This window comes from Camelimonas sp. FR25 (assembly GCF_059740505.1).
The window spans coordinates 1-109,060 of the sequence record NZ_JCAWFG010000118.1 but is presented as its reverse complement, the minus strand read 5'-3'; the positions used below and the strand labels follow the sequence as shown (position 1 = coordinate 109,060).

The following is a 109,060-nucleotide window of genomic DNA, read 5'->3' as shown; positions in this document are numbered from 1 at the left end:
AGACGCGCGGTGAGGCGCTGATCCCGGATGCGCTGTGCATTGCCTGCAAGGCGAATGACTGTCATGGCGCGCTGGCTTGCACGTAAAACAGGTTGCCTAACCGTGATTTTGCGCGTGAAAGCTGCACAGGCGGCGCTGTGTGGACTTGCAAGCAACAGGCGCCAATGGGATCGTGCGCTCACGCAGGACAGGCGCGCGGCGCCGCAAATTCTGCGTGGCGCGCCGCTGGTTGCATTGGGGCGGCGTGATCCGGAATGCGAGACCGTCAGCGGCGCAGGCGCGCTGGCAGGGCAGGGAGTGAGCGAGATGAGCGGCACGCCGTTGGATATTGACGCCCGTCGTGATGGCGTGACGCGGTTCTGGGCCGCCCAGGCGCCCTATATCGTCATGTTGCTGATGGTGTTCGCCGGCATGGTGCTGACCAGCCTGTCGCCATCCTGGTCGGCCATCTACTGGCAAATCACCGCTTTGGCCTTCGCCGGCATCTGCATCGTCAGCGAATGGGGCGCCCAGATCGACAAGGGCGGCAAATTCGGCATGGCGGCGCGTCAGGCCCTGCACTGGGTGGTGATCATCATCGCCATGCGCACGCTGTTCTACCATGACGTGGTCTCGGCCATGACGCCCATGGCGCTGGGCCTTGCGGTGCTGGGCCTGCTGGCCATCGGCACCTTGCTGGCGGGCATCCATCTGGTGTCCTGGCAGATCGGCCTCGTCGGCGTGCTGCTGGCGCTGTCGCTGCCTGGCGTGTTGTGGCTGGAGCGGATTTCCCTGCTGCTCACCGCCGGCGCCGTGACCATCGCCGCGCTCGCCGCTGTGTATTTCTGGCAGAAGAAGAAGCTCAGCCCGACCGGCGGCTTCTGAACCCGGACCAGAGCGGCGTCCGGCTGGAGCGTGGCTGCAGCAGCGGCGGACGATTGCGGCGAACCGGCCGTGTTTTGGTCCAATGTGTTGCGGGCAGGTCGCGCAACTACATGATTCTAATCAATTAAACTGCGGGCGTGGCAGGTGGTTTAACCGCGCCACACTGTGTTGATCTGCGCAAATCCGGCTTATTTTCGCCCTTTGCGGCGGCGTATGCTGTTCAACACAGCCAACGGGTTTACCTTTCGGGTGAACCTGTGCATGGACAACGGCGTCAGGCGGAATCAATCCTGTCTGACCCAGGGGGGGCGTCCGCAATGGCTGGCGCCAGAGGACGCAACTGGAGGTTTAATGATGACAGCACTCCGTACCTTGCTGTTTTCGGCATGTGCGTCGGTGACGCTGGCCGGCGCAGCCATGGCGATGCCGGCGGCTCCGGCGCCGCTCGATCGCGGCCTCGACAATGTCGAACAGGTCGCCCAGGGCTGCGGCCCGGGTTGGGCGCGCGATCGTTGGGGCAATTGCCGGCCGATGGGCTATCGCCCGCCGCCGCCGCCGCCGCCGCGTTATGGCTACCCGCCGCCGCCTCGCTACGGCTATCCGCCGCCGCCGCGCTATGGCTATCGCCCGCCGCCGCCGCGTTACGGCTACCCGCCGCCGCCGCCGCGTTACGGTTATCCGCCGCGCCCGCGGTATTGAGCCCGGCCTGCGCCGCTTTGTGTGGCGCGCTTGCTGGCGTCCTGTCGCCAGCCTGAGATGTGTGAGCGGCCGGTCCCTGGACCGGCCGTTTGCTTTTTGGACGCAGGTCTGCAGCATGGCGCCAGGGTTGGCCGCCCGAGGCGGCGGCGCTGGCGAGGGCCACAATCATGCCGACGTTCAATTTCCCGCTTTCTGAATTGCCGATCATTCAGGCCCCGATGGCGGGCGTCGCCACGCCGCAGCTGGCGGCGGCGGTGTGCAACGCCGGTGGGCTCGGCTCGCTCGGCGTCGGCGCCGCCAGCCTCGATGAGGCGGAGCGGATGATCGCCGCGACGGCGGCGCTGACCGCACGGCCATTCAATGTCAATCTGTTCTGCCATCGACCGGCCTCGCCAGATGCGCGGCGCGACGCCGCCTGGCTGGACTTTCTGGCGCCGCTATTTGCGCGCTTCGACACCGCGCCGCCGCAGCAGCTTGAGCCGATCTACCCGAGCTTCACCGGCAATGACGCGGCGACAGCCATGCTGCTGCGCCTCAAGCCGCGCGTGGTGAGCTTTCACTTCGGCCTGCCCGACGCCGCCCAGATCTCAGCGTTGAAGCAGGCGGGGGCCTGGCTGATCGCCTCGGCCACCAGTCGCGATGAGGCGCAGCAAGCGCTCAAGGCCGGGGTCGACGCCATCGTCGCCCAGGGCTATGAGGCCGGCGGACATCGCGGGGTGTTTGAGCCAGATGGGGCGGACGACAGGCTGCTGTTAGCTGACTTGCTGCAGACGCTGCGTGGCCAGGTTGACGCGCCCATCATCGCCGCCGGTGGGCTGATGAGCGGTCATGACATCCGCGCCGCCATGCAGATGGGCGCGGTGGCCGGGCAATTGGGCACGGCCTTCGTCGCCTGCCCGGAATCGGCGGCGGCCCCGGCCTATCGCGCGGCGCTGCAGCAATGCCCGCGCGACGGCACGGTGATGACCCGCGCCATATCTGGCCGCCCCGCCCGTGGCCTCGTCAATGCGCTGACCCGGCACGGCGCGGCGCCTGGCGCGCCGCCCGTCGCCGCTTACCCCAACGCCTATGACGCGGCCAAGCGGCTCAACGCCGCCGCGCTCGCGAACGGCGACGCCGACTATGGCGCGTGGTGGGCGGGCGAGAACGCTGGCCGCTGCCGCCCGATGCCCGCCGCCATGCTGACGCGGCTGCTGGCCGACGAACTGGCGGGCTGACGCCAGAACCCGATGAGCGTGACGCATCGGGTTCTGGCCAGGCCCGTGCGGCGCCTGAGCATGTCCGGATGCGGATGCGTCAGCATCGTCGCATCCTGGTATGACAGGCGCCGGCCCTGCGACGGATCGGGCGGCGCGCTCCGCTCAGCTGTCGTCGCGCGCGCCCTCGGCCAGCAGATCGAGCACGCCGCGCAAGGGGATGTGCAGATAGTCGAGCCGGCTTTCCAGCTCGTGATTGATCTCGAGCAGCGCCCGGTTGAGCATGAACAGCCGCAGCAGCCGCTGCTGCGCGGGACCTGCGGGCATGTGCACTGGCCCGCCCTGCACGGAGGCGTCGTAGCTGTCGCGGAAGGCGGCCATGGCCATGGCGCCCCAGCGCCGCGCCGCCGTGATCAGGTCGGCGTCGACATGGGCGATGCGCTGGCTGACGTGGTGAATCACCGTCTCCGTCACATAAGCCATTGAGCGCAGCACGTCCGAGACGTCGCGCAGCGGACTGGTCTTGCGCCGCCGCTCCGCCACCGGCTGGCCAGCGACGCCTTCGAAGTCGACGATGGTCACATCGCCATGGTTGATCAGCACGTTCTTCAGGTTGAGATCGCCATGGACGCGGATGGCGAGGCCAGTGGGCGGCGCCCCGGCCAGAGCGTCGATCAGCGCGCGGCAGTCGCCCTCCTGTTCCAGCACGGCGGTGGCGAGGCGCAGGGTGTCGGCAGGGAAGGCGCGGCGGCCTGGCGTCGCGGCGAGCAGGCTGCGCAGGCTGTCGAAGGCGCGTGAGGCCTCCGCATGGGCGGCGCGCGCCACCACATCGACGTCCTCCGCCCGCAGGGGGGCTGGCGCGAACGCCGGGTCGTCGGAGGGACGGGCGAGCGCCAGGTGCATTTCGCCGACGCGCTGGCCGATGATGCGGGCGTAATGACCGAAGGAGGCGAACACCTCCTCTGCGGACGGCCTGTCGGCTGGCGGCAGCAGGGCCATGTGCTCGATCTCGCGCAACATTACGTCGCTGGCCACCCGCCAGGCGTCGCCCTGATTGCGCACATATTCCTGCAGCAGCGCCAGCATGGTGCAGGCGCCGTCCGGCCCGACGCGGCGGGCGCTGCCCAGATAGCGCGGCGTGTGGGTGAAGCCGGCGACCTCGGTGAGGTAGCGGCACATCTCCTCTTCCGGATGCACGCCGGTCTGCAACCGCCGGTAAAGTTTCAGCACCATGCGACCGCCGAGCGCCAGCGAGGTGTTGCTCTGGTCGAGGCCCATGCGGCTCATCTCGTCGGGACCGACCGGGCGAACCTCGCCCAGACCCGCGCCGCCATGGAACTCGATGACGCCGCCGGCGCGGGTCGGGCTGCTGGCGCCGGCGCGCATCGCCTTGATCAGGCCAATGATGAAATCCGGCGAGGCTTCGGCGCCATGCAACAGGCCCATGCGAGCGCCGCGGCGCAGCCGGGCGAGGGCGTAGGGCAGCAGCGCCTCGTTCTCGCCGTCCTCATCGACCGCCAGCGGCACAAAATATTGTTGCATCGCCCCGTCGCGCAGTGTGACGTCGATAAGCGACAGCATGAAGCGGCCATCATCGCCAGCGCCAGGCAACAGCGCGGCGTCGGCGACGGCGGTGGCGGCGATGCGTCGCCGCCGGCCCGGGAACCAGCGCCGGGTGGCGAGATAGCGCGGCAGCGATTCCTGGGTAAGGGCGGCGCCCTCGCGGCCGTCGAGCAGGTCGCGTGGATGGCCGGTCAGCACCAGGGTGAACAGCTCCTGCACCGGGCGGGGGCCATAGCGGTCTTCCTCGACCGCCGCCTCCTCCATGCGGAACCAGTAAAAGCCGAAGGCCGGCAGGGTGATCTGGTAGGGCAGTTCGCCCACGGGCGGGAACACCGCGCCGCCTGTCATCTCCACCAGCCGCCAGCCGGCGAAGTCGGCCAGGTCGATCTCCGCCGCCTGGGGGGCGCGCGACAGATTGGCGATACACAAAATGGTTTCGCCCTCAAACAGCCGCAGATAAGCGAGGATGCGGCGGTTGTCGGGGTAAATGAAGCGCATGGCGCCCCGGCCAAAGGCGCGGGTGTTGCGGCGCACCGCCACCATGCGTTTGGTCCAGTTGAGCAGGCTGGCGGCGCTGCGGCGCTGGCTCTCGACGTTGACCGCCTCATAGCCATAGACCGGGTCCTGCACCGAGGGCAGCACCAGCCTCGCCGGGTCGGCGCGGCTGAAGCCGCCATTGCGATCCGGCGACCATTGCATTGGGGTGCGCACGCCGTCGCGGTCGCCGAGATAGATATTGTCGCCCATGCCGATCTCGTCGCCGTAATACATCACCGGCGTGCCGGGCATCGACAGCAGCAGCGAGGTCAACAGTTCGATCTTGCGCCGGTCATTCTCCAGCAAGGGCGCGAGGCGCCGGCGAATGCCGAGGTTGAGCCGGGCGCGGGCGTCGGCGGCATAAGTGTTCCAGAGGTAGTCGCGCTCCTTCTCGGTCACCATTTCCAGCGTCAGCTCGTCGTGGTTGCGCAGGAAGATCGCCCATTGGCAATCATCAGGCAGCTCTGGCGTCTGGCGCAGGATGTCGGTGATCGGATGGCGCTCTTCGCTGGCCACCGCCATATACATGCGCGGCATCAGCGGAAAGTGAAACGCCATCTGGCACTCATCGCCATTGCCAAAATAGCTGGCGATGCCCTCAGGCCACAGATTGGCCTCAGCCAGCAGCATGCGATCGGGGAATTTGCTGTCGATGAATGACCGGATCTGGCGGATCACCGCATGGGTGCCGGGCAGATTATCGCAGCTGGTGCCCTCGGCCTCGACCAGATAGGAAATGGCGTCGAGCCGCAGGCCGTCGACGCCCATCTCGAACCAGTATTCCATGATCGACAGCACCGCTTCGAGCACGGCGGGGTTTTCGAAATTGAGGTCGGGCTGGTGGGCGTAAAAACGGTGCCAGTAATAGGCCCCGGCGACGGAATCCCATGTCCAGTTGGATTTCTCGATGTCGCAGAAGATGATCCGCGCATCCTTGTAGCGGTCTTCCGTATCAGACCAGACGTAATAGTCGCGCTCGGGCGAGCCGGCGGGCGCGTTGCGGGCGCGCTGGAACCATGGGTGCTGGTCTGAGGTGTGGTTGATCACCAGCTCGGTGATCACCCGCAGGCCGCGCGCATGCGCCTCGGTGATGAAACGCCGGAAGTCGCGCATCTGGCCATAGGCTGGGTTGATGTTGTGATAGTCGGCGATGTCATAGCCGTCATCACGCAGCGGCGAGGGATAAAACGGCATGACCCAGATGGCGGTGACGCCGAGTTCGCGAATGTAATCCAGCTGCTCGGTCAGGCCGGCGAAATCGCCGACGCCGTCATTGTTGGAATCGAAGAAGGCTTTGACATGCACCTGGTAGATGATGGCGTCGCGGTACCAGTGGATGTCATTGCGATCGATCATGTCATCCTCTTCGTCAGACAAATGCTGCGCCCCGGCGCAGCGTCAGATGGACGCCCGCGCGTCAGATCACGCGGCGTCCTGGGGCGGGCTGCGCCGTCGGTGCGCCGACGGGCCATGTGCTGCGGCGATGCACGCCGGCGAAGACTTGCGCGCCCGGGTTACTTTGCGCGCCTGGGCTACTTTGCGCGCCCGGGTTACTTTAAGTCGCGCCAAAGCTGACCTGGGTTATTGGCGCGCATGCCCTTTGGCGTAACGCAGCGGATCGACGCGATGATCCGTCTGGCGTGGGGCTGGGAGACTGCCGCCAAAAGGGGGAGCCTTATGGCGGCGTCATCTGGCTGGCCATTGAAGCGCAATTCATGCGCCGCGTCTTCCGCAACGCCATCCGCTTGGGCCACAATTGCGCCAGTACTGTGATGCATAACGCGACGGACAGCGTGTCTGTGTCCGGTTTTATGGCGCCGGGTGGCGCGCTGCCTCGCAAAACGTCGCAGCTAACGTCGCGCGCCGCCGTGCATTCCGGAACAAATGCGCAGAGCCGCCGTTGGTGTTGCGTGAGGCTGTGACGCGGTCAGAGCACGGAGTTGCGCTCCGCCCGCCTCGCGGACGTCACGTCGGCGTCGCGGCGACGCGACAGCTGACAGCCGGGTGGTTTAAGCCGGGCGGTCTGACGAAAAGGGCGCCAGGACTTGAAAACCGTGTAACGTTTGGGCCACCGTTCCCGAACCTGAGGCGCCGCCCAGCCCCTTCTGCGGAGGGCTTTTCTCACGGCGGTAGTGCGGACATGCGAGGCCAGGGCCAGACGCCGCCCTGACCGTCGCCGATCTGGATGGGGCTGGCGGCTGCGCCGGGTTCGTCCAGCAAGACAGGAGGTGGGAGCCCACCCGCAGGCCGCCGGACGGCGCGGGCGTGCTCCGGACAGTTGCATGGAGTATTCCAGCCCTTTGACGCTCGACAGCCACCGCGACGCCCTGTTTCTGGATATCGACGGCACGCTGCTCGACATCGCCGCCCGCCCGGGCGACGTCAGTGTTCCCGCAAAACTCAAGAGCAATCTGCAGCAGCTGTCGGGCAGGCTTGGCGGCGCCCTGGCTTTGGTCAGCGGTCGCTCGGTACGCGACATCGACCGGCTGTTCGGCGATATGCGGCCCAGGGCCTCCGGTTGTCATGGCGGCGAGCTGCGCCTGCTGGCGGGCGGCGAGACCTTCATGGCCTCGGCGGGACGCCTGCCGCCGATCATCATGGAACAGCTCAAGCGCCTCGGCTCGGCCCACAAGGGGCTGTTGATCGAGGACAAGGGTTTGTGCGTCGCCGTGCATTATCGCGCCGCGCCGACCGTGGGCGCCGCGTTGCGCCATGAGTTGGATCGGATGATCGCCCGCAGCGGCGAACTGGACCTCACCATCCTGCCCGGCCGGCTGGTCTATGAGATCAAGCGCGCCCATGTCGACAAGGGCACGGCTGTCGAGGCCTTCATGCGCCAGAAGGCGTTCGCCGGGCGCAGGCCGCTGTTCATCGGCGATGACATCACCGACATCGCCGGCTTCCGGGCGGCGCTGAAGCTGGATGGCCAGGCTTGGTCAGTGGGGCGGCGGCTCGATCCGGCGCAACGCCGCTTCGCCGACGCGTCCGAGGTGCGCGACTGGCTGAACCGGCTGGCCGCCATGCATGGCGGCGCGCGACCCGCATCGCTTGCCTCTGGCGTCGCCAAGCCGATCACTCCGACAGATGACCATGGCGCCAGCCCTGCGGATTCCGCCACCAGCATGTTCACGGATCTGGAATTTGCCGAGGCGCCGACGGCCATGGCGCAGCACGGGTCACGAAAGCGCGCGTAATCAATGAGCGCTGGCAGTCGGCGCCCATGCTTGCCATCATGTCTGCTTCCGCCAGTGACGCGCCCTGTTGCAGCGCGCCTGCCATCACCCATGCGCCGGCGGCAGCGGCCGCCGGGCTTTATCACGCCACGTCGCGGTTTGCGGGCCATGTCGCGGCCAGCGCTGCATGCTGAGGCTGGAACCGCCAGGCTTGCGCCAACGTTGCCTCCTTGGTGGTCACCCCTTGGCCACCGCTGAAGCGGCCACCGGGCGCTGCGTGTGGCGACGGCGCCCTGAGGCCGCCGCCTGCCCGCCGGAACCTCCGGCGACGCCAGAAGCGCCTGCGCCGCTGGAAGCAGGGCCAAAGTGGAGGGACGTCCTTGTCACGCCTGATTGTCGTTTCAAACCGGGTGGCCGTGCCGACTGGCGGCAAGCCGCAGGCCGGAGGGCTTGCGGTGGCGGTTCATGCTGCGCTGAAAACCCGACCGGGCATCTGGTATGGCTGGAGCGGGCAGGTGAGCGACCAGCCCGATCCCCGACCGACGCGCATGCACCGCAAGGGCGTCGACTACGCGGTGACCGATCTGTCAGCGGCCGATTACCAGGAATATTACAGTGGCTTCGCCAATCGGGTGCTGTGGCCGATCCTGCATTATCGCGTCGATCTGGCTGAATTTTCGCGCCTCGACCTGTCCGGCTATATGCGGGTCAATGAATGGTTCGCCGCCCAGGTGTCTGACATGCTGGAGCCAGACGACATCGTCTGGGTGCATGATTACCACATGATGCCGCTGGCCCGGTTTTTACGCCAGCGCGGTCATCAAAACCGGATGGGGTTCTTTCTGCATATTCCGTTGCCGCCGCCCGAAATCCTCCATGCGCTGCCACATCACGCCGATGTGGTCGGCGCGCTGACCGATTTCGATCTGGTCGGCTTCCAGACCCCCAATGACCGGGACAATTTCGCCCGCTATCTGGTGGAGGCCGGGGCGGTCGGCCGCATGGGCAATTCGGTGTTCGACATCAACCGTCGGCGGGTGTCGCTGGGCGCCTTCCCGGTCGGCATCGACGCCCAGAACATGATCAAGGCGGCGCGGCGCTCCACCCGGTCGCGCTTCGCCAATGAGTTGAAGGGTAGCCTCGGCGACGCGGCGATGATCATCGGCGTCGACCGGCTGGATTACTCCAAGGGCATCGCCGGGCGGCTCGACGCCTATGAGCAGTTCCTCGCGGACAACGCCGACTGGCGCGGGCGGGTGAGCTATGTGCAGATCACGCCGAAGAGCCGTTCCGACATCCCCGAATATATGGATATGGACCGCCAGGTCAGCGAAAAGGTCGGCCACATCAACGGCGCCTGGGGCGACGTATCGTGGACGCCGATCCGCTACATCAACCAGAGCTATACCCGCACCGCGCTCGCCTCGATCTACCGCTGCGCCCGGGTTGGGCTGGTGACGCCGCTGCGCGACGGCATGAATCTGGTGGCCAAGGAATATGTCGCCGCCCAGGACCCGGAAGACCCCGGCGTATTGGTGCTGTCGCGCTTCGCCGGCGCCATGCGCGAGTTGCGCGAAGGGGCGATTGTCGTCAATCCGCACGAAACCGAAGGCGTGGCGGCGGCGTTGCGCCAGGCGCTCGAGATGCCGCTGGAGGAGCGCAAGGCGCGACACACGCGAATGATGCAGGTCATCACCAGCCAGGACATCGCTGGCTGGGCCAATGAATTCCTCGACACGCTGGAAATGAGCCCGGCCCGGCGCACCCTGGCGGCCAATATCCGGGCGATGTTTATGTGAGCAGGCGGCACGGCGGCTTTGGGCGCTGGGGGGGCGGGGGGCGAAGGCGGGGGGCGAATCCAGCGCAGCCCAACACCGCGCCCCGCCGCCGCTCAAGCGACGCCTCTACAGCCCCAACGCCGTCATCCCCGTGCTTGTCACGGGGATCCACGTCTTCCTTCGCCAGCCGGTTACCAGCGCAAGGCCGCTGACAGATTTGATCGCAGGGCCGTCGCCACGCCAAGCGCTCGTAAGACGTGGATGCCCGTGACGAGCACGGGCATGACGGCAGGTGGGTGGGCCGCCACGCCACGCCATGCCTCGCGGTTCCTGCCTATTCTCCGTCATCCCCGTGCTCGTCACGGGGATCCACGTCTTCATGGGCTAGCCGGTTACCAGCGCAAGGCCGCTGACAGATTTGATCGCAGGGCCGTCGCCACGCCAGGCGCTCGTAAGACGTGGATGCCCGTGACAGGCACGGGCATGACGGCAGGTGGGTGGGTCGCCACGCCACGCCGTGCCTCGCGGTTCCTGCCTATTCTCCGTCATCCCCGTGCTCGTCACGGGGATCCACGTCTTCATGGGCTAGCCGGTTACCAGCGCAAGGCCGCTGACAGAGTTGATCGCAGGGCCGTCGCCACGCCAGGCGCTCGTAAGACGTGGATGCCCGTGACAAGCACGGGCATGACGGCAGGCGGGTGGGCCGCCACGCCACGCCATGCCTCGCGGTTCCTGCCTAATCTCCGTCATCCCCGTGCTCGTCACGCGGATCCACGTCTTCATGGGCTAGCCGGTTACCAGCGCAAGGCCGCTGACAGAGTTGATCGCAGGGCCGTCGCCACGCCAGGCGCTCGTAGACGTGGATGCCCGTGACGAGCACGGGCATGACGGCAGGTGGGTGGGCCGCCACGCCACGCCATGCCTTGCGGTTCCTGCCTATTCCCCGTCATCCCCGTGCTCGTCACGGGGATCCACGTCTTCATCTGCTAGCCGGTTACCAGCGCAAGGCCGCTAACAGAGTTGATCGCAAGGCCGTGGCCAAGCCTGGCGCTCGTAAGACGTGGATGCCCGTGACAAGCACGGGCATGACGGCAGGTGGGTGGGTCGCTACGCCACGCCACACATTGGCTGGCCCTTCCAGGTCACGTCCTACGCGCCACGCCCAACGCCAACGCACCACGTCCAACGCGCCTTGCCCGACGCACCACGCAAAAACGCCATCCGTTCAGTCTGAACGGATGGCGTTTCATTACATTAGCTTGTCCGGCCTGCCCGGGTCAGCCCCAAAGGTCTGCCAGCAAGGGCGCGTGTCAGGCGTTGCGGCCGCCGCGGGGTTCGCGGCTAAGGAAGCCGACATTGGCCAGGCTGTCGCCACGACCGCCGTCCTGGCGCGGGTGGGCGCGGCCACCGTTGCCAGCGCCGCGCGGCGATTTGCCAGGGACATGTGACTTCCCAGCGGCGTGCGACTGGCCTGCGCCGTGCGGCTTGCGGGCTTCGCCCTGCGCCTGGCGCGGCGCCGAGGCGGCCTCGCCCTGGCGCTGGCCGCCGTTGCGACGTGGCGCGTTGCGGTTGTCGCCACGCTGCTCGGGGCGACCGCCGTCGCGGCCGCCGCCAGGGCGGCGCTGCTGCTGCTGCCGTGGCGGGCGCGGCGGCTCCGGCGCGATTTCCGCGTCAGCGGTGCCGCGCGGCTCCACCGGGATGGCCTGACGGGTCAGGCGCTCGATCTGCTTGAGCAGACCGCGCTCCTCGCGATCACAGAAGGCGATGGCCGAACCGCTGGCGCCGGCGCGGGCCGTGCGGCCAATGCGGTGCACATAGGTCTCCGGCACCTGCGGCAGGTCGAAATTGATCACATGGGTGACGCCGTCGACGTCGATGCCGCGCGCCGCGATATCGGTGGCCACCAGGATGCGGGTCGAGCCGTCCTTGAAGCCATCGAGGGCGCGCTGGCGCTGGCCCTGGCTCTTGTTGCCATGGATGGCGGCGGCGGAGATGCCGACGCTGTCGAGGTGCTTCACCACCCGGTCAGCGCCATGCTTGGTGCGGGTAAACACCAGCGTGCGGCCATCGCAGGTGTTGGACAGCACATGCGCCAGCTCGACGCGCTTCTGCGCCGTGTCGACGAAGATCACCTTCTGCGTCACGCGCTCGGCGGTTGAAGACACGGGCGCCACGGCGACGCGCTCGGGATTGTCGAGCATGTCGGCGGCCAGCGCCGCGATCTCCTTCGGCATGGTGGCCGAGAAGAACAGCGTCTGGCGCTGCTTCGGCAGGGCCTTCAGCAGCTTGCGGATCGAGTGGATGAAGCCCATGTCCAGCATCTGGTCGGCTTCGTCGAGCACGAACACCTTGACGCCGTCGAGGCGCAGCGAGCCAGTCGACATATGATCGAGCAGGCGGCCTGGGGTGGCCACCAGCACGTCGACGCCGCGCTGCAGCATCTGGGCCTGGGCCCCATGCGAGACGCCGCCGAACACCACGCCGACGCTGATGCGCATGTGGCGCGAATAGGCGCGGACGCTGTCAGCGATCTGGCTGGCCAGTTCGCGGGTCGGCGACAGGATCAGTACGCGGCAGTGACGCGGCGCGGTGCGGCCCTTGTCATTGGCGAGGCCGTGCAGGATCGGGAGCGTGAAGGCGGCGGTTTTGCCAGTGCCGGTCTGGGCGATGCCCATCAGGTCGCGGCCAGCCATCACATGGGGAATAGCCTGGGACTGGATCGGCGTGGGCGAGGCATAGCCTTCGTCAGACAGCGCCGAGAGAATCGGCGTTGCGAGGCCGAGTTCCTTGAAAGATGACAATGTAAGAACTTTCCGGGATCCGTGTCGGTAGCGACGGGAGCCGTTGCGGAGCGCCCTGCGTGTGGAGCGTCCAGGATCTTGGGCGTCGGCGGGGCGAAGAGATGCTTCGCGCACGCGGCACGCACGCCGCAGGCCGCAACAGGCGCGGCTACAGCGGCGCATGTGCGCTTTACCGGCCAAAATGTCAAGGATGACGCGACTATAGCCAGGCTGACGTCTCATCGCCCGGACCGCGCTGCAGAGGCCAGGCAAGGGCTTGAGCCTTTGGTCGGCAAGGATTCTGGCCTTGGCGACGCCGGGTGACCGGGGCGTTCGCCGAACTGCTCGCCGCCTGATCCAGGCAGGTCACACCCGGGCAGACATCGATGCATCACGCCGCTGCGGCCTATGCGACGGCGCGCTGGCTTACAGGCAGCGCACCGGGGCGAGGCGCGTTCGCCAATGCGCCACAGCCGCGCCAGTTGTCTGGACGTTGGCGGCGCGGGCTGAAGGGTCGGGAGCAGACGCTGGCGCCAGCGGGGCGCGGGCCTCCTGCAGCATGCGTGTCAAATCGGCCACGCTGGCGACAGGATGGCTGGCGGCGAGGCTGACGCCATTGATGGCCGCGGCTGGCGCCAGCGCCGAGGCGACGCCCGCAAGCGCGCCGGTAGCGTCGAGCACCAGTGCGCCAGCCCCGCCTGCGGGCAGCGCCGCCGTCACCGCCGCGCCTGAAGCGCCTGAAGCGCCAGCAGCGCCTGAAGCGTCACGTCCCCAGTCGCCGCCGAGCGCCGTGAGCGCGGGCACGCCATCGGGACCGATGACGAAAGTGGCGAGCGTCAACCGCATCTGTCCCGCCGCGCCGGCCTCGCCGCGGGTGGCGCTGGCCTCGCCGCGGGTGGCGCTGGCTGGTGTAAGGGCCGGGCTTGCAGCGGCGAGGGCGATGGGCGCGGCATCGGCGAGCGTCAGGCCGTCGACATTGAGCAGGCTGAGGCCGCTCTGGCGGTCGCTGGCGCTGACCGTCGCCCTGAAGGCGCCGACGCGGATGTCGCGGCAGCCGCGTACGGCGGCGGTGGCGGTGATCGCCCGGCCCGGCGCCGCCAGCAGCGCCACGCCAGCCAGCGTCGCGGGCGTCGCCGCAACCGGGCCACCCTGCGCGGTTGCGCCGAAGGCAGCTTGCGCCTGGCCCGCTGCGGCGGCGCCAGGCGTGGCCTGGGCCGTCGTCGTCGCCGCGCCAGGAGCGGCTGGCGACCCTGGGGTCATGGCGAAGGGCACGAAGCTGTTGGCGATGGCGATGGTGATGCGATCCATGCGCGCCGCGGCGCTGGCCGGATAGACGAAGGTGAAGCCGCGCAGGCCCTCGGGGCCAGCGGCGACGCGGCTGAAGAAGCGGCGCGGGCCTTCCTCGCCAGAGACCACGGCGAAGTCGGGCCGCAGCACCTTGTAGGTGATCTTGCGCCCAGGCTCGGCGGCGGTGGCGCGGGCGAACCAGGATGGCAGATCGCCATCCTCGGGGCCGCCAGAGAACAGCGTCAGCGCGCCAGGCCCGCGCGACGACGACAGGCGGGTGCGACCGGGGGCAGTCTCCTTGCGGTCGAATAATTTGCCGGGCGAGCCAATCCGCGTGCCCGTCGCCGGATCGTCGATCAGCACGAAGCCGACCTCCGCCTTCTGGCGGTTGGCCGCGGCGCGCAGCACGGCGAGGCCAGGCCCCGCGATCACCGCCCCCGGCTGCAACAGCTCGCGCTGTTCAAAGGCGGCGATGGCGTCGGCGGTGCGCTGGCCAAAAGTCCCGTCGACCACGCCATTATACAGGCCGAGCCAGACCAGCGAATCCTGGATGGCGCGGCGGTCGGCCTCGGAGACGGTGTCCCAGCGTTCGCGCTGCTGTTGCAACAGGGCCTGGCGTTCGGTGGCGCTGGCCCCGGATGCGCGCGACTGGGCTTCGGCGACCGGCGCATGAATCGCCACGCCCGCCAGCACAAGGGCAGAGGCCAAAAACCACCGCGCCATGCGACGCTGGCTCGCCGCGCTCACATCGCGCGCCCCGTTTGTGACGCCGCGCAGGTCTCGCCCGCCTGTCGCAACTGGCGCTGAACTGGCGCCGCCATGCGCGCCCTGCTGCGGATATGCGTGCGTCATGTCCCCGTCCCCTCGCTGTCCCCGCAGCATGCCCGCGCCATGGGCGCCGGGCAACCGGCCCATCGCCGTCTTGCAATGGCCTGACGCGCCTGAAAAGCGCAGCCGGAGCGGTGCGGCGATCACAAATTGGCATATGACCGCCATTCTCCCTGACATCGGCGCCGGCAAACGGCGCCAGACTCATGGTCAGCGGCCCCAGGCGGCGCTAATCTGCGCGGCGATGACGCCCGCGTCGCCGCCTGAGCCCGGCCCGCGTAGCGTTAGCGACGCCGCGCCAATGACTGGGGGCTCCAGCAGGCGCGCGTCGTCAGGTGAGGGCGGGGAGAACAGCGATGATCAGGCAGCAGTGCAGCGGCGAGGGTCGCGAGGCGGGCATCGCGCCGGCGTCAGCTGGTCCCCAGACGACCCAGAGCAACCCACGGGATTGCGCCGCCAGTCAGCGCCCGCGCCAGGCGTGGCGCGCGATGTTCGCGCGCCCGAAAGCGCAGGCCGCCGGGATGTCTGGTTCCACGGGGTGGGCCCCCAAAGTTGTTGGCCTTGGTCTGCTTGGCCTCGCCGCATTGGCCGGCGGGGCGAGCACAACGCTGTTTTCCGGCGCATCGTCTGTCGCTGGACTGATCGCCCCGGCGGCCATGGCGCAAGGCGCAGCGGCGCAAGCGGGCTCATCTCAGGCCATCGCCGCCCAGGGCAAGGCCGCCAGCTTCGTGCGCGACGATCTCGCCAGCAACGCCGTGCGTCTCGCCGCGCGCCTGCGCAATGAGGCGGGGGCCGGGGCGCAGCGGCCCATCGCCCAGTCGCGGGCCCTGGCCGAGGCGGCGCTGGCCCGCCAGCAATGGAGCCAGGCGCTGGAAGCGGCGCGTGACGCCGTCGCCGCCGACAATCGCGACGCCGCCGCTTGGGGGCTCTATGCCCGCGCCGCCAGCGCCGCCGCTGCGGCGCCGCGGGCCCAGCAGCGCTGGACCTTGCGCAATGACGCCATCGCCGCCGCTTACGCCGCCTATCAGGCGAGCCCGGACCAGGCGCGGAAAGCAGGCTATCTGGCGCAATTGGGCGAGGCGTTCGCCGTCAATCAGGACTGGCGACCGGCCCTCAACGCCTGGGCGGCCTCGCTGGCGCTCAATGACAATGCCGCCGTCCGCGCCCAATGGCGCAAGGTGCGCGAGGAGCACGGCTTCCGCATCACCGATTACAAGGTGGATTCGGACGCCGCCGCGCCGCGCGTCTGCTTCACGTTCTCCGAGCCGCTGGCGCGCGGGCGGGTGGATTTCGCCCCCTTCGTCGCTTTGTCTGGCGCTGCCAACGCCGCCGTGTCTGCGGAGGGCGCGCAATTGTGCGTCGATGGCCTGAAGCATGGCCAGAGCTATGGCGTGGTGCTGCGCCAGGGCCTGCCGTCTTCGGTCGGCGAGAGCCTGCTGGCCAACGCCGATTACCAGATCTATGTCCGCGACCGCTCGGCCATGGCGCGCTTCACCGGGCGCAATTACGTGCTGCCGCGCACCGGCCAGGAGGGCATCCCGGTCGTCACCGTCAACACCGCCGCCGTGCGCATCGAGCTGGCGCGGATTGGCGATCGCTCACTGTTGCCGACCGTGCGCTCAAGCAATTTCATGGCGCAGTTGTCACGGGACGGCATTGACGAAGTGCTGACCCGCACCGGCCAGAAAATCTGGTCTGGCGACCTGGTGGTCAAACAGGCGGGGCTGAATGCCGACGTCATCACCGCCTTTCCGGTGCAGGAAGCCACCGGCGGCAAGCTGGAGCCTGGCGTCTATGTGATGACCGCCCAGCCCGTCGGGGCCGTGCCGCTCGATCGCGACGACGATTACAAGGACCGCGCCACCCAATGGTTCGTGGTGTCCGACCTCGGTCTCACCGCCGTCTCCACCGACAATGGCGTGCGCGCGGTTGTGCGTTCGCTGGCCAATGCGAAACCAGTAGCCGCCGCCGAGGTGCGGCTGATCGCCCGCAATAATGACGTGCTGGCCACCCAGAAGACCGACGCCAGCGGGGCCGTGAGTTTCGATCCGGGCCTTGCGCGCGGCAAGGGCGGCCAGGCCCCTGGCATGCTGGTGGTGACTGACGCCAATGGCGATTACGGCTTCCTCGATCTGGAGCAGAGCGCCTTTGATCTCACCGATCGCGGCGTGAAGGGCCGGGCGGCGCCTGGGCCGATGGACGCTTTCGTGTTCACCGAGCGCGGCGTCTATCGCTCGGGCGAGACGGTGTTTGTCACAGCATTGCTGCGCGACAATCTGAGTAAGGCCGCCGCTGGCGCGCCGCTGACCCTGGTGGTGCGCCGCCCGGATGGCGTCGAGTTCCGCCGCGCGCTGGTGGAGGATCAGGGCCTCGGCGGCCGGGCCTTCGCCATCCCGCTGCTGTCGGGCGCCCAGAGCGGGACCTGGCGGGTGCAGGCCTATGTCGATCCCAAGGCGGCGATGGTCGGCGAAACCACCTTCCTCGTCGAAGACTATGTGCCGGAGCGGCTGGAGGTGACGCTGAAGCCTACGGCGGCGGCGTTGCAGCCTGGCCAGCCGGCGCAGCTGGCGGTCGACGCCCGCTACCTCTATGGCGCGCCTGGCTCGGGCCTCAAGGTGAGCGGCGAGGTCAGCGTCGCCAAGGCAGCCGCCAGCGCCGTGAAGGGGCTGGAGGGCTACGCCGTCGGCCTCGATGAGGAAGAGGTTGAGGCGACCAGCATCGAACTTGACGATCTGGGCCGCACCGACGGGGCGGGCCGCGCCAGCGTCATGGCGTCCGTACCCGATGTGGCGGCGGCGCGGCCGTTGCAGGCGGCCATCACACTACGGGCGGGCGAGGAGGGCGGTCGCGCCGTGTCGCGCTCGGTGACCCTGCCGATCCTGCCCACGGGCCCGGTGATCGGCGTCAGGAAGCTGTTCAGCGATTTGTCAGCCGGGGCCAACGCCACCTTCGACGTGGTGATGGCCCGGCCAGACGGCGCCCGGCTGCAGCGCGATCTCAATTGGAGCCTGTATCGGGTTGAGCGCCGCTATCAATGGTTCAACAGCGATGGCGGCTGGAATTTTGAGCCGGTGAAGACCACCCGGCGCGTCGCCAACGGCGTGGCCCAGGTGACGCAAGGCGCGCCGGCGCGCATCGCCGCCCCCGTCGACTGGGGCTCCTGGCGGCTGGAGGTGACGGCGGATGGCGAACAAGGCGCGGTGACCACCGTCTCCTTCGACGTGGGCTTTGGCGTCGAAGGCGGGGCAGACACCCCGGACGCGCTGGAGGTGTCGCTCGACAAAAGCGCCTATCAGGCTGGCGACACGCTGGAGGCGCGCGTCAACGCCCGCTTCGCCGGCGTCGCCACGTTGATGATCATCACCGATCGCGTCGTGCATGAGCAGGCGGTGTCGCTGGCCGAAGGCGGCGCCACGGTGCGCGTGCCGGTGAAGGACGATTGGGGGGCAGGCGCCTATGCGGTGGCGTTCGCTCACCGACCGCTCGACGAGAAGGCGCGGCGCATGCCGGGCCGCGCCGTTGGTCTTGCGTGGTTCAGCATCGATCGCGCCGGGCGCGAGATCGGCGTCAGGCTCGATGCGCCGGCGCAGATGCGGCCGCGCGGCGAGCTGGCCGTGCCGGTGACGCTGAGCGGGCTGCAGCCAGGCGAGGAGGCGTTCATCACCGTCGCCGCCGTCGACGTCGGCATCCTCAACCTCACCCGTTATGAGCCGCCGAAGCCGCAGGATTATTTCCTCGGCCAGCGCCAGCTCGGGGCGGAATTGCGCGACCTCTATGGCTATCTCATCGATGGCATGCAGGGTGCGCGCGGCGCCTTGCGCACTGGCGGCGATGCCGCCGCCTTGATGCAGGGCGAGCCGCCGACCCAGGAGCCGCTTGCCCGCTATTCCGGCGTGGTCAAGGTCGGTCCCGACGGCAAGGCCGTGGTCAATTTTGATATTCCGGCCTTCAATGGCACGGTGAAGTTGATGGCGACGGCGTGGAGCCAGGGCCGGGTCGGCAGCGCCAGCGCCGACGTCATCGTGCGCGATCCGGTGGTGATCACCACCACCACGCCGCGCTTCATGGCGATCGGCGACCAGTCGCGCCTGCATGTGCAGGTAGACAATGTCGACGGCGCAGCGGGCGATTACAGCCTCAACGTCGATCTGCGCGGTCCTGGCATGGCCCCGGCGGACGCTTTGGCCCGCACCCTGACGCTGGCGAAGGGCGGCAAGGCGGCGGTCGACATCCCGCTCACCGCCACTGGCAAGGGGGTGATCGCGCTTGACCTGCAGTTGAGCGGCGGCAACGCCAGCCAAAGCGGCGTCATCGCCGCGCAGCGGGTTACGCTGCGCGCCCAGCCTGGCTTGCCGGCGCTGTCGCGCCGCACCGTGCGGCCGCTGGCGCCTGGCGCGTCAGTTGAGCTGGGCGGCGATCTGCTCGCCTCCATGGTGCCTGGCACTGGCCTCGCCGCCATTGCGGTGACCCGCACCACGGCGCTCGACGCGCCGGCGCTGCTGCGCGCGCTGGACCTTTACCCTTATGGCTGCACCGAGCAGGTGGTGAGCCGCGCCCTGCCGTTGCTGTACAGCAACCAGCTGGCGGCGCTGCACGCCCTGCCGGCTGACGCCGACGCAGACCGGCGCATCAATGACGCCATCGTTCGGGTGCTGTCGCGCCAGGACAGCAATGGCTCGTTCGGGCTGTGGTCGGTGGGCGGCGACGATGTCTGGCTTGACGCTTATGTGGTGGATTTCCTCACCCGCGCCCGCGAGCGCAATTTCGCCGTGCCGCAGCGTCCGTTTGAGCTGGCGCTGGAGCGGCTGCGCAACACTGTCGCCAATGCCGGCAATTTCGAGCCGGAGAAGAGCGACGGGCTGGCCTACGCCATCTATGTGCTGGCCCGCAATGGCCGACCGGTGATGGGCGATCTGCGCTATCTCGCCGACACGAGACTTAGCGAATTCACCACGCCGCTGGGCCGCGCCCAGGTGGCGGCGGCGCTGGCGCTGCTCGGCGACCGGCCACGCGCCGAGACCGCGTTTGGCGCGGCGCTGGCGGCGCTGCAGCAGCCGTCCGACGGCGGCTGGCGACCGGACTATGGCTCGCGCCTGCGCGATGGCGCGGCGCTGGTCACCCTGGCGTCGGAAGCTGGCGTGGCGGGCCCGATCCAGCCCAGCCTCGCCGTGGTCGAAGAGACCCGCGCCGCAGTGGCCCACGCCAGCACCCAGGAGAATGTCTGGCTGCTGCTGGCCTCGGTGGCCATGGAAAAGCAGACGCAGAAGCTGCGGGTGTCGTTCAACGGCCAGGACACGGCGGGGGCGCTGTTCCGCACGCTGGATGCGGCGGCGCTGAGCCAGCCGGTGCGCATCGTCAATACGGGCGACGAGCCGGCGCAACTGGTGGTCTCGGTCTCCGGCAATCCGCTGACGCCCGAGCCGCAGCAGGCGCGCGGCTATCAGGTCGAGCGCAGTTACTACCGGCTCGACGGCACGAAGATCGATCCGGCCACCTTGCGCCAGAACGACCGGCTGGTGGTGATGCTGCGCGTCACCGAGACCGAGGCGGCCAACGCCCGGCTGCTGTTGGTCGATCATCTGCCGGCGGGCGTCGAGATCGAGAACCCCAGGCTGGTCGATGGGGCGTCGCTCAGCGCCTTCGCCTGGGCGAGCAAGGATGAGGTGGCGCCCGCCGCCACCGAATTCCGCGATGACCGCTTCGTCGCGGCCTATGAACGGCGCAGCGACCAGCCGGCCTTCATCAATGTCGGCTACATCGTCCGCGTGGTGTCGCCGGGCCGCTTCGTGCACCCGCCGGCCACCGCCGAGGACATGTACCGGCCCGACCGCTTCGGTCGCTCGGCCTCGGGCATCGTGCAGGTGGAGGCGGCGCCAAAGCCGTGACCGACATGGGCGCACCGCCCCCTCTTGCAGCGCCGGCTTCAACCAGGCCGACGTCGCCAGCTCCGCCCGAGGGCGCCCCGACGCGAGCGAAGGCGCCTGCGGCGCGCCGCTGGCTGCGCCTTATGGCGGCGGCGGGGCTCGGCATCGGGGTCCTGGCGGGCGGCGGCTATCTGTTGCTGCAGCAGCAGCTGGCGGCGCTGGGGCCGCTGGATCTGGGCGTGCTGGCCCGGACCTCGCCGCTGGCGCTGGACCGCGACGGGCGGCTGTTGCGGGCTTTTGCGGCGGCGGATGGCCGCTGGCGGTTGCCGGTGCGCCTTAGCGACGTTGATCCGCACTTTATCGCCTTGCTCAAGGCCTATGAGGACCGGCGGTTTGACAGCCATGGCGGCGTCGATCCGCTCAGCCTGGGGCGCGCGGCCTGGCAATGGCTGAGCCATGGCCGCATCGTCTCTGGCGCCTCGACCCTGAGCATGCAGGCGGCGCGGCTGCTGGAGCCGCGTGACGCCCGCAGCCTCAGCGCCAAGCTGCGGCAGATGCTGCGCGCCATGCAACTGGAACGGCAATTGGGCAAGCAGGGGGTGCTGGAGGTCTATCTGACGCTCGCCCCTTATGGCGGCAATATCGAAGGGGTGCGGGCCGCCTCGCTGATCTATTTCGGCAAAGAGCCGGCGCGGTTGACCACGGCGGAAGCGGCGCTGCTGGTGGCGCTGCCGCAATCGCCGGAGGCGCGCCGGCCAGATCGCCAGCACGCCGCCGCGGAACGGGCCCGGGCGCGGGTGCTGCAGCGTGCTCTGGCGAGCGGCGCCCTGGCCGGGCCGGAAGTCGAACGGGCGCTGGCCGCTTCAACCCCAAGCGCACGCCGGGCGTTGCCCATGCTGGCGCCGCATCTGGCCGAGCAGCTGATCGCCCCCCGTGCGGCGGCGGTAGCGGCGGACACGGCGGATGGGCAGGCGGGCGGGACGTCACAGCCAGGCCAGCAAGCCTCTGATCAGCAAGCCCCAGAGCAGCAAGCCTCTGGCCAAAAATCCCAGGAGAATCCCGTCGGCGACCCGCATGGTCCGCAGGGCGCCGCGGCGCCGGCCAGCCTACGTCTGACCATCGATGGGCGGCTGCAGGCGGCGGTGCAGAGCCTCGCCCAGGAGCGGGCCAGCGCCCTTGGCGGCAAGATGTCGGCGGCGATTGTCGTGGTCGATAACGCCAGCGGCGAGGTGCGGGCCCATGTCGGCTCGGCGGATTATTTCGACGTCGCCCGGGCTGGGGCCGTCGACGCCAGCCGGGCGATCCGCTCGCCTGGCTCGGCGCTGAAGCCCTTCATCTATGCGCTGGCCTTCGAGCAGGGCCTCGCCCATCCCGAGACCATTCTCGATGACCGGCCGTCACGTTACGGCGCCTGGGCCCCGGAGAATTTCGAAATGGGTTTCCTCGGCACGGTCAGCGCCCGCAAGGCCCTGCAATTGTCGTTGAACCTGCCAGCGGTTGAGTTGCTGGCGGAGCTGGGGGCGCCGCAATTGCTCACGCGGTTGCGCGGGGCCGGGGCGCGACTGGTGACGCCTGATGACGCCTCGCCGGGCCTCGCTGTTGGCCTCGGCGGCCTCGGCGTGTCGCTGGTCGACCTGACGGCGCTCTACGTCGGGCTGGCGCGGGGCGGCGATGTGGTACCGCTGCGCTTTCGTGCTGATGACCCGGTGGGCCAGAGCCGCCGGCTCACCGACCCGGTGGCGGCCTGGTATGTGGCCGACGCCTTGCGCGAGGCGCCGCCGCCGGCCAGCGCCGTCAGCGGTCGCATCGCCTTCAAGACCGGCACCTCCTGGGGATATCGCGACGCCTGGGCCATTGGCTATGACCGGCGCTACACGGTCGGCGTCTGGCTCGGTCGCCCCGATGGCGCGCCGACCCCGGGGCTGATCGGCCGCAACGCCGCCGCGCCGGTGGTGTTTGACGTGTTCGCCCGCATCGGCGGCGAGCCGCAGCCGCTGACCCAGCCGCCAGGGGTGCTCAAGGCCACCGCTGCGACCCTGCCGCCGCCGCTGCGGCATTTGCGCAAGGAGGCGCCCAAGAATCTGTCGGCGACCTTGGTGGCGCCGCTGCGCATCGCCTTTCCACCCGATGGCGCACGGGTTGATCTGGGCGCCAGCCATGCGGCGTCGCGGGCGGCGTCCCAAGAGGGGGGAGGGCTCGATGGGGCAGGGCTCGAGGGGGCAAGGCTAGACGGGGCAAGGCTAGAGGGGACAGGCGACGACGGGGTGGAGCAGCTCGCCCTGCGCGCCAATGGCGGCGCGCCGCCGCTGCGCTGGTTCGTCAATGGCGCCCCGGTTGGCGCGGCGCAGATGCGGCGGCAGAGTTTCTGGAAACCAGATGGCGCTGGCTTCGCCCGCGTCTCGGTGATGGACGCCCGCGGCGCCAGCGACAGCGTCCAGGTTCGGATCGACTGAACGCGCTGGCGAGGAGCTGGCCGGGATGTCGACGGCGACCACACGCCGACGCATGCCTCGCAATGCGTAATTAACAGTATTGTAATGTTGATTATGGCGGCAAAACCGCGCGTTGTCCTTAAAATGCTCGATTGTTCGACCATATTGAGCCGGTGATGGCCCCGCGTGGCGAGGTTTCTGTGCGCTGGTTCGACGTGGCGCGCCCTGGTCGCGCCTTTGGCGCTTTTGTTGGCGGCGGCGCCGGGCGCCCCGTGAGCGACAGGCGCGTGCGGCGACAGGGCATTTACGGTCGCGGACGCGTCAGCATCTTCGCGGCCTCGCGCCCGTGCTGCTGGCGTGGGACGCCCTGGGGTTAATGGTAATGAGGCGGCTGGATGGGCGAGGCCGTGGTTGCGGCCATGGATCGCCCGCCGTCGCAGATATGGAAGGGTAGTTTGATGACGACCACACGAGGCGCCGTTTCGCGCATCGCCCTTGTGACGCTGATGCTGGCCAGCGCGACGCTACCCATGGCGGCGCAGGCGGCTGAGCAGCCCGCCGCCGCCAGCGCTGTGACCGCCACCGGCAAGGACGCCACCCGGGCGCCGACGGCGATGGGCGCCGTCGCTGCGCCAGCCCAGGCTGCAGCGCCGGCGACGTTTTACGCCGGCCAGTCCCCGGCGCAATGGATGGCCTCGAAGCTGATCGGCGCGACCGTGGTTGGCGTTGACGACAAGGCGGTGGGCGCCGTCACCGATCTGGTGCTGGGCGCCAGCGGCGCGGCGGAAGGCGCCGTCATCGGCGTCGGCGGCTTCCTCGGCGTCGGCGAGAAAAAGGTCGCCGTGCCCTTCGCCAATCTCGACGTGGTGCGCGGTGAGGATGGTAAGGTCGACAAGATCCGCCTCGCCCTGTCGCGTGACGACCTGGAAAAGGCCCCGAGCTTCGCCACCATCTCCGAGCAGAAGGCCAAGGAAAAGGCCGCCGCGCCCGCCAAGCCCGGCAATTAAGCCTGCGCCGCCGCGTGGCGGGTGATGGATGCGCTGATGTTCGACGGCTGCGGAGCGATCTGCAGCCGTTTTTGCGTGCCGGTGCGCTTGTTATTGTTTCCGGCGACGATGGTTTTGTCGCTGCGCTGGCGACAGTCGTTGGCGTGAGGCGGCATGAAGACGTGGATGCCCGTGACAAGCACGGGCATGACGGAGCTGGAGGGGCAAGGGGGGCCATAGAGCGGAGGCGTCTCCGACGCCGATCGGCGACGGTCGTTGGCGTGAGGCGGCATGAAGACGTGGATGCCCGTGACGAGCACGGGCATGACGGAGCTGGAGGGGCGAGGGGGGCAGGGTGCGGAGGCGTCTCCGACGCCGATCGGCGACGGTCGTGGGCGTCAGGCGGCATGAAGACGTGGAAGCACGGGCATGACGGAACTGGAGGGGCAAAGGCGGGCCATGGTGCGGAAGCAGTTCCACCGCATTTGGCGTTGCGCCGACGCGCCTGTCTCGCCCGCCCGCTCGCCCGCCCGCTCGCCCTGCCATCCACGCCAAAGCCGTCATGCGCGTGCTTGTCACGGGCATCCACGCTCTATCGCGCCCATAGCCGCCGCCACCGTAAGGCCTTGCTGCGCGGCAGCGGCGACCACAGGGACGCGGCGCCTGCCCCGAGGCGTCAGGCGCTAGTGATAGGGATCCGCCGCATCGCGCAGGCCGTCGCCCATGAAGTTGAAGGCCAGCACCACGATCACCACCGGGGCGATGGGGGCGAGGAGCCAGGGGTAGAGGTTCACGGCGGCGAGGTTCTGCGCCTCGTTGAGCAGCACGCCCCAGCTGGTGATCGGCGGCCTGAGGCCGAGGCCGAGGAAGGACAGCGCGGTCTCGCCGAGGATCATCGCCGGGATCGACAGGGTGGCCGAGGCGATCAGATGGCTCATGAAATTCGGAATCAGGTGGCGCCCGATGACGCGGGAGCGCGAGGCGCCCATCAATTCCGCCGCCTTGACGAAATCCTCCTCGCGCAGCGCCAGTAGCTTGGAGCGCACGGCGCGGGCAAGGCCCGGCCAGTCGAGCAGACCCAGGATGATGGTGATGCCAAAGAACACCAGCAGCGGGCTCCAATTCGCCGGCAACGCCGCCGACAGCGCCAGCCACAGCGGCAGTTCCGGCAGCGAGCGCAATATCTCGATCAGCCGCTGGATGACATTGTCGACCCAGCCGCCGAGATAGCCGGCGAGGCCGCCGAAAAACAGCCCGAGCGCAAACGACACCATAATGCCGACGAGGCCGACGGTGAGCGAAATCCGCGCGCCATAAATGATGCGGGACAGCACGTCGCGTCCCAGCCGGTCGGTGCCGAGCAGGAACATGGTCCCGTCCTTGGGCGGGCAGATCAGATGGAACCGCGATTCCACCAGCCCCCAGAACAGATATTTCTCACCCGAGCAGAAGAAGCGCAGCGGCTGCGGCCGCGTCGTGTCCACCTTGTATTCGCGGGTGAACGTCTCCTCATTGAAGGTGAAGGAATAAGGATAGACAAACGGCCCGACGAAGGAGCCGTCATGGATCAGATGCACCCGCTGCGGCGGGGCATAGAGGAAGTCGCCATTGCGCTTGCTGAGATCGTAAGGCGCGATCACCTCGACGAAGGGCAGGGCGGCGTACATGGCCAGCAGAATGGCGGCGGAGATCACCGCCAGACGGTGGCGGCGGAATTTCCACCAGATCAGCGTCAGCGCCGAGGCGCGCAGATAGCGCTCGCTGTCATTGGCGGTGGGCTCGGTGGCGCCAGGATTGAACGGGGCGTCATCGACGAAATGCGGCGTGGCGCTGGGGGGACGGGCGCGGCCATTGGCGGCGACAGCGGCGGTGTCCATGGTGGCGTCGGTCATCGGTTCACCTCGCGCCCATGCGAATGCGCGGATCGAGCCAGGCCAGCAACAGATCCGAAACCAGCATGCCGACCACGGTGAGCACCGCGACGAACATCAGGATGAAAGCGGCGAGGAACTGGTCCTGGCTGCGCAGGGCGCCGAGCAGGATCGGCCCCACCGTCGGCAGGCTCATCACCAGCGACACCAGGATCGAGCCAGAGACCAGCCCGGGCAGGATATTGCCGATGTCGGCGACAAACGGGTTCAGCGCCATGCGGAAGGGGTATTTCAGCAGCGCCCGCGTCGGAGGCACGCCCTTGGCCTTGGCGGTGGTGTAATATTGCTTGCCCAGTTCATCGAGCAGATTGGCGCGCATGCGGCGGATCATGGCGGCGGTGCCGGAGAGGCCAATGACCAATGTCGGCACGATCATGTGCTGCAGCAGCGATTTGACCTTGTCCCACGACCAGGGCGCGTTGGCGTATTGCGGATCGAACAGGCCGCCGATCGAAATGCCGAACCAGTGGTTCATGTAATACAGCAGCACCAGCGCCAGCAGGAAATTGGGCACGGCGAGGCCAAGATAGCCAATGAAGGTGGCGAGGTAATCGCCCCAGGAATACTGGCGCACCGCCGAATAGATGGCGATCGGGATTGACACCACATGCACGAACAGCACCACGGCGATGTTGATCACCAGCGTCAGCCACAGGCTGTCGCCCACCACCTCGTTCACCGGCCGGTCATATTCAAACGACCAGCCCCAATTGCCCTGCAGCAGGCCCGAGAAGCCGGCCGGGCCAGGCCAGACGCCGAGCCAGACCAGATATTGCTCCCACACCGGCCGGTCGAGGCCATATTGCTTGATCAGGAACGCGGCCTTGGCGGCGGCGGCCTCGCCGCCCTGCGAGCGCAGCTCGGCGATCTGATTGGTGAGGAAGTCGCCAGGCGGCAGCTTGATGATGATGAACACCAGCGCGCTGATCAGCAGCAGCGTGACGGCCATGGTCGCGGTGCGACGCAGCAAAAAGCCGATCATGCGGCGTCTCCGCCACGCCGGTCGGCGCGATCCCAGAACAGTTCGTCCATGCGATAGATTCCGAGCAGGGCCGTCGGCGCCCAGCTGTACAGGGCGGTCTTGGGGAAATTGATCAGGCCGTCGCGGATGGCCACGGGCTGCAGCGCCCCGGCGACGGTGCCGATGGTCCACTGATTGTCGGCGTGGAGTTGCAGCATCTCATGCCAGGCGCGGGCCTGCAGCGTCTCGTCGGTGGTGTTGGTCCAGGCGACGATGGCGGCCAGCAGCTTCTGCACCACCGGGTCATCGCAGGCTTCGCCGGCCGCCCCCTTGGTCTCCAGATGCTGCCCCCATTTCGGCCAGGCGAAATTGTCCTGACGCACCGGGGCCAGCTCCGCCGGGATCATCGACGGCGTCGGAATGGCGTTGTCGAGCCCGGCCGAAGCCACCATCACCGTGCGGCCCTCATAGGCGCGGTTGCGCAAAATGGTGCGATCCTGCGGCTTGATGAACAGCTTGATGCCGACCTCGCGCCAGAACTCGGTGATCAGCTCCAGCGTATCCACCGCCATGCCGGTGTCGCTATCGACCTCGACCACCACTTCCAGCGGGCGACCATCTGACAATTGCCGCAGGCCGCTGCGGTCGGCTTTGAGGCCAATGTCATCGAGCAGGCGCGCCGCCTGTTCCGGGTCCCATTGCGCCCATTTCGAGCGATACTCCGGCCGGAACAGCGCCGAGCCCTCCATCACCGTGTTGTTGCCCTCCTTGCCGAGGCCAAACAGCAGCGCGTTGTTGATGGTGTGACGGTCGATGGCCAGCGACAAGGCGCGGCGCCAGCGCACGTCGCGATTGAGCGTGCGCCACACCGGGTCCGAGCAGGTGAGATTGGGATAGAGCGCCAGCTCCGAGCCGCGCGCCATGCGCCACAGCAGGGCGCGATAGCCATGCTTCTTCTCGCCCTGCTTCAGCACCGGGATGTCGCCCATGACGAGGCCGCGGGCCAGCAGGTCGACCTCGCCGGCGTTGGTCTTGGCGGCGAACAGGCTGGCGGAGGCGATGTCGGCGATCACCCGGTCGACATAAGGCAATTGCACGCCCTTATTGTCGATGCGGTGGAAATACGGGTTGCGCTCAAACACCATGCGCGTCGCCCCGGCCTCCACCGGCCGCCACGGATACAGCGTCGGCAGCTCGGGGCTGGCGTTCTCCAGCATGGCGTCGACGCGGTTATGCAATGGCGCCCACGACTTGACCTTGGCCTTCCTGACCCGCTCCTCAAGCTTCGCCTGATCAGCGTACTTCTTGTGGAAGTTCCGCAAATAATGCGCCGGGCGGTAGATATAGGGGTCCTGCGGGGCGGCCAGCGCCGGCAGGAACACCGGATTGGGCCGGCGCCAGCTGTAGCGCACGGTGTGTTCGTCCAGCACCTCGAAGGTCGGCTTTTCGCCCTCGGCCAGCAGGAACAGCGGCGGCCCCATAGGGGACAGCGCTTCATTGTTGATGATGTCGTCCCAGTAATAGCGGAAGTCTTCCGCCGTGAACGGGTGGCCGTCTGACCATTTATGGCCGCGCCGCAGCCGCAGGGTGAAGATGCGGCCATCCTCGACATCGAGCCCGGCGAGGATGTCCGGCTTCAGCTCCAGCTTTTCATTGTAGCCGATCAGTCGGGTATAGGCGTTGGCCGACAGATAACGGATGTCGCGGGCGCGGGCGATCAGCGTCGCCATGTCGCCGCCCTGCAGGCCATTGCGGCGGCCATTGGCCGGCAGGTCGACCACCAGCGGTTCGAGTGGCAGGCGCTGTTGCAGCGGCGGCAATTTGCCGGCGGCGACGCGGTCTTGCAGCAGCGGACTGTCGCTGGCCGGCGCCTGTGCAGCGCCAGCGGACTGGGCCAGGGCAGACTGGGCGTCTGCCAGACCCGCCGCCATCGGCAGGGCGGCGATCGCGGCGCTCGCCTGCAGGAAGGCGCGGCGGCTCAGCGGGCGGGCGCCAGACTGTGCGTGGCGCATGGGGTCTGCCTCACTCATGCCGCCGCCCTCCGGTCGGCGTCGCCATAACGCACATAATGTTGCGGAGCGATCTCATGCATGGCGCCGGTCACGCCTTCTGCGAGGCGGAACGGCTCCGGCCACAGATTGGGCTCGGAAAAGCGGCCAGAACGCAATTTGTCGAAATCCAGCGGATGGTCGAGGTCGGGATCGGGCACGGCGGCGAGCAGCGCCTGGGTGTAAGGGTGGGCCGGATTGCGAAACAGCGCGGCGCGCGGCGCCTGTTCGACAATATGGCCGCGACACATCACGGCGATCACATCGGCGATGTAATCCACCACCGCCAGATTGTGCGAGACGAAGATATAGGACAGGCCCATGGCCGCCTGCAGGTCCTTCAGCAGATTGAGCACCTGGGCCTGCACCGAGACGTCGAGAGCTGAGACCGGCTCGTCGCACAGCAGCACGCTGGGCGACAGCGTCAGGGCGCGGGCGATGCCGAGGCGCTGGCGCTGGCCGCCGGAGAAAGAGTGCGGGTAGCGCCGCAGATGCTGGGCGTCGAGGCCGACCAGCTCCAGCAGCGTGCGCGCCTTGTCGAAGCGCTGCTGCTCATTGCCGACGCCATGGATGCGCATCGGCTCGGTCAGCAGCTGATACACGGTCATACGCGGATTGAGCGAGGAATAGGGGTCCTGGAAGATGAACTGCACGGCGCGGCGATAGCGCATCAGATCATCACCGCTGAGGCCGGAAATGTCGCGCAGGCCAGAGCCGTCGTCGTAGCGGATGGAGCCGCTGTCGGGCGGCAGCGCCCGCATGATCATCTTCGACACCGTTGTCTTGCCGCAGCCGGATTCACCGACGAGGCCAAGGGTCTGGCCCGGCATCAACGTCAGGCTGACGTCAGACACCGCCTGCACCGTGCGCGTCTTGCCGGAGAACCAGCCGGAGCGCAGCGTGAAGCTCTTGGCCAGATCGCGTACCTCCAGCACCGGCCCTTGCGGGCGCGGCGGCCGGGCGATGGCGCTCGCCTCAGCGATGGTGCGGGCGCTGGACACCTCGCGGAGCGGCGTCAGCCGTTCTGATGGATCCATGTCGAAGCGCGGCACCGCCTTCATCAAAGCGCGCAGATAGGGGTGGCGCGGGTCGCGGAAGATCGCCTCGCGGTCGCCGGATTCAACGATGCGGCCGCGATACATCACCACCACATCATCAGCGACATTGGCGACGACGCCGAGATCATGGGTGATCAGCAGCACCGCCATGCCGGTCTCGGCCTGCAGTTCATTGATCAGCTCGAGAATCTGCGCCTGGGTGGTGACGTCGAGGGCGGTGGTCGGCTCGTCGGCGATCAGCAGCGCCGGCTTGCAGATCAGCGCCATGGCGATCATGGCGCGCTGGCGCATGCCGCCGGACAATTCGAATGGGTAAGTGTCAAAAATCCGCGCCGGATCCGGAAGGCCGACGCGGGCGAACACCGCCTCCGCCTGCTTGCGGGCCTCGGCCTTGCTCGCCTTGTTGTACAGCAAATAAGCTTCCGTGACCTGGTCGCCGACCGTGTGCAGCGGCGACAGCGAGCTCATCGGCTCCTGGAAGATCATCGCCATCTGGTCGCCGCGCAGGTTGCGCATGGCGGGGCCGGTGGGGTCGAGCCGGGCCAGATCGACGGGCGCGGCGTCCGGCGTGGGGCGGAACAGGATGGCGCCGCCGGTGATGGCGGCGTTCTTCGGCAGAATGCCCATCATCGCCTGGGCGGTGACCGATTTGCCGGAGCCGGATTCGCCGACAAGCGCAACGGTGCGGCCGCGCGGAATGTCAAAAGAGACGCCGTGCAGGGCCTGGGTCACCACCCCCGCGCTGTCAAAGGAGACCGCAAGGTCGCGGATGCTGAAAAGCGGCGTGTCGCTCAAACTGCGGCTCCCGTCGGCGCGGGGACCCGTGCGGGCAGGTCGCGCCCCGTCATTCTTGTTGTCGCGCGCCGGCGCCTGACGCAACGCAGTGCGTCGCCCAGACGTCGTTTCCTCACCGGTATTGGCTGGTTCAGCCCCCGCTGCGCCGCCCACTCCAGCAAATCCCCGCCAGCTAGCGTTGATCTGCGCTCAAATCATTAAACCAGATTGCGCGCGCAACGCCAGAGCGCGCCCAGGGCAAATCCGGGCCGTGGCCCGGGTTGTCAGCAGTCTTGCGGCTTCATCTGCGTTTTCATCTGCGCCCTTAACCGCGCCCCAGCGCCGCGCGGACATCGACAAGGCGTGCGCCAGGGTGGCTGGCGATGAGGTCGAGGAGGGTCTCAAGCCAGCCGTCAATGGCGGCGTCGTGCACCAGATGATGGCTGAGCAGGCCAATGGGGCCGAGTTGCGCCTGGGCCGCGTCGCTGTTGCGGCGCGCGATGGCGTCGACCAGCTGTGCGGCCAGCGCCGCGGGGCTGACGAGGCTGCGGTCGCCGCGCCAGTTGACCGGGTCGATATGGGTGTTGAGCTGGATAAGGCCTGGCGCGGCCTCCACCACCGCGCGCTCCTTGAAGGTTGAGACGCCGACAAAGCCATGGGCGGGCAGCAGGGCCAGCGCCTCTTGGTGGATGCGGTTCCACGGCGGCGTCAGCACCGCCTGTAACCGCGTGGGCGCGAGGCGCCGCAACAGCGCCAGGCCTTCGGCGGCGCGGGCGGCGATAGCCTCAGGCGCGCCATGGCTCAACTCGCCGCTCTTGGCGCCGGTGGGCGCAAGATTGGCGTGGCTGAGCCCATGGGGCAGCAGCGTCGCCTGCGGCTCATCATCAAGGCGGCGTGCCAGTTCAACCGTCGCCGCAGCCGGGATCGCCGCTAGGGCCAGCGGCGCGCCATGCGCCCGCGCCATGGCCAGCAGCCGTTCGAGTTGCGGCGTTGGGGCGACCACATCATCATCGCGCCACCAGAAGGCGATGGCCTGGCCATGGTCAGCCGCCCGGTCGAGCGCCTCAGCCGCCGCGTCCAGGCTGGCGCGCCAGGCGTTGTGGCGCGCTGGGGCGGGCACAGCTGAATCGGCTCTGGGGGCGCTGTCGGCGCGGCGGGCGGCGACCAGTTGCTCGACGATCTCCGCGGTGCGCCGGGCCCCATCGACGGCGATGGCGGAGCCTGGCGTCAGGGCGCCGTGGGGCCGCGTCGCCGCCCGATTGACTGCCGCAAGCAAGGCCGCGGGCGTCAGCTGCGGCTCGGGCAGCGCCTCCACAAGGCCGCGCGCTGCAAACAGGGCGGCGCGCTCGCTTTGCTCGGTCTCGCCGCCCGCCGCGAAGGGAACCACCACCGCTGGCGCGCCCGTGGCCAGCAGGTCGAGGGCGGTGTTGTAGCCGAACTGGCTCACCGAGACGGCGCAGGCGCTGAGCAGGGCGCGAAAATCCGGACGCGCCCGCTCGATTGTGGCGTTGGCGGGCGCCTGTCGCGCCAGCGCCTTGAACTGCGCCTCCGGCACGGAATGGCCTACCAGCAGCCGCCATGGCCGTTCCGGATCAAGCGCCGCCGCCGCCAGCGAACACGCAAGCAGGGGCAGGCTGGCCGCCGAGCCGCCGCCAGAGACCAGAACGCCAGCCAGACCCGCTGCAGGCGCGACGGGCGTCGCCGCCGCCTCATCGACATAGCCGGTGTAGTGCAGCATGCCGTGCAAATCCTCAGCCAGCGGCCACGACGCCTCCAGCGGCGCCGCCAGCGGATCGCCATGGGCCAGCACGACGTCATAGTGTTGGCGCAGGATGTCATGGGTGGCGTCGATCTTCGCCGGCTTCGACGGTCGGGCGAGGATGTCGCGCACCGAGGCGAGGATCAGCGGCCGCTCAGGCAGGCGCCTCGCGGCGGCGAGGATCGCGCCGAATTCATCAGCCAGCGCCCGGCGGCCGAAGGGATAAAGCTCGGTGATCAGCGCGTCGGGCTGCATGGCGCACAGGGCGTCGATGGCCTGCGCACGCCGGGCCTGGGCGATGGCGGGGCTGAGCGGCGCGCCGTCGTGCTGACGCAGGTCGGAAAACGCCGTGCCCCGCACATGAACGGGCGGCAATTGCACCAGCGTGACGCCGCCCGCCTGACAGGCCGCCGCCAGCAGCGGGACCGGCTGGCCGCCAGATAGCAGCGTCACCTGGTGGCCACGCGCCGCCATGGCCCGACCTAGCGCCGTCGCCCGGGCCAGATGGCCGACGCCGAGCAGATGGGTGACGACAATCATCAAGCGCAGGCGTTGGGGCATCAGCGGCTCCGAAGGGCGGCAACGACCGGCTCAGCCGGCAGGCACAAGGCGGTTTAGAGCGCTTTGCGATCAAACGGAATCGTTCGATCGACGCTAATGCGCTCCCTGCATGGACATCAGGCGCATGAAACGATCTGGAATGATCGGAGCAAGCCCTAACGCGCGCTGACCAGCGGCGCGAGCGCCCCGCGTAGAATCGCGGCGGCGTGGGCAAGGCTATGGCGGGCGGCGATTGTCCGGGGTCCCGCCGCGCTGGCCTCCGTGAGGACGGCATGCGGGCTCGCCCCTGACCGCAGCAGCTTCGCCAGCGCCCCGGCGAAGCGCACGCTGAAGTCATCTGCGGGCGCCTCCGCCACCAGCCAGCCGCTGACGCCATCGCGCACCACGCCGCTGACGCCGCCGACGTCGCCGGCCAGCACCGGGCAGCCATTGGCCTGGGCCTCGAGCAGCGCCATGCCGAAAGCCTCATTGCAGGCGGGCCAGACCAGCAGATCATGGCTGGCGTACACCGCATCGAGCGCCTGCGGATCGAGTATGGCCCCAGCCATGCTCACCTGGTCCCCGAAGGGAGCGAACAGGGCGGCGACCTCGGCGCGGGCCGGGCCGTCGCCGACAATGGTCAGCCGCCAGTCGGCGCCGCCCAGGGCCGTCAGCGCCTCAGCCAGCAGCTGGAGTGAGCGCAATTTGTCGCCATGGCGCAGCATGGCCACCACCAGCAGCTGCGTCGTGGCGCCGTCATGAGCTGTCTGGCGCTGCCGCAGGCCCGGGGCCGGAAGTCGGGTGAGAAATGGCGGCAGGTCGATGCATTTGCCGGCCATGTCGATGTCGCGCAGCTCCGGGGCGGTGACGAGACAGGGCCGGTCATTGGCGTTGAGCACGAAGATCGCCGCAGCGGCGCGCAGGGCGGCGACGACGCCAGCGTGGCCCTCACGCCACGGGCCCATGGCGCGGCTCGGCGCCAGCGAGGCCTCCGCCGCCGCATAAGGTATCGCCAGCGCCTCAGCGACGCGCGGGCCGATCCAGTCCGGCGCCCGGTCATAAAGGTGATAGGTGAACCACAGGGCGGGCCGTTCGGACGGCGGGGCGGCTCGCCAGGCGGCGATCAGCTGGTCGGCCTCCGCCTCGGCGGCGCGGCGGATCTCCGCCTGAACGGCGGCGTCGCCGCTCCTGTCATGGCTGCGCAGCCGCGCCGCGATCTGGGGAGCGAAACCGGCCTCGCTGAGCGCCGCCAGCAGCGCCCGCGCCATGGTGCGATCGCCAGATGGCTGCAGATGATCCGGCGGCTTCATCGGCGCATAAAACGCCAGCGGAACGGGCGCGGCCCCGGCCATGGCGGCTAGCCCGCGCCTGGGGCGTTGATCGCCAGCGCCGCCCGCAGCCGCGCCTCGATCAGGTCGACGCCGCCTTCCATGGAGAAATCATTGCGCAGCCGCAGCCAGGCGGCGTCGCCGAGCCGCTGGCGGCGCTGCGGCTCGCGGATCATCAGATTGAGCGCATTGGCGAGACTGACCGGATCGGCGGCGGGCGTCAGCACCCCCTCCACATCATCACGGATGAATTCGGGGATGCCGGCGAAATTGCTGGCGATGATCGCCAGTTTCTGGCTCGCCGCCTCCATGATCACATTGGGCAACCCGTCCTGATCGCCGGAGCGGGTCGGGCGCGAGGGCAGCACGAAAACATCGGCGGCGCCGAGCAGCGCCATCACATCGGGCTGCGCCAGCGCCCCCATAAACACGACGCGGCTGGAGAGGCCGAGCTGCTCTGTCTCGGCGCGCAGCCGGTTGAGCAATTCGCCGCCGCCGACATGGACGAATTGCCAGTTGAGGTCGCCGGGCAACAGGGCCAGCGCCTGCAGCAGGTCGGTGAAGCCCTTCTTGGCCACAGCCCGGCCGACCGTGACGATGCGCACCGGCGCCGCCGCCTCGCTGCCGTCGCTGGCGGCGCGGGCGGCAGGCGGGGCGGGCAGGCGCGACAGGTCGAGGCCATGATAGGCCAGCGCCACCCGCGACGGCTCCGGGGCCAGCGCCTGCAGCGCCGCCAGATTCTGGCTGGTGCAGGTGACGCCGAACAGGCATTCGGCGATCTTCTCGCGCTTCTCCCAGTCGGAGGTCGTCCAGATGTCCTTGGCGTGGGCCGAGAAACTCCACGTCGCGCCGGGAAGCAACGTCCGGCCGCCGCCGCGCAGTAACGCTGCGTAGCGCACCACAGAGGCGGGCGTGTGCAGATAATGCACATGCACATGGCCGGTTTCCGGCGGCAACTCGCGGCCAAACACCATGGCCTGACCGAGGCGGCGGACCCGGTTGCGGGTGAAGTCACGCCTGAGGTCGCGGAAAAACGCCGCCATGGCGCGGCCAAGGCCTGGCTGGGTCAGCGCCCAGCCGAGCCCCTTCAGCACCCGCAGCGGCGCCTCATGCAAATACTCCGGCAGATAGTGCACCGGCGCCTTGATCTGTCGGTGCATGGGGTGCACGGCGCCGTCGGTGGGCTCGCGCAGCGACCAGATCCTCAGCCGCAGGCCGCGCCGCTCCAGCGCCAGGATCTCCTGGGCGATGAAGGTCTCGGACAGGCGCGGATAGCCCTTGACCACAATGGCGATTTCCCGCTCCGGCGAAGGGGCTGCAGCGGCGCCATCGGCGGCGAAAGAGGCTGCAGCGGCGGAGGAGGCTGGTGCGGCCGCAACGGGCGGTTGGGGCATCAAGGGACCTTGCGTCTGTCGCGGGCGTGGCCAGTCGACGGGGAACATGCTGCACGACGGGCGAGACCGCGCCCGGCGCTGGTCCCCTTCTGCGTCGGAAGCCGCGCCAGATCAATCGTCACATCACACGAGGCGTGGCGCGCCAGATCGCCTGATCACGGTAGGCGCGCGCCCGCCAGTGCATCTTTCGGGCGAACACAGTGGGCCAGTCGCGGATGGCGTATGGCGAGGCGCTATAGCGCATCAGGCGCGCTGGCTACGCGCCATGGGCATTCTGCGTCAGATCACCTCCGCGAGGCGCTTGTCCGAAGCCGGTTGCTCGCGTTCTGTCAGCCAGCGCTGGAAGTCGGCGCGAATGACGTCGGCGCCGCCAAGCAGATCGCTGTCGAAGCGGGCCGCCTCCGCCGGCGGCTTTTGTTGCATCAGGCGGTGCAGCGCCGCCGCCATGCGGACCGGGTCGCGCACGCCGTTTTCCTCAACGATATAGCTGGCGAGCCCCAGCCGCTCGGCTGCCACGGCGCGGATATATTGCTCACGCCGGGGCCGGGTGCGTGGCACGATCAGCGCCGGACGATTGAACGACAGCAATTCGCAGAAGGTATTGTAGCCGCCCATGGCGACCACGGCGCTGGCGCGGTTCATCAGCGCCTCCAGCTTGCTGTCGAAGGACAGGCCGGCGAGGCGGGGGTGGCGGTTGATCCGCTCCATGAAGCCGTTGCGGCGATCGGGCGAAACGAACGGTCCGAATACGATCAACGCAGGCGTGTCGAGGGTTGGATCGGCCTCATAGGCGCTGATCACCCAGTCGACCATGTCGTCGCCATCAGCGCCGCCGCCGCTGGTGACGAGGATAAATGGGCCCTGGGTGATGCGCGGATAGCGGGTCAGCGCCGGCGCCTGCGGCAGGCTGCGGCGCAGATAGCCCGTGTACAACGTGCGCTGGTTCATCCGCGCCGACAGGTTGAAGGCGGCCAGCGGTTCGTAAATCTCGCGCAGGCCATAGACCCAGATGTCGTCGTAAAGCGTCTCCAGCGCCTGCAGCGCGCCCTTGCGCTCCCATTCCGGCGCCAGCAGCTCCGGATCATCCATGACGTCACGGACGCCGAGCACGATGCGGGCGCCGCGCGCGCGCGCCAGTTGCAGTGCGGGCACCACCTCGCCACGAAAGCCGGTCGGCTCCTTGTCGACGATCACCAGGTCTGGCCGGAAGCTCTCGGTCGTCTGCCGGATAATCTGCGCCCGCAGCTGCGCGGTTTCATCGATGCCCATGTTGAGGTTGAGCGTGCGATAGCCGCCGTTGGCCATCTTCACGACCCCGGGCACACGAACATAATCGACGCCCGGTCGAAACTCGAAATTACCGATGACTGGCGAGCCAGAAACGATGATGACCGACACCCCAGGCGCCTGCGCCGCCAGCGCATTGGCGATGGTGCGGGAACGGCGCAAATGGCCGAGGCCGAAAGTGTCGTGACTGTACATCAGCACGCGTGCGCCAGGCGTCGTCAGCGCGCCCCCGGCGCTGTCACTCCCGCCCGCTTCGTCCAGCGTCATAGAGACCTCATCGTGGCGGCGCGGCGCCAGTTCTGTTCCTTGCCGCACTTGTCGTCTGGCCGACGCTGGTCTCGCGCCACGCGCGACCGCCATGAGCTGTCGCCCGTGGCATGACCCTTGCCGGGTTGTCGTGCTGTCTGGCGACGCCGTCCAGCCCCCCGGCGGCAACCTAGCATGCCTGAGCGAAGGCGCACCCCCTTTGCAACTGATTGATTTGGGATTACTCACGGCAAGCCAGTCTGCGACACTGCTGACGGCCATGAGTCTCCGTTCTTCATGACGGCGTGCAGGGTTTTACGCCTGCGGCCCGTCGCCATTGGATCAGTTGCAGCGGGATTGCATCTTACGCTGGCGCCAACAAAGCGGCGACGCGGTTCTGGAGTGCGCCCGGCCGAATTTGGCCGGCATCTCGCGACATGCTGGAGGGTAGACGTTGGAGCGAAGCCTGTTCCGGTACGTCTGGCAGCACTCCAGGCGCGAGCAGCTGATTATTTTCGCTGTCGTGCTGGCGTCACTGCCATTCTATTACTGGTCCCTGGACCTGCCCAAACGCATCGTTAATGACGCGATCCAGGGCGGCGCCTTCAAGACCGGCCTGCCGACCACCAATTTTCTGCATCTGTCAGTGAGCCTGCCGGAGTTTCTGGGCGGCGGGACATTTTCGATCCACGATGGCTTTGAAGTGGGGCAGCTCGGGCTGTTGTTTGGCCTGTCGAGCCTGTTCCTGTTCTTCGTGCTAATTAATGGCGCGTTCAAATATTGGATCAATGTCGCCAAGGGGGCGCTCGGCGAACGCATGTTGCGGCGCCTGCGCTTTGATCTGTTCGCTATCACCCTGCGTTTTACGCCCGAGACGCAAAAGACGGTGAAGTCGTCTGAAACCGCCACCATGATCAAGGACGAGGTGGAGCCGATCGGCGGCTTCATCGGCGACGCCTTCTCGCAGCCACTGATGCTGGGCTCGCAGGCGATCACCGCCATGACCTTCATCATGCTGCAGAATGTCTGGCTCGGCCTGATCGCCGGCGCCATCGTGGCGATCCAGTTCACCATCATTCCGCGCATGCGCCGGGTGCAATTGCGCCTTGGCAAGCAGCGGCAGATCCTGTCCCGCCGCCTCGCCGGCAAGGTCAGCGAGGTTGTCGATGATCTCGAGGCCATTCACGACAATGACGCGACCGCCTATGAGCGCGCCGACGTCGGCGAGCGGCTGTACACGCTCTTTGACCTGCGTTTCCGCATCTACAAGTGGAAATTCATGGTCAAATTCCTCAACAATCTTTTGGCCCAGATTACGCCGTTCTTTTTCTATGCCGTCGGCGGCTATTTCGCGCTGAAGGGCACGCTGGACATCGGCCAGCTGGTGGCGGTGATCGCCGCTTATCGCGATTTGCCGCCGCCGCTGAAGGAACTGATCGACTGGGACCAGCAGCGCCTCGATGTGCAGATCAAATATGAGCAGGTGGTGCAGCAATTCTCGCCAGAAAAACTGCTGCCGGAAGAGCAGTTCGCGCCGCTGCCGCCGGGCGTCGAGCCGCAGCATCTGGCCAGTCCGCTGGCGCTGAGTGATTTGCATGTCACCGACAGCCATGGCGTGACGCTGGTCGAGCACATGTCGTTTGAGCGGGCGCTGCCGTTCAATATCGCCCTCGTCGCCCAGGGCAGCGCCGCGCCTGGCGCGGTGGCCAAGGTGCTTGGGCGCAGAATTACCGAGTATCGCGGCCAGGTGAGCTTCGGCGGCGTCGACTTCGCCCGCATGCCTGAGGCCCTGACCGGGCGGCGCATCGCCTACGCTGGTCCAGAGCCGGTGCTGTTCGCCGGTTCGCTGCGCGAGAACCTCGTCTATGGCTTGCGGCATCGCGAGAAATCCGCCGGCAATCTGTCCGGCGTGCGGCGTATGGAGGCGATGCGCACCGGCAATCCGCTGGAGCCGACGGGCGAGGGCTGGCTCGATCTGTCGCTGGCCGGTTGCCGCGACGCCGATGAACTCGACGCCGAACTGCTCGACGTGCTCGAGGTGATGGGCGTGCGCGATTCATTGCTGCGACTGGGCCTGTGGGGCCTCGTCGATGTGGCGCGTTATCCGGATCTGGTCAGCCGTGTGGTCGAGGCGCGCAAGGTGATGCGCGAGCGCATGGCGGAGCTCGGCCTGTCGCATCTGATCGAGCCATTCGACTACAACCTTTATAATAATCAGGCCACCATCGCCGAGAACCTGCTGTTTGGCGTGCCGGTGCACGCCGATTTTCGCGGCGAGGCGCTGGCCAGCAACAAAGTGGTGCTGAAGACCCTGACGGGCGCCGGGGTGCTGGCGCGGCTCACCGATATGGGCGCCCATATCGCTGCGGCCATGGGTGAGATGTTCCGTGGCCTGCCGCCGGGACATCCGCTGTTTGAGCAGTTTTCGTTCGTCGACGCGGACGAGCTGGATGACTTTGACGACATGGTGGCGCGCTGGCGCTCGCGCGGCGCCGCCGGGCTGTCGCGCGACGAGCGCCGCCGCATGCTGGCCCTGACGCTGGACTATATCGAGCCACGCCATCGTCTCGGCCTGCTGGACGAGCCGCTGCGCAACGCCATTGTCGCGGCGCGACGTGATCTGCGTGAGGCGATTGTCCGGCTGGGCTGGGAGAGCGCTGTCGAATTCTACGATCCGGAGCGCTTTGCCCTCCACGCGCCGTTGCGTAACAATTTGGCCTTCGGTCGCATGAGCCATAATGTGGCTGACGCCGCCCAGCGCATCGCTGACCTCACCACGGGCATGCTGGAGGAGCTCGGCCTGCGGCTCGATGTCGAGCGGGTGGGGCTGGATTACCAGATTGGCCCGGCCGGGCGGCTGCTGTCGGCGCAGCACCGGGTAGCGGTGTATATCGCCCGTGGGCTGATGAAGCATCCCGACATGCTGGTGCTGGACGGCGTGTTCTCGGCCTTTGGCGATGAGCAGGCGCGGTCGATGATCCGGGCGATCGCCGCGCGCATGCAGGGCCGGTCGATTGTTGCGGTTTTGCACAGCCAGGAGCAGGCGGATCCGGCGGTTTTCGATATGCTGGTGACCTTCGACGGGCTGAAGCCGCAGGTGCGCCACGACTATGGCGCGCAAGAAGATGCGGCGGCGGCGGCGGCGCGCTGAAACAGGCGGCGCCGCAGCGACGTTTACATGCAGCCGGCTTTCAGGTTCAGTCTGGGTCTGGCTTTTCGCGTGCGGGCGGCGCTGGCTGGGCCCGGGCCGTATGATTTCTTGGCCGTCACCTTCGGGCGGCGCGATATTGTTGGGCGTGGCCACGGCCATGCCCGCCTGGGGAGATGCGCTATGACGCTGGAGAATGAAGTTCAGTCGCTGCGGCAGGTTCCGATGTTCCGCGACATTGATCCGGCCCGGCTGAAACTGCTGGCGTTCACCAGTGAGCGGGTGAACTTCTCCGCTGGACAGCGCTTCTTCACCCAGGGCGATGTTGGCGACGCCGCTTATGTCATTCTTGAGGGCGCAGCGGACGTGCTGCTGGAGACGCCGCATGGGCAGCTCAAGGTGGCGGAATTCGGGGCCAATGACCTGATCGGTGAGATGGCGGTGCTGGCCGAGACGCCGCGCAGCGCCACCATCGCCGCCGTTGGCGACGTCATCGCCTTGCGTATCGACAAGCGGGTGTTCATCGAATTGCTGGCGCAGTTCCCGCAAATGGCCATCGCCGTGATGCGCGAGATCGCCGCCCGCCTCGAACGCACCAACGCGCGCCTGGCGAGCAAGGCCGGATGACATCAGCCCGAAAAGTGGGAAGCACTTTTCGGATCAGCTGATGTCCAGAGGAGGCCCACATCAGCCCGAAAAGTGGGAGCCACTTTTCGTATCAGCAGATGCCCGGAGGCATGCCCGCATCCGCCTGAGCAGTGAGCCCCTTTTTCGGGCAGCCAGAGGGTCTGGCGCGGGCTCATTCAGGGTGCGGCGCGGCGATCGCCAGGACGGTTAAGCGTAAGCCGCGGCTCAGCGATCGTCGGCGCGTTCCATCCATTTGATCAGCGGCATGATCGGCAGCACCCATGCCAGACCGGCGATCAGGAAGAAGAAGAACTGCGCGGTTTTGCCGGCTTCCTGAATTCGGCCCTGGGCGATGACCATCACCGCCAGCGCATATACGATGACGAACGCGATCATCCCGAACGAACCGATGAATTTGCGGGTGCGGCGGGTCATGACGTCTCCGGGCGGATCACGGCGATAGGGGCGCGCGCCAGTCAGACGTAACGTCTGGTGGAGCGAATATGCGCGCCCGCCCCGGATTGCGGGGCGTGATCGCATCAACAAGCAACGGCTGATGCTCTAGTGCATTTCCGCCCCGGTGTGAATGCGCCTCCCGGCGGCGAACGCGACTGGCGATGTCGCCCCCCCACACAGCACCAATGCCTCGGCGCGCATGCCGCGCCGCAACAGGCCGGCCGGCGCCGCCAATCGGCCGCCGCCGCCCGGTTGCTCGCTGCAGGCGCGGCGCCTCGCGGGGTGCGGCGGTTGCCCGCCTTGGCGGCGGCGCAGGCGCGGCTTATGGGTGCGCGAGGCGATGCGACCGCCTGGCGCTGGCTGGGAAACGGAAGGTTGCGTCGCGTCCGGCAAAGGCAGCCCGCTCCGGCGTACGGATCGGGCCCCGGTGGAGCAGATGATGACGGCAACAGGTTATGACAGCGCGACGGCCTTGCAGGCCCCGGCGCCGGGACTGCGCGCGGTGCGCAACTGGCTGATTTTCGTCACCGGCCTGATCTTCATCATGGTGGTGGTGGGCGGCGCGACCCGGCTGACGGGCTCTGGGCTGTCGATCACCGAGTGGAAGCCGATCACCGGCGCCATTCCGCCGCTGTCCCATGCGGCATGGCTGGCGGAGTTCGATCTGTATCGCGCCACGCCCCAGTACAAATTGCTCAACGCCGGCATGTCGCTGGCCGATTTCCAGTTCATCTATCTGTGGGAGTGGGGGCACCGGCAGCTTGGCCGCTTCATTGGCCTCGCCTATGTGCTGCCGTTGCTGTGGTTCGCCGCCCGCCGCGTGGTCACCGGCAAATTGCTGGCGCTGCTGGCGCTGATCGGCGTGCTCGGCGGCCTGCAGGGCGCCATTGGCTGGATCATGGTGCATTCGGGCCTGCAGCCTGGCATGGTGGCGGTGGCCCCGGTCAAGCTGATGCTGCATCTGCTCGCCGCCTGTTTGCTGTTCGCCTGCGTCGTGGCGCTGATCGTCCGGCTGTCGCCGCGCCCCGAGCCGGTGTCGGCGGCGCGCGTGCGGGCCGTGGCCATCGCGCTGGTCGGCGCGACCTTCGTGCAGATCGCGCTGGGCGCGCTGGTCGCAGGCCTGCAGGCGGGCCTCACCTACAACACCTGGCCGCTGATGGACGGGCGACTGATCCCGGAGGCGGCGGCGCTGACCCCGCTCAGCCCGTGGTGGATGAATGTGCTGGCCACTGTGCCGATGGTGCAGTTCAACCATCGCCTGGGCGCCTATGTGCTGCTGGCGCTGGCGCTGTGGCACGCTTTTGACGTGCGCCGTCTCGCGGCCGCAGGGCTGGCCTCGGGAAGGGCGAAGCACCGGGCGATGGCGCTGGCCTTCGCCGTCGCCGCTCAGGGCGTGGTCGGCGTCGTCACGCTGTTGCTGGCCGTGCCGATCTGGGCGGGACTTCTGCACCAGGCCTGCGCGCTGGTGGTGCTGGCGGTGGCGGTGATCCATTGGCGGCGCCTGGCGCTGGCCAAAGGCTGAGCGGCTGAGCGAGGGGGGCTGCGTGCGCGGGCCATGCGCGCCGGATATCTCTGCATGCGCATGGCGGTCCGCCGCCCGGGCGCCGCCCAGGCGATGGCCGTCAGGACCAGCAGCGCGCAAAGACGTGTTGACGCAAATGTGAACGGGCTCAGCCTGGCCTCTGCGCGTCTGGGCGCCGTCGTCTGTCACTGCGGCGCAGGAGGCAGACGAACAGGCGGGGTTTGTTGCGCCGCCGTGCGTGTCTCGCCCGTTGCGGCGCAGCGCCCCTGGCGACCCCGCAAGTAATCGCCGCTGACTGTTGCGGAAATCTTCAGTAAATCTGATGGATGTGCTGTGCGTTGACGGGGTTATTTTCTTGGCTATCGTCTTCGCGATATGGTTGACGCAGATTTATTATTGATCAATAAATAGTTTATCATGAGTTATTGAAGGTCATATCTGGTCTTCGCGTGTATTGATACGCTGTCTTGTCGTGACATTTACGGCGGTAACAAATCGTAAACCAGTTTTCGTCTTAAACTCGATCCGTATTGGCGGGGAGACGCGTTATGGTGACGATAGTGATGCCTGCCCGATGGCAATGTGAGGTGACAGCCACCAGCGTGGTGGTTGTGACGGTGATGGGGAGCAGACGGGCCCGCGCCTTGTGCGTCGGCGCGCCACGCAAGCCAGCCCGCCGCTGGCGCAGCGCCCGGTTGCGCGCCTCCTGAGACGTCCCGGACGTGCGTGGTCGGCGGCGGGTCGACCGCCGGGCATGTCCGGTTAGCTATACGTACATGCCGCGACGTGTGGCGCTTCACACGTCGCTACGCCTCTGAGCCGCGCGGCGTCGGCTGGCAGGGTCCATGGCAAGGCGCGCTCCTGGCCACATGCATTGTTGCTGATCCGCCGCGTTCGGCGGATCTGGCGAGCGATGGGTGGCGCGCAGTTATGGCGCTGTTCAGGCTCTGCGACATGGTGACGAAAAAAGGCTGGCGCGAGGCCAGCCTTTGGTTTTCGTGGGCGATGCATGTGGAGAGCGCCAATAACGGCGCACCGCACCGCGCCGCCAGCAGGCGGTGGCGCAGCGCCGGTCGGTGCGTCAGCCCTGCAGGGCGGCGTCGAGGTCGGCGATCAGGTCAGCGGCGTCTTCGAGGCCAATCGACAGGCGCACCACGTCGGGACCAGCGCCCGCCGCCGTCTTCTGCTCATCGGTCAGCTGGCGGTGGGTGGTCGAGGCCGGGTGGATCACCAGCGAGCGGGTGTCGCCGATATTGGCGAGATGCGAGAACAGCTCAAGCCCGGACACCAGATTGACGCCGGCGTCATAGCCGCCCTTCAGGCCGAAGGTGAACACGGCGCCCTGGCCGCGCGGCAGATATTGCTGCGCCAGCGCGTGATAGGGATCGCTGGCGAGGCCTGGATAGCTGACCCATGACACGGCGGGATGGCTGGCCAGATGCTTGGCCACGGTCAGCGCGCTCTCCGACTGGCGCGCCATGCGCAACGGCAGCGTCTCGATGCCGGTGATGATCTGGAAGGCGTTGAACGGCGAGATCGCCGGACCGAGATCGCGCAGCGACAGCACGCGGGCGGCGATGGCGAAGCCGAAATTGCCGAAGGTCTCGGCGATGACGAGGCCGTTATACTCCGGACGCGGCTGCGACAGCATCGGATAGCGGGCGTCGCCGGCCCAGTTGAACGAGCCGCCGTCAACGATGACGCCGCCCATGGAATTACCATGGCCGCCGAGGAATTTGGTGGCCGAGTGCAGCACGATGTCCGCGCCATCCTTGATCGGCTGCCACAGATAAGGGGTGGCCAGGGTGTTGTCGACGATCAGCGGGATATTGTGCTTCTTGGCGATGGCCGAGATCGCCTTGACGTCGACGACCACGCCGCCCGGATTGGCGATCGATTCAATGAAGATCGCCTTGGTGCGCGGGGTGATGGCGCGGTCGAAGGACGACGGGTCCTCGGTGTCGGCCCACACCACGTTCCAGCCGAAGCTCTTGAACGAATTGTTGAACTGGTTGATCGAGCCGCCATACAGCTTGCGGGCGGCGACGAACTCGTCGCCAGGCTGCAGCAACACGTGGAAGGCCAGCAACTGCGCCGCGTGGCCGGAGGCGACGGCGAGGGCCGCCGTGCCGCCCTCGAGCGCCGCCACGCGCTCTTCGAGCACGGCGGTCGTCGGGTTGGTGATGCGGGTGTAGATGTTGCCGAAGGCCTGCAGGCCAAACAGCGAGGCCGCGTGATCGACGTCGTCGAACACGAAGGAGGCGGTCTGGTAAATCGGCGTGACGCGCGCGCCAGTGGTCGGATCCGGGCTGGCGCCGGCGTGGACGGCCAGAGTGTTAAAGCTCGGCGTACGTTCAGACATAACTACCCCCACAGGATGTATATTAGATTTAAACCCGTCAGATCATGTTTAAAAGCGCCTGGCGGCTGGCGTCAAATGACGAATAACGCCTGCCTGCATTTGTCTGCGGGAATTTCATTCTCCGCCGGCTTTGCGCAAAATTCTTCTGTTTTCAGCCCCTGCCGCGAAAGGATGGTCCCGCGCCCATCGGCCCCAGCGTCATGCGCTGCACCTTGCCACCGGCGTTGACCCGGCGCTTCGACGACAGCACCCGGGAATTGACGCCATTCCATGAAATTTCGCCAGACAGGCGACCGTATTCAATCTTCGGGCAGCGGTCCATGATCACCGTGCAGCCGCGCGCCTCGGCGCGGGCGGCGGCGGCGTCATTGCGCACCGTCAGCTGCATCCAGATGACCTTCGGCGGCGTCGCCAGCGCCAGCGCCTCGTCGACAATGCCGCCCGCCGCCGCAGCGTTGCGGAAAATGTCGATCATGTCGACCGGTTCGGGCAGATCGGCGAGCGAGGCCACCACCGGGCAGCCGGCGATCTCCGTGCCGGCCAGCGCCGGGTTGACGGCCCAGACCTTGTAGCCGCGCTTCGCCATGTAATTGGTGACAATCCAGCTCGGCCGCACATTGCTGCTGGAGGCGCCGACGATGGCGAGGGACTTCACCGAGGTGAGGATCGAACGGATCAGCTCATCCGGATAGGCGGCGTGCCGTTCGGCCACGGCGGCGAGGCTCGCGTCGTCCGTGGCGCTGGGGTCGCCGGACACAGGCTGCGACGTCAGGCAGGAGGTCGGGTCAGAGGTCAGATTCATGGCAGCGTGTTTCCCATGGCGGCTTCTTCCCCAAAGTGTCGCCGGCCCGCTGGCCGGGGCCTGTCTTGCCTGCACTGGCGCGCGGCGCCGCCAAAGCGGCAACCAAAAATGAACGCAGTGCGTCATACCATTTATAGTGACGGATGGAACAAGCGAGTTTGGCGGCCCGCCTTGCGCCCGGCGACCCATCCATGGCGGCGCAGGGTCAGGCCCCAAGGGCGCCCAACCGGCTGGCGCGCCAGTGGCTGCGGGCTGTCGCGGATTGTGCGGCGGGTGGGGCATATGGCTATTGGCGAGCGACATTGTGTGTGGATGTGAGCGAGGATGATGGTCGGGGATAATGGTCGGGAATAATGGTCACTGAGACGGCGCCGCGCTGGCGCTCCGGCGCCCGCCGCCAGATCAGGGCGGCGCGAGTGCTGTTTGGCCGGCGCTGGCGCTCCTTCCTGCGCGCCGACGAGCTGTCGCCGCTGCTCCTCGGGGCGCTGATCGGCGTCGCCGCTGGCGTCGGCGTGTTCTGCATCAACGAGCTGGCGCAATGGATGCACGAGGTGATCTTTGCCCTGCCGCGCGGTGAGCGGCTCAGCGCGCAACCGACGCTGGAGCCGTGGCGAGCGCTGCTCGGCCCGATGCTGGGCGGTCTGGTGGTTGGCCTGACCACGCTCGGCATCCGCGCCTGGCGCAAGCGCGAGGCGGTCGACCCGATCGAGGCCAACGCTCTGTATGGCGGCCGCATGTCGCTGACCGATTCCCTGCTGCTGACCGGCGGCACCATCCTGTCCTGCGGCTCCGGCGCCTCTGTCGGGCTGGAGGCTGGCTACACCCAGACCACCTCGGGCGTCGCCTCCTGGCTGGCGGGCGCGCTCAAGCTGCGCCGGGTTGATGTGCGCACGCTGGTGGGCTGCGGCGCCGCCGCCGCCATCGCCGCCGCCTTCAATGCGCCGCTGGCCGGGGCCTTTTATGCCTTCGAGCTGGTGCTGGCCGGCTATAGCGTCGCCACCCTCGCGCCGGTGATGGTGGCGGCGCTGGCCGCCAATATCGTGCATGAATTGCTCACCACCTCGCCGCATGCGCCGCTCGTCGGCTCGCTGGCCTTTGCTGGCGGCGATTACGCCGTGTTCGCGGCCATGGGCGCGGTGGCGGCGGGGCTCGGCATTGGCCTGATGAAGACCGCGACGGCCGTGGAATCCGGCTTTGTGCGCAGCAAGGCCCCGCGCTGGCTGCGCCCGGCGATCGGCGGCCTGCTGGTTGGGGTGCTGGCGCTGGGCTCGCCCGCCGTGCTCGGCGCGGGCCATGGCGGCATGGAGGTGTATTTCGCCTCCACCCATGGAATCGGCCTGTTGCTGCTTTTGCTGTTCGGCAAGATGCTGGCGGCGTCGATCTCGGTGGGGTCTGGCTTCCGTGGCGGCCTGTTCTTCACCTCGCTGTTCGCCGGCGTGCTGTTTGGCGGGCTGGTGGGCGAGAGCTATTTTGCGCTGGCGCCGCATCTGGCCAGCGACCGCATCGTCTATGTGCTGGTGGGCATGGCGGCGCTGGCGGCGGCGGTGATCGGCGCGCCGCTGACCATGACCTTCCTGGTGCTCGGCATGACCGGCGATCTGTCGATGACCACGGGCGTGCTGCTGTCAGTGATCGTGGCGACGGTGCTGGTGCGGCGCACCTTCGGCTATTCGTTCTCGACCTGGCGTCTGCATTTGCGCGGCGAGACCATCCGCAGCGCCGTCGACGTGGGCTGGGCCCGCGACCTCACCGTGGTCAAGCTGATGCGACGCGAGGCGCGCACGGCGGCGGAGACCATGACCATCGCCGCCTTTCGCAAGCGTTTCCCGATAGATTCCACCGGCCGGGTGTTCCTCACCGATGAGGCGGGCGCCTATGCGGGCGTGGTGTTTGTGCCGGAGGCGCACGCCACGGACTATGACGCCATCGCTGGCATCAGCCTGATTCGCGATCTGCGGCAGGCGCCGACGGCGTTCCTCACGCCGCGCCAGGACATCGCCAAGGTGCTGGAGGCGTTCGAGCGCGCCGAGGTCGAGACGCTGCCCGTGGTCGATGATCCCCTGTCGCGCAAGGTGCTGGGCTATGTCACGGAGGCTTACGCCCTGCGCCGTTACAGCCAGGAGCTGGAGCGCCGCCGGCGCGAATATAGTGGCGAGCGGTGAGGCGAGGTCGATGACAGGCGGGGGGCGGATATGGCGTTTGACCGGGAGCTTGAGGCGCTGCTGCGCGAGGCGCTGGACGGCGTGCCCTGGCTTGGCGAGAAACGCATGTTCGGCGGCCTCGCCTTCATGATCGAGGGCAATATGCTGTGCGCCGCCATCACGCCAGGGCTGATGATCCGCGTCGGCAAGGCGGCGGAGGCGGCGTTGCTGGCGCTGCCCGGCGTCGGGCCCATGGGCGCCAAGGGGCGCCGCATGGGCGGCTGGGTGCTGGCCGGCGAGGACGCCTGGCGCGACGACGCCACCCGCCAGCAGCTGCTGGCCACGGCGCTGGCGCATGTGATGGCCCTGCCGCCCAAGGCTGCTGATACGGCGTGAGGTGATGTGGGCCTGGGTGGCCACGCGGAGACGGGCGCGACGCCTGGGCGGTGTGAAGACGTGGATGGTCGGGTCAAGCCCGACCATGACGGGGTACAGGGTGGGGCGTCTCTTGCCGCGACTGGATCGGCCTGCGGGCATCAACGCCAGGACGCTGAAACGGCATGGTGCTGACGCGCCAGGACGCTGCAACACCAGCACACTGATGTCCTGCCTCAACCGGTAACCAATCCACGCCGTCATGCCCGTGCTTGTCACGGGCATCCACGTCTTGCGAGCCGATGAGTGAACGACAGCCGGCGACGGCGACCACATCGCCAATCCAGCCACGCCTCCGGCCAATCCCACCAGCGGCCTGGCCGCTCAGGCGTCGCGCCAGACAGGCTCGCGCTTCTCGACGAAGGCGCCGATGCCTTCTTCAGCGTCCCGGGCCATCAGGTTCTCCACCATGACGCGGGCGGCGTAGTCATAGGCGTCGGCGAGGCCCATTTCGAGTTGCTCATAGAAGGCCTGCTTGCCGGTGCGCAGGGTGAGGCGGGATTTTGCGGCGATGCGGGCGGCGAGGGCGCAGGCGCCTGCCAGCGCCTCGCCCTGGGGCGTCACCTTGTTGACGAGGCCCATGCGTTCGGCCGCCGCAGCATCCATCATCTCGCCAGTCAGCAGCATCTCCATGGCGTGCTTGCGCGAGACATTGCGCGACAGCGCCACCATGGGCGTGGAGCAGAACAGGCCGATATTGACCCCGGGGGTGGCGAAGCGCGCCTGTGCGCCCGCCACGGCGAGGTCGCAACTGGCCACCAGCTGGCAGCCCGCGGCGGTGGCCACGCCCTCGACGGCGGCGATCACCGGTATGGGCAGCGTGACGATGGACTGCATCATCGCCGCGCAGCGCGCCATCAGATCAGCGAAGTAACGCCGGCCGCCGTCGGCGTCGGCGCGATGGCGGGTGACTTCCTTGAGGTCGTGGCCGGCGCAAAAGGCGGGTCCGTGGGCCTCGATCACCAGCGCGCGGATGCTCTGGTCGATGGCGGCGGCGGTCAGCTCGGCCTGCAGCGCCGCAATCATCGCGTCAGACAGCGCATTGCGGCTCCCCGGCTGGTTCAGGGTGAGAATAGCGAAGCCGTCATGGTTGCTGCGCAGGACCGGGCGGTCGTGAATTGTCTGACTGGCGGCCTGCGGCGCATCCATGGCGATCCTCCCTGAAGCCAATTGCATCGCTGCGCCAGCCTGGCGCGGTATCCCTCAGGAGGGCACGGCGGCGCAGCAGCATTCCCTTAAACCATGCGTCCAGGGCCGTGCGAAGTGTTTCAGACCCGGCAGGCCAGCGCTGGCCTGCCGTGAGGCCGCCTGGCGCTGGCCCAGGTTCGCCACTGGCGCCGCCAGTTGCAGCCGCAGTGCGCCTGGGCCACAACGTCATGGCTGAATGGGAGGATAGCCTGAGATGACGGACAAAACCGCGCTTGCAGCCGCAATGACCTGCGCCGACCTGGAAGACACCTTGCGCAAGGAGTTTCCAGAGATGTGGAGCGGCGATGCGCGGCGCCAGATCGAGGCGGTCGGCTATCTGACCGCCAGGGTGCGCTCGGTCTATGATCCGTCGCAATTGCGCCCCGGCGGCACCATTTCTGGCCCAACGATGATGGGCCTCGCCGATCTGACGCTCTATGCCGCCATCATGGCCTCGATCGGCCCGGTGACGCTGGCGGTGACCACCAATCTATCGTTCAACTTCCTGCGCAAGCCCGCGCCCAAAGATCTGATCGCCGACTGCCGCCTGCTCAAGCTGGGCAAGCGCCTCGCCATCGGCGAGGTCTATCTCTACTCAGACGGCGAAGACGACATCGTCTGCCACGCCACCGGCACCTATTCGATTCCGCCACGCTGAAGGAAGGCCTCTGCGGCATGTCCTGTGTTCGCCGCGTTGCGGCCCCCTGACGTCCCACACACGCCGTCATGGTCGGGCTTGTCCCGACCATCCACGTCTTCTCCCAGGGCCACGCGCCGCAAGCGTTTGAAGGCGTGGATGCCCGTGACAAGCACGGGCATGACGGCGGGGAGCTATAGGCGCGACGCTAGAGGCGGCGTTGGCGATGGCCGTTGCGCCTGCTCCCTTCGGATGGCGAAGGCGACATCCTCTGCCACGCCACCGGCGCCTGTTCGCTTCCTCCCCGCTATGGGGATGCCTCTGCGGCATGTCCTGTGTTCGCCGCGTTGCGGCTCCCTGACGTTCCACACACGCCGTCATGGTCGGGCTTGACCCGACCATCCACGTCTTCCTCCGCGCTACACGTCCCAAGCGTTTTAAGACGTGGATGCCCGTGACAAGCACGGGCATGACGGCGGGGGGCTGTAGGGGCAGCCGAAGGGCGACGCCAGTGCCGGCATTGTGGGCAGTGTTTGCGCTTGGCAGGGGCGACGGGGACGCGTTTCGGAGCCGGCTCGGCAAGAAAAGTGCGGTATTATAATACCGTGCCACATAAATATCTGAGAATACGGGATATTTTCAATCAAACCGAATCGCTCCCCGCTTGACGCCTTGCGTGGCTGCGGTTACACGCTCCCTCAACCCGCGCTGGAGGCGAGGGCGGACGGGCAGCCGTTCGCAACCGCCTGCCGGCGCGTTCATCGTCAGGGGCCGCAAGGCTCCGCGAAAGTTGAGAAACGTTCCATGAAAACCTACTCGGCAAAGCCGGCCGACGTTGAAAAGAAGTGGGTGCTGATCGACGCCGAGGGTCTCGTCGTTGGTCGCCTTGCTTCGATCGTCGCCATGCGCCTGCGCGGCAAGCACAAGCCCACCTACACCCCCCACGTTGATTGCGGTGACAATGTCATCATCATCAACGCCGACAAGGTGGTGCTGACCGGTCGCAAGTACGAAAACAAGGTTTACTACCACCACACCGGACATCCGGGCGGCATCAAGTCCCGCACCGCCAAGTTCATCCTCGAAGGCCGCTTCCCGGAGCGCGTTGTCGAGAAGGCTGTTGAGCGCATGCTGCCCCGCGGCCCGCTGTTCCGCCAGATCCTCGGCAATCTGCGCGTCTATGGCGGCGCAGAGCATCCGCACGCCGCCCAGCAGCCTGAGGCCCTGGACGTCGCTGCTCTCAACACCAAGAACTCGAGGAGCGCCTGATCATGGCTGAGACCCTCCAGAGCCTCGCAGATCTTGGCCAGGCCAACGCTGCCGTCGCCAATGACGCTCCCGTGCATGTCCGCAAGGTCGACGCGCAGAACCGCGCTTACGCCACCGGCAAGCGCAAGGACGCCATCGCCCGCGTGTACATCAAGCCGGGTTCGGGCAACATCGTGATCAACGACCGTCCGGTTGAAGTGTACTTCGCCCGTCCGGTGCTGCGCATGATCCTCAACCAGCCGCTCGAGCTGACCAACCGCGTTGGCCAGTTTGACGTCACCGTCACCGTGACCGGCGGCGGTCTGTCTGGCCAGGCTGGCGCCGTGCGCCACGGCCTGTCGAAGGCCCTGACCTATTTCGAGCCGGAGCTGCGCTCCATCCTGAAGAAGGAAGGCTTCCTGACCCGCGACAGCCGCGTCGTCGAGCGTAAGAAGTACGGCCGCGCCAAGGCACGCCGCAGCTTCCAGTTCTCGAAGCGCTGATCGGGCGGCCGCTGCCCTTTCAGGGCGCATTGCACGTTTTTTGGAAAGGGCGGCCTCCGGGTCGCCCTTTTTGTTTGGCGAGGAGCAGGCGCACCGTCACGCGGTTCCGGCCCTCGTCTGTTATGGCTGGGACGCGCGCCGCCCCAACCATGACGGCGCTGCCCGGAGAGGGCAGGCGCCGCAGTTGGTTGTTGGATTTTCCGGCGGCTTGCAGTACCGCGTGCCAACGCATACATGCGCCGTCCCGATTTGCAGGAGTTCACCCATGAGCACAGAGGTCCGCAGCACCCCCGCCACCCAGGGCGCCGGCGCGCGTCGCGCCACCGTGTTCATCGATGGTGAAGCCGGCACCACCGGCCTCGGCATCCGCGAGCGGCTCGAAGCCATGCCGCAGATCACCCTGCGCAGCATTCCCCACGAATTGCGCAAGGACGTCGCCGCCAAGCGCCAGCTCTTGTCGGAAGTCGACGTGGTGATTCTGTGCCTGCCCGATGAGGCGGCGAAGGAAACCGTCGCCCTTGTGCAGGAGCTGGGCGCCCAGGGGCCGAAGGTGCTCGACGCCTCCACCGCCCATCGCGTCGCCGATGGCTGGGTCTATGGCTTCGCGGAACTGGCGCCTGGCCAGGCGGAGGCCATCGCCAACGCCCGCTTCGTCGCCAATCCTGGCTGCTACCCCACCGGCGGCATCGCCTTGCTGCGTCCGCTGGTCGAGGCGGGCTACATCGGCGCCGACACCCACATCTCCGTCAACGCTGTCAGCGGCTATTCTGGCGGGGGCAGGCAGATGATTGAGGCCTATGAGGCGGGCACGGCTCCGCATTTCGAGCTTTATGGCCTCAGCCTCGCCCACAAGCACCTGCCGGAGCTGCAGACCTATGGCAGGCTGGGACGGCGTCCGGTGTTCGTGCCCTCGGTGGGCAATTTCCGCCAGGGCATGCTGGTCTCCGTGCCGCTGCATCTCGATGACCTGCCTGGCAAGCCGACCGCCGCCGACCTGCACAAGGCGCTGGCCGACTGGTATCCGGCGGGCGGCGTGGTTGAGGTGATGGCGCTCGACGATCCGGCGGTGAAAGCCGGGCGGATTGAGCCGGAGGCGCTCAACGACAGCAATCGCCTGCAATTGTTCGTGTTCGCCAATGAGGCGGCGCGCCAGGCGGTGCTGGTCGCCCGCCTCGACAATCTCGGCAAGGGCGCCTCCGGGGCCGCCGTGCAGAATCTGCTGCTGATGACCGGCGTGTGACGCCATCCATCGCTCCGCGCCACGGCAATTTGTCGGGGCGCGGGACGGATAAGGCGATCACCAGCGGTTTCCGCCGTCGCAACCCTGGCGTAGTGTGGCCCTCATGCGCATTGAATTTCTTCGTCTGATCCGTCTGGCGCGACCGGCGCTGCTTGTCGCCGGGGCTGCGACGCTGGCCGCATGCTCGGCCCAGACCTCGCCGTTTCGCGGCGCGGCCAAGGCGGTCAATTTCGCCACCGACACGCCGCAGCCGGCGGCCTTCGTCGGCGCGACGCGGCGGGCCGAGGCCGATTACATCCGCATCGAGCGCGAACTGCCGGCCCGGCCGAGCCAGCCACGCACCGCCGAGCAGGTGAAGGCGCTCGAATCAAACATGGAGGCGACGCGCAGCCGCAACGCTGCGCAGGGCGCCGCCGCCCAGGCGGAAGGTCGCACGCCGCCGCCGACCCCGCCCAAGGCGCCGCCGCCCGAGCCGGCGGAATAATCGACGAGGCGCCGCCGACAGTGGCCGGATAATCACCATCCCGCCGCCGCCGGAACCTTCGCCATCGACGCGCGGCGCGCCCGTCGGAGGGCGTTGACCAGCGCCGAAAGGCGCAGATGCGCAAACTGGAAACCAGTTTCGCGCAAAGTGCGCCCCACGATGAATGTGTTGCGAATCTTGCTGGATTGCCGGCTGCGATTTGCTACACACGACAGCTTCCCGCATCCCTTTGTCGGCAGAACTCTCTGCGCAGGGCTGCGCGGAGAGGACCGACACCAGGGACCTGTACCAATGACCGATTTTCACCGCATCAAGCGCTTGCCGCCCTACGTCTTCGAACAGGTCAACAGGTCCAAGGCAGCAGCACGCGCGCGGGGCGCAGACATCATCGACCTCGGCATGGGCAATCCTGACCTGCCGACGCCGAAGCATGTGCTCGACAAATTGATCGAGACCGTCGGCAAGCCGCGCACCGACCGCTATTCCGCCTCCAAGGGCATTCCTGGCCTGCGCCGCGCCCAGGCCAATTATTACAAGCGCCGTTTTGGCGTGACGCTGAACCCGGAGACCCAGGTCGTGGCGACGCTGGGCTCGAAGGAAGGCTTCGCCAATATGGCCCAGGCCATCACCGCCCCGGGCGACGTGGTGCTGGTGCCCAACCCCAGCTATCCGATCCACGCCTTCGGCTTCCTGATGGCCGGCGGCGTCATCCGCTCGGTGCCCGCCGAGCCGACGCCGGCGTTCTTCCCGGCGCTGGAGCGGGCGGTGCAGCACTCGATCCCCAAGCCGATCGCCATTGTGGTCTGCTATCCGTCGAACCCGACCGCTTATGTGGCGTCGCTCGACTTCTACAAAGATCTGATCGCCTTCGCGAAGAAGCACGAGCTGATCGTGCTGTCAGATCTTGCCTATTCGGAAGTTTACTTCGACGACAACAACCCGCCGCCATCGGTGCTGGAAGTTGACGGCGCCATGGATGTGACCGTCGAGTTCACCTCGATGTCGAAGACCTTCTCGATGGCCGGCTGGCGCATGGGCTTCGCCGTGGGCAATGAGCGGCTGATCGCTGCTCTGGCTCGCGTCAAGTCTTACCTCGACTATGGCGCCTATACGCCGATCCAGGTGGCGGCGACCACGGCGCTCAACGGCCCGGACGATTGCATTCGCGAAATGCGCGACATCTACCGCAAGCGTCGCGACGTGCTGGTGGAATCTTTCGGTCGCGCTGGCTGGGAGATTCCCGTGCCGACCGCCTCGATGTTCGCCTGGGTGCCGATCCCGGAGCGGTATCGCGACATGGGCTCGCTGGAATTCTCCAAGCTGCTGGTCGAGCAGGCCTCAGTGGCCGTGGCGCCTGGCATCGGTTTTGGCGAGTATGGCGATGACCATGTGCGCATCGCCATCGTCGAGAACGAGCATCGCATCCGCCAGGCGTCGCGCAACATCCGCAAGTTCTTCGACGCCGACGCCGCCCGCCTGCACAATGGCGGCACGCTGCCGAAGCCGGAATAAGGCGGTCAGGGCGCCCCGTCGAGGCTGACGCATCGCGTTAAGCCTGGGGTGGCGCCTGCCGACTGTCAGGGGCTTCCGTGCCCATGAAGTGCCCGCGCAAGTCGCGGGCACTTTGCGTTGTGCGCACGCGAGACAGCCGGTTTGCGTTGTTGGGGCTTTGCGCTTTCCTGTCGACTTGCCTGCCTGCGCTCTGCCTCCGGCGTGGCGCCCGTCGTCTACTCCCTCGGCCGTCATGCCCGTGCTTGTCACGGGCATCCACGTCTTTGCGACGCTTTGCGCCCTTTCACCGCCGAAGACGTGGATGGTCGGGTCGAGCCCGACCATGACGGCGGAAGGTCGTGGGGGGCACGCAGTGGGCGTGGGCGGCGTGGCGGCGTGGCGGCGCGGCGAGGCAGGCGAAACGTCGCTGCGGTCGCAGTCAGGCGCAGGCCGCTACCGTCTGGCGCGTGGGGCGCATCGCCCGCTGCCCGCTGCCTGCGATCTGCGTCCAGCGTGCCGACCGCCGCGCGCTCCCTCAGCCGTCATGCCCGTGCTTGTCACGGGCATCCACGTCTTTGCGACGCTTTGCGCCCTTTCACCGCCAAAGACGTGGATGGTCGGGTCAAGCCCGACCATGACGGCGGAAAGGTCGTGGGGGGGCACGCAATGAGGGTGGGCGGCTTGGCGGGTGGCGGGTGGCGGCGTGGCGGGCGACGGCGTGGCGGGGGGCGTAGTGGCGGCGTGGCGTGGCGTGGCAGCGTGGCGGCGTGGCGTATTGGCGCTGGGAGGCCGTCTGGATTGCGCGGCGGGGGCGGTGCAACGATGCCGCGGTGGCAGTCCGCCGGGCGTCGCCAATGCCCGCGCGTGGGGCGCATCGCCGGTTGCGGCGCTGTGGGTCGGGGTGGTTCCTGTGTTTCACGCCAACTATTCACGCATTGTTACAAATTGTTTCGTAGTTGTGACGCCATTAACATTGCATTAGCCAAAGGTTCTATTTGTGCCGTGCAACATTTTGTCGCCGGCGCGTTGTCATGTAATTGCCTTTATGCAGATTAGAACTGGTCGCTGTTCCGTGAGGGAAAGATCGACGTCGGCGACGGCGGGTCTGGGGAGGGACCCCCAGACAGGATGCTCACGGGGCAGGTCGGCGCAGCCGGCGCGGGGCGAAAAAGCCAGCGTCAGCGGCGCGTCGACGCAGGCGACGGGTGCGGAGACGCACATGCGCGCTGCGGCGTTCATGGTTGAAGGTCCCAGACGGCGCGCCGTCAGGGATGTTTAGAGGAAAAGGTATTATGCAGGCTCAGGTTCGTACCATTGTCGCAGCTTCGGGCGAGCGACTCGTGGTGTTGCCGGAGGCGCAGTACGCCGCACTGGTCACCGCCGCCCAGCCCCAGATGGGGCAGGCCGCCGCCGTGAGCAGCAGCGCGCAGATGGGGCAGGCGGTGACGCCGGCGCAGATGATGGCGGGCATGCCCACCGCCAATACCCCGCGCACGCCGCGCAAGGCCCCCAAGGCCGTGGCCCGCGCTGCGGCGCCAGTTGCGACCGCTCCGGTCGCTGCGGCTCCGGCAGAGACGCCGCGCAAGTGCTCGCTGGAAGACGTGCTGCTGTTTGGCTAAGGCCAAGGGCGCGATCCTGAGCCGCATGCGCGCGTCGCGCCACGTCCGCGCTTCGTGGCCGTCGCCGCTAGCATGCAGGTAGAGCGGCGTGGCTGAGCAAGCCCAGCTGGCTCATGGACCTTCGTCGCGATTGTGCGTGGGCCGTTGCTGGACGCGGTTAAGGTGGTCTGGTTCGGGCATGCGCTGCGACGCCAGCCTTTCCCGACGGCGTCGGGCGACACGACATGATGAGCCGCCGGCCCCAGGCTGGCGGTTTTCTATTGGCGCGGCCTGCAGGCCAGGCAGCGGCGCTGCGGCTGCTGGCAAGCGTCGTCCCAGGCGCATCCCGATCCGCTGGACGCCGCGACGCTGTGGTCGTGAACAGCCCCTTTCCCGGCCGCACCCATCGCCCAGCTGGCGCGACCCGCCGATGCTGGCCACCCTGCCGCAGCCGCAATTCAGCCAGCGGACGGTTGACCGCTGATAACCTTGCCCGATTAGCCGTGCTGTCGATTGACAGGACGCGCGGGCGCATGCGATCCGCAGCACATGAAAACACCTCTCAGGATTGGCGTCGCTGGTCTCGGCACCGTCGGCGCGTCGTTGCTCAAGCTGCTGGCGCAAAGGCGCGCCGCGCTGACGCTTGTCTGCGGTCGCGCCATTGATGTGGTTGCGGTTTCGGCCCGCGACCGGACGCGCGATCGTGGCGTCGACGTCTCGGCTTGCCAGTGGTTCGACGATCCGGTGCAGATGGCCCGCGAAGCCGAACTCGATTGCGTGGTCGAACTGATCGGCGGCGCCGAAGGGGCCGCGCGGGCCACGGTAGAGGGGGCGCTGGCGCGTGGCCTGCACGTGGTCACCGCCAACAAGGCGTTGCTTGCCGCCCATGGCATGGCGCTGGCCGTTGATGCGGAGCGCGCTGGCGCGGCGCTGGCGTTCGAGGCGGCGGTGGCTGGCGGCATTCCGGTGATCAAGACCGTGCGCGAGTCGCTGGTCGGCAATGAGATCACCCAGATCGCCGGCATCCTGAACGGCACCTGCAATTACATCCTCAGCAACATGGAGCAGGAGAACCTCTCCTTCGACAAGTGCCTTGCCGAGGCGCAGAAGCTTGGCTACGCCGAGGCTGATCCCAGCTTCGACGTCGACGGCTATGACACCGCCCACAAGCTGGCGCTGCTGGCTGGCCTCGCCTTTGGCGGCCGGGTCGACGCCTCCGCCGTCAAGGTCGAGGGCATCCGCTCGATCAAGCAGATCGATATCCGCATGGCCAACCGGCTGGGCTATCGCATCAAGCTTCTGGGCGTCGCCGTGCGCACCGCCGATGGCGTCGAGCAGCGCGTCTGCCCGACCATGGTCGAGAAGACCTCGCCGCTGGCCCGCGTGATGGGCGTCACCAATGCGGTGAACATTGACGCCAGCGCCGTGGGTGAATTGACGCTGGTCGGCCCAGGCGCCGGCGGCGACGCCACGGCGTCTTCGGTCATCGCTGACATCGTCGACATCGCCCAGGCTGGCAGCCGTGGCCCGGTGTTCGCCGCGCCAGCCGGTGAATTGCAGCAGATGGAGCGGGCGCCGCTGAAGGACCATCCCGGCGGCTATTACGTGCGCGTCAATCTGCTCGACAAGCCTGGCGCCGCCGCATCGGTGGTGACGCGCATGGCCGAGGCGGGAATCTCGCTGGAATCCATCGTGCAGCGCCGTTCGCCCAAGGCGGCGGAGCGTGACCCAACCGGTCGCTCTGGCGCCAAGGTGCCCGTCATCCTCATTACCTATGACACCACCGAAGAGGCGGTGCGCGGCGCGCTGCAAAAGGCCATCGCCGATGGATATGTCGGCTCGTCGCCGCAGGTGATCCGCATCGAGCGCAACTGAGGCAAGACCGGCCCGGCGCGCAGCCGGCCGGGGTCACATTGGCTTGTTCTGCTGATGCAACAGTGAAAAACTGAAAAATCAGCGGAAAACTGCCTGCGGGCAGCGCCACATCGCCGCCATGGACGCAGTCTCACCACAGTTTGGGAGCGCGTCCTGGTCAGCAATTCAGCTGCGTCCGCCGGGGGCAAGCCGCCCTGCCGGCTGGCGCGCACATTAGGGGCCGTTACACCATGACCGACATCACCGTTCCGCAGGGCAAACTGATTGAGCGCATCCTGAGCATGGAGCTGGTGCGTGTGACCGAGCGCGCCGCTGTCGCCGCCGCCCGCCTGCGTGGCCACGGCAATGAGAAGGCCGCTGACCAGGCCGCCGTGGACGCCATGCGTCGCGAGCTCAATCGCCTGCCGATCGACGGCACCGTGGTGATCGGCGAGGGCGAGCGCGACGAAGCGCCGATGCTGTTCATCGGCGAAAAGGTCGGCAACACCTCGGGCCCCAAGGTCGACATCGCCGTGGACCCGCTGGAAGGCACCACTCTGTGCGCCAAGGACATGCCTGGCTCGATCGCCGTGATGGCCATGGCCGAAGGCGGCACCCTGCTGGCCGCGCCTGACGTCTACATGCAGAAGATCGCCGTGGGTCCGGGCTATCCGAAGGGCGTCGTGCACATCGACGCCAGCCCCGAGGATAACATCCGCAATCTGGCCAAGGCCAAGGGCGTTCAGCCGTCTGACATCACCGCCCTCGTGCTTGACCGTCCGCGTCACGCCGATCTGATCGCCGCCATCCGCAGCGTCGGCGCCGCCGTGCGTCTGATCTCCGACGGCGACGTCGCCGGCATCATCTACACCGCCAACCCGGAAGAGACCGGCATCGACATCTACATGGGCATTGGCGCGGCGCCCGAAGGCGTGCTGGCGGCTGGCGCCCTGCGCTGCATCGGCGGCCAGATGCAGGGCCGTCTGATCCTCGACACCGAGGAGAAGCGTGAGCGCGCCCGCGGCATGGGCGTCACCGACCCGGACCGCATCTATGAGATGGAAGATCTGGCGTCGGGCGACGTCATCGTCGCCGCCACCGGCGTCACCGACGGCGCGCTGCTCAAGGGCGTCAAGTTCGGCAAGGACGTGATCGAGACCGAGACCATCGTCTACCGTTCGGTCACCGGCACCGTGCGCCGCATCACCGGCGAGCACCGCGACCTCAGCAAGTTCCAGCTGGAAGCCTGATTAACCGACAGTGATGTCGCGATGACAGGGGCGCTTCGGCGCCCCTTTTTTGTTGCGCCGGACGTGGCGGCCATGCGGGACAGCGGCGCGAGGTCAGCTGGCCCGCGCTTGCTGCCGGCGCGGCGCAACAAGTCCAGTATAGTCGCCAGCCCAGATGCCTGCGCCTGCGCGGCGCAACCGGAGAGCACCCATGAGCACCGTTCCCGACATTGTCACCCGGCCCGCCGCCGCCACTGATGAAACCGCCTGGCGGCTGCTTTGGCAGGGGTATCTCGAGTTCTACGAGACCTCACTTGCCCACGACATCACCGACCTTGTCTGGAAGCGCCTGCTCGACCCCGCCGAGCCGATGCATTGTATCGTCGCCGAACGCGACGGCGCCGTCGTCGGCATCGTCAATCTGGTGTTCCACCGCGCCACCTGAACGAAGACCAGCTATTGCTATCTGGAAGACCTGTTCGCCGATGTTGCGGCGCGTGGACAGGGCGTCGGGCGGGCGCTGATTGAAGCCGTCTACGCCGCCGCCCGCGCCGAGGGCGCGACGCGGGTCTATTGGCTCACGCACGAAAGCAACGCCACCGCCCGCCGCCTGTATGATTCCATCGCCGATAACGCCGGCTTTATCCAGTATCGCAAGGCGGTGTGAGACCGATTGGGGGCGACGAGGCGCGCCATTGACCCGCGCTGACCACCCCGCGCCACTCACCCCGCACCATCAACCCGCGCCCCACCCGCGCTTGCCCCAGGCCGTCATGCCCGTGCTTGACACGGGCATCCACGTCTTACCGTCGGGCGATCGAGCCGCCGGGACGCCGCTTTTCCGCTTTCGCCGACAGGATGATGTGGGCGCGGTGTGCCGGGACCAACCGTCAAGACGTGGATGGTCGGGTCAAGCCCGACCATGACGGGGTGGAGGACAGGGATGTGGGCGGAGGCGCGAGTGAGGCGGGTTTGCCGCGAGGCGCCGACGCGCGTTCTTCCACGCGGCTTTCCACGCGACCTTCCTGCCATCCACCCCGCGCCCTTCCTCACGACCGTCCACGCCGCCCACCCCGCGCCGTCATGCCCGTGCTTGACACGGGCATCCACGACTTGCCGTCGGGACGATCGTGCCGCCGGGATGCCGCCTCCGGGTTTTTGCCGACAGGATGATGCCGGCGCTGCGCCCCGGGACCAGCCGCCAGGACGTGGATGGTCGGGTCAAGCCCGACCATGACGGCGGTGGTGGGCGGGAGGGCTTGCCAAACCATGTCGCATTGCGTGCAAACTTCCCTATGTTTGACGGCTAGGGCATATGGGCTAGAGCGCGGCGATAGCGCCCGGCGGCGACGCCAGGGCTGGCGAAATGGCTGGCGCAAGGGAAAACGGGCGGATGATGTTGGGGGCGATGGCGGCGGCGGATGACGGTAAGGGCGCGGGGTTGACGGGCCAGGGGACGCCTGACCAGGAGACGCCTGACCAGGCGATGCTCGGCCAGGTGATTCCCGGCCAGACGATTCCCGGCCATACACCGCTTGGCCAGGCGCCGCTTGGCCAGGCGCCGCTTGGCCAGGTGATGCTTGGCGTGGAGCGCTCCGCCCTGGGGCGAATCTGGCGCAGCCGCTGCACGGCGCAGGCCGAGGCCCAGGCGCTGGCGTTGGCCCAGGCGCATGGTCTCGCTGATCAGCTGGCGCGGGTGCTGGCAGGGCGTAACGTCGGGCTGGAGGCAGCCCCTGGCTTCCTTGAGCCAAAACTGCGCGACCTGATGCCCGATCCGCTGGTGCTGCGCGACATGGACGTCGCCGCCGAACGCATCGCCCGCGCCATCCGGCGTCGTGAGCGCGTCGCCATCTTCGGTGACTATGACGTGGACGGCGCCACCTCATCGGCGCTGCTGGGCGAATTCCTGCAGCACTGCGGCGTGCCCTATGCGGTTCATATTCCCGACCGCATCACCGAAGGCTATGGCCCCAACAGCCAGGCCATTGAGGCGCTGCGGCGCGAGGGCGCCAGCCTGCTGGTCACCGTCGATTGCGGCACGGCCAGCCATGAGGCGTTTGAGACGGCGCGCCGCGTCGGCTTTGACGTGGTGGTGCTCGATCACCACCAGGCGCCGGAGCAGCAGCCGCACGCCCTCGCCCTGGTTAATCCCAACCGTCAGGACGATCTCTCCGGTCTCGGCTATCTGTGCGCCGCAGGCGTGGTGTTTCTCACGCTGGTGGCGGTCAACCGTCTGCTGCGCGAGGAGGGGTTCTTCGCGGGCAAGCAGCCGCCGGATCTGATGGCCGGGCTCGATCTGGTGGCGCTGGGCACGGTCGCCGATGTGGCCCCGCTGATCGGTCTCAACCGGGCCTTCGTGCGCCAGGGGCTGGTGGTGATGCGCCAGCGTCGCCGTCCAGGCCTGACGGCGCTGCTCGATGTCGCCAATCTCAAGGGGCCGCCTGAGGCCTGGCATATGGGCTTCCTCGTCGGGCCGCGTATCAATGCCGGAGGACGCATCGGCGACGCCGCGCTTGGGGCGCGGCTGCTGCTGACCGCCGACGCCGCCGAAGCGACGCGCATCGCCATGGAGCTGGATGAGCTGAACCGCCAGCGCCAGGCCATCGAGCAGCTGGCGGTCGATGAGGCGGCGATGACGGCGGAGGCGCAGATCGTCGCCAACCCGTCGCTGGGCGCCATCGCGTTAGGATCAGCGGACTGGCACCCGGGCGTCGTCGGGCTGATCGCCTCGCGGCTGAAGGAACGCTTTGCGCGTCCGGCCTTCGCCTTCGCCATCCGTGAGGATGGCGTGGCGACCGGCTCGGGCCGGTCCGTGCCGGGCGTTGACCTCGGGCGGCTGGTGCGCCGGGCGGTCGACGCCGGGGTGGCGATCAAGGGCGGCGGTCACGCCATGGCGGCGGGCGTCACGCTCGCGGCCGGGCAGATCGACGCCTTCGCGGCGTTTTTGGAGCTTGGCCTCGCGGATCAGCATGTCGGCGCCCATGCGGCCGAACTGCTGCTCGATGGGGCGATGTCGGCTGCGGCGGTGCAGCCGGAGCTCGTCGCCATGCTGGAGCGGGCCGGACCCTATGGGGCCGGCAATCCCGAACCGACCTTCGCCCTGCCGCGCCTGCGACTGCTCGACGTGCAGCCCGTCGGCGCGGCGCATTTGCGCTATCGCTTCAAGGCAGGCGACGGCGCGCAGATCGGCGGCGTGGCCTTCCGCGCCCTGGGTCAGCCGCTCGGCGACGCCCTGCAGGCCCATATCGGCCAGCAGGTGCACGCCGCCGGCACGCTGACCATCAATAGCTGGGGCGGTCGCGACAAGGCTGAGCTGCGGCTGCTTGATTTGGCCGCGACGCGAGAGGGGTGAGTTCGCCGGGGTGGTTGGCGCGGCGGGGGTGACGCAGGTTTCGCGTGGTCCTGGTGGCGCGGCGTCTGGAAGCTTCGGAAGACGTGGATGGTCGGGTCAAGCCCGACCATGACGGCGGGGGGCGGGTGGCGGGGGGCGGGATGGTGGGGGCCGTTGCGCAGACCGCCATGTGGCCCTGCGCCTTTCGCCTCCCCAACACCGTCATGCCCGTGCTTGTCACGGGCATCCACGTCTGTCTTCGACCGCCGGCGACACACAGGCGCTCAATAGCCCCAGGTCGCCCATCACCCCTCACTCACCCCGAAACACCGGCTGGCGTTTCTCAAGGAAGGCGTCGCGGCCTTCGGCGTAATCGGCGCTGTCGAAGCAGGCGCCGGCGAGGGCGAACAGCTCCGCCTCGCTGACCGCGCCAGGCAGACCGCTGGCGGCGGCGATGGAGGCCTTGGCCGAGCGCATGGCCAGCGGCGCATTGGCGGCGATGCTGCGGGCCAGCGCCATGGTCTCCGCCTCCAGATCGGCGTTGGCCCACAGCCGGTGCAGGGCGCCGAGGGCCTTGGCTTCGCCCGCGTCGAGCCGGCGGGCGGTGAAGAACAGGTCGCGCGCCACGGCGTCGCCGAACGCCGCCACCACCAGACGCATGGCCCTGGGCGGATAGCCGACGCCCAGTCGCGCCGCCGGCACGCCGAACACCGCGCCCTCCGACGCCACCCGCAGGTCACAGGATGCGGCGATGCCGACGCCGCCGCCCATGCAGAAGCCGCGGATCATGGCGATCACCGGCACTGGGCAGGCGGCGATGGCGGCGAAGGCATCCTCATTGGATTGCTCATAGGCCTGGCCGCCGGCGGCGCTGGCGCGCAGGGTGCGAAACTCACTGATGTCCGCGCCCGAGGCGAACGGGCTGTCGCCGACGCCGCGCAGCACGATCACCCGCACCGCTGCATCCTTCGCCATCGCCGCCAGCAGCTCCGGCAGCGCCCGCCACATCTCAAGGTCGAAGGCGTTGCGCTTGGCGACATTATTGATGGCGATGACGCCGACGCCGGCCTCGGCGGTGGCGATCAATTTTTCAGTGGGAGAGGAAAATTTTTGCATCAGCTGTCCTGACCGGAAGACGGTTTTTTTCTGGCGGCGCGTGTTTATATGCTAAAGGCTGCAACCCGCCCCGCCGTCAAGGCGGGTGGCCGCGCCGCCATGCGGGTCGCGCGCCCGGATAGGGGCGCTGCGGTCCGGATGATGATGGCCCGACATGACGGCTTCGCGCACCTGTCGTTGATGACGTCATGCAGGCGTTTATCAGGCGGTGTAGGGCGTAGGCTCATATGAGGGGCTGCGCCTGCGCGCGGCCCATGGGCGCCGCGCAATTGCGCGCCGGGGTATGGGGTGTGGCGCGGTCTGGTGAACGGCCGTCGGCCTGATGGGAGACAGTCACATGGCGCTTGCTACAGTGCGTAATGCTAGCAACCTCCACGACAAGGTCACGCCGCTGGACCCCGTGTGGATGCATATTCGCAATGAGGCGGAGGCGGCGCTGGCGCGCGAGCCGGACATGGAGCCGCTGATCCGCGCCACCGTGCTCGATCACAATTCGCTGGAAATGGCCATCGTGCACCGCGTCGCCTCGCGGCTGGCGCACCGGCTGCTGGGCGAAGAGACCATCGTCCGCGCCTATGCCCAGGCGCTGGATGATGACGCCAGCATTTCCCAGGCCTTCCGCGCCGACCTCGCCGCCGTGATCGACCGCGACCCGGCCGCCGTCCGCTTCATCGAGCCGGTGCTGTATTTCAAGGGCTTCCACGCCATCCAGACGCATCGTCTGGCGCATTGGTTGTGGGACAAGGGCCGCAAGGATTTCGCCCTGATGCTGCAAAGCCGCTCGTCGGAGGTGTTCCAGACCGACATCAACCCGGCGGCGGTCATCGGCAAGGGCGTGTTTCTTGATCACGCCACCGGCCTCGTCGTTGGCCAGACGGCGGTGGTCGAGGACGACGTCTCGATCCTGCAGGGGGTGACGCTGGGCGGCACCGGCAAGGAGCGCGGCGACCGGCATCCGAAAATTCGCGCCGGCGTGCTGCTGGGGGCCGGGGCCAAGGTGCTTGGCAATATCGAGGTGGGCCAATGCGCCCGCATCGCCGCTGGCTCGGTGGTGCTGCATCCGGTGCCGCGCAACATGACCGTCGCCGGCGTGCCGGCCAAGGTGGTCGGCCCGGCCGGCTGCGCGGAGCCAGCGCGCAGCATGGACCAGATTCTCGCCGACTGGGCCACCGATTACACCATCTGACGCGCCCTCTTTGGCGTGGGTGAGTGGCGCGAGCGCCCCTGACGCGGGCGGCGCTGGCGAGGCGCTTGCCCAAGGTGTCAACCGGCGTGCGGCGCGTCGCCCACTGTCATGGGGCTTTTCCAGTGGCGCCATGCTGTCGCGGCGGCGAATTTGGCCCTGAAGCCGTTCTGTCCGCGGTCGCCGCTGTCTCAAAGCGGCGAGGACGTGTAAGACTTGCGTATTGATCCGGTGACGGGCGGCGCTGGTCGCCATCGCCGGTTCTGGCGACGTTGGACGCCGGGCGACAGGGGCATTGCCCAGGATCTCCCTGGCGCGCCGTCGCCACTTCCAGACGACCGGCTGCGTCTGGCCTGGTTGTCCTGCGCCGCGCTGCATCTGGCGGCGGGCAGGGCGGCTGGCGCCGTCGGCGTCGCTTTCATGGAGAATACCATTGGACAAGACTGAACTCGCCAAGGTCGAGGGTTTCCTGCGTCGCACCTTTGGCAACGCCGCCATCCGCGTCACCGCCCGCCCGCGCAAGACCGATTCCGCCGAGGTTTATGTGGGCGAAGAGTTCGTCGGCGTCCTGTTCCTCGACGATGAGGATGGCGACAAGAGCTACAGCTTCCAGATGGCCATTCTCGACACGGATCTGGAAGAGGCGTGAGCGCCCGCCACGCAGGCTCACCTGCGTGACGCCAGCGCGGCTGGCCAGAGATTTCAGGGCGCGTGACGCTGCGGCGTTGCGCGCCTTTTTTGTGCGTCGCAGGCGGCAGGCTGCGGGCGACGGGCGCCCCGACGCCAGAGGGTGACGTCACGCGCCGCTGCCTGGACGGGGGATGGCGTCGTGGGTTCAGCCCAGCAGCAGGCCAATGGCCACCGACGCCACTGACGACAGCAGGAACAGGGTCAGAAACAGGCCCGTGGTCATTTCCCTCTGCCGTCGTGACGACGCAATGTAATGGTCGCGGATACGGTAGTCGTGGTCATCGTGCATATAACCACCATGCCGTGAGGTTGCGGTAGGTATATGCTAGGTGATTTGCAGGTGTGTGGCACGTAATATTTTAACTATACGTTGTGGCGTTACTGCATTGACATGGCGTAAGGCGTGGATGCGCCAGATGAATAGCCTGTGGATAGGTAAAGTGATCGGGGGGGCGCTGCGTTAAAACGAGCTGTGGCGCGCTTGCGCGGCGTTGGCGCCGCGCAAGCGGTGGAAAGCAAAAACGTGGATGGTCGGGTCAAGCCCGACCATGACGGCGTTGGGGTGAGGGCCGTTTTGGCCACAGGATCGCTCTTGAGCGAACGTCATGGCGCTGTCCCTTGCGCCGCCCCATCGCCGTCACCGTTGCCGCGACCTTGCGGTTCTCCGCGCCGCCACTTGGCGGTTCTCTGCGCCGCCAACGAAGACGTCCGCCTCACGTCCGCTTCGCGGCTCTCCTCCGCGCCAGCCTTGACGTCTTCGTCGCCGCCACCCCCGTGGTCATCACCGTAGCCCGCCCGCCAGTCACTCCACGCCGTCATGCCCGTGCTTGTCACGGGCATCCACGTCTCGGGCCGCCACGTCCTCGCGGCGCATCACTGAAACGAGGGAAGCGCGCCTGACGCCGCCGGCAACCCCAACCGGGCCCACGCGCCGGGCATGCGGCAGCCGCCCACGCGCCGCTCACACTGCAGCTGCGACCGCGCCCCTGCCCAGTGCGCCGCCACGCCTCCTGGACGCCAAGGCTTGACGGGCGGCTGGCGGTTGGCCAACGTCCGCGAACTGGAGGAAATCATGACCGTATACGCACTCGGGGACGTTCGTCCGCAGCTTCCCGCCGCCGGCTCTTACTGGGTCGCGCCATCCGCGCAGGTGATCGGCAATGTCCGGCTGGCCGAGGGCGTCGGCGTCTGGTTCGGCACGGTCATTCGCGGCGACAATGAGCTCATCGACATCGGCGCCCGCAGCAACATCCAGGAATTGTGCATGATGCACACCGACCCTGGCGCGCCCATGACCATTGGCGAGGATTGCACCATCGGTCACAGCGCTATTCTGCACGGCTGCACCATCGGCGATGGCTCGCTGGTCGGCATGGGCGCCACGGTGCTGAACCGCGCCCGCATCGGCAAGGGCTCGCTGGTCGGCGCCAATGCGCTGGTGGCGGAGGGCAAGGAGTTTCCGGATTATTCGCTGATCATCGGCGCCCCCGCCCGCGCCGTGCGCACCCTGCGCGAAGAGGAAGTCGCCCGCCTGCGCATGAGCGCAGGCCATTACGTGGCCAACTGGCGGCGTTTCGTCAGCGAACTCACCCCTATCGAGGGCTGACAGGCGGCGGCCGCAGGGCCGTCCGCGCACAGAATCAAACAGGCGCCGCCGGCAGGACCGGCGGCGTCTTTTTTGCGCAGGCAATCATGGAAGAGGGCGCCGTCAGGGTCACGCCTGGGTGGGACAGGGCCAGCCTGGCGATCGTCTCGCCAGCCTGGTCAGATCACCGCGAGGCGGTCGCCACCGCGTCCAGCGGCGCGCCCAGCGACACCCAGACGTTCTGCATGGCGGCGGACTGGCGCTTGATAAAGGCGTAGCCGGTGCGGTTCCACGACAGGATGTCGGCGCGGCGATTGTCCAGCACCAGATCACCGCGATCGGTGACCACGGTCAGCACCGCATGGCCTTCGCCCAAATTGTCGCGAACAACGGTGACCAGCAGCGACTGGCGCGGATAACCCATGTCGACCAGCATGCGGCGCTTGGCGAGCACATATTCCTCGCAATCGCCCTTGCCGTCTGACGGGTAATCCCAGCGCTCCTCGACGCCCCAGTGCTCCTGGTCGGTGATCGGAATGATCGTGCGGTTAAAGTGATCGTTCACCGCGCGCAGATCGCGCCACACCTTGCGGTTGAGGCGAATGTCGGCGCTGGCGGTCAGCTCATTGTCGCACTCGCCCTGGTAATTGCGACAGAACTCGACCCAGCCAATCGGCGGCAGGGTGGTCTGCAGCACCGTGGCCCTGGCCAGGTTCATGTCGGCGGGCAGGCCAGCGGTCTTCAGATCCTGGCTCTGCGCCGGGAGGCTGAGGACGGCCAGAGCCGCAGCAGCGATGAAACCCATTCGGAAAGACACGACAGGCGCCCCTGGTGCTGGTTAACGTTTCGGTAACGATTTCACGCCTGGACCGGGCCAGCAAGGCACCCGGGCCGCAAACCTAAACAAATGGTAAACGACGATAGTTCCGTTCCGCCGCCGTTAACGGCGCGATAAAGCCGCGCCGCGGGCGGGCATGAATGCCGCTGGCGGGCGGGCGCGAGGCGGGGCAGGGCGGGGGTAAATCGCGGGCGGAAGCTGCAGACCTTGCGTGATACGCGGGGGCTTCGCGTGCTGCGGCGCCGGCGGCGCTTGCAGGAATCGCTTGTTACGCCTCATGTTGCGGCATGAACACTTCTTCGGGCGGCCCGCAGCCGCATTCGCCGCATTTGCCGCCGCCACCTGGCCGCGAACCCATGTTCAATGTGCCGACCGTGGTCGCTGCGCTGATTGGCGTCTTGTTGCTGATCCATGGCGCGCGCGAGATGGCCCCGGCCTTCGGCGACTTCGTCTGGCTATACCGGCTGGCGTTTGTTCCGGCGCGTGTGGCCTGGTGGCTACAGCCGGACAGCTTCATGCCGGACCTCATCGCCAGCGTGCGCGGCTTCACGCCCGAAACCGCCGCCGCGTATCTGGCCATGGGCCGGATGATTGAGGCCAATAATACGCTGGCCCCGTGGAGCCTGTTCACCCACGCGTTCCTGCACGCATCCTGGACGCATGTGATTCTCAACAGCATCTGGCTGCTGGCCTTCGGTTCGCCGCTGGCCCGCCGGTTCGGCGCCGTGCGCTTTAGCGTGTTCTTCCTGGTCTGCGCCGTTGGCGGCGCCGTGGCGCATTTTCTGTCGGGGCCGCTCGACGTCATCCCGATGATCGGCGCCTCTGGCGCCATCTCCGGCTGCATGGGCGCGGCGATGCGCTTTGCTTTCAATACCCACGGCGGGCTGTTTGGCGGCCCGGCGGCGGTGCACCTCGCCCACGCCGACGGGCTGCGCGAGACCTTCCGTAACCGTCGCTCCATGCTGTTCGCCGGGGCCTGGCTGGCCACCAATATTGTGTTCGGCGTGCTGGCTGGACCGCTCGGCTTCAGCGAGGCCAATGTCGCCTGGCAGGCGCATATCGGCGGTTTCATCACCGGCCTGCTGCTGTTTGGGCTGTTTGATCCTTACGCTGACGTGTCAAATTCTTCTGATCGCCGCACGCAGGATCGCCGATTGCATTGATCGCCGCGCGCGCACACTATTGTGTGCGACGCAGGCGCTGGCTGGTGCGCTGGACGTCACAGGCGTCAGTCGCCTTGCGGCTTTGACGTCGCGCTGATGACGTTGCGGTTATGACGTCATGCGAGCGTCTGGCTGCTGGCCAATAGCCGGCCAGTAACCTGCGCCCGCCGACAGGCGATGACCACAAGCAAGGGGGCGCAGGCGGGGCGCCCAGCGCGGGGCGCAGCCCTGAGGCGCGGCGACGCAGGAACCACACCCGGGGGACAGCGCAGAGGAGAGCAAGCATGAGCGTTGCGCGGATTCTGGCGGACAAGGGCCGTAAGGTGACGTCGATCGGGCCGGAGGCGAGCCTGCGCCAGGCGGCGGAGCTGATGGCGAGCGAGCGCATCGGCGCGGTGCTGGTGCTCGACGCGGGACGCGGTCTGCACGGCATCCTGTCAGAACGCGACGTGGTGCGGGCGGTGGCGACGCGCGGCCCCGAGGTGCTGCGCGACGAAGTGCGCTTTCACATGACGCGCGACGTCACCAGTTGTCGCGAGAGCGCCGCCGTCAATGATCTGATGCAATTGATGACCAGCGCCAAATTCCGCCACGTGCCGGTGGTGGAGGAGGGCCGGGTGGTCGGCGTCATCTCCATCGGCGATGTGGTGAAGTTCCGTCTCGCCGAGATCGAGAGCGAACATCAGGCCATGCGCGACTACATCAGCGCCGGCTAGCGGGCTTTCCGGGTAAGCGGCTTCGCTTGATCGATCGGCGTTCGTTCCCCGCATGCAGATGCGGCGCATGGGCCGATCCCGGCGCCTGCTCTGGCGCCAGACGCGCCACTGGGCGCCGCGCTCAGGTGGCGATGGCGCCCATGGCCAGCATCTCTTCCAGCTCCGGCAAAGCGCGTTCGGCTGCCTCGGCGCCAAGCTGGATGGCTTCGTCGGCCCGGTGGAAGTCAAACAGGCCGATCTGGCCGAGGCGCGGGCTGAGCATCAGATTGGGCGGATCACCGGCGAGGCGTGAGCGCGAGATCCTGTCCTGGGTGATGTTGAAGGCGTCCATCATCACCGTGCCGATGCCTGGCGCGCCATCCTGACGACGGGCGAAGCCGCCGATGCGCCGCGCCGCGCCCAGCGCGCCGAACAGGCCGCCGCGCTGCTCGGCGGCGGCTTCCGGAGCGGCGTCGGCAATGTCATCTTCCAACGGCCCGTGCGAGGGAATGGTGCTGGCGCGATTGGCGCGCAGATCGCCATTGAGATTGACGGCCAGCACGAACTCCGCCCCCATGGCCCGCGCCACGGTGACTGGCACCGGATTGACCAGCGCCCCATCCATTAGCCAGCGGTCGCCGATATACACCGGATCAAAGATGCCGGGGATGGCGTAAGAGGCGCGCATGGCGTCGACCACCGGGCCGCGCGTCAGCCACACCTCATGGCCGCTTCCAAGTTCGGTGGCGACGCAGGCAAAGCGCTGCGCCAGGTCCTCGATGCGCAGGCGGCCAATATCCTGCTCCAGCAATTGGCGCAGGCGGTTGCCGGAAATCAGCCCCGAGCCGCCCATCGACAGATCAAGCAGGCCCATGACCCGGCGGCGGGTCAGCGAGCGGGCGAATTCCTCCAGCACATCGAGCGAGCCGGTGGCGAGGCAGCCGCCGACCACGGCGCCGATCGACGAGCCGACGATGACCTCTGGCTTGTAGCCGGCCTGGGTCAGCACCCGCAGGGCGCCGATATGCGCCCAGCCGCGCGCGGCGCCGCCGCCGAGCGCGAGGCCGACCACCGGCGGGCGCGTCTGGCGCGGGGTCGCCCTGGCGCGGGCGCGGCGACGGACGCCGTCATCGGTCCGATCCTGGGCCCTATCCTGGCCCCTGTCCTGGGCCCGGTCCTGGACGCCGTCCACTGGTGTGCTTGCGTCGGCCGACGGCCTCTGGCGGGCCTGCGCCGCCCCTTCCGACGTCGTCCGGGCGTTGGCGGCGGATGTTGCGCCGCCAGCGCGGCCAGCGCCTGCCGGGGCGTCTGGCGGCGGCATCGAATCGAGCGCTGCGCTGGCCTCCGCATCGACCAGCGCTTCAGAGGGCCGCGTCGACACGGCTGCGCCCTCGCGACCCTCGTCGCGGCCAGCCGCCCGGCGAAATGGCATAAAAGACCGGCCTTCAAACATTCTCGCCACCTTCACTGGGACGCGGCGTCAACTGCGTCCGTCGCCATTCACCGACCTATCAGGGCGCATCACCGTGCAGACATCGTCGGCAGGTGATGACAGCACGAAACGCCAATTCGTCCGGCCTCATGCTTTCGGGCGATGGCCTCGCGGACCATGGCCCAGAAGCAATCCGCCAGAAGCAATCCGCCGAAAGCTGTCCGGCTGTGGGCTACGCCAGATGTCGGCGATCTGCCCATCCGCGAGCCGCGCCCAGTCATTTGAACGTGGAAATGTTACATATGTGTGGTGCGGCGGCGTCGCCAGGCTGGCTGGGCATGGGTGGCGCGGCGACGCGCCAGCCAGCGCGCAAGCGCCTCGCCAGGCCAAAACGCCGGGGCGATAGAGCAGGGGAGGCGGCGCCATGCCGCCAGGGCAGCCAAAAGGCTCGGTCACGCCGCCTTTTGGCTCAGTCGACGAAGCGCAGGGTCTGGTCAACGGCGGCGTCTGCGCCGGTCTCAATAACCCGATAGAAGCAGCTCTGCCTGCCGGTGTGGCAGCAGCCGCCGTCGCCGCCGACCCGCACGCGGATCCACACGGCGTCCTGGTCGCAATCGACGCGCATTTCGACGATGCGCAGCACCTGGCCGGAAGTGTCCCCCTTGCGCCACAAGGTCTGGCGTGAACGCGACCAGAACCAGCCCTCGCCGGTGGCGATGGTGCGGCGCAGCGCCTCCTCATTCATGTGGGCGACCATCAACGCGGCGCCGGTGTCGGCGTCGGTGGCCACGCAGGTGATCAGGCCGTTGGCGTCGAACGCTGGCGCAAGGCGCGCGCCTTCTTCAATGGCCTCGGTGGAGGCGCGGGGCGCGAAAGCGGCGTGATCGGTGCACATGCGGGGCTCCTGCAATCAGGCGATGGACTAAGGCGGACGATGATCTGAGCCTTGGCCAGGCTGCGCCAGGCTGCGCCAGGCGGCGGCGAGGCCCCTGCTGCTGGCGGCGCGCGGCGCGAGCGAAAACGCAAAGCGGCGCAGGCGGGGAGCCTGCGCCGGTCGATGTCCAGATCGCCGTCATGGCCAGCGCCCATCGGGCGCGCCAGCTGACGAACGCCTGGGTGAACGCCTGACGCCGGCGCAGGCTCAGCCCTGGGCCCGCACCATGGTGAAGAACCGCGCTTGTTCGGCCGGATCCTCGCGGAACACGCCGCTGAACCGGGTGGTGATGGTCAGCGAGCCCTGTTTCTGGATGCCGCGCATCGACATGCACATATGCGCCGCCTCGATCATTACCGCAGCGCCGCGCGGGCGCAGGCGACGGTCGATGGCGTCGAGAATCTGCGCCGTCATGGTCTCCTGGGTCTGCAGGCGATTGGCGAAAATATCCACCACCCGGGCCAGCTTCGACAGACCGACGACGCCGCCATTGGGGTAATAGGCGATATGCGCCTTGCCCGTGAACGGCACCATGTGGTGCTCGCAATGCGAAAAGAACTGGATGTCGCGCAGCACGACCATGTCGTCATAGCCACCCACTTCGGCGAACACCCGGTCGAGCTGGGCGTCGGCGTCCTGGGCGTAGCCGCCATACAGTTCCTCATAGGCCTTGACCACCCGGCGGGGGGTGTCGACCAGCCCCTCGCGCTCCGGATTGTCGCCAGCCCAGGCGATGAGCGTGCGTACGGCGGCCTCAGCCTCCTCGCGCGTCGGTCGCCTGTCGTCTTGCGTCGCCATCTTGTCGGCGTTGGCCGGGGCCAACCGCGCGGACAAGGACTTAACCACACCATCCATGTGGGGCCTCCCGCTGTCGATCATACGTCGTCCATTCTTCCCTACGCCGCCTGATGGCCATGAACAGCACAACCAGCCATGTCCCGCCGGCGCGCCAGCCATGACGGCTGGCAGCAAACGACCGCACCTGCGCCATTGGCGCCGATTGGTCGAGGTGAACCGGTATGGGCCCCGGGCAGCTCATGCTAACCCACGCCACAACGCCATGGGACCAGCCTGCGCCCTCTATATAGGACGCGCGCCGCTACATCCTAGCCCTGATTTGCCGCCAGTGTCGGCAATTTCGCATGGGGTGACCGGCGCTGGCGCATGTCGTGCGGGGCTGGCGCGGGTCTGGTCTGGGTTGTGGAGCCAATTATCGGGGCTTCCGTTACGGTTGGCTGCAGCTGGGGCGTCGGCGCACACAGAAGCGCGAGCGGTCTGGCACGCAAGCCATATGACCTCGCGCCGCGCGCGCTGCTTGTGGTGGCGTCAGGCGTTGGTTTGGCGCGCTTGCCTTGAGGCGTGGCCTTCGGCCTGCCCAAGCCGGATGCGACCGTAGCGCTTTGCACCCGCCATCAGGGCGCTTATCTAGGGAACAGCTGATACCAGACCCCGATGAGCCCGACTCATCGCGGTCTGGTCAAGCCCGTGCGGCGCCTGAGCATTTCAGGTCGCGGAAGCGTTAGCATTTTCGCGGCCTGGTATGAGGCAGCCGCGCGGCATGCGTTGGATGTCCGCCCCAGGAAAGCAGGTTCCATGCTCGACGACGTCTATAACCGGCGCATTCTGACCCTGGCCGCCAATATTCCGCGCCTCGGACGGCTGGAGAACCCGGATGGCACGGCCGAGGCGGTGGCGCGTCTGTGCGGCTCGCGCGTCACCGTTGATGTCAGGGTGTCCGACGGTCAGGTGGTGGATTTCGCCCATGACGTGAAGGCCTGTGCGCTTGGCCAGGCCTCGGCGTCGCTGCTCGCCGGCCTGGTGATTGGCGCCGATCTGCAAGAGCTGCAGGCCGTGCGCGACCAGGTCTGGCTGATGCTCGACCAGGAGGGGCCGCCGCCACAGGGCAAATGGGCCGAATGCGGCGTGCTGGCGCCGATCAGCGCCTATCGCAACCGCCATGCCTCGACGCTGCTGACCTTCGACGCCACGCTGGCGGCGGTGCGCCAGGCGCTGGCCGCGGACGGCGCCGCAGCGGGCTGAAGGCGGCGGCGACCCAGAGGGCGCGCCGCGTGATGGCGAAGGGCGCGAGGCGGGTGGTCGTGGCGCTGGCGGACCCGCAAGGCGCCCTGGATCGGTCGGCTTGCGGATGCCTTCTCACTGCGCATGTTCCGTACAAGTGGAAAGGCGGCCACGGGGGCCGCCTTGCGCATTCAGCCGATGTCCGGGCGTTCCACTTACCAGAGCGCGCGGGTGGTGAAGGAGTAAGCGGCGCTGAAGCCAGCGGTGTACTGGCTGCGCGAGCCATAGCGCTGGACGATCGGGCTGTCGCCAGCCGAGCCGACGAGGCGGTCATAGGCGCCGTAGACCGTGGTGGTCAGCTCATCCGACCAGGTGTAGGAGGCCGAGGCGGTGAGGCCGACCGAATTGACGCCGCCCTTGGCCTTGTAGGGCTGGACGAAGCCGGCGGTCATCAGCGCATCCTGGAAGCGCACGCCGAACATGTCGTTGTTAAACTTCTGGCCGCCCCACTTCAGGCGCGGGCCAATGGCGAAGGTGAAGCGGTCGACGCTCTGCACCAGATCGGCGCCAAGCATGCCGACGAAGCCATGGGCGTTGCCCACGGCGTAGCGCAGCTCGCCGCGCAGGCGCAGGAAGTCAGCCGGCCAGATGTCGACGAACACGCCCGGCTGCACCGACCAGCCAGCATCCTTCAGACCCCACAGGCGCCGCTCCTGACCCGAATAGCGGCCGCTGCTGTAGCCAACCACCGCGCCAGCGCGCAGCCAGGAGGTGTCATACAGCTCAATGCTGGCGCCGTCGGTCGGGGCGGTGAAGCGCGGCTTCTCGCCAATCTTGCGATAGCCGATCGACGGATAGCCGAAGAACGACAGGCGGTCCGACCCAGGCCAGGCCGGCGAGACGCCGATGGTGCCCTTCACCGTGACGATCCACTGGTCCGACGACACCGGGGCATTGTTGAACATCACGTCATTGCCGCCGTAAGGCGATTGGGCCATGGCGGCGCCGGTCGCGACGAGCGCCGCGGTCGAAACGGCGAGGGCGGAGAACAAGCGGGTCATGGCATACATCAGTTCAGGCGCCTTCGGTTGGTGACTGTGGGTCACCTTATAGGGACACAACGGTTAACAGGCGGGAATCAACGGGGCGATCCGCGCGCACGGTTAATGTCCGGTAAATTCTGTCGAACGAAGCCTTGCGGCTATGCGGCGGTAATGTGACCTGACCAGGGCAATCATCATGAAGTGCAACGCGCCGCCGCCAGATTGCCGGGATTTCTCCCAGATTTCTAGCGCTGGCTCTAACCACCGACGCCGGCACGCCGCTGCTGTAACCCCAGCGCCGCATCCGTAAGATTCGCCCCGATCAGGGGGGATCGTGTCGTCAGTCATTATGGACACGGTCACGCTTGCAGCGCCAGCCCCCGTGTGTCGGGCTGGCTGAATTCGGCGTGCGAACGGCGACGCCAGACAGGGGGATGGCGGCGGCTTGCGGCAGGCGGCGTGGCGTCTGCATCCCCGGCGCGCTGGCGAGGGGCTGGCGGCGGCGGCGCGGCCGCGCCATAAACAGCGCCATCATGTCGCGCCGCTCCTCACCAGGCCCAGCAATGCCCCCCGACGCCACGCCGCAAAGCGGCGCAGACGACGGCGCCGCGCCTGTTGCTGGTCAGGCTGAGGCGGCTGGCGCGGCGGTATGGCGTCGCCCGGGACGTTGGCCGGCGCTCGCCGGAATGGGGCTGATCCGCGCCTATCAGCTGACCCTCTCGGGCCTTTTGGGCCGCCAGTGTCGCCACATGCCGTCCTGTTCGGCCTATACCATGGAGAGCATCGGCCGCTTCGGTCTGTGGGGCGGCGGCTGGATGGGGCTGGCGCGCATCTGCCGTTGCCACCCATGGGGCACCCACGGCCTCGATTTTCCGCCACGGTCCCAGCCGGAGGGGGCGCGCTGGGCGGTCTATGCACCCTGGCGCTATGGTCGCTGGCGCGGCGTTCAGGCTGATCCGGATGGGCCGCGTCCCACTTTCCGCTGCGACTGAGCGGCGCGTCATCTGGCGCGCGTCGATTGATTGGCGCGGCGTGGCGGAGTATGGCAGGGCGACGCCCGACAGGAGCGCTCCTGCGCCGCCCGCCCGCCTCATCACGGCGCATGGCGCGCCGCGCCGGGGAGCCGCAAGATGCGGGCGCAGATCGCCGGGATCGCCTGACATGTAGCGTCGCCATCTGTTGCGGCGGGGCGCATCCCGTTTTTCAGACGCTTACCTGCCGTGTTCGCAGGAGTGAGCAGGGGATCATGATGATCAACGTTACCTTCCCAGACGGCGCCGCGCGCCAGTTTCCCGCAGGCATCAGCGGTTTTGAGATCGCCAGGGGCATTTCCCCGTCGCTGGCCAAGCGCACCGTCGCCATGGCCATCGATGGCGTGGTCGCCGATCTGGCCGATCCGATCTCCCGCGATGTGAAGATCGAATTCATCAACCGGGAAGATCCGCGCGCCCTGGAGCTGATCCGCCACGACTGCGCCCACGTGCTGGCCGAAGCCGTGCAGAGCCTGTGGCCGGATACCCAGGTCACCATCGGCCCGGTGATCGAGAACGGCTTCTATTACGACTTCGCCCGTTCCGAGCCGTTCACGCCGGAAGATTTCGCCGCCATCGAGAAGAAGATGCGCGAGATCATCGCCAAGGACGCGCCGTTCACCAAGGAAATCTGGACGCGCGAGCAGGCCAAGGAATTTTTCGCGGCGAAGGGCGAGGCCTACAAGGTCGAGCTGATCGACGCCATTCCGCCGGGCGACGACCTGCGCATCTATCGTCAGGGCGACTGGCTCGATCTGTGCCGTGGCCCGCACATGACCTCGACGGGCAAGATCGGCAGCGCCTTCAAGCTGATGAAGGTGGCGGGCGCCTATTGGCGCGGCGACAGCAACAATCCGATGCTGACACGCATTTACGCCACGGCCTTCGCCAAACAGGACGATCTCGACCTGTACATCAGGCAGCTTGAGGAAGCCGAAAAGCGCGACCACCGCCGCCTGGGCCGCGAGATGGACCTGTTCCATTTCCAGGAGGAGGGGCCTGGCACCGTCTTCTGGCATCCCAAGGGCTGGACGCTGTTCCAGTGCATCATCAATTACATGCGTCGCCGCCTTGCCGGCGACTATGATGAGGTGAACGCGCCGCAGATCCTCGACAAGAGCCTGTGGGAGACCTCGGGGCACTGGGACTGGTATCGCGAGAACATGTTCGCGGCGCAGTCGGCGGGCGACGAGGCCGAGGACAAGCGCTGGTTCGTGCTCAAGCCGATGAACTGCCCGGGCCACGTGCAGATCTTCAAGCACGGCCTGAAGTCGTATCGCGATCTGCCGCTGCGCATGGCCGAGTTCGGCATCGTGCATCGTTATGAGGCCTCGGGCGCCATGCACGGCCTGCTGCGCGTGCGCGGCTTCACCCAGGACGACGCCCATGTGTTCTGCACCGAGGACCAGCTGGCGACCGAATGCCTGAAGATCAATGATCTGATCCTCTCGACCTATTCAGACTTTGGCTTCGACAAGATCGTCGTCAAGCTGTCGACCCGCCCGGAGAAGCGCGTCGGATCTGACGCGCTGTGGGACCACGCCGAGGCGGTGATGGGCAAGGTGCTGAAGCAGATCGAAGCGCAATCGGGCGGTCGCATCCAGACCGAGGTCAATGAGGGCGAGGGCGCCTTCTACGGTCCGAAGTTTGAATATGTGCTGCGCGACGCCATTGGCCGCGACTGGCAATGCGGCACCACCCAGGTGGACTTCAACCTGCCGGAGCGTTTCGGCGCCTTCTATATCGACGCCGACGGCCAGAAGAAGACCCCGGTGATGGTGCACCGCGCCATCTGCGGCTCGATCGAGCGCTTCACCGGCATCCTGATCGAGCATTTCGCCGGTCACTTCCCGCTGTGGCTGGCGCCGGAGCAGGTCAAGGTGCTGACCATCACCCAGGATGGCGACGCCTATGCCGCCGAAGTGGCGGAAGCGGCCAGGCGCGCTGGCCTGCGCACTGGCATCGACCTGCGCAACGAGAAGATCACCTACAAGGTGCGCGAGCACTCGCTGGCCAAGGTTCCGGTGCTGCTGGTGGTCGGCAAGAAGGAAGCGGCCGAGCGCACCGTGTCGATCCGCCGCCTCGGCTCGCCGGAGCAGCGCTCGATGGGGCTGGATGAGGCGCTGGCCATGCTGCAGCTCGAGGCGCTGTCGCCGGACCAGCACCGCCTGCGCGGCGCGCCTTCCGCGCCGGCCCAGCTCGATGTGGAGCTTGACGGCAAGAAGGTGGTCGCCGGCGAGCTGTGAGCCGCGCTGGCGAATGATATTGCGATGTGACAACGGCCCCGGAGCGATCCGGGGCCGTTTTTCTGCGCGGCTTCACTGCAGTGCGCCGCGCTCCGCGATGCCATAACGACGGCCCGCTTACGCCATGGGCCCTCCGCCGTCATGCCCGTGCTTGTCACGGGCATCCACGTCTTGCGGCGCGTGGAAGCGGCTCGCGATTGGCCGCTTGTCGCGGCGAGGTTCCAGCAGGCCAAGTGAAGACGTGGATGGTCGGGTCAAGCCCGACCATGACGGGGGTGGGGTGGAGGGATGCGTTGGTCGCCCGATGGGCCTGAGCAAGTGGCGCGCCTGAGCCGACTGCAGGCTCGACGGGCGTTGGCATCCACCCCGGAGCAATCACCAATCCAGAGCCCGTCCGACGCTGTCGCCAGCAAACCGCCCCGCCGTCATGCCCGTGCTCGTCACGGGCATCCACGTCTTGCGGCGCGTGGAAGCGGCTCGCGATTGGCCGCTTGTCGCGGCGAGGTTCCAGCAGGCCAAGTGAAGACGTGGATGGTCGGGTCAAGCCCGACCATGACGGGGGTGGGGCGGGCGGATGCGTTAGTCGCCCGATGGGCCTGAGCAAGTGGCGCGCCTGAGCCGGCTGCAGGCTTGACGGGCGTTGGCAGCCACCCGGGATCGATACGCAATCCTAAGCCCGTCCGACGCTGTCGCCACCAGACCGCCCCGCGGTCATGCCCGTGCTCGTCACGGGCATCCACGCTCTTCCACTACCGACCCTCTTCCACTACCGAGGCTCCCCCACGCAATTGCCTCAACGTCGCGACGCGCCCATTACGCATTAGCCGCGTCACCCGGGCTGGCGGCGCGTGGGGCGCGCAGGGGGCGGAGCATGGGGCGGGACTGGAGGCGACGGGCGCCTTCCTGCTCGGCCTTTGGGGCCTCCAGCGCCATGGTGACGGCGTCGCGCAGGGAGGTGGCGACGAAGTCGGCATAGACTGCGCCAGCGTTAAACGGCAGCGGCGGCGCGCCAGGCTCCAGCGGCACAAACACCCCCACGCGCAGCTTTGGCTGCACGCGCTTAAGCCGACGCACGGTGTGGCGGGCATGGGCGGCGGAGGCGACGTTGAGATAGGTCAGCACCACCGTCTGGAAGTCGCCGAGCGGCAGATCCACCGGGCCGTAACCGGCCAGATCCGTATGAGAGGCGATGCTGGTCTCCGCTCCCTGTACCTCGAGCGTCTGGGCCAGCATGGCGGCGGCGACGTCATCGAGATCGCCGCGTCCGCCGATCATCAGCAGGCGCTGGCCTTCGCCATCTGGCAGCACCAGCGGCGGCGGCCCGGGCTCGTCGGCGACGCCGTCCTCATCGGCGTCCTTGTCCTCGCTGACGATACGCTTGCCGGCGTCGATAATTCTGGAGATCACGCCGCCTTCGCCTTCGCCTTCGCCCTGGCCTTCCGCGTTCGCCGCCTGCTCTTCCTCTTCCTCCTCGTGCTCCTCCTCGAGCGCGATGTCGGTCAGATTGGCGACCAGGGTCTGGGCTGTGGCGGAGAAGCGGGCGCGCTGCTTCTCATCGAGCACGCCGCGCTGGCGGTCCGCCTCGCCCATGCGCAAAGCCGGGAGGCCGATCTGGTCGTAATAATCGACCAGATAGTCCTTCTCGAGGAGCTCCTCGGCGTTGTCGGTAGCCTCATGGGGGTCGCCGGACAGCAGGCGCTGGTACAGCCGTTGATGCGGCTCCAACACCGGCTTGTTGCCGAGCAGCACGTCGAGGAAGGCGAATTGCGGCACGTGCCGCCCCAACACCATCATGCACACGGTGATCGGCGTCGACAGCACGAGGCCAATCGGCCCCCACAGCGAGGTCCAGACGATGGCGGCGACGATGATCGCCATGGCCGACAGGCCGGTGCGCGAGCCATACAGCCAGGGCTCGATGACATTGTTGCTGATCAGTTCGACCACGATGAACAGGGCGGCGGTCCACAGCAGCAGCGACCAGCCTGGCGAGACAGCCACGGCGAGGAACAGCGGGATCATCATGCCGATGACCGGGCCGATATAGGGCACAAAACGCAGCACCAGCGTCAGCAGACCCCACAGCATGGCGTTGGGAATGCCGAGCAGCCACAGGCCGATGCCGATCGGGATGGCGTACAGAATGTTCACCACCAATTGCATCAGCAGATAATGACCAACGCGGGTTCCGGCGTCCTGCAGCGCCTCGGTGGTTTTGTGCAAATCGCCCGCGCCGACGAGGCGGATAAAGCGGTCGCGCAGATCCTCGCGCTCCAGCAGCATGAAGATCACCACGACAATGATCAGGCCGGCGGTGGCGAAGGGGCTGAGCAGCGGCACAATGACGTTGCGCAACGTGTCGATGGGGCTCTCGCGCGGCACCACTTCCACCGGCACCGGCTGAGGTTTGCCGTCAGGCCCGGGCGCGGTGCGGGCGCTGGCCAGCGGACCATCGCCTGCCGCCGGCGGGGCGGCTGTCGCAGAGGCGCTGCCGCCGCCGTCAGCCGAAGGCGCGTCGCCAGCGGGCGCAGGCGCCTTGCGCTCGATCTCGGCGCCGATGCGGTTCATGGCGCTGGTGACGCGGTCGACAATGCCGCCCTGCGCCCCCATTTCCTTGAGCGACTGCACCTTCTGCACGATGTTCGACTGATAGGTCGGCAGATTGTGCGCCAGATTGCTGACCTGGCTGGCGACAATAAAGCTGAACAGGCTGATGACGGCGAACGCCATCGCCACCGTGAGGATCACTGACGCGACCTTTGGCACCGACCATTTGCGCAGGAAATTGACAATCGGCGCGAGCGTGAAAGTGAGCAGGATCGCCACCGCCAGCGGCATGAAGATCTCGCGCCCGACATAGAGCAGCCCGGCGAGGATGATCAGGGTCAGGAGCGCTGTGGCCGAGGGGCGCACCACGTCATGGCCGACGGGCGCAACGGTGATCGGCGGCGGCGCCGGAGGATGCAGCGTGTCGCGGATAGGCGCCATTCCCGAGCTCTTTCCTGTCGACAGGCGCGGCTTCGACGGCCTGCAGCGCGCCTGTGGGTCCTCAGTTGCGTCATCACTTCAGCGCCCGCTGGCGTCCGCTGACGCGCAGCAGGCACGGGGGCGGGTGATAGGATGTGTCTGGCGCAGATCACCAGACAGGCGAAGTAAAACGCGCGTTATCGGCAGGAGTTCCATACACAACACTGCAATAATGCGGTGTTGCATCACGCCCGGGACGCCAGTTTGCGCCAGTAGTTCCGCTGAAGCTCAGATGGCGGTGCGGTGACGGTGGTGTAGATGCGCCGCATCCGGCCCTGAGGCGGCGCGAGACGCCTGGTCAGCGCGCAGCTGCGCCGACGCAAAGGCGCTCGACGGCGCCGCGTTTCGTAACGTGGTCAGGACCAGGCGCGGCGAGCAGGGGGGGGCGGCGGCCGAGGCGACCGGACGGCGCGCCCAGCGCGATCCGCCGCCGTTCGCCCGCCTTGCAGCGCCACGCTGGTAGCGGCGCAAGCGCATAAGGCGGAGCCGGGCGCAGGAGGGCTTGGGCCGCCGCATGGGCGGCCAGTCGTCAGTTCATTGCGACGCCAGCACTTCGATGTCGCGATTGACGCCGGATTCCACCTTGAACTCGCGGGTGTGCACCTTGCCGTCATGGCGGGCGATGACGACGTAATCACCTTCCGCCAGCACCAGCGAGGGAAACGCGCCGATCTCTTCGCGAATGACGTCGCCGCCGGGCGTGAGCACGCTGAACGCCGTGCCGGCGAAGGCCTCGCCGCCGGGCGCCTGCACCAGTTTCAGCGTCACTGTCGCTGCCCGGTGGTGCAGGGTGGCTTCAGTGACCTTGCCGGGTTCGACCCTGAGGTCGGCGCGCATCACCGCGTTGGAATCACCGAAGGTCGACACCACATGGTACAGGCCCTCGGGCAGGCGGATGACCACCCCGGGCGGCGCGCTGTCGATCACCTGGCGCCCCTCCAGATCCTGCCCAACCGGCACATAGACAGAGACGCGCATCTGGCCGGCGGGGATCGGCACATCGCCGACCGATCCCATCACCTTGAGGCCGCCCGCATTGATGGCCAGCTGCGCCTGGGAATCGGAATGCAGGTCGATGCGGCGCATGGCGCTGGCATAGCCATAGGACACGTGCGCCACATACACGCCAGGCCTGAGCTGCAAGACTGGCGTGGCGTCGGTGGTCTCCACCACCGGTCGGGCGATGGCTTCGCCTGAATCAGGAGTATCCGGATAAATGCGCCAGAGCAGGCCGCCGGCGATCGGCTTGCCCGGCGACGACGACAGGCTGGCGCTGAGCGACAGGCGGAATTGCTGCTCATTGGCCGTGTCAGCGGGCTTCGGCGGGGCCTGCAATGAGCCAGCGGCGCCTGGCGGGGGCGGATTGCTGAGGCTGGGCGCCTCGCCTGCAGGGGCGGCAGGCGCAGGAGCGGCAAGGGCGGCAGCAGCAGCAGGAGCAGCAGGAGCAGCGATCGCGCCCGTCATGCCAGGCGTCCGCGCGGGGTCTTTGGCGGAAACCTGAGGCGGCTGCAGGGCAGGCGCGCCGGGCGCTTGCTGGGCTAACAGCGACGTCGGCATGGCGAAGACGCCGAGCATGAGGCTCGCAATCAGCCGTGCCGAATTTGTCTGGCGCGGCTGCCGAACCGATGACTGCGGTCCGCGCGCTTTGCCGATTTCGCCGACTTGTCGCATCTGGCGCCCCGCTTCCATCCCAATGCATCCCTTCCAGAAGCAACTTGCCCGCCTCGCGTCGGCCCCGCTTCGCCGTCGACGACGGCCCGTTGGTAACGCGGGCGTCCGGCGCTGCCAACTGCCGTGTCATGCCACCGGACCTTGCGCTAGGCATATGGCTGAAGCTGACGAGCAAACCTCACCAGGCGCCGCGCTGGCCCGGGCAGCGCCTGAGCGTTGCTGGCGGCGCATGCGTGAGCATCGTCGCGTCCTAGTATGATGCAAGGCGAACCCGCCGAATTTCGGGCGAAGCCGCCGGCCCTGCGTGGCGCGCGGATTGCACAATGGGGTGTTTGTGCCGTGGCGGCGGGCGTCTGCCGCTACGTCGACTGGGGTATTGCCGCTGCGCTTTGTTGTACACAGCCGTCGCTGCTTGCGCGCAATCGTGAAGCCGCAACGCAAACTGAGCTGCTAAGCAATTATGATTCAAGCAAATTGGGTGGGGCCTGGTGGGTGTGACGTCTCCCAAGTGACGTCTTGAGTGTGACGACTTGAGTGTGACGACTTGGGTGAGACGTCTGGGTGCGGCGTTTTGGATTCGGATGAATATGGCGGATGGACCGGTCTCCGTTCGGGAGCAGTTTGGCATTCTGTTCGTGGGCGTGGCGCGGCGCTGGCGCGCGGCGCTGGATGGCGGCCTCGCGGAAGCGGGCCTGAAGGACGTCACCTGGAGCCCGATGGTTCACCTGAGTCGCGCCGGCGGCGGCCTCACCCAGACCGACCTTGCGCCGCGCGTCGGCGTCAGCGGCAGCACGCTGGTGCGTCTGCTCGACGCGCTTGACCAGCGGGGTTTCATCGAGCGACGGCAGAGTGGCGTCGACCGGCGCGAGAACCGGCTGTTTCTCACCGCTGAAGGCGCGGCGGTGGTGGCGCGAATCGAACAACGCATTGACGCGCTGGAGGCCGACATGTTGCGCGACATCCCCGACGCTGACCTGCAGGCCGCGACAGCATTGCTGAAGCGCATCGACGCCAATGTGGGCGCGCGGCGGCGCCGCAGCCGACGCAGGGCGTCGCCCCCTGGCGGCGCGACCACGTGAGCGTTCAGCCGTTAGGCCCCGGCGCCTGGCTGGCCCAGCGTGGCTTCATCCCCGGTCGCCTCCCGTTCACCCTGCGCACGGCGCTCGCCGCCTTTTGCGCCATCGCCGTGGCGCTGGCCTTGGGGCTGGAGCATCCGCAATGGGCGGGCATGACGGTATGGGCCGCCTCCATGCCGGTGCGCAGTCATCTCATCGAACGCAGCCTGTTTCGCGCGTTCGGCACGGTGGTCGGCGCCGCCGCGGGCATTGTGTTGCTGCTCGTGGCAGGGGGGGGCTGGCCGCTGGTGATCGGCCTTTCCCTGTGGCTGGGGCTGTGCGCCGGGCTCGGCAATCTGGCGCGCGGTTTCACCGCTTATGGGGCGATGCTGGCAGGCTATACGGCGGCGATGGTGGCGTTGCTGCACAGCGCCCAGATCGACACGCCGTTCGCCGTGGGCGTCGATCGCATGTGGACGGTGCTGGTGGGCGTGGCGGCGGCGCTGGCTGTCGGGCTGCTCTATGCCGCGCCACAGCCCGTGGCAGCTTTTGACGCCCGCCTGCGCGTGTTGCTCGGCTACGCCTTCCGGGCGCTGGCGGCGCATTTCGCGGCTGCGAATGCGGCGGGCGCGCGGGGTGGGGCGGAGGCGGCTCAGGATGTCGACGCCGCGCGCATCGCCTTGATGGGCGATCTGGCGCGGCTGGAAGAAGAATTCGAGGCCCACGCCGCCGGCTCGCTGCGCGCCCGCCGTCAGGTGCATGATTTGCGCCGGCTGGTGCTGGCCCTCGCAAGCGCGGCGCTGTGGCTGCGGCGACAGCCGCCCGCCGGGGCCGCGACGCTGGTCGCGCCATTGCTGCGCGCCGCTGCGGCGCTTGAGGCGAGCGCCGATGCGGAGCTGGCGGGGACGGATCAGCAAGGCCCGCAAGGCCTGGAGGCATTACGGCGGCAGGCCCAAAGTGCCTGCGATGAGGTCGCTGCGGCGGCAAACGGTATGGGCGGGCTCACCACTGACCTTGCGGCGGCGGCGCACGCTCTGGCGGTGGCGGCGCCCCTGGACGCGGGGCGTACTGAGCTTGTGGCGGCTGCGCCCGCCGCGACTGCCGCTGCTGAGGCGCCTATCGTGCCTTGGGGCGTCGTCCGCCTGCATCGCGACCGGACCGGGGCGTGGGAGGCGATGGCGCGGGCAGGGCTGACCGCTTTGGCCATTGGCGCGCTGTGGTTGCTCACCGGCTGGGAGGCGGGGCCCTACATGCTGCTGGGCGCGGCGATCATGACCACGGTGTTCTCCACGGCTGAGGCGCCGACGGTCATGCTGCGTCAGGTGCTGCTTGGCCAGACGCTGGGGGTGATCGGGGCCTTCGCCTGTCGCTGGCTGCTGTGGCCACACGCCGCCAGCGAATGGGCGCTGGTGGCGATGATGGCCCCGTTCATGCTCATCGGCGCGCTGCTGTTTGCGCATCGACGCGGCGCGGGCCCAGTGGGTTTCGATTATAACATGTTGGTGTTGCTGCTGTTGCAGCCGACCCTGCCGCTCAGCGGTGATGTGGCGCGCTGGCTGGAGCTGGGCGTCGCCGTCTTGCTGGGCCCGGCGCTGGCCCTTGTGGCCTACCAATTGATTTATCCGGTCAGCGCCCGGCGCCGCCAGCGCCATCTGCTCGGCATGATGGGCGCTGATCTGGCGGCGATCGCCAGCCGAAACAGTGAACGTCGCCGTCTCGCCTTGCGCAGTCGCCTGCTGCACCGCAGCCTCCGGCTGATCCGTCAGGTCGAGCGCAACGGCGGCGTCACCGCCACCGCCGTGGCGACATCTGGCGCGCTGATGCTGGCGGCTGAGGCGGCGCGCGCCGTGGCGCGATCAATGGAGCAGCCAACCATATCCGGGCGCGACCGGCGGCGGCTGCACGTGGCGCTGGGGCGGCTGGCGCAGTTCGGCAAGGCAGCCGACGACAGCGTGAGGACCGGCCGGTTCCCCCCACGCCGGCGACCTGAAGCCGATGGCGCCGGTGGATTTTCCCTGCCGCCAGCCGGCGAGGCGCTGGCCCTGTCATCTGACTGCGCCCTGCGCGCCGCATGGGCGTTACGCCAGGCCGCTGACAGCGGCGCCCCCGGCCTCGACGTCAGCTTGCTGCGCGATGCGGCGGCGGCGCTGTCGGCGCTGGCGCTCACCCAGCCAGCCGCGCTGGCCTGAGCCTCGCCCGGGGCGAGGCACGCCCCGGGTGAGGCGCGCCAAGAGGGAGGCTCGCATGGCGGCGGCTCGGCGCCGGGCGAAAGCTGGCGTATAGCAAATCGCCGCGCCACAGCATGCCGCGTTCGCCTGCCGGACCAGTCGCCGCGCGCCTCTTGCCCCTGCCGTAACCGGTGCTGGCAGGGGCATGTCTTTGCGGTGGCATGTCTTGGCAAGGGCACGTCCTGGCAGGGACATGTCTTGGCAGGGGCACGTCTTGGCAGCGGCAGGCCACGGGTGGGGCGCCGCCAACCGCCCCGAGAAGGAAGTACATTGGTGTCTGAGATGTTGAGCTTGATGGCGACGCGTCGCTCGGTTCCTCCAGCTGGCCTGCGTGGGCCGGGACCTGATGCGGCTGACATTGCGCAATTGCTGACGCTGGCGGCCCGCGTGCCGGATCATGGCAAGCTGGCGCCGTTCCGCTTTGTGGTCATCGCTGGCGCGGCGCGCGATCAGCTCGCGGATGTGGCTGAATCGGCGGTGCGCGCCGATCAGCCTGGCGTCGCCGCCGCCAATGTGGCCAGCGAGCGGGCGCGGGTCACCACCTCGCCGGTGATCGTCGCGGTGGTGTCGACGGCGCGGCCGCACCCGAAGATTCCGCTATGGGAGCAGGAATTGTGCGCCGGCGCCGTGTGCATGGCCCTGACCCAGGCCGCCTGCGCCATGGGCTTCGCCACCTCCTGGCTGACGGGCTGGCTGGCGACGGATCAGCGGATTCTCAAGGCGCTGGGGCTTGCGCCGCACGAACGCATCGCCGGTTATGTGCACATCGGCCACGCCGACAAGAGGCCGCCAGAGCGCGAGCGGCCCGACATGGCGCAGATCGTCAGCTGGTATGGCGGTCAGCAGGGCTGAGCGCCGGGCCGCGCGCTGAAGCGGACGTGCGCAAGCTTGCTCAAACTTATCCAGCGTGGGCGACAGCAACGACAAATGAGCCTGGCGCGCTGTCCCAGGCCGACATGAACAGGGGGATGGATGTTTTACGAAGCACATCGGCGCCGCGAGGCGCTGGCGCATGATCCCTTCAAGGCGCTGGTCGCCCCACGCCCCATTGGCTGGATCAGCTCGGTAAGCGCCGCTGGGGCGATTAACCTCGCGCCTTACAGTTTCTTCAACGGCTTCTCCACCGACCCGGCCATCGTCGGGTTTTCGACGGGCGGCTACAAGGACAGCATCGCCTTTGTCGAGGAGACGCGGGAGTTCACCTGCTCAATCGCCAATTGGGACCTGCGCTTCGCCATGAGCGAGACCTCGGCACCGCTGCCGCGCGGCGTCAATGAGTTCGAACACGCCGGGCTGGAGATGGCGCCGTCGGTGCTGGTGCGGCCGCCGCGCGTCAAGGCGGCCCCGGCGGCGCTGGAGTGCCGCTATCTGCAGACCATCCAGCTCAATGATCTGGACGGCCGCGACACCGACTGGAAGCTGGTGCTGGGCCAGGTGGTCGGCGTGCATATCGACGACCGCTTTATCAGTGAAGATGGCCGCATTGACACGGCGGCGATGCAATTGATCGCCCGGCTTGGCTTCCGCGATTACGCCGTGGTCAATGAGGTGTTCGCCATCAAGCGCCCGGAGGGCGGCGGCGACTGATATCAGAACCCGCTGGGTATGACTCATCGGGTTCTGGTTAAGCCCGTGCGGCGCCTGAGCATTTCAGGATGCGGATGCGTCAGCATCTTCGCATCCTGATATGAGACGCCGCCCCCGTCGCCGTCTGGCGCCGCAGGGGCCGGTGATCAGTTTCTGCCGATTACCGTCAGTCGTGGCTGTTCAGCCGTTTTGGCCGGCGCGGGCGAGAGTGCGCTGGGCCCGGCGCAGGTGCGGGCGGTCGACCATGTGGCCATTGATGTTGATCACCCCGAGGCTGTCGTCGGCGGCGAAGGCCTCGACGATCTGCCGGGCCTCGGCCAGGGCTTCGGGCGAGGGGGTGAAGCGGGCGTGGATCACCGGGATCTGGGCCGGATGGATCGCCAGCTTGCCGGTGAAGCCGTCGCGCACCGCCTCCTGGCACTCCCTGTCGAGGCCATCCTCGTCCTTCAGCCGGGTGTAGACCGTGTCGATGGCGGCGACCCCCGCTGCGCTGGCGGCGAACAGCAGCAGCGACCGCGCCAGCCGGAACGGCTCGGTGAACAGCCCGTCGGCGTCGCGATTGGCCTGCGCGCCAATATCAGCCGACAGATCCTCCGCGCCCCAGGACAGGGCGGCCAGCCGCCGGCTGCACCCGGCGTAGCTGCCAAGGCCGAAGATGCCAGCGCCGGTCTCGGTGGCCACTGGCATGAGCAGGGTGTGGCCGTCGGGCAGATCGAACTCGGCCTCGCGCACCGCCACCTTGGCGGCCAGATGCGAGATGTCGGCGCCGCCCGAGCTCTTCGGCAGCACCACCCCGGCCGGCCCGGCGGCCATCACCACATCGAGGTCGGCGTCGGTGAGGCCGGTGTCGAGGGCGTTGACGCGCACCAGAAGGCGCGGGCCGCCAGCCTGGGTGCTGGCCTCGCGGATAAAGTCGCGGGCGGTGACGCGGGCGGCGTCCTTGAGGCCGATGGCCACCGAATCTTCCAGGTCGATGATCAGCGCATCCGCGCCCGAATCCATGGCCTTCGCCAGTTTGCGCGGGCTGTCGCCGGGGACGAAGAGGAAGGACCGCATGGAGGCTCTCGCTAAGGGGACCAGAAGGGGCGCGTGGTGCGACAGGGACAGAATTTTGGCGTCGGCCCGGCAAGTCGTTTTGTTGATGCACCACCACCGACAGATGGCGATTGAATCAGGCGCTTGGCCGGCGGCGCATTAGCGCCTGGCGCCGGCACGTGGCCACCAGCACGCCATCCTGTTTGTAGGCGCGGTGGATGAACTCGACAATGCCGGCGTCGGGGCGGGACGCTGACGGCCGCGCTGACGCCACCTCGCTCTCCACCCGCACCGTGTCGCCCTCGAACAGCGGGGCCGGAAAGCGCACGTCGGTCATGCCGAGATTGCCGATGGTGGTGCCCATGGTGGTGTCGTTCACGGAAATGCCGATCATCAGGCCGAGGGTGAACAGCGAATTGACCAGCGGCTGGCCCCATTCGGTCTCGGTGGCGCAGAAATGGGCGTCGATGTGCAGCGGCTGCGGATTGAGCGTCATGTTGGAGAACAGCATGTTGTCCATCTGCGTCACCGTGCGGGTGAGGCGATGGGCGAAGCTGCGCCCCGGCGTCAGATCCCCAAACCACAGGCCGCCGCGCGGATGGCGTCCATCGTCGCTGGCCTGCAGTGGCGTCGGTTGCTCACTCATGCGGCGCTCCTTGCGGCTGCTCGCCCGTAGAACGGCGTCAGGTCATGCATCACGTAACCCAGGCATCACGTAACCCAGGCATTACCTAACGCAAGCATCACGCAACCGATGCATCACGCGACGGCGAGGCAGGTGCCGCCGCGCCAGGGTCTCATACCAGGATGCGAAGATGCTAACGCATCCGCATCCTGAAATGCTCAGGCGCCGCACGGGCTTAGCCAGAACCCGATGAGTCATGCTCATCGGGTTCTGGTATCAGGCGCCGAACTGCTCGCGCAGGATGCGCTCATCGAGTCCATGGCCGGGATCGTGCAGCAGCGTCAGCTCGACGGCGTCGTCGGTGCGCACCTCGACGCGGTGGACGTGGCGCACCTCGCGTCCATCGGCCACAGCGGCGACCGGGCGCTTGTCCGCCTCCAGCACCTCAATGGCGACGCGGGCGTAATTCGGCAGCAAGGCGCCACGCCAGCGCCGTGGCCGGAACGGGGCCAGCGGCGTCAGCGCCAGGAGCGGCGCGTTGAGCGGCAGGATCGGGCCGTGGGCCGAGAGATTGTAAGCGGTGGAGCCAGCCGGGGTGGCGACCAGCACGCCGTCAGCGGTCAGCTCTTCCATGCGCACCTTGCCGTCGATGGAAATGCGCAGGCGCGCCGCCTGGTGGGTCTGGCGCAGCATGCTGACCTCATTGATGGCGTGGGCGGTGACGCCGACGCCATTGCGATCCACGGCCTGCATCAGCAGCGGATGGATGATCGAGCGCATCGCCGCTTCCAGCCGCTCGATCAGATTGTCCTCGCAGAAATCATTCATCAGAAAGCCGACCGAGCCGCGATGCATGCCGTAGATCGGTTTGTTGCGGCCGAGAAAACGATGCAGCGTCTGCAGCATCAGGCCGTCGCCGCCCAGGGCCACGATGATGTCTGCGTCCTCCGGATCGACGCCGCCATAGCGCGCCTCAAGGCGCTCTCGCGAGGCCTGGGCTTCGGGTACGTCGCTGGAGACAAAGCCGATCGACGAATGTGTGCGTCGCATATCCTGCCCGTGTTTCGCGTCCGGCGGCAAGCGCTGGCGGCCCCATGCATGACATGTCCGCAGCCCCGTGGGAACTGCGCCATGATAGGGGGGCGGGGGCGGTAATGCCAGGCCGCGAAGATGCTGACGCATCCGCGACCTGAAATGCTCAGTCGCCGCACGGGCTTGGCCGGCGCCCGATGAGCCATGCGCATCGGGCGCCGGTATAAGGTCAGGCTACCGGCGGCGCTCGGGGGCATGGCAGTCGTCGGCTGACGCTGGGCGGTGGATGGCCCGTCAGCCGCCCTTGGCCGCCAGCCGCTTGCGCCAGCGCCTGTCGCCGGCCATTTGGAGCGCTGATCTGTTCGCCGGACCAAGGCCACAGCGAGGCGTCGCTGCCCCCATGGCACGGCTGGCGCAGCCCTGGAGCCGCCAATGAGCGCTTTTCTGTTTTTGTACACCACCTTCCCGGGACCGGAGGCAGCGCGAGCGGCGGCGCGGACGCTGGTGGAGGCCGGGGTCGTGGCCTGCGCCAACATCTTTCCGGCCATGCAATCGGTCTATCGCTATGAGGACGAGGTCAATGAGGCCACCGAAGCGGCGGTGATCTTCAAGCTGCCGGCGGCAAATCGCGCCGCCGCCGCCGAACTGCTGCGCGACAGCCACCCCTATGACACGCCGGTGGTGGCGTTCCTCAACGTTGACCCCGATCCAGCCACCGCCGCCTGGCTCAACGACGCCACCCGCAGCGTAGATGGCGATTAAGACGAGGCCGCGACGATGCTGACGCATGCGCGACCTGACCGGCTCAGCCGCACGAGCTGGACCGGGCCCGATCGGTCATGCGCATTGGGCGCTGGTACAAGACACAGGGCGCCGCTGCATGGGGCGCTGCGGCGGATTCAGCCATCTGGCGTAAGGTCAAGTCGCCACGAAAATTTTACTTCCCTGCAGCCAGGTCCGGTGTTAATTTGTTGTTAATAAATATACGGGCGAGCGCCCTGTCCATCACACTCCGCGAGACCACGCCTCCCTCTGCCCCCTCAGAGGGGGGCGTTTTGTTGTGGGGGCGGCGACCGCCGTCGCTGCGGTGCGGTTTTGCGCAAGACATTTCCATATCCTGCCGGTTCGTATTATGGCTGTTGCATCAACAACAGGAGGAAATGCCATGGTTTCGATCGTCGCCAGGATCAAGGTCAAGGAAGGCCAGGGGGCGTCGTTCGCCAAGGTCGCCAAGCAGCTGCAGGACGCCGTCGCCGCCAATGAGCCGGGTTGCGAGTTCTACCGCCTGCACAAGACCGACGACGACACCGTTTTCGTGTTCATTGAGCGCTACAAGGACCAGGCCGCCATTGAGGCGCACCGCAAGTCCGATCACTTCCGTACCCTCGGCAAGGAAATGGGCCAGTACATGGCCGAGCCGCCGAAGGTGGAAGTGTTCCACGAAGCCTGATCGGGCTGACGCATCGGCGGCGCAGGACGTCGCCGCCGCGATGCTGCGCCGCGGGCCCCAGCCAGCGTTATGAATGACAAGGGCCGCCCGATTGGGCGGCCCTTGGCGTTTTAAAGCGTGCTGCTCGCGCGGGATCTGCTGTCGCTGGTCACAGCTGTCGTTCGCCTGCGCGAACAACAGCCGTCGTCACCACGCCCCAGGCCTTACTCAGGCTGGCGCAGCAGAAAATGCCCATAGGCGCTGGCGATCGGCTTTTCCGGATTGTCCTGCCAGGCTTCAACCATCACCGAGACGACGCGGCGGCCTTCCTTGGTGATGCGGCAGCGGGCGTAGGTGTCGACCGGGCGACCCGAGCGCAGATAATTGATGGTCAGCCCGATGGGCTTGGGCGGGCGATTCTGGCCGAACTGGGCGCTGAGTTGCAGCAGCGCGGTGCTCTCCAGAAAGGCGCCGATCGTGCCGCCATGCAGCGCCGGCAGCGACGGGTTGCCGATCAGTTTGGGGTCGAAGCGCATGGTGGCGGTGACCACATCGCCCTGCTGTTCGCACTCGACGCCGAGATATTGCGAATAGCTCATGCGATCGAGCATCTTCTGCGCCGCGCTGTCCGGGGACTTCGGCGCGGCGGGGGTGCGCACTGGCAGAGCGTCGAGCTTTGTGCGGTCGGCCTTCACCGCGATGGTGGTGCTGTTGGCGGCCAGCATGAAAGTGGCCACGGCGTTGGCGATCAGATCGTTTTCGCCCTGATAGGCCTCGGCGCGGACGAAGGCGATGTTCTTCGTCATCTTGTAGCAATGGGCGTGGCAGCGCACCGTCTCGCCGCTCGACGCCGGCTTCATGTAATCAATGCGCAGGTCGAGCGTGGCGATCGCCTGCTTCATCACCTTCTTGAGCTGCACCGAGGCGCCGCAGGTGTGGTCGATCAAGGCGGTGATGACGCCGCCATGCAGGATGCCGGTCTCGACATCGCCGGCGAAATCCGACCGATAGGGCAGGGCCAACGTGGCGTGGCCGACGCGGGCGTCCTCAAACTGCAGGCCCAGAGCGTCGGCATGCGGCGTGCCCCCGGACATGCGCTTGCGGATGAACTCCAGCAGGGCTGGATCCAGCTCGGCGCCGTCTTCAAGGGCTCCAATGACTTCCTTGATCGTCATGGACCAGGTGACCTCCAAACTCGATACAGGTGGCGCCGCAGCTATGCGCGGAGCAAATGTCTGGCTCCGCGATACTCTCCCGTACGTCACTGTGGCAAGCAGCAATTCCTGTCGCCAGTCGCCCCTGTGGCGAGATGACCGTGGCGAATGGCGGCGCCTGGAGGGGAGCCAGCACGATAACGCCTGATGTCCCTCCCTGGTCGCCCAGCAGGCCGTCTGTGACCCTCGCGGGCTGGCCTGACTGCTTTTGGCTTGCCAGGCAGTTCTGCCCGGCTGCCTTGGGCTGGGCTGCGGCTGAAGTGAATTTGATTGGTCAATTTGGAGCCGCCGCGCCAGGCATGTCGGCGCCAGGGGATGCGGGCGCTCGCCGCGTCGCGCCCCGGCGCTGGCGCTCGCCCTTATGGGCGCCGCGAGCCCATGTGTTGTCGCCCGGCCCAGCGCCGGGCGTTGTCATTCTGGAGTTATGGTTGTGACCAAGTTTACCTGTCAGGCGTTCGGCTTCATTGTCGCCATCGCTGTATTGTCGAGCCCCGCCATGGCCTGCACCGTGGACGACATTAACGCCAAGGCGACCGAGCTGTCCGCCGAGCTGCAGAAGCTCGCCGCCACCGACCAGAATCGCGCCCTTTCCGTCACCCAGCGCATGCAGAAGGTGCAGGCTGCCCAGGCCAATCCGGGTTCGATGCAGGATGCCTGCAAACTGTACGACGATCTGCTGGCCGAAGCCCGGAAATAATCTGGACGGTAGCCCATCAGCGACGCAGCGGCCTGCTGCCGGCGTCTACGGGGCGGGCGCGACGCCATGGTGGTTACGCCTGGCGCGTTTCGCCCCGGCAGGCGGAAAACGCAAGGCATGGCGAAGATGGCGCTTAAATCTGGCGCGCGGGCGCCACACAATGGCGTCAAAGATCCAGGCAGGATCGTAGGGAAACGCCATGTCCACCGCCATCACCCCTTTCCACCTCGCCGTGCCGGATGCGGCGCTGGCTGATCTGCGCCAGCGCCTGCACATGACCCGCTGGCCCGAGCGCGAGACGGTCCATGACTGGAGCCAGGGCGCGCCGCTCGCCGCCGTGCAGGACCTGTGCCATTACTGGCTGCACGATTACGACTGGCGGCGCTGCGAAGCGATGCTCAATGGTTTCGGCCAGTTCGAGACGGTCATCGACGGCGTGGCCATTAATTTCATTCATCGCCGCTCGCCCAATCCCGACGCGCTGCCGCTGCTGCTCACCCATGGCTGGCCCGGCTCGGTGATCGAGTTTCACAAGGTGATCGGCCCGCTGGCTGACCCTGCGGCGCATGGCGGCGATCCGGCCGACGCTTTCCATGTCATCGCCCCGTCGATTCCCGGTTATGGCTTCTCGGGCAAGCCGCAGGCCACCGGCTGGACGGTGCAGCGCATCGCCGGCGCCTGGGCCGAACTGATGCGTCGGCTCGGTTACGACCATTATGTCGCCCAGGGCGGCGACTGGGGCAGCGCCATCACCATCGCCATAGGAGAGCAGGCGCCGGAAGGGCTGGCCGCCATCCATCTCAACATGGTCACCGCCCCGCCGGGCCGCGACCAGCGCGATGACATGGACGAGCGAGAGAAGGCGCTGCTGGCCCGGGCGCGCTATTATCTGGAGCAGGGCAATGGCTACGCCGTACAGCAGAGCAGCCGGCCACAGACCCTCGGCTATGGCCTGACCGATTCGCCGGCCGGCCAGGCGGCGTGGATTTTCGAGAAGTTCTACGAGTGGACCGACTGCAACGGCGATCCGCTGTCGGTGCTGACGCGGGACGAGCTGCTCGACAACATCATGCTGTACTGGCTGCCCGCCGCCGCAGCGTCATCCGGGCGGCTGTACTGGGAGAGTTTCCGCAAATTTGCGGCGGGCGCCGTTCAGGTTCCGGTATGCGCCAGCATCTTCCCGAAGGATATATCCCCGCCGGCCCGGCGCTGGGCCGACCGCCGCTTCAGCAGCATCGCCTATTGGAATGAGCTGGACCGGGGTGGCCATTTTGCCGCGTTCGAGCAGCCGGAGCTGTTCGTCAACGAATTGCGCACGGCGCTGCGGCCCTACCGGCGCTAAGCCGCGATGGCGCCGCACAGACGCGGTGGGGCGGCGTTGCGCCTGACGAGCTTTGCCGCTGGGGTCTGCGCATAGCAGGATGCGGCGGCATCTTCGCATCCTTGAATGAGACCCGGCCCCGGCGGCGACGGGCGTGGCAAATGCGCTACCATTGCCCGGCAAATGCCTGGAACGACGACGCTTCTTTTGCTGAAACGCAGGGGAGAAGGGCGCAGCGCCTGTTCAACAGGAGCTGCTTGGGCTAGAGCCTGCGGCCATAGCCTGGCGCCCACGGCGCCTGGCCTGCCGGTCGTGGGCGCTCTTGCCATGCCCGCGGCGCAGGGCCTGCGAGATAAGTCGGGATACGCCGCCTGACGCATCAGTGCGCGCCTTGCGACGGGACCAGCTGTGTTTCCTTGTGTGAGCGTCTGTGTGTCAGCCCGGTCAGCCGGACGGCGCAGCGCTCGGGCCCCAGGCGCGCCATGCATATCGACGCAACCTATATCCTGCTCATCCTGTACTACGTCGCCATCGTCGCTGACGCCATGACCGCCGCGCTGGCGGCGGGGCGGCGCTCGATGGACTGGATGGGCGTGGCCATGCTCGGGCCGATCACGGCGCTGGGCGGCGGCACGGTGCGCGACGTGCTGTTCGGCCACTACCCGCTGACCTGGGTCGCCAATCCCAACCTGCTGCTGATCACCGCTGGAGCTGCGCTGGCGACCATCGCGCTCGCCCGTTACATGCATCACCTGCGCAAACTGTTTCTGCTGCTCGACGCCATTGGCCTCGTGGCGTTTTCGGTGATCGGCTGCAATATCGCCGCCGCGATGAACCTGCCGTTCATCATCATCATCGCCTCGGGCATGATCACCGGCTGCGTCGGCGGCGTGCTGCGCGACATCCTGTGCGCCGACATTCCCCTGCTGTTCCGCACCGAACTTTACGCCACGGTGTCGATCCTCACCGGCCTGGTCTACATGGGCGGCCGCTGGCTCGGCCTGCCCGTTGACCTCGCCGTCGGCGTCGCCATGGCCTGCGGCCTCACCCTGCGCATGCTGGCGCTGCGCTTCGGCTGGAGCATGCCGAAGTTCATTTACACCCATACGCTGCACTGAAGGGAGCGCGGCCTACGCGATGGCGGCGGGCGGCATGCGCCCATCGATCGTCGCCACCAAGGCGATACTAACGCGCGCTACGCTCCGCCACGCGGCTGCTCCGGCGGGTAGCTACGCCACAAGGCGGCTGTCGCCCAGGCCGACGCTTGGCCGGGCTGCCACCCCGGCAGTCCGCCGCGTGTCTCTCCCTCCACCGTCATGGTCGGGCTTGACCCGACCATCCACGTCTTGCCTCGCGCAGGCGCGGGCGTCTGCGGGTAGAGCGTGGATGCCCGTGACAAGCACGGGCATGACGGCTGAGAGGTGGTGGGCGCGTCGGCGTCGGTTTGTGGCGGCGTCTTGGGGGGGGCGGGGGGCTGAGGTCTGGGGCCGTGGTCCTGAGGACTGTCCAGTGGCCTTGGCGAAAGGGCCGCTCCAAGGGCCGCTCCAAGGGTCGCTCCAAAGGCCGCTTCAGAGGCGGCGTCTTGCGGCGTGACCTATGGCGTCGCCTTGCTTTGCGCATCGTTATCGGCTCGCGCGACCGCCAGGCGTGTCCGCTCTGCGCCGCCTCGCTGCCGCCCCGGAAACCTGCCGCTCGTCACTCCCTCCACCGTCATGGTCGGGCTTGACCCGACCATCCACGTCTTGCCTCGCGCAGGCGCAGGGGTCTGCGGGTCGAGCGTGGATGCCCGTGACGAGCACGGGCATGACGGCTGAGGGGTGAGGCGCGCGTGCCGGGGGCGTCAGGCGGAGGCGCGGGCGGGTGGGCGCAGGGCGGCGAGGCGGTCGATCTCGCGCCAGAAGCCGCTCACCGTGTCGTCGATGATCTGCTGCGCCGTCTTGATCTCGCGGATCAGGCCGGAGCTTTCGCCCGCCGCCCCTGAGGTGCCGTCGACGTCGCCGTTGAGATACAACCGCTCGATGATGTCCTTGTAGGGGATCTGGCCCTGCTCGCCGCGCATCACCGCCTCGGCGTAAGGGGTGCGCAGGCCGCGCATGCGGGCGCCGGGGGGATTGTCGAGCAGCGCGGTGCCGGCGCTGGGCGCGGCGACGATGGCCTGCTTGTAATTGACGTGTACCGGGCTCTCGACCGAGGCGACGAAGCGCGTGCCCATGGTCACGCCCTCAGCGCCCAGAGCAAAAGCGGCGGCCATGCCGCGGCCATCGACCACGCCGCCCGCCGCCACCAGCGGCACATCCACCGCCTCGCGCACCGCCTGCAGCAAGGCGAAGCTGTGCACTTCCTCCGGATTGCGCACGCCGGCGCTCTCGGCGCCTTCGACGATCAGCCCGTCAACGCCGGCGTCGACTGCCTTGCGCGCGCCATAGAGCGTGGCGGTGGCGTGATAGACCACGACTCCCGCGTCCTTGAGGATGCGAACATAGCGACCTGGGTCGCCCGCCGAGGTGGTGACAAAGTGAATCTTCTGCTGCAGCAGCCAGTCGATGATACGGCGCTCTTCCTCCGGATCCTCTTTCAGATAGCGGACGGGCAGATTGACGCCGAACGGGGCGTTGGTGGCGGCGCGAATGGCGCTGAACTCGCGGGAGGTCATGGCCAGATCGCGCGATGTGCTCTCCAGCAGGCCAAGGCCGCCGGCGGCGGAGACGGCGGAGACCAGCGGGGCTCTGGCGATCCAGGTCATGGGCGACTGGAAGATTGGATAGCGTGCGCGGGTGTGGGCGACGACGCGGTTTCCCTCAAACATGTGGCGTTCTCCAAAGCGCATGGCCGCCGGATCTGACGCCCGGCGCCAGCCATACGCAACACGGCGGGCGCCAGATGCGCCGCCAGGATTGTTTTTGCGCGGCGAAACCGCGACTTGCGGCCGCCCACCGCTTCGGGCGCGAAAGCCTTGGGCGATGCAGGGGCTGCGACCGCCAGCGTGGCCATGCTGGCACAGGCGCGCGCCGCGCGCATCTGGCCTGAGGGCAGGGCGCGGCGCGCCTCATGCATGCAGCGAGCGAATGCGCGTCGATCAACGGATCCGTTTGATCGGAAAACGCCCTATGGCGCAGGCGGCGCATGGCGCGATGGGTGAACGTCTGACAGGGCGCAGCGGCGTCCACTGCCAGGCCTCATGCGGCGTCTTGCCTTGGGCTGAGAATATTGATAGCTGGACGGGAACACGGGCATGGCTCCGTGGCCTGCTGGCGGCTTGCACGTCGGCATCTGGTGCGCCGGCGTAGCACAGCGGTAGTGCAGCGGTTTTGTAAACCGAAGGTCGGGAGTTCAATCCTCTCCGCCGGCACCATTTTTCAAGTAAATATCCAGGTCTGAGCCGACTTAATCGGGCGTTGCATCGTCAACCAGGGCGTTCGCATGCGTAATAAACCTGCGGCCAGGCGGACAGTCGGCGCGATCATTGCGCAGGTTCAGATGCGCGCTGGCCTGGCAAAAACCTGCCGCCGCTCCTGATGCCGGGGCGAGCAGGCCGCAGCCCCCACCGTTGAAGACGACGGCGGGCCTATGGTGAGCCCCTGCATGGCCGCACGCGGCGTGCGGGCGGCCATGCTGTCACGGGTCGATCAGGCCGGCAGATTGGTGACGCCGCGGCGCACCAGCGAGTCCCAGCCCTCTTCGGCGGTCTCGGCATATTCGAACAGCTGCAGGTCTTCGGGCGAGATCGCCCCTTCCTCGACCATGGCCTCGAAATTGATCAGCCGGCTCCAATAGGATTTGTCGAACAGCACGATCGGAATACGCGGCGCCTTGCCAGTCTGCTGCAGGGTCAATACCTCGAACAATTCATCCAGCGTGCCATAGCCGCCGGGGAAAATGGCGAGCGCATTGGCGCGCATGGCGAGGTGCATCTTGCGCATGGCGAAATAGTGGAAGCGCAGGGTCAGCTCTGGCGTCGAATAGGGATTGGGGTGCTGCTCGTGCGGCAAAGTGATGTTGAAGCCGATGCTCGGGGCGCGCACGTCGGCGGCGCCGCGATTGGCGGCTTCCATCACGCCCGGGCCGCCGCCGGTGGCGATGACATTGTCGCGCCAGCGGTGGCGCGGGGCGAAGGCGCCGCCACGCTCGGAGGCGATGCGGGCAAACTCGCGCGCCACGTCATAGTGCTTCGACTGTTTGCGCAGCCGCTCCACCGCCGCCTGCTGCTCCGGCGTCGTGGCGGCGGCGGCCGCAGCGGCGACCTGCTCGGGCGAGGGGGTGCGGGCGCTGCCAAACACGATGATGGTCGAGCGGATGCCCCAGTCGCGCAGGGTCAGCTCCGCCTTGGCGAACTCGAGGCCAAAGCGGAAAGCGCGCATTTCGTCGCGCAACAGGAAGTCCGTATCCTCCACCGCCAGCTTGTAACTGTTGGTCTGCCCGTTGACCTGTGGCGCGGCGACTGGGGTCGCAGCTTGCGGGTGGGTCGCGGGTGAGAATTCGTCATTGGCCATGTCGTGCAACCGGTCCTTGGCTTGAGCGCCGCGTGCATCGCGGCGCCTGTTCAGAGCACAGGAAGCGGTCAAAAGAAAGCCAGGGACCCTGCAGGCCAGCGTTGGTGCGCGGGCGGAGACATGCCAGGGCAAGCGGCAGGGCGCAAACCCTGGCGTGGCGGCGCTCGCTTGCGTGGGCGAGGCGCCTGACCCGGGAGGCTGCCGACGCGCGCGGCGACAGCATGTTGCACTGATGACGCGCCGCCGGGCGTCGTTAGCCTGCGCTACGGCAGTTCATACCAACACCCGATGAGTATGACTCATCGAGTGTTGGTTAAGCCCGTGCGGCGCCTGAGCATTTCAGGATGCGGATGCGTCAGCATCTTCGCATCCTGGTATCAGTGCCGCAACTCGCAGGACAGCACCTGGCGGGTCAGTGAACCGGAATCACGCGCCGACCAGCGCCGGGCGATGCGGCTCTCCGAGAAGGTGTACCATTCGATTGACAGCAGCTCATAGGCGACGCCGGTGGGGGTGTGGCCTGGCAGGGCGCGGAACGGGCCGACAAACCGGCCGGTTTCAGTCAGCAGCGCCGCCGCCGCGTCGCCCTCGCAGACAATATCGATGAGATCAAGCCGCGTGTTCATATTGGCGTGCAGCTCCTGCCAGAGCTCCATGGCCTCATCGACCGGAACCCAGCCGAGCACGCCGCGAATATTGGCGTTATCGGTGAACAGCCGGCGCAATTGTAACCAGTCGCCAGCATTGTAATGGGCGATGCAGTCCCGGATCAGGCGTTGCGCCTCGGGGCGTAGGCTGTGACGCATGTGTTGCATCCCTGTCGACGCAGCCCTTGCTGCGTGAGCGGTTTCGCCGTCAATCCGGCTCCAACAGCGCCAAAAGCCCCCGCTTTCGGGTATCTACCCTTATTGTGGCGCAAGAATAGGTCTTTTGCCTGCAACACTTTGTTGTATTTGTGGCGCTGACTGCGCGATGACGCAGGCACGCCTTGCGTCAACGCAAACGGCCCGCTCCTTGGGAACGGGCCGTGCGCCGCCTCATCCCTGTACAGGACAGGCATAGGCGTAAGTGTCGTCAGGCTTTACTGGCCCTTGACCTTCGGCTTGGCCGAAATGACGTCGCCCTGGGGAACCCAGCGGTCGCCCTTGAACTGCATGATCTGCATTTCTTCGAAGGGGAAGTGATCGGTCGCCGAGGTGTTCATGGTGATGCCCTCATAGATCATGCCCGGCTTGAAGCCGTTCAGGCTGAGGGCGGCCTTCATCACGTTCTCGCGCGTCAGATCGTCGCCGGCGGCCTTGAGCACATGGGCCATAGAATCCGCCATCGCATAGCCAATGGTGTACAGGCTGTTGTTCGGATCGGCGTCCGGCATGTACTTCTTGAGGAATTCCTTGAACTTCAGCACGTCGGCGTTGTCAGCCAGCGACGGGTCCGTCGGGTCCTTCAGATAGATGGCGGTGATGGCGTCCTGGGCGTTGTCGAGGCCCGCCGGCACCAGAACCGCGCCGACCTGCGAGGCGACGTTGTTGAGGATGTGCACCGGCTTCCACTTGAGCTCGCCCATCTTGCGGATCGACTGGGCGGCGAACTTCGGCGTCGACAGATTGAGGAAAAGATCAGCGCCCGAGGCCTTCAACTTGACCATCTGCGAATCGACGGTGGCGTCGGACAGATCATACGGCGCTTCGGCGATGATCATCGACACCTTGTCGCCGAGGCCATCCTTCACGCCCTTGTAGATGTCCTTGCCATAGTCGTCGTTCTGCACCAGCACGGCGATCTTGGCGTTGGGGTACTTCTCCTTGATGAGATTGGCGTAGATATGGCCTTCGCTCTCATAGGAGGGGTTGAACGGCATGGTCCAGGGAAAGGTCTTCGGATCATTGCCGAAGCGGGTGCCGCCCGACGACAGGAAGATGTGCGGCACCTTTTTGGCGTTCACATATTTCATGATCGCGGTGTTGGACGGGGTGCCCAGCGTGCCGAACAGCGCCAGAACCTCATCGCTCTCGATGAGCTTGCGGGTCTGCTCCACGGCCTTCGGCGGGCTGTAGGCGTCGTCGTAGCTGAGCAGCTTGACCTTGCGGCCATTGATGCCGCCCTGCTCATTGATCATCTTAAAATAGGCTTCCATGGTCTTGCCGACCACGCCATAGGCCGACACCGGGCCGCTATAGGGCACGAAATTGCCCAGCTTGATTTCGGTGTCGCTGGCGCCGGGGCCATATTTCTTCTCGGCGAAAGCCGCGCCGGAGAAGCTGAAAGCCGCAGTGGCGGCGAGCACGCCTGCAAACAGCGTGCGCTTGTTGACTGACATAAGTGCCTCCCATGCATACCGATCGCCGCTGGCGGCGCCGGGGCGGATGCCCCTTGCGATACGCAACCCGTGTTGCCTCCATGACGCCGTGCGGATGAACCGTCTGCGCGATTCTGGCCCCCATCGCCGGCAGGATGCGGGCCGGGACTAGCACATGTCGTCTCAGGCGCAACCCTTCGGGGCGCCGCAAGGGCAATCGGGCGCGGTCCAGCCGGGGGCGTTCCGGCCGGGTGGGTCCAGTCGGGTGCGATCCAATCAGGCCCGATCAAGGCGTCGCGCGAGGGCGCGGCTTCCTGGGCTCCAGATGGGCGTCCTGTCTGACCCCGCCATGGCAGGCCATCGCTGCGGAACAACCAGTAACCGTCGGCTCATGGCGTCGCGCGCCCGGGTTTTGTCAGACAAGGGTGGGCCCTGCCCAGCAAATGGTTGACGTGGACTTTGCCGCAGTTCCCTGACTGCTTGACGCTGCGCCCGCGTTGTTCACGAATGCGTCAGCAGGCATCGCCAAAGCTGTCACGTATTTACCCCAATTGTCAGGCCTTGTTACCAGATACGTTAGGTCAATAACGCACAACACAAGGAACAGAACGATGGGGAACAGGCGCGATATCCGCGCGGCGCGTCCGGGCGCGTCTTTGGCGGCGCACAGAGTGGCGCTGGCCATGCTGGCGACGGCAGGCGGCCTCGGCGTCGTGGCGTTGTCGGGAACAGGCGCCGCAGCCTGGTGTGACGGCTACGGCTACGGCTGCGGCGGCCCGCCGCCCGCCGCTGGCATCGTCGGCGGCCTGGCGCTCGGCGCTTTGGCCGGCGCCGCCGCCGCAGGCGCCCTGGCGCCGCCGCCGCCGCCGCCGCCGGTGGTGGTCTATGACGATGGGCCAGAGTGCTACGTCACATCGCGCCGGGTGTGGGTCGAGGGCCGCGGCTGGCGGCGTCGCAATATCGAGGTCTGCGACTGAAGGCGCGCCCGGGCCGGCGCTACGGTGATTTTGCGGCCGCGGCGCCGTTGTGGGGGCCATGGCAGCCTGCTGGCAGGGCGCCAGCCACCAACAAATGCAATCGGGGCGACGGTGATGCCGTCGCCCCGATTGCGTTTGCATGCACAGGTTTTGCGGTCTTGCCCGTGCGCCAGTTTGGCGGGGTTTGCCTGGCAGGCGCGGCTTGCCAGGCAGCCGCGAACAGCCCGGGGCGGGGCGGCGCTCGCCGCCGGGCTCCGGGATGGCCTCAGTTGTTGTCGAAGGTCTCGATGTCGCGATCCTTGGTCTCCGGCACCAGGAGCAGGCCGATCACCACGGTCGCGAGTGCGATGACGATCGGATACCAAAGGCCGAAGTAGATATCGCCGGTCCACGCCACCATGGCGAAGGCCGTCGCCGGCAGCAGGCCGCCGAACCAGCCATTACCAATGTGATAGGGCAGGGACATCGACGTGTAGCGGATGCGGGTGGGGAACAACTCTACCAACGCTGCGGCGATCGGCCCGTAGACCATGGTGACGAACAGCACCAGCACGAACAGCAGCCCGATCACCCCGGCCACACGCGGCTCGAAGATGTCAAAGGGGTGCTTCATGCGGATCACGTCGGCCTGGGCGCCGGCGAGCGCATAACCGGCGGCCTTGAGGGCGGCGGTGGCTGCGGTCCTGAAGTTCTGGTCAAACGGCACGATGGCGTCGTTGATCTTCACCGAGACCGGCTGCCCCGCCGGGGCTGGCGCAGTGGTGTAGCGCACCGACGATTTGGCGAGGAAGTCGCGCGCCTGATCGCAGGGAGCGGTGAACACCCGCGTGCCGACCGGATTGAACAGATTGCCGCATTCGGCTGGATTGGCCAGCACGGTGACCTTGACGTTCTCGATGGCCTGCTCGAGCGCCGGATTGGCCAAAGTGGTGATCTGCTTGAAGATCGGGAAATAGGCGACGGCGGCGATCAGGCAGCCGGCGAGGATGATCGGCTTGCGGCCAATCTTGTCCGACAGCCAGCCGAAGAACACGAAGAAGCCCGTGCCCAAAACCAGCGACCAGGCGATCAGCAGGTTGGAGGTATAACCGTCGACCTTGACGATCGATTGCAGGAAGAACAGCGCATAGAACTGGCCGGTGTACCAGACCACGCCCTGGCCTGCGACGAGACCGAACAGGGCGATCAGCACCACTTTCAGGTTCTTCCACTGGCCGAAGGCTTCCGACAGCGGCGCCTTGGAGCGCGTGCCCTCTTCCTTCATGCGCTGGAAGGCTGGCGATTCGTTGAGCTGCATACGGATCCACACCGACACGCCCAAAAGGACGATCGACAGCAGGAACGGCACGCGCCAGCCCCATTCGGCGAACGCGGCCTCGCCAACGATCGAGCGGGTGGCCAGAATCACCATCAGCGACAGGAACAGGCCCAGCGTCGCCGTGGTCTGGATCCACGACGTGTAAAAGCCGCGCCGGCCATTGGGGGCATGCTCGGCCACATAGGTGGCGGCGCCGCCATATTCGCCGCCAAGCGCCAGACCCTGGAGCAGGCGCAGGGTGATCAGGATCACCGGGGCGATGAAGCCGATCTGGTTGGCGTTGGGCAGAATGCCGACGATGAACGTCGACAGGCCCATGATCAGAATGGTGACGAGGAAGGTATATTTACGGCCGACAAGGTCGCCAATGCGCCCGAAGACGATGGCGCCGAAGGGGCGCACCAGAAAGCCGGCGGCAAAAGCCAGCAGGGCGAAGATGTCCCGGGTCGCCGGAGGATAAGAACTGAAGAACTGCGCGCCAATAATCGCGGCGAGGGAGCCGTAGAGGTAAAAGTCATACCACTCAAACACCGTGCCGAGTGACGAGGCGAAAATCACCTTTTTCTCTTCACGGGTCATGGGGCGATGCGTCTCGCCCCCTGCGACATCTGCTTGCGCTGTCATGCCAACCTCCCTGAAATGTCGCCGCCTGGGCGCATCTGACCTGTGTCAGGTTCCGGGCCTGCCCCGCCTTGACCAGGACATGATCCTGGAGAAGCCAGTGGCAGTTGGTCGCAAAGGCTAGATGTGGCGCCACGAAGTGTCGCTCAACAATAAGTATAACAACGTGTAGTGACAGGAGTTTCAGACGGATTACCTACGACGAACGTCGCAGGTCGTGGGGGTGAGTGCTTGTTGTGTCGCCGTCAATAGCGGCGATGTCTGTCTGGAATCGCCATGTTTTCCGGCGATCACCAGTATTTGAGGTCATGAGCCTTACACGGTTACGTGATGACCCGCATCGAACGTTCCGGCGCGGCCCGTTACTGGAGAGGTCTGGTGGTGCAGCAGGCGAGAACGAGGCGCACCGGGGCGGCTGGCCATCGAGAGCAAAAAATTCGTATCGAATCAGTATTTTATGCGTTGCGCCACGCACGGTAGGGCCACGGCGCCGCCGATGCGCGCGATGGGGGCGTTACCCGTGCGTTGCGCTCGGGCGGTGGCGGCGTTATGCGGCGCTCGCCCCGATTTACCCAGCGGCTGTGAGCCCATCTGCGGCGACGGACGACGGTTCAAGATTACCTAGAGGAACATAGTGATCATTGTCGCGGCAGGGCCGCCAACGGCGCAGGCCAACGGCGCAGGTCAAGTGCGCAGGTCAGGGGCGCCTTTGGTCAAGCGCGCCGGTGGGTCAAGTGCGCCGGGCGCGGGACGCGCGCCGAAACGGCGCAGATGTGCAGCCGCGACAGGCCGGCGCCGCTGCGGGGCGCTGTGCTGTGGCGGGAGGGCGGTGATTGCCTCCTCCAGACGCGCCGCACGCCCCCCGCTGCCCTCTTGTCATTGCGCCTGTCAGTTGGCCGGCGGGCAGGCGCGCATCACGGCGTAAAGCGAAATGGCGGTGGCGTTGGAGACGTTGAGGCTCTTGATCTCGCCTGGCATGTCGAGGCGGGCCAGATGCTGGCAGCGCTCACGGGTCAGCTGTCGCAGGCCCTTGCCCTCGGCGCCGAGCACCAGGGCCAGAGGCCGTTGCATCGGAACCTCCTCGAGCACGGTCGGGCCGGCGGAATCGAGGCCGATGCACTGCACGCCGCGCTCGGCCATGGTCTGTAGCGCCCCGGCCAGATTTCGCACCGTGACGATCGGCACATATTCGAGGCCGCCCGAGGCGGATTTTGCCAGCACGCCGGTCGCCGCCGGGCTGTGCCGGGCGGTGGTGATAATGGCGCTGACATTGAAAGCCGCAGCAGTGCGGACGATGGCCCCGACATTGTGCGGATCAGTGATCTGGTCCAGCACCAGGAACACGCCGTCCTGCGGCATGGATTCCAGCGTCGGCCCGTCCAGCGGGTCAACTTCCGCGTAAAGCCCCTGATGCACGGCGTCCGGGCCGACCAGGCGGTCGATCTGGTCTGGCCGCACCAGCTCGGGCGTCACCGGCAGGGCGAGCTTCTCTTCTTCCAGCCGGCGCTGGGCGTTTTCGGTGATCAGCAGCCGCCGGAAGCTGCGCCGGCTGTTGCCAATGGCCTCAACCACCGGGCGCCAGCCATACAGCACCACAATGTCGAGCGCGTGCTCGGGCCGGTTGGCCTTCCATTCGGCGCGGGCGGCCTCGCGCCGCGCCGCGTCTGGCTTGCGCGGAAAGCGGGAGCCTCCCTGGTTGCGTCGGTTTGGCGGTGGCCGGTTGGCGGACATGGCGAGCTTTCGGACAGACGAATGATGACGGGATGGCGTTGACGGAGGCGTGTCGCGCGCCGTCAGCGCTGGCGCGCGACGCAACCCGTTGACAAGGTTGACGCAGCGCCGCCGGCGGCTGTTCTGCACCCTTGCGCCGGGCTTGTCGACAGCCGGTAATCCACACCTCTGAGCAGATTTGAACAGGGCGGGGCGTTGACAGCGCCGGTCGCTGTTCGCATAAGAGCGCCACGTTGCTCAGCGGTTCACCGCGAAGGCGACGCCGCCGGGTCGCCCTAGCCAGTGACCCGAGGACATTCCGGACGATGAGGAGGGATGCCCGAGTGGTTAAAGGGGACGGACTGTAAATCCGTTGGCTAAGCCTACGTTGGTTCGAATCCAACTCCCTCCACCATCGGCTCCGGAATACAGGCGCACCCTGCTTGCGCCGCCAGATTTTCACGACATAATCTGGCCCCAGCGGCGAAGATGCACAGTGCGCCCCGGCGCATGGGTATCGCGCCCATGGCGTGAACAGCGTTACGCCGCACGGCGCGGGTGTAGCTCAATGGTAGAGCAGCAGCCTTCCAAGCTGAATACGAGGGTTCGATTCCCTTCACCCGCTCCAGCCTTTTTCTTCATCCCACTTGTTGACTGACTTGCCGCTGTCGCGCCCCTTGGTCGCCGCGACGTCGTTGCATCCTGCGCCATATGGCGGCGGCGCATGCTGGCTATGGGCGTCCGAAACGTCTCGCCCAAAACGCCGCGCCGTGAATGTCGCTCCATGAAAGTCGCTGCGGGCGCTGTGACCGATTCTGTCGATGTTCTGCAGTGACAACTCCGGTCGCTTGATGTCTTCATCCATCGCGCGTGTGCGGGTGGACATGAACGGCGCGCCAGGCGCCGCATGTCTGCCGCCAAAACACCCATATTCTGGCCGCACACGCCGCTGTCATGTCGCGGTCTTGTAACAGGCCTCATTCACACGCATCTGAACGCAAGTTTGATTTTGCCAACCATGACCGGAATTTGCTAGGGAGGCGCGCGTCGCCGAACCAGGCAGGCGAAATCTGTCGGGCTTTGGCGCAGCGATGCTCCCGGGGCTCAGTAGTCGGGAATGTTTCCCGTTTAGGAAAGCAA

At 67.5% G+C, this 109,060-nt stretch carries 77 protein-coding genes, 3 tRNA genes and 1 pseudogene; 45 read left to right on the top strand and 36 right to left on the bottom strand.

All coding sequences use genetic code 11. The annotated features are described in order from the left end of the window. Positions 1–306: 306 nt before the first annotated feature. The 3 genes from AC6A67_RS17435 to AC6A67_RS17425 all read left to right on the top strand — a co-directional run bounded on the left by AC6A67_RS17435 (position 307) and on the right by AC6A67_RS17425 (position 2,780). Positions 307–864, top strand: a complete 558-nt coding sequence (locus AC6A67_RS17435; protein ID WP_498037828.1) for a hypothetical protein — start codon at positions 307–309, stop codon at positions 862–864. 354 nt (positions 865–1,218) lie between these two features. Then, positions 1,219–1,563, top strand: coding sequence for a GCG_CRPN prefix-to-repeats domain-containing protein (locus AC6A67_RS17430; protein WP_498037827.1), 345 nt, complete (start codon positions 1,219–1,221; stop codon positions 1,561–1,563). Positions 1,564–1,730: 167 nt separating this feature from the next. Continuing rightward, the gene (locus tag AC6A67_RS17425) at positions 1,731–2,780 is read left to right on the top strand and encodes an NAD(P)H-dependent flavin oxidoreductase (RefSeq protein ID WP_498037826.1); all 1,050 of its coding nucleotides are present in this window, start codon (positions 1,731–1,733) and stop codon (positions 2,778–2,780) included. A gap of 144 nt (positions 2,781–2,924) precedes the next feature. On the opposite strand, the gene treS is transcribed toward AC6A67_RS17425, so the two are convergent. Then, the gene (gene treS, locus AC6A67_RS17420) at positions 2,925–6,215 is read right to left on the bottom strand and encodes a maltose alpha-D-glucosyltransferase (protein WP_498037825.1); all 3,291 of its coding nucleotides are present in this window, start codon (positions 6,213–6,215) and stop codon (positions 2,925–2,927) included. A 926-nt stretch (positions 6,216–7,141) separates the two neighbouring features. Here treS and otsB point away from each other — a divergent pair. Both otsB and otsA read left to right on the top strand, forming a co-directional pair. After that, positions 7,142–8,053 (top strand): trehalose-phosphatase, encoded by a 912-nt coding sequence (otsB, locus tag AC6A67_RS17415; RefSeq protein WP_498037824.1) that lies wholly within the window; start codon positions 7,142–7,144, stop codon positions 8,051–8,053. 359 nt (positions 8,054–8,412) lie between these two features. After that, positions 8,413–9,831: an alpha,alpha-trehalose-phosphate synthase (UDP-forming) gene (otsA, locus tag AC6A67_RS17410; protein ID WP_498037823.1), complete on the top strand. Its 1,419-nt coding sequence runs from the start codon at positions 8,413–8,415 to the stop codon at positions 9,829–9,831. Positions 9,832–11,120: 1,289 nt separating this feature from the next. Here the strand turns inward: otsA and AC6A67_RS17405 are convergent. Together AC6A67_RS17405 and AC6A67_RS17400 are read right to left on the bottom strand one after the other, a co-directional pair. After that, positions 11,121–12,611 carry a DEAD/DEAH box helicase gene (locus tag AC6A67_RS17405; protein ID WP_498037822.1) on the bottom strand — a complete coding sequence of 497 codons (1,491 nt, stop codon included), beginning with the start codon at positions 12,609–12,611 and terminating at the stop codon, positions 11,121–11,123. A gap of 405 nt (positions 12,612–13,016) precedes the next feature. Continuing rightward, positions 13,017–14,729, bottom strand: coding sequence for a peptidoglycan-binding domain-containing protein (locus AC6A67_RS17400; protein WP_498037821.1), 1,713 nt, complete (start codon positions 14,727–14,729; stop codon positions 13,017–13,019). Positions 14,730–15,226: 497 nt separating this feature from the next. On the opposite strand from AC6A67_RS17400, the gene AC6A67_RS17395 reads away from it, so the two are divergent. The 3 genes from AC6A67_RS17395 (at position 15,227) to AC6A67_RS17385 (ending at position 24,008) form a co-directional block, all read left to right on the top strand. Beyond that, positions 15,227–20,590: an alpha-2-macroglobulin family protein gene (locus AC6A67_RS17395; RefSeq protein ID WP_498037820.1), complete on the top strand. Its 5,364-nt coding sequence runs from the start codon at positions 15,227–15,229 to the stop codon at positions 20,588–20,590. Positions 20,591–20,712: 122 nt separating this feature from the next. After that, positions 20,713–23,022, top strand: coding sequence for a penicillin-binding protein 1C (locus tag AC6A67_RS17390; protein ID WP_498037819.1), 2,310 nt, complete (start codon positions 20,713–20,715; stop codon positions 23,020–23,022). Between the two features lie 437 nt (positions 23,023–23,459). Then, the gene (locus tag AC6A67_RS17385) at positions 23,460–24,008 is read left to right on the top strand and encodes a PRC-barrel domain-containing protein (RefSeq protein ID WP_498037818.1); all 549 of its coding nucleotides are present in this window, start codon (positions 23,460–23,462) and stop codon (positions 24,006–24,008) included. Here AC6A67_RS17385 and AC6A67_RS17380 read toward each other — a convergent pair. From AC6A67_RS17380 to AC6A67_RS17340, 9 genes are all read right to left on the bottom strand, one after another. After that, complete coding sequence (locus AC6A67_RS17380) at positions 24,005–24,313, bottom strand: hypothetical protein (RefSeq protein ID WP_498037817.1); 309 nt, start codon at positions 24,311–24,313, stop codon at positions 24,005–24,007. The two genes, AC6A67_RS17385 and AC6A67_RS17380, sit on opposite strands and share 4 nt — an antisense overlap. Positions 24,314–24,670: 357 nt before the next feature. Continuing rightward, positions 24,671–25,864, bottom strand: coding sequence for an ABC transporter permease (locus AC6A67_RS17375; protein WP_498037832.1), 1,194 nt, complete (start codon positions 25,862–25,864; stop codon positions 24,671–24,673). Between the two features lie 19 nt (positions 25,865–25,883). Beyond that, on the bottom strand, positions 25,884–26,900 hold the full coding sequence (locus AC6A67_RS17370; RefSeq protein ID WP_498037816.1) for an ABC transporter permease: 1,017 nt from the start codon (positions 26,898–26,900) through the stop codon (positions 25,884–25,886). Beyond that, complete coding sequence (locus AC6A67_RS17365) at positions 26,897–28,909, bottom strand: ABC transporter substrate-binding protein (protein WP_498037815.1); 2,013 nt, start codon at positions 28,907–28,909, stop codon at positions 26,897–26,899. The genes AC6A67_RS17370 and AC6A67_RS17365 overlap by 4 nt, the downstream gene beginning before the upstream one ends. Beyond that, positions 28,906–30,780 (bottom strand): ABC transporter ATP-binding protein, encoded by a 1,875-nt coding sequence (locus tag AC6A67_RS17360; protein WP_498037814.1) that lies wholly within the window; start codon positions 30,778–30,780, stop codon positions 28,906–28,908. The genes AC6A67_RS17365 and AC6A67_RS17360 overlap by 4 nt, the downstream gene beginning before the upstream one ends. A 304-nt stretch (positions 30,781–31,084) precedes the next feature. Next, a complete protein-coding gene (locus AC6A67_RS17355; RefSeq protein ID WP_498037813.1) occupies positions 31,085–33,079 on the bottom strand; it encodes a glycosyltransferase in 1,995 nt (664 codons plus the stop codon). Positions 33,080–33,234: 155 nt separating this feature from the next. Beyond that, positions 33,235–34,410, bottom strand: coding sequence for a glycosyltransferase (locus tag AC6A67_RS17350; RefSeq protein WP_498037812.1), 1,176 nt, complete (start codon positions 34,408–34,410; stop codon positions 33,235–33,237). 5 nt (positions 34,411–34,415) lie between these two features. Next, positions 34,416–35,780 carry a glycosyltransferase family 4 protein gene (locus AC6A67_RS17345; protein WP_498037811.1) on the bottom strand — a complete coding sequence of 455 codons (1,365 nt, stop codon included), beginning with the start codon at positions 35,778–35,780 and terminating at the stop codon, positions 34,416–34,418. A 279-nt stretch (positions 35,781–36,059) separates the two neighbouring features. Then, on the bottom strand, positions 36,060–37,334 hold the full coding sequence (locus AC6A67_RS17340) for a glycosyltransferase family protein (protein ID WP_498037810.1): 1,275 nt from the start codon (positions 37,332–37,334) through the stop codon (positions 36,060–36,062). A 433-nt stretch (positions 37,335–37,767) separates the two neighbouring features. Between AC6A67_RS17340 and AC6A67_RS17335 the strand changes: the two genes are divergently transcribed. Further along, on the top strand, positions 37,768–40,464 hold the full coding sequence (locus AC6A67_RS17335; protein ID WP_498037809.1) for an ABC transporter transmembrane domain-containing protein: 2,697 nt from the start codon (positions 37,768–37,770) through the stop codon (positions 40,462–40,464). Between the two features lie 180 nt (positions 40,465–40,644). Then, entirely contained in the window at positions 40,645–41,088 is a 444-nt protein-coding gene (locus tag AC6A67_RS17330; protein WP_498037808.1) for a Crp/Fnr family transcriptional regulator, read from the top strand. Between the two features lie 225 nt (positions 41,089–41,313). On the opposite strand, the gene AC6A67_RS17325 is transcribed toward AC6A67_RS17330, so the two are convergent. Next, complete coding sequence (locus AC6A67_RS17325; RefSeq protein WP_498037807.1) at positions 41,314–41,523, bottom strand: DUF2842 domain-containing protein; 210 nt, start codon at positions 41,521–41,523, stop codon at positions 41,314–41,316. A 460-nt stretch (positions 41,524–41,983) separates the two neighbouring features. On the opposite strand from AC6A67_RS17325, the gene AC6A67_RS17320 reads away from it, so the two are divergent. Beyond that, positions 41,984–43,066 carry a COX15/CtaA family protein gene (locus AC6A67_RS17320; RefSeq protein WP_498037806.1) on the top strand — a complete coding sequence of 361 codons (1,083 nt, stop codon included), beginning with the start codon at positions 41,984–41,986 and terminating at the stop codon, positions 43,064–43,066. Positions 43,067–44,147: 1,081 nt separating this feature from the next. Here the strand turns inward: AC6A67_RS17320 and AC6A67_RS17315 are convergent. Both AC6A67_RS17315 and AC6A67_RS17310 read right to left on the bottom strand, forming a co-directional pair. Next, positions 44,148–45,428, bottom strand: coding sequence for an O-acetylhomoserine aminocarboxypropyltransferase (locus AC6A67_RS17315; RefSeq protein WP_498037805.1), 1,281 nt, complete (start codon positions 45,426–45,428; stop codon positions 44,148–44,150). A 151-nt stretch (positions 45,429–45,579) separates the two neighbouring features. Next, positions 45,580–46,230, bottom strand: coding sequence for a CoA-binding protein (locus AC6A67_RS17310; RefSeq protein WP_498037804.1), 651 nt, complete (start codon positions 46,228–46,230; stop codon positions 45,580–45,582). 353 nt (positions 46,231–46,583) lie between these two features. Between AC6A67_RS17310 and AC6A67_RS17305 the strand changes: the two genes are divergently transcribed. After that, on the top strand, positions 46,584–48,392 hold the full coding sequence (locus tag AC6A67_RS17305; RefSeq protein WP_498037803.1) for a chloride channel protein: 1,809 nt from the start codon (positions 46,584–46,586) through the stop codon (positions 48,390–48,392). A gap of 30 nt (positions 48,393–48,422) precedes the next feature. Continuing rightward, positions 48,423–48,767, top strand: coding sequence for a TfoX/Sxy family protein (locus AC6A67_RS17300; protein WP_498037802.1), 345 nt, complete (start codon positions 48,423–48,425; stop codon positions 48,765–48,767). Between the two features lie 363 nt (positions 48,768–49,130). Here AC6A67_RS17300 and AC6A67_RS17295 read toward each other — a convergent pair whose 3' ends face one another. Then, the gene (locus AC6A67_RS17295; RefSeq protein ID WP_498037801.1) at positions 49,131–49,955 is read right to left on the bottom strand and encodes an enoyl-CoA hydratase; all 825 of its coding nucleotides are present in this window, start codon (positions 49,953–49,955) and stop codon (positions 49,131–49,133) included. 253 nt (positions 49,956–50,208) lie between these two features. Here AC6A67_RS17295 and AC6A67_RS17290 point away from each other — a divergent pair, with 253 nt between their 5' ends. From AC6A67_RS17290 to recJ, 11 genes and pseudogenes are all read left to right on the top strand, one after another. Further along, a complete protein-coding gene (locus tag AC6A67_RS17290; protein ID WP_498037800.1) occupies positions 50,209–50,652 on the top strand; it encodes a PaaI family thioesterase in 444 nt (147 codons plus the stop codon). Between the two features lie 783 nt (positions 50,653–51,435). Continuing rightward, a complete protein-coding gene (gene rplM / locus AC6A67_RS17285) occupies positions 51,436–51,900 on the top strand; it encodes a 50S ribosomal protein L13 (RefSeq protein WP_498037799.1) in 465 nt (154 codons plus the stop codon). 2 nt (positions 51,901–51,902) lie between these two features. Next, entirely contained in the window at positions 51,903–52,382 is a 480-nt protein-coding gene (gene rpsI, locus AC6A67_RS17280) for a 30S ribosomal protein S9 (protein ID WP_498037798.1), read from the top strand. 265 nt (positions 52,383–52,647) lie between these two features. Beyond that, positions 52,648–53,622, top strand: coding sequence for an N-acetyl-gamma-glutamyl-phosphate reductase (argC, locus tag AC6A67_RS17275; protein ID WP_498037797.1), 975 nt, complete (start codon positions 52,648–52,650; stop codon positions 53,620–53,622). 103 nt (positions 53,623–53,725) lie between these two features. Further along, complete coding sequence (locus AC6A67_RS17270) at positions 53,726–54,106, top strand: hypothetical protein (RefSeq protein ID WP_498037796.1); 381 nt, start codon at positions 53,726–53,728, stop codon at positions 54,104–54,106. A 291-nt stretch (positions 54,107–54,397) separates the two neighbouring features. After that, positions 54,398–55,618 (top strand): LL-diaminopimelate aminotransferase, encoded by a 1,221-nt coding sequence (locus AC6A67_RS17265; RefSeq protein ID WP_498037795.1) that lies wholly within the window; start codon positions 54,398–54,400, stop codon positions 55,616–55,618. 1,271 nt (positions 55,619–56,889) lie between these two features. Beyond that, positions 56,890–57,216 (top strand): hypothetical protein, encoded by a 327-nt coding sequence (locus AC6A67_RS17260; RefSeq protein ID WP_498037794.1) that lies wholly within the window; start codon positions 56,890–56,892, stop codon positions 57,214–57,216. 528 nt (positions 57,217–57,744) lie between these two features. Beyond that, positions 57,745–59,070, top strand: coding sequence for a homoserine dehydrogenase (locus tag AC6A67_RS17255; RefSeq protein ID WP_498037793.1), 1,326 nt, complete (start codon positions 57,745–57,747; stop codon positions 59,068–59,070). Between the two features lie 230 nt (positions 59,071–59,300). Beyond that, positions 59,301–60,299 (top strand): class II fructose-bisphosphatase, encoded by a 999-nt coding sequence (glpX, locus tag AC6A67_RS17250; protein WP_498037792.1) that lies wholly within the window; start codon positions 59,301–59,303, stop codon positions 60,297–60,299. Positions 60,300–60,489: 190 nt separating this feature from the next. Then, positions 60,490–60,945 (top strand): annotated as a pseudogene (locus tag AC6A67_RS17245) (GNAT family N-acetyltransferase). A 909-nt stretch (positions 60,946–61,854) separates the two neighbouring features. Continuing rightward, complete coding sequence (gene recJ, locus AC6A67_RS17240) at positions 61,855–63,630, top strand: single-stranded-DNA-specific exonuclease RecJ (RefSeq protein WP_498037831.1); 1,776 nt, start codon at positions 61,855–61,857, stop codon at positions 63,628–63,630. Between the two features lie 291 nt (positions 63,631–63,921). On the opposite strand, the gene AC6A67_RS17235 is transcribed toward recJ, so the two are convergent. Then, entirely contained in the window at positions 63,922–64,725 is an 804-nt protein-coding gene (locus AC6A67_RS17235) for an enoyl-CoA hydratase (RefSeq protein WP_498037791.1), read from the bottom strand. A 337-nt stretch (positions 64,726–65,062) separates the two neighbouring features. Between AC6A67_RS17235 and cysE the strand changes: the two genes are divergently transcribed. After that, positions 65,063–65,911 (top strand): serine O-acetyltransferase, encoded by an 849-nt coding sequence (gene cysE, locus AC6A67_RS17230; protein WP_498037790.1) that lies wholly within the window; start codon positions 65,063–65,065, stop codon positions 65,909–65,911. A 430-nt stretch (positions 65,912–66,341) separates the two neighbouring features. Then, entirely contained in the window at positions 66,342–66,557 is a 216-nt protein-coding gene (locus tag AC6A67_RS17225; protein WP_498037789.1) for a DUF3126 family protein, read from the top strand. A gap of 186 nt (positions 66,558–66,743) precedes the next feature. Here AC6A67_RS17225 and AC6A67_RS17220 read toward each other — a convergent pair whose 3' ends face one another. Further along, the gene (locus AC6A67_RS17220) at positions 66,744–66,887 is read right to left on the bottom strand and encodes a hypothetical protein (protein ID WP_498037788.1); all 144 of its coding nucleotides are present in this window, start codon (positions 66,885–66,887) and stop codon (positions 66,744–66,746) included. A gap of 783 nt (positions 66,888–67,670) precedes the next feature. On the opposite strand from AC6A67_RS17220, the gene AC6A67_RS17215 reads away from it, so the two are divergent. Continuing rightward, positions 67,671–68,204 carry a gamma carbonic anhydrase family protein gene (locus tag AC6A67_RS17215; RefSeq protein ID WP_498037787.1) on the top strand — a complete coding sequence of 178 codons (534 nt, stop codon included), beginning with the start codon at positions 67,671–67,673 and terminating at the stop codon, positions 68,202–68,204. Between the two features lie 163 nt (positions 68,205–68,367). On the opposite strand, the gene AC6A67_RS17210 is transcribed toward AC6A67_RS17215, so the two are convergent. Further along, positions 68,368–69,000, bottom strand: a complete 633-nt coding sequence (locus AC6A67_RS17210; RefSeq protein WP_498037786.1) for a transglutaminase-like cysteine peptidase — start codon at positions 68,998–69,000, stop codon at positions 68,368–68,370. A gap of 308 nt (positions 69,001–69,308) precedes the next feature. On the opposite strand from AC6A67_RS17210, the gene AC6A67_RS17205 reads away from it, so the two are divergent. Together AC6A67_RS17205 and AC6A67_RS17200 are read left to right on the top strand one after the other, a co-directional pair. Beyond that, the gene (locus AC6A67_RS17205; RefSeq protein ID WP_498037785.1) at positions 69,309–70,184 is read left to right on the top strand and encodes a rhomboid family intramembrane serine protease; all 876 of its coding nucleotides are present in this window, start codon (positions 69,309–69,311) and stop codon (positions 70,182–70,184) included. Between the two features lie 284 nt (positions 70,185–70,468). After that, positions 70,469–70,900, top strand: coding sequence for a CBS domain-containing protein (locus AC6A67_RS17200; protein WP_498037784.1), 432 nt, complete (start codon positions 70,469–70,471; stop codon positions 70,898–70,900). Between the two features lie 121 nt (positions 70,901–71,021). Here AC6A67_RS17200 and AC6A67_RS17195 read toward each other — a convergent pair whose 3' ends face one another. From AC6A67_RS17195 to folE, 3 genes are all read right to left on the bottom strand, one after another. Continuing rightward, a complete protein-coding gene (locus AC6A67_RS17195; protein ID WP_498037783.1) occupies positions 71,022–72,311 on the bottom strand; it encodes a patatin-like phospholipase family protein in 1,290 nt (429 codons plus the stop codon). A gap of 469 nt (positions 72,312–72,780) precedes the next feature. Next, entirely contained in the window at positions 72,781–73,206 is a 426-nt protein-coding gene (gene hisI / locus AC6A67_RS17190; protein ID WP_498037782.1) for a phosphoribosyl-AMP cyclohydrolase, read from the bottom strand. 246 nt (positions 73,207–73,452) lie between these two features. After that, the gene (gene folE / locus AC6A67_RS17185) at positions 73,453–74,100 is read right to left on the bottom strand and encodes a GTP cyclohydrolase I FolE (protein WP_498037781.1); all 648 of its coding nucleotides are present in this window, start codon (positions 74,098–74,100) and stop codon (positions 73,453–73,455) included. Between the two features lie 738 nt (positions 74,101–74,838). On the opposite strand from folE, the gene AC6A67_RS17180 reads away from it, so the two are divergent. Continuing rightward, positions 74,839–75,285, top strand: a complete 447-nt coding sequence (locus AC6A67_RS17180) for an iron-sulfur cluster assembly scaffold protein (RefSeq protein ID WP_498037780.1) — start codon at positions 74,839–74,841, stop codon at positions 75,283–75,285. 194 nt (positions 75,286–75,479) lie between these two features. Here AC6A67_RS17180 and AC6A67_RS17175 read toward each other — a convergent pair whose 3' ends face one another. Further along, positions 75,480–76,325: a MipA/OmpV family protein gene (locus tag AC6A67_RS17175; RefSeq protein WP_498037779.1), complete on the bottom strand. Its 846-nt coding sequence runs from the start codon at positions 76,323–76,325 to the stop codon at positions 75,480–75,482. 668 nt (positions 76,326–76,993) lie between these two features. Between AC6A67_RS17175 and yidD the strand changes: the two genes are divergently transcribed. Then, positions 76,994–77,299, top strand: a complete 306-nt coding sequence (yidD, locus tag AC6A67_RS17170) for a membrane protein insertion efficiency factor YidD (RefSeq protein ID WP_498037830.1) — start codon at positions 76,994–76,996, stop codon at positions 77,297–77,299. Between the two features lie 257 nt (positions 77,300–77,556). Beyond that, positions 77,557–79,584, top strand: a complete 2,028-nt coding sequence (gene thrS / locus AC6A67_RS17165; protein WP_498037829.1) for a threonine--tRNA ligase — start codon at positions 77,557–77,559, stop codon at positions 79,582–79,584. 813 nt (positions 79,585–80,397) lie between these two features. On the opposite strand, the gene AC6A67_RS17160 is transcribed toward thrS, so the two are convergent. Then, positions 80,398–82,572 (bottom strand): AI-2E family transporter, encoded by a 2,175-nt coding sequence (locus AC6A67_RS17160; RefSeq protein ID WP_498037778.1) that lies wholly within the window; start codon positions 82,570–82,572, stop codon positions 80,398–80,400. A gap of 573 nt (positions 82,573–83,145) precedes the next feature. Further along, a complete protein-coding gene (locus AC6A67_RS17155; RefSeq protein WP_498037777.1) occupies positions 83,146–84,075 on the bottom strand; it encodes an RgsD C-terminal domain-containing protein in 930 nt (309 codons plus the stop codon). A 794-nt stretch (positions 84,076–84,869) separates the two neighbouring features. On the opposite strand from AC6A67_RS17155, the gene AC6A67_RS17150 reads away from it, so the two are divergent. From AC6A67_RS17150 to AC6A67_RS17135, 4 genes are all read left to right on the top strand, one after another. After that, positions 84,870–85,361, top strand: a complete 492-nt coding sequence (locus AC6A67_RS17150) for a MarR family winged helix-turn-helix transcriptional regulator (RefSeq protein WP_498037776.1) — start codon at positions 84,870–84,872, stop codon at positions 85,359–85,361. After that, positions 85,358–87,526, top strand: coding sequence for an FUSC family protein (locus tag AC6A67_RS17145; RefSeq protein ID WP_498037775.1), 2,169 nt, complete (start codon positions 85,358–85,360; stop codon positions 87,524–87,526). Before AC6A67_RS17150 ends, AC6A67_RS17145 begins: the two co-directional genes overlap by 4 nt. 321 nt (positions 87,527–87,847) lie before the next feature. Continuing rightward, entirely contained in the window at positions 87,848–88,417 is a 570-nt protein-coding gene (locus tag AC6A67_RS17140) for a nitroreductase family protein (RefSeq protein ID WP_498037774.1), read from the top strand. 120 nt (positions 88,418–88,537) lie between these two features. Continuing rightward, entirely contained in the window at positions 88,538–89,152 is a 615-nt protein-coding gene (locus AC6A67_RS17135) for a flavin reductase family protein (protein ID WP_498037773.1), read from the top strand. Positions 89,153–89,332: 180 nt separating this feature from the next. Here AC6A67_RS17135 and AC6A67_RS17130 read toward each other — a convergent pair whose 3' ends face one another. From AC6A67_RS17130 to AC6A67_RS17120, 3 genes are all read right to left on the bottom strand, one after another. Beyond that, complete coding sequence (locus AC6A67_RS17130) at positions 89,333–90,208, bottom strand: HpcH/HpaI aldolase/citrate lyase family protein (RefSeq protein ID WP_498037772.1); 876 nt, start codon at positions 90,206–90,208, stop codon at positions 89,333–89,335. A gap of 115 nt (positions 90,209–90,323) precedes the next feature. Then, on the bottom strand, positions 90,324–90,833 hold the full coding sequence (locus tag AC6A67_RS17125) for a MaoC family dehydratase (RefSeq protein WP_498037771.1): 510 nt from the start codon (positions 90,831–90,833) through the stop codon (positions 90,324–90,326). Between the two features lie 255 nt (positions 90,834–91,088). Next, positions 91,089–91,862: an NAD kinase gene (locus AC6A67_RS17120; protein ID WP_498037770.1), complete on the bottom strand. Its 774-nt coding sequence runs from the start codon at positions 91,860–91,862 to the stop codon at positions 91,089–91,091. A gap of 414 nt (positions 91,863–92,276) precedes the next feature. On the opposite strand from AC6A67_RS17120, the gene cutA reads away from it, so the two are divergent. Both cutA and AC6A67_RS17110 read left to right on the top strand, forming a co-directional pair. Continuing rightward, the gene (cutA, locus tag AC6A67_RS17115) at positions 92,277–92,606 is read left to right on the top strand and encodes a divalent-cation tolerance protein CutA (protein WP_498037769.1); all 330 of its coding nucleotides are present in this window, start codon (positions 92,277–92,279) and stop codon (positions 92,604–92,606) included. Between the two features lie 403 nt (positions 92,607–93,009). Then, the gene (locus tag AC6A67_RS17110) at positions 93,010–93,294 is read left to right on the top strand and encodes a putative quinol monooxygenase (protein WP_498037768.1); all 285 of its coding nucleotides are present in this window, start codon (positions 93,010–93,012) and stop codon (positions 93,292–93,294) included. 203 nt (positions 93,295–93,497) lie between these two features. Here AC6A67_RS17110 and AC6A67_RS17105 read toward each other — a convergent pair whose 3' ends face one another. After that, a complete protein-coding gene (locus AC6A67_RS17105) occupies positions 93,498–94,448 on the bottom strand; it encodes a PaaI family thioesterase (protein ID WP_498037767.1) in 951 nt (316 codons plus the stop codon). Between the two features lie 469 nt (positions 94,449–94,917). Here AC6A67_RS17105 and AC6A67_RS17100 point away from each other — a divergent pair, with 469 nt between their 5' ends. The 3 genes from AC6A67_RS17100 to AC6A67_RS17090 all read left to right on the top strand — a co-directional run bounded on the left by AC6A67_RS17100 (position 94,918) and on the right by AC6A67_RS17090 (position 97,623). After that, a complete protein-coding gene (locus tag AC6A67_RS17100; RefSeq protein ID WP_498037766.1) occupies positions 94,918–95,184 on the top strand; it encodes a hypothetical protein in 267 nt (88 codons plus the stop codon). A gap of 199 nt (positions 95,185–95,383) precedes the next feature. After that, positions 95,384–96,526 carry an epoxide hydrolase family protein gene (locus AC6A67_RS17095; protein ID WP_498037765.1) on the top strand — a complete coding sequence of 381 codons (1,143 nt, stop codon included), beginning with the start codon at positions 95,384–95,386 and terminating at the stop codon, positions 96,524–96,526. Positions 96,527–96,987: 461 nt separating this feature from the next. Next, positions 96,988–97,623, top strand: coding sequence for a trimeric intracellular cation channel family protein (locus AC6A67_RS17090; RefSeq protein ID WP_498037764.1), 636 nt, complete (start codon positions 96,988–96,990; stop codon positions 97,621–97,623). A gap of 722 nt (positions 97,624–98,345) precedes the next feature. On the opposite strand, the gene AC6A67_RS17085 is transcribed toward AC6A67_RS17090, so the two are convergent. Continuing rightward, positions 98,346–99,311, bottom strand: a complete 966-nt coding sequence (locus tag AC6A67_RS17085) for an NAD(P)H-dependent flavin oxidoreductase (protein WP_498037763.1) — start codon at positions 99,309–99,311, stop codon at positions 98,346–98,348. Positions 99,312–99,782: 471 nt separating this feature from the next. On the opposite strand from AC6A67_RS17085, the gene AC6A67_RS17080 reads away from it, so the two are divergent. Continuing rightward, positions 99,783–99,857, top strand: a tRNA-Thr gene (locus AC6A67_RS17080). Between the two features lie 274 nt (positions 99,858–100,131). Here the strand turns inward: AC6A67_RS17080 and AC6A67_RS17075 are convergent. From AC6A67_RS17075 to AC6A67_RS17065, 3 genes are all read right to left on the bottom strand, one after another. After that, a complete protein-coding gene (locus AC6A67_RS17075; RefSeq protein WP_498037762.1) occupies positions 100,132–100,995 on the bottom strand; it encodes an LOG family protein in 864 nt (287 codons plus the stop codon). A gap of 377 nt (positions 100,996–101,372) precedes the next feature. Then, a complete protein-coding gene (locus tag AC6A67_RS17070) occupies positions 101,373–101,801 on the bottom strand; it encodes an ester cyclase (RefSeq protein ID WP_498037761.1) in 429 nt (142 codons plus the stop codon). Between the two features lie 275 nt (positions 101,802–102,076). Next, on the bottom strand, positions 102,077–103,315 hold the full coding sequence (locus tag AC6A67_RS17065) for an ABC transporter substrate-binding protein (RefSeq protein ID WP_498037760.1): 1,239 nt from the start codon (positions 103,313–103,315) through the stop codon (positions 102,077–102,079). 635 nt (positions 103,316–103,950) lie between these two features. On the opposite strand from AC6A67_RS17065, the gene AC6A67_RS17060 reads away from it, so the two are divergent. Continuing rightward, positions 103,951–104,271: a hypothetical protein gene (locus tag AC6A67_RS17060; protein ID WP_498037759.1), complete on the top strand. Its 321-nt coding sequence runs from the start codon at positions 103,951–103,953 to the stop codon at positions 104,269–104,271. 265 nt (positions 104,272–104,536) lie between these two features. Here the strand turns inward: AC6A67_RS17060 and AC6A67_RS17055 are convergent, their stop codons facing one another. Both AC6A67_RS17055 and rlmB read right to left on the bottom strand, forming a co-directional pair. Further along, positions 104,537–106,213 carry an MFS transporter gene (locus AC6A67_RS17055; protein WP_498037758.1) on the bottom strand — a complete coding sequence of 559 codons (1,677 nt, stop codon included), beginning with the start codon at positions 106,211–106,213 and terminating at the stop codon, positions 104,537–104,539. A gap of 885 nt (positions 106,214–107,098) precedes the next feature. Next, a complete protein-coding gene (gene rlmB / locus AC6A67_RS17050) occupies positions 107,099–107,941 on the bottom strand; it encodes a 23S rRNA (guanosine(2251)-2'-O)-methyltransferase RlmB (RefSeq protein ID WP_498037757.1) in 843 nt (280 codons plus the stop codon). Positions 107,942–108,250: 309 nt separating this feature from the next. On the opposite strand from rlmB, the gene AC6A67_RS17045 reads away from it, so the two are divergent. After that, a tRNA-Tyr gene (locus AC6A67_RS17045) sits at positions 108,251–108,335 on the top strand. 139 nt (positions 108,336–108,474) lie between these two features. Beyond that, positions 108,475–108,548, top strand: a tRNA-Gly gene (locus AC6A67_RS17040). Here AC6A67_RS17040 and AC6A67_RS17035 read toward each other — a convergent pair. Next, the gene (locus AC6A67_RS17035) at positions 108,537–108,806 is read right to left on the bottom strand and encodes a hypothetical protein (protein ID WP_498037756.1); all 270 of its coding nucleotides are present in this window, start codon (positions 108,804–108,806) and stop codon (positions 108,537–108,539) included. The genes AC6A67_RS17040 and AC6A67_RS17035 overlap by 12 nt on opposite strands. Positions 108,807–109,060: the final 254 nt, after the last annotated feature.

Excerpts from the sequence above, each read along its gene's own strand:
- rlmB (WP_498037757.1), bottom strand. The coding sequence starts at position 107,941 with ATGTCCGCCAACCGGCCACCGCCAAACCGACGCAACCAGGGAGGCTCC.
- AC6A67_RS17380 (WP_498037817.1), bottom strand. The coding sequence starts at position 24,313 with ATGCCCGTGCTCGTCACGGGCATCCACGTCTTCATGCCGCCTCACGCC.
- AC6A67_RS17195 (WP_498037783.1), bottom strand. The coding sequence starts at position 72,311 with ATGCCATTTCGCCGGGCGGCTGGCCGCGACGAGGGTCGCGAGGGCGCA.
- AC6A67_RS17300 (WP_498037802.1), top strand. The coding sequence starts at position 48,423 with ATGGCGTTTGACCGGGAGCTTGAGGCGCTGCTGCGCGAGGCGCTGGAC.
- AC6A67_RS17155 (WP_498037777.1), bottom strand. The coding sequence starts at position 84,075 with ATGACGGGCGCGATCGCTGCTCCTGCTGCTCCTGCTGCTGCTGCCGCC.
- glpX (WP_498037792.1), top strand. The coding sequence starts at position 59,301 with ATGACCGACATCACCGTTCCGCAGGGCAAACTGATTGAGCGCATCCTG.
- AC6A67_RS17125 (WP_498037771.1), bottom strand. The coding sequence starts at position 90,833 with ATGAGTGAGCAACCGACGCCACTGCAGGCCAGCGACGATGGACGCCAT.
- AC6A67_RS17310 (WP_498037804.1), bottom strand. The coding sequence starts at position 46,230 with ATGAATCTGACCTCTGACCCGACCTCCTGCCTGACGTCGCAGCCTGTG.
- AC6A67_RS17095 (WP_498037765.1), top strand. The coding sequence starts at position 95,384 with ATGTCCACCGCCATCACCCCTTTCCACCTCGCCGTGCCGGATGCGGCG.
- AC6A67_RS17180 (WP_498037780.1), top strand. The coding sequence starts at position 74,839 with ATGCTCGACGACGTCTATAACCGGCGCATTCTGACCCTGGCCGCCAAT.
- AC6A67_RS17400 (WP_498037821.1), bottom strand. The coding sequence starts at position 14,729 with ATGACGCACGCATATCCGCAGCAGGGCGCGCATGGCGGCGCCAGTTCA.
- AC6A67_RS17425 (WP_498037826.1), top strand. The coding sequence starts at position 1,731 with ATGCCGACGTTCAATTTCCCGCTTTCTGAATTGCCGATCATTCAGGCC.
- AC6A67_RS17150 (WP_498037776.1), top strand. The coding sequence starts at position 84,870 with ATGGCGGATGGACCGGTCTCCGTTCGGGAGCAGTTTGGCATTCTGTTC.
- AC6A67_RS17175 (WP_498037779.1), bottom strand. The coding sequence starts at position 76,325 with ATGACCCGCTTGTTCTCCGCCCTCGCCGTTTCGACCGCGGCGCTCGTC.
- AC6A67_RS17160 (WP_498037778.1), bottom strand. The coding sequence starts at position 82,572 with ATGGCGCCTATCCGCGACACGCTGCATCCTCCGGCGCCGCCGCCGATC.
- AC6A67_RS17140 (WP_498037774.1), top strand. The coding sequence starts at position 87,848 with ATGTTGAGCTTGATGGCGACGCGTCGCTCGGTTCCTCCAGCTGGCCTG.
- yidD (WP_498037830.1), top strand. The coding sequence starts at position 76,994 with ATGGGGCTGATCCGCGCCTATCAGCTGACCCTCTCGGGCCTTTTGGGC.
- AC6A67_RS17065 (WP_498037760.1), bottom strand. The coding sequence starts at position 103,315 with ATGTCAGTCAACAAGCGCACGCTGTTTGCAGGCGTGCTCGCCGCCACT.
- AC6A67_RS17395 (WP_498037820.1), top strand. The coding sequence starts at position 15,227 with ATGTCTGGTTCCACGGGGTGGGCCCCCAAAGTTGTTGGCCTTGGTCTG.
- AC6A67_RS17370 (WP_498037816.1), bottom strand. The coding sequence starts at position 26,900 with ATGATCGGCTTTTTGCTGCGTCGCACCGCGACCATGGCCGTCACGCTG.
- AC6A67_RS17385 (WP_498037818.1), top strand. The coding sequence starts at position 23,460 with ATGACGACCACACGAGGCGCCGTTTCGCGCATCGCCCTTGTGACGCTG.
- AC6A67_RS17105 (WP_498037767.1), bottom strand. The coding sequence starts at position 94,448 with ATGACGATCAAGGAAGTCATTGGAGCCCTTGAAGACGGCGCCGAGCTG.
- AC6A67_RS17220 (WP_498037788.1), bottom strand. The coding sequence starts at position 66,887 with ATGCACGATGACCACGACTACCGTATCCGCGACCATTACATTGCGTCG.
- AC6A67_RS17435 (WP_498037828.1), top strand. The coding sequence starts at position 307 with ATGAGCGGCACGCCGTTGGATATTGACGCCCGTCGTGATGGCGTGACG.
- AC6A67_RS17355 (WP_498037813.1), bottom strand. The coding sequence starts at position 33,079 with ATGCCCCAACGCCTGCGCTTGATGATTGTCGTCACCCATCTGCTCGGC.
- argC (WP_498037797.1), top strand. The coding sequence starts at position 52,648 with ATGAGCACAGAGGTCCGCAGCACCCCCGCCACCCAGGGCGCCGGCGCG.
- AC6A67_RS17120 (WP_498037770.1), bottom strand. The coding sequence starts at position 91,862 with ATGCGACGCACACATTCGTCGATCGGCTTTGTCTCCAGCGACGTACCC.
- AC6A67_RS17035 (WP_498037756.1), bottom strand. The coding sequence starts at position 108,806 with ATGTCCACCCGCACACGCGCGATGGATGAAGACATCAAGCGACCGGAG.
- AC6A67_RS17205 (WP_498037785.1), top strand. The coding sequence starts at position 69,309 with ATGAACACTTCTTCGGGCGGCCCGCAGCCGCATTCGCCGCATTTGCCG.
- AC6A67_RS17340 (WP_498037810.1), bottom strand. The coding sequence starts at position 37,334 with ATGACGCTGGACGAAGCGGGCGGGAGTGACAGCGCCGGGGGCGCGCTG.
- AC6A67_RS17255 (WP_498037793.1), top strand. The coding sequence starts at position 57,745 with ATGAAAACACCTCTCAGGATTGGCGTCGCTGGTCTCGGCACCGTCGGC.
- AC6A67_RS17350 (WP_498037812.1), bottom strand. The coding sequence starts at position 34,410 with ATGGCCGGGGCCGCGCCCGTTCCGCTGGCGTTTTATGCGCCGATGAAG.
- AC6A67_RS17315 (WP_498037805.1), bottom strand. The coding sequence starts at position 45,428 with ATGTCTGAACGTACGCCGAGCTTTAACACTCTGGCCGTCCACGCCGGC.
- AC6A67_RS17265 (WP_498037795.1), top strand. The coding sequence starts at position 54,398 with ATGACCGATTTTCACCGCATCAAGCGCTTGCCGCCCTACGTCTTCGAA.
- folE (WP_498037781.1), bottom strand. The coding sequence starts at position 74,100 with ATGGATGGTGTGGTTAAGTCCTTGTCCGCGCGGTTGGCCCCGGCCAAC.
- AC6A67_RS17085 (WP_498037763.1), bottom strand. The coding sequence starts at position 99,311 with ATGTTTGAGGGAAACCGCGTCGTCGCCCACACCCGCGCACGCTATCCA.
- AC6A67_RS17110 (WP_498037768.1), top strand. The coding sequence starts at position 93,010 with ATGGTTTCGATCGTCGCCAGGATCAAGGTCAAGGAAGGCCAGGGGGCG.
- AC6A67_RS17070 (WP_498037761.1), bottom strand. The coding sequence starts at position 101,801 with ATGCGTCACAGCCTACGCCCCGAGGCGCAACGCCTGATCCGGGACTGC.
- AC6A67_RS17135 (WP_498037773.1), top strand. The coding sequence starts at position 88,538 with ATGTTTTACGAAGCACATCGGCGCCGCGAGGCGCTGGCGCATGATCCC.
- cysE (WP_498037790.1), top strand. The coding sequence starts at position 65,063 with ATGGCGCTTGCTACAGTGCGTAATGCTAGCAACCTCCACGACAAGGTC.
- AC6A67_RS17330 (WP_498037808.1), top strand. The coding sequence starts at position 40,645 with ATGACGCTGGAGAATGAAGTTCAGTCGCTGCGGCAGGTTCCGATGTTC.
- AC6A67_RS17290 (WP_498037800.1), top strand. The coding sequence starts at position 50,209 with ATGACGGACAAAACCGCGCTTGCAGCCGCAATGACCTGCGCCGACCTG.
- otsB (WP_498037824.1), top strand. The coding sequence starts at position 7,142 with ATGGAGTATTCCAGCCCTTTGACGCTCGACAGCCACCGCGACGCCCTG.
- thrS (WP_498037829.1), top strand. The coding sequence starts at position 77,557 with ATGATCAACGTTACCTTCCCAGACGGCGCCGCGCGCCAGTTTCCCGCA.
- AC6A67_RS17075 (WP_498037762.1), bottom strand. The coding sequence starts at position 100,995 with ATGGCCAATGACGAATTCTCACCCGCGACCCACCCGCAAGCTGCGACC.
- AC6A67_RS17305 (WP_498037803.1), top strand. The coding sequence starts at position 46,584 with ATGGTCACTGAGACGGCGCCGCGCTGGCGCTCCGGCGCCCGCCGCCAG.
- AC6A67_RS17325 (WP_498037807.1), bottom strand. The coding sequence starts at position 41,523 with ATGACCCGCCGCACCCGCAAATTCATCGGTTCGTTCGGGATGATCGCG.
- cutA (WP_498037769.1), top strand. The coding sequence starts at position 92,277 with ATGAGCGCTTTTCTGTTTTTGTACACCACCTTCCCGGGACCGGAGGCA.
- AC6A67_RS17200 (WP_498037784.1), top strand. The coding sequence starts at position 70,469 with ATGAGCGTTGCGCGGATTCTGGCGGACAAGGGCCGTAAGGTGACGTCG.
- hisI (WP_498037782.1), bottom strand. The coding sequence starts at position 73,206 with ATGTGCACCGATCACGCCGCTTTCGCGCCCCGCGCCTCCACCGAGGCC.
- AC6A67_RS17055 (WP_498037758.1), bottom strand. The coding sequence starts at position 106,213 with ATGACAGCGCAAGCAGATGTCGCAGGGGGCGAGACGCATCGCCCCATG.
- rplM (WP_498037799.1), top strand. The coding sequence starts at position 51,436 with ATGAAAACCTACTCGGCAAAGCCGGCCGACGTTGAAAAGAAGTGGGTG.
- AC6A67_RS17090 (WP_498037764.1), top strand. The coding sequence starts at position 96,988 with ATGCATATCGACGCAACCTATATCCTGCTCATCCTGTACTACGTCGCC.
- AC6A67_RS17130 (WP_498037772.1), bottom strand. The coding sequence starts at position 90,208 with ATGCGGTCCTTCCTCTTCGTCCCCGGCGACAGCCCGCGCAAACTGGCG.
- AC6A67_RS17430 (WP_498037827.1), top strand. The coding sequence starts at position 1,219 with ATGACAGCACTCCGTACCTTGCTGTTTTCGGCATGTGCGTCGGTGACG.
- rpsI (WP_498037798.1), top strand. The coding sequence starts at position 51,903 with ATGGCTGAGACCCTCCAGAGCCTCGCAGATCTTGGCCAGGCCAACGCT.
- AC6A67_RS17345 (WP_498037811.1), bottom strand. The coding sequence starts at position 35,780 with ATGCCCCAACCGCCCGTTGCGGCCGCACCAGCCTCCTCCGCCGCTGCA.
- recJ (WP_498037831.1), top strand. The coding sequence starts at position 61,855 with ATGCTTGGCGTGGAGCGCTCCGCCCTGGGGCGAATCTGGCGCAGCCGC.
- AC6A67_RS17215 (WP_498037787.1), top strand. The coding sequence starts at position 67,671 with ATGACCGTATACGCACTCGGGGACGTTCGTCCGCAGCTTCCCGCCGCC.
- AC6A67_RS17375 (WP_498037832.1), bottom strand. The coding sequence starts at position 25,864 with ATGGACACCGCCGCTGTCGCCGCCAATGGCCGCGCCCGTCCCCCCAGC.
- AC6A67_RS17390 (WP_498037819.1), top strand. The coding sequence starts at position 20,713 with ATGGCGGCGGCGGGGCTCGGCATCGGGGTCCTGGCGGGCGGCGGCTAT.
- AC6A67_RS17295 (WP_498037801.1), bottom strand. The coding sequence starts at position 49,955 with ATGGATGCGCCGCAGGCCGCCAGTCAGACAATTCACGACCGCCCGGTC.
- AC6A67_RS17320 (WP_498037806.1), top strand. The coding sequence starts at position 41,984 with ATGACGGCAACAGGTTATGACAGCGCGACGGCCTTGCAGGCCCCGGCG.
- AC6A67_RS17270 (WP_498037796.1), top strand. The coding sequence starts at position 53,726 with ATGCGCATTGAATTTCTTCGTCTGATCCGTCTGGCGCGACCGGCGCTG.
- treS (WP_498037825.1), bottom strand. The coding sequence starts at position 6,215 with ATGATCGATCGCAATGACATCCACTGGTACCGCGACGCCATCATCTAC.
- AC6A67_RS17260 (WP_498037794.1), top strand. The coding sequence starts at position 56,890 with ATGCAGGCTCAGGTTCGTACCATTGTCGCAGCTTCGGGCGAGCGACTC.
- AC6A67_RS17235 (WP_498037791.1), bottom strand. The coding sequence starts at position 64,725 with ATGCAAAAATTTTCCTCTCCCACTGAAAAATTGATCGCCACCGCCGAG.
- AC6A67_RS17365 (WP_498037815.1), bottom strand. The coding sequence starts at position 28,909 with ATGAGTGAGGCAGACCCCATGCGCCACGCACAGTCTGGCGCCCGCCCG.